At 34.1% G+C, this 115,343-nt stretch carries 108 protein-coding genes, 5 tRNA genes, 1 other RNA gene and 1 other annotated feature; of the genes, 32 read left to right on the top strand and 82 right to left on the bottom strand.

Translation table 11 applies throughout. The features are described 5' to 3' along the window. Positions 1 to 108: 108 nt before the first annotated feature. The 3 genes from FC97_RS11450 to FC97_RS11440 all read left to right on the top strand — a co-directional run bounded on the left by FC97_RS11450 (position 109) and on the right by FC97_RS11440 (position 4,192). Positions 109 to 1,827, top strand: a complete 1,719-nt coding sequence (locus FC97_RS11450) for a DUF6792 domain-containing protein (protein ID WP_054643238.1) — start codon at positions 109 to 111, stop codon at positions 1,825 to 1,827. Positions 1,828 to 2,304: 477 nt separating this feature from the next. Beyond that, positions 2,305 to 3,708 carry a branched-chain amino acid transport system II carrier protein gene (brnQ, locus tag FC97_RS11445; protein ID WP_082397555.1) on the top strand — a complete coding sequence of 468 codons (1,404 nt, stop codon included), beginning with the start codon at positions 2,305 to 2,307 and terminating at the stop codon, positions 3,706 to 3,708. Between the two features lies 1 nt (position 3,709). Next, positions 3,710 to 4,192, top strand: coding sequence for a GNAT family N-acetyltransferase (locus tag FC97_RS11440; RefSeq protein ID WP_054643240.1), 483 nt, complete (start codon positions 3,710 to 3,712; stop codon positions 4,190 to 4,192). 56 nt (positions 4,193 to 4,248) lie between these two features. Here FC97_RS11440 and FC97_RS11435 read toward each other — a convergent pair whose 3' ends face one another. The 10 genes from FC97_RS11435 to FC97_RS11390 form a co-directional block, all read right to left on the bottom strand. Then, positions 4,249 to 5,307, bottom strand: coding sequence for an SIS domain-containing protein (locus tag FC97_RS11435; protein WP_054643241.1), 1,059 nt, complete (start codon positions 5,305 to 5,307; stop codon positions 4,249 to 4,251). A 20-nt stretch (positions 5,308 to 5,327) separates the two neighbouring features. Next, positions 5,328 to 6,134 carry a PTS system mannose/fructose/sorbose family transporter subunit IID gene (locus tag FC97_RS11430; RefSeq protein ID WP_054643242.1) on the bottom strand — a complete coding sequence of 269 codons (807 nt, stop codon included), beginning with the start codon at positions 6,132 to 6,134 and terminating at the stop codon, positions 5,328 to 5,330. Continuing rightward, the gene (locus tag FC97_RS11425) at positions 6,127 to 6,936 is read right to left on the bottom strand and encodes a PTS mannose/fructose/sorbose/N-acetylgalactosamine transporter subunit IIC (RefSeq protein ID WP_054643243.1); all 810 of its coding nucleotides are present in this window, start codon (positions 6,934 to 6,936) and stop codon (positions 6,127 to 6,129) included. The genes FC97_RS11430 and FC97_RS11425 overlap by 8 nt, the downstream gene beginning before the upstream one ends. A 2-nt stretch (positions 6,937 to 6,938) precedes the next feature. Then, positions 6,939 to 7,424: a PTS sugar transporter subunit IIB gene (locus FC97_RS11420; protein ID WP_056968252.1), complete on the bottom strand. Its 486-nt coding sequence runs from the start codon at positions 7,422 to 7,424 to the stop codon at positions 6,939 to 6,941. A 6-nt stretch (positions 7,425 to 7,430) separates the two neighbouring features. Then, a complete protein-coding gene (locus tag FC97_RS11415; protein ID WP_056968250.1) occupies positions 7,431 to 7,838 on the bottom strand; it encodes a PTS sugar transporter subunit IIA in 408 nt (135 codons plus the stop codon). A gap of 76 nt (positions 7,839 to 7,914) precedes the next feature. Then, complete coding sequence (locus FC97_RS11410; protein WP_054643245.1) at positions 7,915 to 10,617, bottom strand: sigma 54-interacting transcriptional regulator; 2,703 nt, start codon at positions 10,615 to 10,617, stop codon at positions 7,915 to 7,917. 205 nt (positions 10,618 to 10,822) lie between these two features. Further along, positions 10,823 to 11,602, bottom strand: a complete 780-nt coding sequence (locus FC97_RS11405; RefSeq protein ID WP_054643246.1) for a sulfite exporter TauE/SafE family protein — start codon at positions 11,600 to 11,602, stop codon at positions 10,823 to 10,825. Between the two features lie 21 nt (positions 11,603 to 11,623). Continuing rightward, positions 11,624 to 13,552, bottom strand: coding sequence for a beta-glucoside-specific PTS transporter subunit IIABC (locus FC97_RS11400; protein WP_054643247.1), 1,929 nt, complete (start codon positions 13,550 to 13,552; stop codon positions 11,624 to 11,626). An 84-nt stretch (positions 13,553 to 13,636) separates the two neighbouring features. Next, entirely contained in the window at positions 13,637 to 14,467 is an 831-nt protein-coding gene (locus tag FC97_RS11395; protein WP_054643248.1) for a PRD domain-containing protein, read from the bottom strand. 159 nt (positions 14,468 to 14,626) lie between these two features. Further along, positions 14,627 to 16,060: a sulfatase family protein gene (locus tag FC97_RS11390; protein WP_054643249.1), complete on the bottom strand. Its 1,434-nt coding sequence runs from the start codon at positions 16,058 to 16,060 to the stop codon at positions 14,627 to 14,629. Between the two features lie 155 nt (positions 16,061 to 16,215). Here FC97_RS11390 and FC97_RS11385 point away from each other — a divergent pair, with 155 nt between their 5' ends. Then, entirely contained in the window at positions 16,216 to 17,076 is an 861-nt protein-coding gene (locus FC97_RS11385) for a formylglycine-generating enzyme family protein (RefSeq protein WP_054643250.1), read from the top strand. 111 nt (positions 17,077 to 17,187) lie between these two features. On the opposite strand, the gene FC97_RS11380 is transcribed toward FC97_RS11385, so the two are convergent. Both FC97_RS11380 and FC97_RS11375 read right to left on the bottom strand, forming a co-directional pair. Next, entirely contained in the window at positions 17,188 to 18,528 is a 1,341-nt protein-coding gene (locus tag FC97_RS11380; protein ID WP_025086399.1) for a glucose-6-phosphate isomerase, read from the bottom strand. Positions 18,529 to 18,583: 55 nt separating this feature from the next. Next, positions 18,584 to 19,204 (bottom strand): VanZ family protein, encoded by a 621-nt coding sequence (locus tag FC97_RS11375; protein WP_054643251.1) that lies wholly within the window; start codon positions 19,202 to 19,204, stop codon positions 18,584 to 18,586. A 113-nt stretch (positions 19,205 to 19,317) separates the two neighbouring features. On the opposite strand from FC97_RS11375, the gene FC97_RS11370 reads away from it, so the two are divergent. Next, positions 19,318 to 21,492 carry an LTA synthase family protein gene (locus tag FC97_RS11370; RefSeq protein WP_056968248.1) on the top strand — a complete coding sequence of 725 codons (2,175 nt, stop codon included), beginning with the start codon at positions 19,318 to 19,320 and terminating at the stop codon, positions 21,490 to 21,492. Positions 21,493 to 21,575: 83 nt separating this feature from the next. Beyond that, on the top strand, positions 21,576 to 23,744 hold the full coding sequence (locus FC97_RS11365; protein WP_054643252.1) for an LTA synthase family protein: 2,169 nt from the start codon (positions 21,576 to 21,578) through the stop codon (positions 23,742 to 23,744). Positions 23,745 to 23,854: 110 nt separating this feature from the next. Here FC97_RS11365 and FC97_RS11360 read toward each other — a convergent pair whose 3' ends face one another. Continuing rightward, positions 23,855 to 25,360, bottom strand: a complete 1,506-nt coding sequence (locus tag FC97_RS11360; RefSeq protein WP_054643253.1) for a sensor histidine kinase — start codon at positions 25,358 to 25,360, stop codon at positions 23,855 to 23,857. Beyond that, a complete protein-coding gene (locus FC97_RS11355; RefSeq protein ID WP_054643254.1) occupies positions 25,360 to 26,109 on the bottom strand; it encodes a response regulator transcription factor in 750 nt (249 codons plus the stop codon). The genes FC97_RS11360 and FC97_RS11355 overlap by 1 nt, the downstream gene beginning before the upstream one ends. A gap of 84 nt (positions 26,110 to 26,193) precedes the next feature. Between FC97_RS11355 and FC97_RS11350 the strand changes: the two genes are divergently transcribed. Further along, on the top strand, positions 26,194 to 26,970 hold the full coding sequence (locus FC97_RS11350; protein WP_054643255.1) for a Cof-type HAD-IIB family hydrolase: 777 nt from the start codon (positions 26,194 to 26,196) through the stop codon (positions 26,968 to 26,970). Between the two features lie 101 nt (positions 26,971 to 27,071). Here FC97_RS11350 and FC97_RS11345 read toward each other — a convergent pair whose 3' ends face one another. Together FC97_RS11345 and FC97_RS13845 are read right to left on the bottom strand one after the other, a co-directional pair. Next, on the bottom strand, positions 27,072 to 28,067 hold the full coding sequence (locus tag FC97_RS11345) for a zinc-binding alcohol dehydrogenase family protein (RefSeq protein WP_054643256.1): 996 nt from the start codon (positions 28,065 to 28,067) through the stop codon (positions 27,072 to 27,074). A gap of 138 nt (positions 28,068 to 28,205) precedes the next feature. Next, positions 28,206 to 28,895 (bottom strand): hypothetical protein, encoded by a 690-nt coding sequence (locus FC97_RS13845; protein WP_054643257.1) that lies wholly within the window; start codon positions 28,893 to 28,895, stop codon positions 28,206 to 28,208. Between the two features lie 316 nt (positions 28,896 to 29,211). On the opposite strand from FC97_RS13845, the gene FC97_RS11335 reads away from it, so the two are divergent. Further along, positions 29,212 to 29,760: an NADPH-dependent FMN reductase gene (locus FC97_RS11335; protein ID WP_054643258.1), complete on the top strand. Its 549-nt coding sequence runs from the start codon at positions 29,212 to 29,214 to the stop codon at positions 29,758 to 29,760. Between the two features lie 722 nt (positions 29,761 to 30,482). On the opposite strand, the gene FC97_RS11330 is transcribed toward FC97_RS11335, so the two are convergent. Both FC97_RS11330 and FC97_RS11325 read right to left on the bottom strand, forming a co-directional pair. After that, on the bottom strand, positions 30,483 to 33,116 hold the full coding sequence (locus FC97_RS11330) for a glycoside hydrolase family 3 protein (RefSeq protein ID WP_056968245.1): 2,634 nt from the start codon (positions 33,114 to 33,116) through the stop codon (positions 30,483 to 30,485). Positions 33,117 to 33,657: 541 nt separating this feature from the next. Continuing rightward, complete coding sequence (locus tag FC97_RS11325) at positions 33,658 to 33,852, bottom strand: hypothetical protein (protein ID WP_054643262.1); 195 nt, start codon at positions 33,850 to 33,852, stop codon at positions 33,658 to 33,660. Between the two features lie 78 nt (positions 33,853 to 33,930). Between FC97_RS11325 and coaBC the strand changes: the two genes are divergently transcribed. Next, positions 33,931 to 35,124 (top strand): bifunctional phosphopantothenoylcysteine decarboxylase/phosphopantothenate--cysteine ligase CoaBC, encoded by a 1,194-nt coding sequence (coaBC, locus tag FC97_RS11320; RefSeq protein WP_056968243.1) that lies wholly within the window; start codon positions 33,931 to 33,933, stop codon positions 35,122 to 35,124. 53 nt (positions 35,125 to 35,177) lie between these two features. On the opposite strand, the gene lpdD is transcribed toward coaBC, so the two are convergent. Genes lpdD through FC97_RS11305 form a run of 3 tightly spaced genes read right to left on the bottom strand, consistent with a single transcriptional unit; the run spans position 35,178 to position 37,645 of the window. Beyond that, positions 35,178 to 35,585: a prenylated flavin chaperone LpdD gene (gene lpdD, locus FC97_RS11315; RefSeq protein ID WP_054643263.1), complete on the bottom strand. Its 408-nt coding sequence runs from the start codon at positions 35,583 to 35,585 to the stop codon at positions 35,178 to 35,180. Beyond that, complete coding sequence (locus FC97_RS11310; protein ID WP_054643264.1) at positions 35,585 to 36,157, bottom strand: UbiX family flavin prenyltransferase; 573 nt, start codon at positions 36,155 to 36,157, stop codon at positions 35,585 to 35,587. The genes lpdD and FC97_RS11310 overlap by 1 nt, the downstream gene beginning before the upstream one ends. Positions 36,158 to 36,169: 12 nt before the next feature. After that, the gene (locus tag FC97_RS11305) at positions 36,170 to 37,645 is read right to left on the bottom strand and encodes a UbiD family decarboxylase (RefSeq protein ID WP_054643265.1); all 1,476 of its coding nucleotides are present in this window, start codon (positions 37,643 to 37,645) and stop codon (positions 36,170 to 36,172) included. 187 nt (positions 37,646 to 37,832) lie between these two features. Between FC97_RS11305 and FC97_RS11300 the strand changes: the two genes are divergently transcribed. Then, positions 37,833 to 39,347 (top strand): ATP-binding cassette domain-containing protein, encoded by a 1,515-nt coding sequence (locus tag FC97_RS11300; RefSeq protein WP_056968241.1) that lies wholly within the window; start codon positions 37,833 to 37,835, stop codon positions 39,345 to 39,347. Between the two features lie 142 nt (positions 39,348 to 39,489). Here the strand turns inward: FC97_RS11300 and FC97_RS11295 are convergent, their stop codons facing one another. Further along, complete coding sequence (locus FC97_RS11295; protein WP_158163562.1) at positions 39,490 to 41,742, bottom strand: UvrD-helicase domain-containing protein; 2,253 nt, start codon at positions 41,740 to 41,742, stop codon at positions 39,490 to 39,492. Positions 41,743 to 41,816: 74 nt separating this feature from the next. Beyond that, complete coding sequence (locus FC97_RS11290; protein WP_054643269.1) at positions 41,817 to 42,710, bottom strand: LysR family transcriptional regulator; 894 nt, start codon at positions 42,708 to 42,710, stop codon at positions 41,817 to 41,819. Positions 42,711 to 42,825: 115 nt separating this feature from the next. Between FC97_RS11290 and FC97_RS11285 the strand changes: the two genes are divergently transcribed. The 3 genes from FC97_RS11285 to FC97_RS11275 all read left to right on the top strand — a co-directional run bounded on the left by FC97_RS11285 (position 42,826) and on the right by FC97_RS11275 (position 45,421). Next, on the top strand, positions 42,826 to 43,554 hold the full coding sequence (locus tag FC97_RS11285) for a DUF554 domain-containing protein (protein WP_025086228.1): 729 nt from the start codon (positions 42,826 to 42,828) through the stop codon (positions 43,552 to 43,554). A gap of 172 nt (positions 43,555 to 43,726) precedes the next feature. Continuing rightward, a complete protein-coding gene (locus FC97_RS11280) occupies positions 43,727 to 44,506 on the top strand; it encodes a hypothetical protein (protein WP_054643270.1) in 780 nt (259 codons plus the stop codon). A gap of 114 nt (positions 44,507 to 44,620) precedes the next feature. Then, positions 44,621 to 45,421, top strand: coding sequence for a Cof-type HAD-IIB family hydrolase (locus FC97_RS11275; protein ID WP_054643271.1), 801 nt, complete (start codon positions 44,621 to 44,623; stop codon positions 45,419 to 45,421). Between the two features lie 76 nt (positions 45,422 to 45,497). On the opposite strand, the gene FC97_RS11270 is transcribed toward FC97_RS11275, so the two are convergent. Together FC97_RS11270 and FC97_RS11265 are read right to left on the bottom strand one after the other, a co-directional pair. Continuing rightward, positions 45,498 to 45,692: a PspC domain-containing protein gene (locus FC97_RS11270; RefSeq protein WP_054643272.1), complete on the bottom strand. Its 195-nt coding sequence runs from the start codon at positions 45,690 to 45,692 to the stop codon at positions 45,498 to 45,500. A 19-nt stretch (positions 45,693 to 45,711) separates the two neighbouring features. Beyond that, positions 45,712 to 45,900, bottom strand: a complete 189-nt coding sequence (locus FC97_RS11265) for a PspC domain-containing protein (protein WP_054643273.1) — start codon at positions 45,898 to 45,900, stop codon at positions 45,712 to 45,714. Between the two features lie 181 nt (positions 45,901 to 46,081). Here FC97_RS11265 and FC97_RS11260 point away from each other — a divergent pair, with 181 nt between their 5' ends. Beyond that, on the top strand, positions 46,082 to 46,759 hold the full coding sequence (locus FC97_RS11260; RefSeq protein ID WP_054643274.1) for a L,D-transpeptidase: 678 nt from the start codon (positions 46,082 to 46,084) through the stop codon (positions 46,757 to 46,759). A 25-nt stretch (positions 46,760 to 46,784) separates the two neighbouring features. Here FC97_RS11260 and FC97_RS11255 read toward each other — a convergent pair whose 3' ends face one another. The 8 genes from FC97_RS11255 to FC97_RS11220 form a co-directional block, all read right to left on the bottom strand. After that, entirely contained in the window at positions 46,785 to 47,189 is a 405-nt protein-coding gene (locus FC97_RS11255) for a hypothetical protein (RefSeq protein WP_054643275.1), read from the bottom strand. Positions 47,190 to 47,265: 76 nt separating this feature from the next. Further along, positions 47,266 to 48,084 (bottom strand): helix-turn-helix domain-containing protein, encoded by an 819-nt coding sequence (locus FC97_RS11250; RefSeq protein ID WP_054643276.1) that lies wholly within the window; start codon positions 48,082 to 48,084, stop codon positions 47,266 to 47,268. A gap of 360 nt (positions 48,085 to 48,444) precedes the next feature. Further along, positions 48,445 to 49,269, bottom strand: coding sequence for a MetQ/NlpA family ABC transporter substrate-binding protein (locus tag FC97_RS11245; protein ID WP_371125786.1), 825 nt, complete (start codon positions 49,267 to 49,269; stop codon positions 48,445 to 48,447). Between the two features lie 86 nt (positions 49,270 to 49,355). Continuing rightward, positions 49,356 to 49,589: a binding site (T-box leader), on the bottom strand. Then, positions 49,589 to 50,278, bottom strand: a complete 690-nt coding sequence (locus FC97_RS11240) for a methionine ABC transporter permease (RefSeq protein WP_025086130.1) — start codon at positions 50,276 to 50,278, stop codon at positions 49,589 to 49,591. It overlaps the preceding feature by 1 nt. Before the next feature lie 3 nt (positions 50,279 to 50,281). Continuing rightward, positions 50,282 to 51,340 (bottom strand): methionine ABC transporter ATP-binding protein, encoded by a 1,059-nt coding sequence (locus FC97_RS11235; RefSeq protein ID WP_054643278.1) that lies wholly within the window; start codon positions 51,338 to 51,340, stop codon positions 50,282 to 50,284. A gap of 7 nt (positions 51,341 to 51,347) precedes the next feature. Continuing rightward, positions 51,348 to 52,682, bottom strand: a complete 1,335-nt coding sequence (locus FC97_RS11230) for a M20/M25/M40 family metallo-hydrolase (protein ID WP_054643279.1) — start codon at positions 52,680 to 52,682, stop codon at positions 51,348 to 51,350. A 30-nt stretch (positions 52,683 to 52,712) separates the two neighbouring features. Beyond that, a complete protein-coding gene (locus tag FC97_RS11225; RefSeq protein WP_054643280.1) occupies positions 52,713 to 53,531 on the bottom strand; it encodes a MetQ/NlpA family ABC transporter substrate-binding protein in 819 nt (272 codons plus the stop codon). 668 nt (positions 53,532 to 54,199) lie between these two features. Continuing rightward, positions 54,200 to 54,949: a LysM peptidoglycan-binding domain-containing protein gene (locus FC97_RS11220; protein WP_054643281.1), complete on the bottom strand. Its 750-nt coding sequence runs from the start codon at positions 54,947 to 54,949 to the stop codon at positions 54,200 to 54,202. Positions 54,950 to 55,166: 217 nt separating this feature from the next. On the opposite strand from FC97_RS11220, the gene FC97_RS11215 reads away from it, so the two are divergent. Further along, positions 55,167 to 55,766, top strand: a complete 600-nt coding sequence (locus FC97_RS11215) for a YitT family protein (RefSeq protein ID WP_082397557.1) — start codon at positions 55,167 to 55,169, stop codon at positions 55,764 to 55,766. A gap of 328 nt (positions 55,767 to 56,094) precedes the next feature. Further along, positions 56,095 to 56,205, top strand: coding sequence for a putative holin-like toxin (locus tag FC97_RS13910; protein WP_220096034.1), 111 nt, complete (start codon positions 56,095 to 56,097; stop codon positions 56,203 to 56,205). 143 nt (positions 56,206 to 56,348) lie between these two features. Here FC97_RS13910 and FC97_RS11210 read toward each other — a convergent pair whose 3' ends face one another. The 8 genes from FC97_RS11210 to ssrA form a co-directional block, all read right to left on the bottom strand. Next, on the bottom strand, positions 56,349 to 56,810 hold the full coding sequence (locus tag FC97_RS11210) for a DUF4429 domain-containing protein (RefSeq protein ID WP_054643283.1): 462 nt from the start codon (positions 56,808 to 56,810) through the stop codon (positions 56,349 to 56,351). A gap of 105 nt (positions 56,811 to 56,915) precedes the next feature. Then, positions 56,916 to 57,626, bottom strand: coding sequence for a hypothetical protein (locus FC97_RS11205; protein WP_054643284.1), 711 nt, complete (start codon positions 57,624 to 57,626; stop codon positions 56,916 to 56,918). Positions 57,627 to 57,947: 321 nt separating this feature from the next. Then, on the bottom strand, positions 57,948 to 58,184 hold the full coding sequence (locus FC97_RS11200; RefSeq protein WP_056968237.1) for a hypothetical protein: 237 nt from the start codon (positions 58,182 to 58,184) through the stop codon (positions 57,948 to 57,950). A gap of 83 nt (positions 58,185 to 58,267) precedes the next feature. Then, the gene (locus FC97_RS11195; protein WP_054643285.1) at positions 58,268 to 58,801 is read right to left on the bottom strand and encodes a hypothetical protein; all 534 of its coding nucleotides are present in this window, start codon (positions 58,799 to 58,801) and stop codon (positions 58,268 to 58,270) included. 29 nt (positions 58,802 to 58,830) lie between these two features. Next, a complete protein-coding gene (locus tag FC97_RS11190; protein ID WP_054643286.1) occupies positions 58,831 to 59,070 on the bottom strand; it encodes a hypothetical protein in 240 nt (79 codons plus the stop codon). Between the two features lie 19 nt (positions 59,071 to 59,089). After that, a complete protein-coding gene (locus FC97_RS11185) occupies positions 59,090 to 59,329 on the bottom strand; it encodes a hypothetical protein (protein WP_054643287.1) in 240 nt (79 codons plus the stop codon). Positions 59,330 to 60,002: 673 nt separating this feature from the next. Continuing rightward, positions 60,003 to 60,434 carry a hypothetical protein gene (locus FC97_RS11180; protein WP_054643288.1) on the bottom strand — a complete coding sequence of 144 codons (432 nt, stop codon included), beginning with the start codon at positions 60,432 to 60,434 and terminating at the stop codon, positions 60,003 to 60,005. A 594-nt stretch (positions 60,435 to 61,028) separates the two neighbouring features. Next, positions 61,029 to 61,393, bottom strand: a transfer-messenger RNA (tmRNA) gene (ssrA, locus tag FC97_RS13300). A 144-nt stretch (positions 61,394 to 61,537) separates the two neighbouring features. Between ssrA and FC97_RS11170 the strand changes: the two genes are divergently transcribed. Continuing rightward, a complete protein-coding gene (locus FC97_RS11170) occupies positions 61,538 to 62,185 on the top strand; it encodes a DUF3862 domain-containing protein (RefSeq protein WP_054643290.1) in 648 nt (215 codons plus the stop codon). Between the two features lie 362 nt (positions 62,186 to 62,547). Here FC97_RS11170 and FC97_RS11165 read toward each other — a convergent pair whose 3' ends face one another. Then, positions 62,548 to 63,711 carry an MDR family MFS transporter gene (locus tag FC97_RS11165; RefSeq protein WP_054643291.1) on the bottom strand — a complete coding sequence of 388 codons (1,164 nt, stop codon included), beginning with the start codon at positions 63,709 to 63,711 and terminating at the stop codon, positions 62,548 to 62,550. 96 nt (positions 63,712 to 63,807) lie between these two features. Here FC97_RS11165 and FC97_RS13545 point away from each other — a divergent pair, with 96 nt between their 5' ends. Beyond that, positions 63,808 to 63,963 (top strand): hypothetical protein, encoded by a 156-nt coding sequence (locus FC97_RS13545; protein WP_167593952.1) that lies wholly within the window; start codon positions 63,808 to 63,810, stop codon positions 63,961 to 63,963. A 131-nt stretch (positions 63,964 to 64,094) separates the two neighbouring features. Here FC97_RS13545 and FC97_RS11160 read toward each other — a convergent pair whose 3' ends face one another. Together FC97_RS11160 and FC97_RS11155 are read right to left on the bottom strand one after the other, a co-directional pair. Next, positions 64,095 to 66,062 (bottom strand): hypothetical protein, encoded by a 1,968-nt coding sequence (locus FC97_RS11160; protein ID WP_054643292.1) that lies wholly within the window; start codon positions 66,060 to 66,062, stop codon positions 64,095 to 64,097. Between the two features lie 245 nt (positions 66,063 to 66,307). Then, positions 66,308 to 67,066, bottom strand: a complete 759-nt coding sequence (locus FC97_RS11155; protein WP_054643293.1) for a hypothetical protein — start codon at positions 67,064 to 67,066, stop codon at positions 66,308 to 66,310. A 119-nt stretch (positions 67,067 to 67,185) separates the two neighbouring features. On the opposite strand from FC97_RS11155, the gene FC97_RS11150 reads away from it, so the two are divergent. The 3 genes from FC97_RS11150 (at position 67,186) to FC97_RS11140 (ending at position 70,716) form a co-directional block, all read left to right on the top strand. Beyond that, positions 67,186 to 67,512 (top strand): ArsR/SmtB family transcription factor, encoded by a 327-nt coding sequence (locus tag FC97_RS11150; protein WP_082397559.1) that lies wholly within the window; start codon positions 67,186 to 67,188, stop codon positions 67,510 to 67,512. Further along, complete coding sequence (locus tag FC97_RS11145) at positions 67,502 to 68,119, top strand: cation efflux transmembrane domain-containing protein (RefSeq protein ID WP_056968235.1); 618 nt, start codon at positions 67,502 to 67,504, stop codon at positions 68,117 to 68,119. Before FC97_RS11150 ends, FC97_RS11145 begins: the two co-directional genes overlap by 11 nt. Positions 68,120 to 68,298: 179 nt before the next feature. Next, positions 68,299 to 70,716, top strand: a complete 2,418-nt coding sequence (locus tag FC97_RS11140; RefSeq protein WP_054643295.1) for an isopeptide-forming domain-containing fimbrial protein — start codon at positions 68,299 to 68,301, stop codon at positions 70,714 to 70,716. Positions 70,717 to 70,854: 138 nt separating this feature from the next. On the opposite strand, the gene FC97_RS11135 is transcribed toward FC97_RS11140, so the two are convergent. Next, complete coding sequence (locus tag FC97_RS11135; protein ID WP_054643296.1) at positions 70,855 to 71,493, bottom strand: GNAT family N-acetyltransferase; 639 nt, start codon at positions 71,491 to 71,493, stop codon at positions 70,855 to 70,857. A gap of 311 nt (positions 71,494 to 71,804) precedes the next feature. Here FC97_RS11135 and FC97_RS11130 point away from each other — a divergent pair, with 311 nt between their 5' ends. Beyond that, a complete protein-coding gene (locus tag FC97_RS11130; RefSeq protein ID WP_054643297.1) occupies positions 71,805 to 72,986 on the top strand; it encodes an MFS transporter in 1,182 nt (393 codons plus the stop codon). A 39-nt stretch (positions 72,987 to 73,025) separates the two neighbouring features. Here the strand turns inward: FC97_RS11130 and FC97_RS11125 are convergent, their stop codons facing one another. Together FC97_RS11125 and FC97_RS11120 are read right to left on the bottom strand one after the other, a co-directional pair. Beyond that, the gene (locus FC97_RS11125; RefSeq protein WP_054643298.1) at positions 73,026 to 73,235 is read right to left on the bottom strand and encodes a DUF3923 family protein; all 210 of its coding nucleotides are present in this window, start codon (positions 73,233 to 73,235) and stop codon (positions 73,026 to 73,028) included. Position 73,236: 1 nt separating this feature from the next. Beyond that, positions 73,237 to 73,662 carry a GNAT family N-acetyltransferase gene (locus FC97_RS11120; protein ID WP_054643299.1) on the bottom strand — a complete coding sequence of 142 codons (426 nt, stop codon included), beginning with the start codon at positions 73,660 to 73,662 and terminating at the stop codon, positions 73,237 to 73,239. A 144-nt stretch (positions 73,663 to 73,806) separates the two neighbouring features. Here FC97_RS11120 and FC97_RS11115 point away from each other — a divergent pair, with 144 nt between their 5' ends. Then, the gene (locus FC97_RS11115; protein ID WP_054643300.1) at positions 73,807 to 74,127 is read left to right on the top strand and encodes a DMT family transporter; all 321 of its coding nucleotides are present in this window, start codon (positions 73,807 to 73,809) and stop codon (positions 74,125 to 74,127) included. Here FC97_RS11115 and FC97_RS11110 read toward each other — a convergent pair. Next, positions 74,124 to 74,801: a YoaK family protein gene (locus FC97_RS11110; protein WP_056968233.1), complete on the bottom strand. Its 678-nt coding sequence runs from the start codon at positions 74,799 to 74,801 to the stop codon at positions 74,124 to 74,126. The genes FC97_RS11115 and FC97_RS11110 overlap by 4 nt on opposite strands. A 133-nt stretch (positions 74,802 to 74,934) precedes the next feature. Between FC97_RS11110 and FC97_RS11105 the strand changes: the two genes are divergently transcribed. The 3 genes from FC97_RS11105 (at position 74,935) to FC97_RS11095 (ending at position 76,371) form a co-directional block, all read left to right on the top strand. Further along, positions 74,935 to 75,180 carry a hypothetical protein gene (locus FC97_RS11105; RefSeq protein WP_054643301.1) on the top strand — a complete coding sequence of 82 codons (246 nt, stop codon included), beginning with the start codon at positions 74,935 to 74,937 and terminating at the stop codon, positions 75,178 to 75,180. A 77-nt stretch (positions 75,181 to 75,257) separates the two neighbouring features. Next, positions 75,258 to 76,124 carry a glycerophosphodiester phosphodiesterase gene (locus tag FC97_RS11100; protein ID WP_054643302.1) on the top strand — a complete coding sequence of 289 codons (867 nt, stop codon included), beginning with the start codon at positions 75,258 to 75,260 and terminating at the stop codon, positions 76,122 to 76,124. 4 nt (positions 76,125 to 76,128) lie between these two features. Beyond that, complete coding sequence (locus FC97_RS11095) at positions 76,129 to 76,371, top strand: DUF3781 domain-containing protein (RefSeq protein ID WP_054643303.1); 243 nt, start codon at positions 76,129 to 76,131, stop codon at positions 76,369 to 76,371. 34 nt (positions 76,372 to 76,405) lie between these two features. Here FC97_RS11095 and FC97_RS11090 read toward each other — a convergent pair whose 3' ends face one another. The 12 genes from FC97_RS11090 to FC97_RS11035 all read right to left on the bottom strand — a co-directional run bounded on the left by FC97_RS11090 (position 76,406) and on the right by FC97_RS11035 (position 91,052). Continuing rightward, positions 76,406 to 77,653, bottom strand: coding sequence for an MFS transporter (locus tag FC97_RS11090; protein ID WP_054643337.1), 1,248 nt, complete (start codon positions 77,651 to 77,653; stop codon positions 76,406 to 76,408). A 305-nt stretch (positions 77,654 to 77,958) separates the two neighbouring features. After that, positions 77,959 to 80,577, bottom strand: coding sequence for a bifunctional acetaldehyde-CoA/alcohol dehydrogenase (gene adhE, locus FC97_RS11085; RefSeq protein WP_056968231.1), 2,619 nt, complete (start codon positions 80,575 to 80,577; stop codon positions 77,959 to 77,961). A 662-nt stretch (positions 80,578 to 81,239) separates the two neighbouring features. Beyond that, positions 81,240 to 82,916, bottom strand: coding sequence for an oleate hydratase (locus FC97_RS11080; RefSeq protein WP_054643305.1), 1,677 nt, complete (start codon positions 82,914 to 82,916; stop codon positions 81,240 to 81,242). A gap of 166 nt (positions 82,917 to 83,082) precedes the next feature. Further along, the gene (locus tag FC97_RS11075; RefSeq protein ID WP_054643306.1) at positions 83,083 to 84,279 is read right to left on the bottom strand and encodes an acetate/propionate family kinase; all 1,197 of its coding nucleotides are present in this window, start codon (positions 84,277 to 84,279) and stop codon (positions 83,083 to 83,085) included. A gap of 10 nt (positions 84,280 to 84,289) precedes the next feature. Then, complete coding sequence (locus tag FC97_RS11070; RefSeq protein WP_054643307.1) at positions 84,290 to 85,303, bottom strand: class I SAM-dependent methyltransferase; 1,014 nt, start codon at positions 85,301 to 85,303, stop codon at positions 84,290 to 84,292. Between the two features lie 245 nt (positions 85,304 to 85,548). Further along, positions 85,549 to 86,022, bottom strand: coding sequence for a ComGF family competence protein (locus FC97_RS11065; RefSeq protein ID WP_054643308.1), 474 nt, complete (start codon positions 86,020 to 86,022; stop codon positions 85,549 to 85,551). A 224-nt stretch (positions 86,023 to 86,246) separates the two neighbouring features. Beyond that, entirely contained in the window at positions 86,247 to 86,699 is a 453-nt protein-coding gene (locus tag FC97_RS11060; RefSeq protein WP_054643309.1) for a type II secretion system protein, read from the bottom strand. Continuing rightward, on the bottom strand, positions 86,669 to 86,998 hold the full coding sequence (gene comGC, locus FC97_RS11055) for a competence type IV pilus major pilin ComGC (protein WP_054643310.1): 330 nt from the start codon (positions 86,996 to 86,998) through the stop codon (positions 86,669 to 86,671). The genes FC97_RS11060 and comGC overlap by 31 nt, the downstream gene beginning before the upstream one ends. Beyond that, positions 86,998 to 87,966 carry a type II secretion system F family protein gene (locus FC97_RS11050; protein WP_235628563.1) on the bottom strand — a complete coding sequence of 323 codons (969 nt, stop codon included), beginning with the start codon at positions 87,964 to 87,966 and terminating at the stop codon, positions 86,998 to 87,000. The genes comGC and FC97_RS11050 overlap by 1 nt, the downstream gene beginning before the upstream one ends. Positions 87,967 to 87,976: 10 nt before the next feature. Then, entirely contained in the window at positions 87,977 to 88,945 is a 969-nt protein-coding gene (gene comGA, locus FC97_RS11045) for a competence type IV pilus ATPase ComGA (RefSeq protein WP_054643312.1), read from the bottom strand. Between the two features lie 87 nt (positions 88,946 to 89,032). Beyond that, the gene (locus tag FC97_RS11040; RefSeq protein ID WP_054643313.1) at positions 89,033 to 90,010 is read right to left on the bottom strand and encodes a Gfo/Idh/MocA family protein; all 978 of its coding nucleotides are present in this window, start codon (positions 90,008 to 90,010) and stop codon (positions 89,033 to 89,035) included. Position 90,011: 1 nt separating this feature from the next. Then, positions 90,012 to 91,052 (bottom strand): Gfo/Idh/MocA family oxidoreductase, encoded by a 1,041-nt coding sequence (locus tag FC97_RS11035; RefSeq protein ID WP_054643314.1) that lies wholly within the window; start codon positions 91,050 to 91,052, stop codon positions 90,012 to 90,014. Between the two features lie 170 nt (positions 91,053 to 91,222). Here FC97_RS11035 and FC97_RS11030 point away from each other — a divergent pair, with 170 nt between their 5' ends. Continuing rightward, complete coding sequence (locus FC97_RS11030; RefSeq protein ID WP_054643315.1) at positions 91,223 to 92,110, top strand: MurR/RpiR family transcriptional regulator; 888 nt, start codon at positions 91,223 to 91,225, stop codon at positions 92,108 to 92,110. Positions 92,111 to 92,143: 33 nt separating this feature from the next. On the opposite strand, the gene FC97_RS11025 is transcribed toward FC97_RS11030, so the two are convergent. From FC97_RS11025 to murB, 9 genes are all read right to left on the bottom strand, one after another. After that, entirely contained in the window at positions 92,144 to 92,878 is a 735-nt protein-coding gene (locus FC97_RS11025) for a YebC/PmpR family DNA-binding transcriptional regulator (protein WP_054643316.1), read from the bottom strand. A 330-nt stretch (positions 92,879 to 93,208) separates the two neighbouring features. Then, positions 93,209 to 93,727 (bottom strand): VanZ family protein, encoded by a 519-nt coding sequence (locus FC97_RS11020; RefSeq protein WP_054643317.1) that lies wholly within the window; start codon positions 93,725 to 93,727, stop codon positions 93,209 to 93,211. 5 nt (positions 93,728 to 93,732) lie between these two features. Then, a complete protein-coding gene (locus tag FC97_RS11015) occupies positions 93,733 to 95,328 on the bottom strand; it encodes an APC family permease (protein WP_054643318.1) in 1,596 nt (531 codons plus the stop codon). Between the two features lie 82 nt (positions 95,329 to 95,410). After that, on the bottom strand, positions 95,411 to 97,222 hold the full coding sequence (gene glmS / locus FC97_RS11010) for a glutamine--fructose-6-phosphate transaminase (isomerizing) (RefSeq protein ID WP_054643319.1): 1,812 nt from the start codon (positions 97,220 to 97,222) through the stop codon (positions 95,411 to 95,413). Between the two features lie 266 nt (positions 97,223 to 97,488). Further along, positions 97,489 to 98,841: a phosphoglucosamine mutase gene (glmM, locus tag FC97_RS11005; RefSeq protein WP_054643320.1), complete on the bottom strand. Its 1,353-nt coding sequence runs from the start codon at positions 98,839 to 98,841 to the stop codon at positions 97,489 to 97,491. Between the two features lie 20 nt (positions 98,842 to 98,861). Further along, positions 98,862 to 99,956 carry a CdaR family protein gene (locus FC97_RS11000; RefSeq protein WP_054643321.1) on the bottom strand — a complete coding sequence of 365 codons (1,095 nt, stop codon included), beginning with the start codon at positions 99,954 to 99,956 and terminating at the stop codon, positions 98,862 to 98,864. Then, positions 99,940 to 100,797 (bottom strand): diadenylate cyclase CdaA, encoded by an 858-nt coding sequence (gene cdaA, locus FC97_RS10995; RefSeq protein ID WP_054643322.1) that lies wholly within the window; start codon positions 100,795 to 100,797, stop codon positions 99,940 to 99,942. The genes FC97_RS11000 and cdaA overlap by 17 nt, the downstream gene beginning before the upstream one ends. A gap of 76 nt (positions 100,798 to 100,873) precedes the next feature. Next, the gene (locus tag FC97_RS10990; protein ID WP_054643323.1) at positions 100,874 to 102,997 is read right to left on the bottom strand and encodes a cation:proton antiporter; all 2,124 of its coding nucleotides are present in this window, start codon (positions 102,995 to 102,997) and stop codon (positions 100,874 to 100,876) included. Positions 102,998 to 103,017: 20 nt separating this feature from the next. Then, complete coding sequence (gene murB, locus FC97_RS10985) at positions 103,018 to 103,917, bottom strand: UDP-N-acetylmuramate dehydrogenase (RefSeq protein WP_054643324.1); 900 nt, start codon at positions 103,915 to 103,917, stop codon at positions 103,018 to 103,020. Between the two features lie 112 nt (positions 103,918 to 104,029). Here murB and FC97_RS10980 point away from each other — a divergent pair, with 112 nt between their 5' ends. Together FC97_RS10980 and FC97_RS10975 are read left to right on the top strand one after the other, a co-directional pair. Continuing rightward, on the top strand, positions 104,030 to 104,782 hold the full coding sequence (locus FC97_RS10980) for an exodeoxyribonuclease III (protein ID WP_054643325.1): 753 nt from the start codon (positions 104,030 to 104,032) through the stop codon (positions 104,780 to 104,782). Between the two features lie 12 nt (positions 104,783 to 104,794). Further along, positions 104,795 to 105,331, top strand: coding sequence for a 3'-5' exonuclease (locus FC97_RS10975; protein WP_056955968.1), 537 nt, complete (start codon positions 104,795 to 104,797; stop codon positions 105,329 to 105,331). A 316-nt stretch (positions 105,332 to 105,647) separates the two neighbouring features. Here the strand turns inward: FC97_RS10975 and FC97_RS10970 are convergent, their stop codons facing one another. From FC97_RS10970 to FC97_RS10955, 4 genes are read right to left on the bottom strand one after another with little or no spacing between them, the layout of a single operon-like run. Beyond that, entirely contained in the window at positions 105,648 to 106,112 is a 465-nt protein-coding gene (locus FC97_RS10970; RefSeq protein ID WP_054643326.1) for a GNAT family N-acetyltransferase, read from the bottom strand. Next, the gene (gene tsaE / locus FC97_RS10965) at positions 106,112 to 106,570 is read right to left on the bottom strand and encodes a tRNA (adenosine(37)-N6)-threonylcarbamoyltransferase complex ATPase subunit type 1 TsaE (RefSeq protein WP_054643327.1); all 459 of its coding nucleotides are present in this window, start codon (positions 106,568 to 106,570) and stop codon (positions 106,112 to 106,114) included. Before tsaE ends, FC97_RS10970 begins: the two co-directional genes overlap by 1 nt. A gap of 15 nt (positions 106,571 to 106,585) precedes the next feature. Next, positions 106,586 to 107,554 (bottom strand): phosphate acetyltransferase, encoded by a 969-nt coding sequence (pta, locus tag FC97_RS10960; protein ID WP_056968229.1) that lies wholly within the window; start codon positions 107,552 to 107,554, stop codon positions 106,586 to 106,588. A 2-nt stretch (positions 107,555 to 107,556) separates the two neighbouring features. Then, on the bottom strand, positions 107,557 to 108,249 hold the full coding sequence (locus FC97_RS10955) for a uracil-DNA glycosylase (protein WP_025086112.1): 693 nt from the start codon (positions 108,247 to 108,249) through the stop codon (positions 107,557 to 107,559). An 81-nt stretch (positions 108,250 to 108,330) separates the two neighbouring features. On the opposite strand from FC97_RS10955, the gene FC97_RS10950 reads away from it, so the two are divergent. Together FC97_RS10950 and FC97_RS10945 are read left to right on the top strand one after the other, a co-directional pair. Next, entirely contained in the window at positions 108,331 to 109,212 is an 882-nt protein-coding gene (locus FC97_RS10950; RefSeq protein WP_054643328.1) for a Cof-type HAD-IIB family hydrolase, read from the top strand. Beyond that, positions 109,209 to 109,760 carry an LURP-one-related/scramblase family protein gene (locus tag FC97_RS10945; RefSeq protein WP_225868752.1) on the top strand — a complete coding sequence of 184 codons (552 nt, stop codon included), beginning with the start codon at positions 109,209 to 109,211 and terminating at the stop codon, positions 109,758 to 109,760. The genes FC97_RS10950 and FC97_RS10945 overlap by 4 nt, the downstream gene beginning before the upstream one ends. A gap of 203 nt (positions 109,761 to 109,963) precedes the next feature. Here FC97_RS10945 and FC97_RS10940 read toward each other — a convergent pair whose 3' ends face one another. Beyond that, positions 109,964 to 110,530 carry a GNAT family N-acetyltransferase gene (locus tag FC97_RS10940; protein ID WP_054643329.1) on the bottom strand — a complete coding sequence of 189 codons (567 nt, stop codon included), beginning with the start codon at positions 110,528 to 110,530 and terminating at the stop codon, positions 109,964 to 109,966. A 247-nt stretch (positions 110,531 to 110,777) separates the two neighbouring features. Further along, complete coding sequence (locus FC97_RS10935) at positions 110,778 to 111,281, bottom strand: TetR/AcrR family transcriptional regulator (protein WP_054643330.1); 504 nt, start codon at positions 111,279 to 111,281, stop codon at positions 110,778 to 110,780. A 205-nt stretch (positions 111,282 to 111,486) separates the two neighbouring features. Here FC97_RS10935 and FC97_RS10930 point away from each other — a divergent pair, with 205 nt between their 5' ends. After that, complete coding sequence (locus FC97_RS10930) at positions 111,487 to 111,963, top strand: hypothetical protein (protein ID WP_054643331.1); 477 nt, start codon at positions 111,487 to 111,489, stop codon at positions 111,961 to 111,963. Here the strand turns inward: FC97_RS10930 and FC97_RS10925 are convergent. The 7 genes from FC97_RS10925 to FC97_RS10895 form a co-directional block, all read right to left on the bottom strand. Beyond that, positions 111,953 to 112,831 (bottom strand): sigma-70 family RNA polymerase sigma factor, encoded by an 879-nt coding sequence (locus FC97_RS10925; protein ID WP_054643332.1) that lies wholly within the window; start codon positions 112,829 to 112,831, stop codon positions 111,953 to 111,955. The genes FC97_RS10930 and FC97_RS10925 overlap by 11 nt on opposite strands. Next, on the bottom strand, positions 112,821 to 114,665 hold the full coding sequence (locus tag FC97_RS10920) for an N-6 DNA methylase (protein WP_056968227.1): 1,845 nt from the start codon (positions 114,663 to 114,665) through the stop codon (positions 112,821 to 112,823). The genes FC97_RS10925 and FC97_RS10920 overlap by 11 nt, the downstream gene beginning before the upstream one ends. A gap of 218 nt (positions 114,666 to 114,883) precedes the next feature. Beyond that, positions 114,884 to 114,967, bottom strand: a tRNA-Leu gene (locus FC97_RS10915). A 37-nt stretch (positions 114,968 to 115,004) separates the two neighbouring features. Continuing rightward, positions 115,005 to 115,075: transfer RNA gene (locus FC97_RS10910), tRNA-Cys, on the bottom strand. A 20-nt stretch (positions 115,076 to 115,095) separates the two neighbouring features. Beyond that, positions 115,096 to 115,167, bottom strand: a tRNA-Gln gene (locus FC97_RS10905). Between the two features lie 9 nt (positions 115,168 to 115,176). Beyond that, positions 115,177 to 115,249 (bottom strand) — tRNA-His (locus FC97_RS10900). A gap of 19 nt (positions 115,250 to 115,268) precedes the next feature. Beyond that, positions 115,269 to 115,339, bottom strand: a tRNA-Trp gene (locus FC97_RS10895). Positions 115,340 to 115,343 lie beyond the last annotated feature (4 nt).

Genomic DNA, 115,343 nt, shown 5'->3' with positions numbered 1-115,343 from the left:
CCACAAATGTGACATAATTTTAAATAACTTTTTCATTCTATAACAAAATGTTCTCAATTCCTTATATATCAACAATTTGTTAGAATAAGAGTAACGAGAGGTGATTTAATGAAAGAACTATTAAGCACTCTAGGCCGATTAAATCATGTTTATGAACAAATTGATTTACTTAATTTCCGTGCTCACAAAGACTTACCTTTAACTTTCAATAAGGCTGATAGCAAGCAACTTTTACCTAAAAATAAACGTCTTCAATTTAGTTACTCTTACTTAAATAAAGAAAAAACACGTCTGACCAATCTACTTCTGAATCAAGTGATTGATCTACGTGTTCCCGAATTCTCTTTAAATAAAACGATTCATCCCCAACTAATTGACAAAGCTTTAAAGTTAAAAAATATTGATGAAAATCATAGTAAGCAAAAATTAAAACGTCCTTCTAGAGATAGAAAGATCAATAAACTTAAACAATTGATAGACAAAATTGAAGATGAAAATCTCAATCTTTGTCACGGTTACTTGAATCAAATTTATGTAATCCTCTTAATTCATCATCTCTTACCAATTGAGTTGCGTAAAGAACCCTATCAGGCTGGAGAATTGTTACATGATAACGATTTTCGAACAAAATTACTTCAGTTTGATTATGACCGTTACCTCTATGAGGAGTTTAAACCTGAAAATTACCTACGTTTTCTTATTTATACGCGGGTGCACCGAATGCCGGATTATGTAAAATCCTATGATGCGCGTGAGATTATTCCCGAAGCAGCTGAATGTGGTTTCTCCGGAATCGCCTTTGAAATTTCTATTGACGGATTAAAAGAATGTTATGTCACTTTCAAAGGAACTGAAGTCAATGTGGATTATACGGTTAGTTCTCGCAGTAAGCGTTTTGAAAAAGCCGTCCTAGAAACTTATAAAGACTGGGATTACAATGTCAACGCCATCTTAGTCGGTAGTGACAAGAATCTCAGTCAACTCAACGTTGCACGTGACTTTATGCGTTATATTGAGGATAACATTGCTTCACGTACCTTAATTTATGGTTTAGGTCATTCTTTAGGTGGACATTTTGTGCAAACTTTACAACTAATGGACTATTGTTTTGATGCTGGCTATACACTTAATTCTGCACCAGTTAATTTAAAATTGATTCAACATGTTAAGCCAACACTTTTCTCTGATGACGTTTGGAAAAAATTATTCGCACTAACAGATGATAACGACAATGTAAAATTTATCACTCCTGAATTACGTCAACAGATCAACCGACTTTTACCACATGATTACTCACAAATTATTAACGAAGTTTTTGAACAGGATATGACACAAGTCTTCTATGAACTGCCGTTTACTATTTGGATTGGTCAAAAATGGGAATACAATTTAAGCAATTGGAAATATCCATTCAAAAATCATCCTAGAGCTTATTTAAACAGTGGTGAGGTTCACGCTTATCAAAAATTCTTTGAACAACTCTTTGCCTATCTATCCAGTTCCAATACCAGTCGCCAAGTCTTACGTAATAGTGTTAGTTTTATTCGTTTGAGAACTAGAATTTTGCGTAATAACATTAATGATCCACAGACTGCTAAATATTTCTTTGACTATTCTAATTATCTTTATCAGTCTGGAGCTTTCAACGACCAACCACAAAAAATTGGACAGGAATTTATTGAACAAAATAACTCCGTCATCAAGGGTTCGTTACGGGAGTGGCCCTTTTTAAGGAGCATAAACACTGATATGTTCAAGTTAGCGACCTATTTCCACGTTATAGATGGAGCCAAACACTTCTTAAATCGCACGCCCAATAAATTATAATTATTATAATAAAATTAGAAAAATACTTGATATTATAATCATGAATGCCTATAATACAGTCATTAAACGTTGAAGAAAAAAGTAGGAATCCTGAATTCGCCAAGTGAGTCACGTTAAGTGCAAAGTGACCGTAACAGGAATTTCGAAAATCATTTCTGAGTTCGAGGCCGAAATGTAGGTTTTCGTGGTTGCCACCATTATCAGGCTAGCGGATGATTGTCCGTTAAGTGAGTGAGTATTTTTTTGAATACTCAAAAAAGGTGGTACCGTTCTACTTGAGCCCTTTTCCTTAGTTGGAGAAGGGCTCTTTTTTATAGTCTCTTAGTGACTTTGTCACTCTAGAGACTATTATGGGGGCATCTAAGGATGCCCGTATTCCTTGCCTTTTGATTTCAAGCATTTAAAGGCGCTCCATAACGTAGAAAGAAAATCCTCATTTCAAATATCTATATTATTAAAAAAAGGGGTGTGTATCATATGCAAGATGATTTTAATTATAATTTTTCAGGGGAAGCTAAACCCAAACACAAAGTTTGGCATCTATTGATTGTTAGTTCATTGATCTTTGGAATGTTCTTTGGATCAGGTAACTTAATTTTCCCAATTCACTTAGGACAACTTTCTGGTAATAACTGGTTCCCAGCAGCTTTAGGATTCGCTGTTTCTGGTTCTTTATTCCCATTACTAGCTATCTTGGCAGTCGTCGTTACTAAGAGTGATGGCCTCTATGATTTAGCTAGACCAGTTGGTAAATATTATGCTGCTATCTTTTTAGTTCTTGTTCATTTGACAATTGGACCATTCTTTGGAACGCCAAGAACTGCCGCTATGGCCTATGAAATGGCAGCTAAACCTTTCTTACCTGCAAAATTCAACACTGTTGGTATGTTCTTATTCACTGCTCTTTTTTTCGGATTAGCTTACGTTTTAACGGTCCATCAGAGTCAATTATTAAAATATGTTGGAAAATATCTTAATACGATTTTCTTAGTCTTATTGGCAATTATCTTCATCGTGGCTTTTCTAAAGCCTATGGGTGGTTTGAACCATATGCCAACCTCAGCTTATCAAACTAATCCTTCCGTCAATGGTTTACTCGAGGGTTACAACACCATCGATGCTGTCGCTCTATTAGCTTTAAGTGTTACCTTTGTTCATGCCGTTAGAGGTTTAGGATATAAGGATAAAGAGATGTCTCGTTTAACTGCTAAGGCTGGTTCTTTAAGTATCAGTTTAGAAATCCTAGTTTATTTTGGATTAGTATTATTAGGTGCCTTTAGTTTAAATAAAATGAACTTATCGGCTAATGGTGGAGATGCTCTTTCAAGCATTGTTAACTATTATTTCGGTAGCTTTGGAACAGCCTTTCTTGGCGTTTTAGTTACTTTAGGAGTTTTCACCACAGCTATGGGATTAGTCGCTTCATTCTCACAAGATTTCCACAAGTTATTCCCTAAAGTTAGTTATCTAGCTTGGTTACGAGTTACAACCTTCCTATCATTTATCGTCGCTAATGCGGGACTTGATAATATCATTGCTTGGTCATTGCCAGTACTGATGCTTCTGTATCCTTTATCATTGGCTCTAATTTTAGCTTCTTTAACTGTCCACGCTAAACCTTATGCTGGCGTAGTATACAAAATGACCATTGCATTCACAATTCTACCTGCTATCTTCGATATGTTGAATGCCTCACCTGCAGCTGTCACTAACCTAGCTTTTGTCAAATTGGCTTTGAGATACTATCATCAATACATCCCATTGGCAAACTTAGGATTGGGCTGGGTCACATTAACATTAGCCGGATTCGTATTAGGCTTAGTTATCGGAAAAATGGGCAACTTTGCAAGTGTCAACAATACCGTTGAAAGTCGAGATTAAAATGAATTTTGAAATAGTCAAAGCCACTCAACAAACTGATTTTAAAGCTATCAAGGAAGTTTACTATCAAACTTGGAATTACGCATATATCGGTATCGTTCCACAATCGTTTTTAGATCACTTGACAACCGATATTTGGCATCCTGAAGAACGTGTCAACAATACCTTAATTGCCACCGTTAATGGAAAGATAGTCGGTGTCTGTACCTATGGACCAGCACGTCGGAAAAATTATGTCGGTTATGGAGAAATCTATTCGATCTATGTCTTACCCGAATTTCAACATCAAGGCATTGGTCAAAAACTCTTCCAATCTGCTCTAAATATTTTACAAAATGACTTCAATAAATTTTATCTGATTGTTCTAAAAGATAATCTGATTGCTCAAGCCTTTTATGAAATGTTTGGATTCGAATCTACTGAAGAAAAATTAGTTGAACATACTGCTTATGGAGATTTGGATGAAATAATCTTTACAAAATAAAGGAACCACTATGACGTTGAAAATTCATAGTGATTCCCTTTTTCAATTACTTAATTTTAATGATTATATTTTTTACTTCCTAATTTCATATGGAAATTAGGGTCCTTAGGTTCACTTGGATCCACTCCCATTAGCTCAGGAACTGATGATGCCATTACTTGTAATAACATTGGAAAAATAAATGTTTCAAAATCTTTGGGAACATTAACACCATATCCAAATCCATTATCATACTTTGCAACATTGATATTTATAACATAAATATTATTTGTCCAATCTCCTAATACTTCAACCATTCTTTTAACTCTAGGCTCTGTTCCATCATCAAGAATAAAAATGGTTGACTTTTCATCAATTGCATTATAAATGCCATGAATAAATTCATCAAAATCATATCCAGTTACTGGAATTCTACATGTTTCTAAAATTTTTAATGCATCTTCCAGTACATCTCCATACAATGCCGACGGCCCAACTACACGAAGATTGTCCATTTTAGAAAGCTTTACTTTATGCTCCTCAACCCAATCAAACGCATTTTTATATGCTCTAGAAAATTGATCTAAAGTTTTTCCCAAATTAGAAATGTCATTATTGAATTCCGCTTCAGATAAATTACCATTTTCTAAACCAATGTAATCTGCTAGTAATAGTAAATTTAACTTTGTAGCATAAAAGCCCTTAGTTTTAGCACCTGCATGTTCCTCACCAATATTGACAGTTAAAATATCATCTGCTAATTGATCAATATAAGCATTCTTTTCTCCTGCCATTGTAGCAATTATACAGCCATTGTCCTTAGCAATTTTCATGGCATCAAATGTACTTAAACTACTTCCACCTTGAGAGATACCGATAAATAAAGTATGGCTACTATCAGACATAAAGACTTCTGGTGTAATCATAAATGGATAGAACGCATATACCTCGACTCCCGTTCTCTTTCTCATAACCTCTTGCATTTGTAATCCTGAATGATAGCTTGTTCCTGATCCAGTAATAATAATTTTATTTACCTTTCTTCCTTTTACATCAGAAAATAACTTTTCTGATCCTTTAATTACCTTGTTTAATTGATCTGGTGTTTCCTGAATATACTTTTGAATTAAATTCATAATTATTTCTCCTCGTAATATTATAGAATTCCAATAACATGTAATAAAATACCTAAGATTAATACAGCAACTGTTAATTTAGAAATACTTACTTTCTTTCTAATTAACCAAAAGACTAATAAAGTTACTACAAGTGGTAATAAGTTAGGAATAATTTGATTAAAAATACTCTGAAGTTTAACAGTTGCGCCTGACATACTGAACTTTAATGTTGTTTTGACTGGTAACATTGTTGCCACCATTCCTCCAACAACCATCATTCCAATTATTCCAACAATTGACATAATTTGATTCATTACACCATTTTTTTGTATTTTCTCTAATGAATTGACTCCCCATTTATACCCATAAGACAATCCATAAATTCTTAATAACCAAGCTGGAATATTATATAGAAGTAAAAATAAAATTGGTCCTAATATACTCCCCTGTTTAGCAAAGGAAGCACCAATACCAGCTGCAATAACTCTAAAAGTACCAAATAATAATGAATCTCCAACTCCAGCTAATGGAGCCATGAGTGCTGCTTTAACTGAGTTAATAGAGTCTGGATCCATTTTATTTGAATCATCAGAATATTGTTCTTCCATAGCAGTAGTTATCCCCAAAATAGCTGGGGTCATTGCAGGGGTACAATTAAATAATGCAAGATGTCGAGTTAATGCAGCCGCTTGATCATCTTTATTGGAATACAATTTTTTTATAATTGGTTCCATAGAAAATGCATATCCAATGTTTTGCATTTTCTCATAATTAAATGCTCCTTGAAGAGCAAATGAACGCCAAAAGACGGATCTCAATTCTTTTTTAGTAATCTTATTATTCAAAGTCGATATCTCCTTCCGTCAAACCATTATTAACATCTTTCTTGTCAGATGAGTCTCCACTATCGTGATGGCTATTATCTCCTTTATCTCCGAAGATACTAATTATCAAAGCTATACAAGTGGCTAAAATAGCTATTCCAGTAATTCCAATATTGAAATAAGAACAAATAAAGAATCCTAAGAAGAAAAACACAAACAACTTTTTGGAGAATAACATGTCTAACAAAAGTCCAAATCCAACTGCCGGTAGAAGATTTCCGGCTATTGTAAGACCATCGATAATTACTTTGGGAATTGCATTAATAATAAGATTTATTTTTGATGCACCTAATAACATTGCCAAAAATGTTGGTAAAAAGGCACTTAAGAAGAATAAAAAAGCAGGAATCCATAACATTCTATTTATACCTTTAAAATCAGCCTTTAAAGCATATTTATCTGCCCTATGAGAAAACCATAAGTTAATAACCCTAACAAGAGTTCCCAAACTCTGTGCCAAGACTGCGACTGGAACGGCAATGGTCAAAGCTATTCCTATACCCTTCCCAGATACAATGGCAAGGGCAGTACCAATAACACCACCAGTGACATAATCAGGCGGTGTTGCAGCGCCGATACCTGCTATCCCCATCCAAATAAGTTCAAGCTGTGCGCCAATAATAATTCCCTGCTTAATATCTCCTAATGCTATTCCAACAAAGACGCTTAAAACGATTGGTCTACCAAACAATGTCGAACCCAAAATTCTTTCATCTAGAATACCGATACCAGCTATTAAACCTATTAACAGTGCTTTTACCATGGTTATACCTCCCTTAGTAGGTCATTTAATCCTAAGCGTTTATCTCTTGGCAACATTCTAAAATCTAATTTGACTCCCATAGAGTCGATCTCTTTCAAATCTTTTATATCCTGATCAGATACTGCAACAAACTCATTCAACTTTTTCTTTCCATCTTCAAACTTTAAACCACCAACATTAAGTTCTTTTATTGTGCCATTAGATTCTTTAATCAATTTCAAAGCATCCTTTACGGTTCTTACAAGTACAAGAACTTGTGCTTTTTTTGCTGATGCAAATTTTTCTACAATTGGTCCAGATTCTTCAATACTACGAATATACAGATTAACTCCTGCCGGCTTGGCTAAATCTAATGCCATTGCCTTAATTTTGTCTTTTTGCGCCTCATCATTTGCTACAAGAATTGTGTTAGCACTCGCATCGGACGTCCATCCAACAGCTACCTGACCATGCACTAATCTTTCATCAACTCTTACAAGTTTTAACATTATTAACTAACTCCTTTCCGATATGGCCTTATTGACATCAACCACACCGCTCTTGGCTGAATCAATAATTTTATTTGTTAAATCATTAACTGATATATCATCATTATCTGAGGTAACTAATGACAAAAGCATGGGAAGATTTAAACCCGTCAATAATTTAAATTTATGGCCCTGAAGCAACAATTCCATACATATATTGGCTGAACTACCTCCAAATAAATCCGTTAATATAATTAAATTTGATTCATCAACGGACTCTATCAAATATCCTAATTCTTTTTTTCCAGATTCACTAGATTTGTCCTTAGTCATCCCAAAACATTCGATATTATCTGTTTTTCCCACTATAAGTTCCAAAGTATTTTTAAATTCAAAACTTAAATTACCATGTGTTGCTAAAATTATATTTTTCATACGATCACCTCCACGACCTTTACACTTTTATATAAGCAAAAAGCATGCCAATGTTCTGTGAACACTGCATGCTTTTCTACAAATTAACTACGATATCCCTAATGTAAGCTATTTCCGTATCATTAACATTTATTGAGAATGCCTTTTGAATCACACTAATATCCTTTTTTATCACACTAAAAGATTTATCACGTATAATATTATCGTTGTTGCCATTGTATAGCTTTATATCATTTCCACGTATTACTCGTTCTACCATACTAGCAATATGGACATACAAGGCTATTTGAATTCTATTTGATAAATTAAAATTTAAATCATTTTTTAATTTATCAATATAATTTTCTATTAATGGCATTACCTTATCTGGTGAAATAATTGTCAATGAATCTATTATTCTATTTAAAGAAAAATTCTTAACCAGCTGTGGTTCTATACTCATCAATTGTTCCTGTGGTACAACTTGAGAAAGTACTTTCTTTAATCCTGATATCTTTTCACCAGATATAATTTCTTCCAATCCAAAATAAGGTACTCCCGTAATGTTTGGATTATCTACTCCAACTATTGCAAGTATATTGATTTTAGAGAACAAGTCTACCCGTTTATAATTAACTAATTCATGGTAATCAAACGCCATAATTCTAATATTTCTAATCCCTTTAAAGCTATTATTTAAAATTTTTTCTATCCGTTTGGCTGTTCCCATCCCTGTCATACAAGTTGTAATTATTACATTATCTTTGACAGCATTCTGATTAAACAGAGTACTATCTGGAACTATTTTCTTAACATCTTCTCCAATGGATTTAAAGCTATTATTATTTAAAATCTTATTTCCTACATCTAATGCCATCGGCGTACTTACATTACTAATTATCAGAATTGGAAAAGAGTAAAACTTTTTTACCTTCCTTACAATGGTATTCAAAGACCCCATATCTATAAGTATTATTATTCCATTCTGAGGATTCATACTATTTATTACTTTCTTTAATTCATTAACCATACTATTTTCTGAAATATCGGGTTTCATATCTATTGAATAAAAGACCGGACTTTTTAAAAACCTATTACAAGTATCTGCCATACTACTTGCGGTTGCATATCCATGGGACATTATGATTCCTGGAGTTTCAGTGACATTGGATAAATCATTTTTCGATATTAAAACGGACAACCAAAACAAATCTCTGTCACTCAACTCAATTTCAAAGCGTCCTTTTAATAAAGGCAATAATCTTTTAATTAAATTAATCTCCTTACTAAAAAGCTGTGATAATTCAAAAGATATTTTGTCATTATTAACTGAAGAATTGTTTTCCTTATTCACTCCCATCAAATAATAGATATACAAGGCTAAATCATATATGGATGAATTATTTAAATTCAAATCATCAAAGTTCATTATATCTAATATATCTTGAATACTCTTAGAGATATTATTAACTAATTCCTTTTCCTGCAAAGTTAAAGAATAAAGAATATGTCTGGTCATATCAAAAATAATCTGTATATATTTTCTTCTGCTCAGTACATGTTTTTCGTCCATCATTTTAATATAATTCCAAGTCATTCTCATCTTGTAATAAATCGATTGATTATCGTCATTATCTTTCAATAAACTTTCATTACCATCAAACTTAAAAAAACTATTTTTATTTAAATTAATATTTTGATTTCCAAATGTTGATTCACCATTATAACCAGATATTTTGGGAGGCAAATCAATAAGCTTAATATAGATTTCCTTTGAATTAATATCTTCTGAATATTTATTAGCAACTATATTCTTAACTAGATTTTTAACTTCCCCGACATTAGCCTTATAGTTATAAATATATAGTTTATTCAAACATTGATTTGAAACAAATATTCTCTTCTGAATACTTTTACTTTCCGATCTAAAAAATTCATTAATCAATGACCTTTTTTCAAATACACCTCTATGATCCAAAGAAGGCAGTTTGATCTTAATCGGAACTCTTCTTAAAAATGTTTCTAAAAATGTACTTTCATCTTCAGTCGTAGCAAACATCAATCTAGTTTTAGAATGTACTATTTTCGAATCATCTCCTACAGGTGAATATGATCCTGTATCCATATATGTAAATAGCTTCTCCTGACCAGATGCACTCAATCTATGAACCTCATCTAAAAATAAAATTCCATTATTTGCTGATTCAATTGCCCCAACTTTGTCCTTGATTGCACCTGTGTAGGCGCCTTTAACATAACCAAATAACAAACTAGACAATAATTCCGGATTATTTGCATATTGTGCACAATTAATAATTATCAATTTTGCACTTTTATCCAATAGATGAATTGATTGCGCATATTTAAATGCTTGCTGAACGATAAAGCTTTTCCCAGTCCCTGATTCCCCAAAAATTATAGCCGGTAATCCATTATTAGGGTAAAGTAAGGAAGCCTTAACCTGATCAATTGGTGAGCGAAGACTGCCATTCCAACCGATTATTTTCTCCAGCACATTATTCTTTTTCTCTAAAAGATAATCTTTCTTGAAATCTTCTATGCTAAGATATTTAATCTTATTCAAATTTATATTTTCTAAATGAAGGTATATAACAGGCCTAGTATTTATTTTTACTAGTTTGCCATCCTTAAATAGCTTATTTAATTGCTTGCTAACAATGGTTCTATCCATTTTCAAATCACTTGATATAGTTTCGGTAACAGGAGCAGATAGCATACTAAAATCTTTTAAAAAGAGCTTAGTGTACTTATCGACATAATTCAAAATATTATTATCCATTTAATCCTCCATAATTAATCACACTATACATTTTTTATGCACACTAATATTACCATCCGCGAAACCGATTTCAAAGCTATGCTAAATGAATTAATAAAGAATTCTTCATTCTAAGATTCTGGTAAGCAATATTTAAAGCAAAAGACATCATCCCTATCAGGATAATGTCTTTTCAGTTTCAACTTACTAATAATTTTTAAATGTCTTATAATGCCTGATATATATTAAGCACAGCGACAAAACTTAGTGCAATCATCAAAACATTATATATATTATTTACTATTTTATTCGATAATCTTTGATTGATTAATGTTCCAATATATCCACCCACAATTGCAACAATAACTATAACGATGGTCGACCTCCAATCAATAAGCGAGTAAGTACCAGATATAAAATTCAACATTAGTTTTGATAGTTGGGCAAAAAATATGGTTACTATCGAATAAACTGTGGATTCTTTCATAAAAAATGAGAAAAGAATCATGAACATTGCAACGTTTAATGGTCCTCCACCAATTCCCATAAATACAGAAACCAAACCTAATATCAATCCTACTAAAAAGATTACAAATGGATTTCTCAATTCTTTACTAACTACTTTTTTTTGATTTATACCATACACTATTATAAAAACCAAAGTAATTAGTAAAAGAGCATTTTGTATTACTTTAACGTAATTATTGGATAAGCTTTTTGTACAAAAATCAAAAATGCCTTCTCCAACTAATCCACCAAAAATGGATCCAAGCGATACATATCCGACAGTTTTCTTATCAAATCTAAATCCATTTCTTTTTTGTTTGGTTATTGAAACAATACTCATAGTAAAGACGGCCATAGCAGAATACAGTCCAATAACGGTTGCGGAGTCTCGAGCTACCAAATCAAATAATGGTTTTATAATCACTCCACCACCCAAACCTGTAATGGCACCAATAATAGTAGCAAACAAAACAATTATTCCATATAAAGCATTTGTCATCTTATTAATCCACCTCAATATTTAAATAATTACATGTAATTCTCGCTGTTTAAAATCGGGAACAACATCTAAATACTTATTGGTATCAGTTACAATGACCGGAGTATCAACAACATATCCAGCCTCCTTAATCTTTGGAACATCAAAATCTAGCAGTAACTCACCTTGTTTCACACTATCTCCTTGCTTTACATGAGCAGTAAAATATTTACCTTTCAAATTTACGGTGTCCATACCAACATGAATCATCAACTTTACTCCTGTATTGGATTCAAGCCCAATAGCATGTTTCGTTGGAAATAGAACATCTACAGTTCCATCAAATGGAGCATAAATCTTACCATCCTTTGGAGTAACTGCAAAGCCTTTCCCTAATAGTCCCTTAGAGAATACTTCATCTTGCAAATCGCTAAGCTTTTTTAAATTACCTTTTAGAGGTGATGAAATGTCAAAAATATTTTGTGCACCAACCGGTAGAACACTTTCTTTTTCCAGATTATCATCATTAAAATTACTCTGTTTATTAACTTTTTTACCATCAGTAACTGGTTTATACATAAAGAAAAATGTAACTATAAATCCAACTACAAACGCAACAACCATTGCGATTAAATATCCATAAAAGGAACTATCCATTCCCTTTGGTCCAATAAAGGATGGTATTGAGAAGATTCCCGTAGCACCCATTATGTACATTTTTGTTCTAAAAATACCTGAAATTAAACCTGCACAGCCGCCTGCTATCATACCGCCTGCGAATACTTTTTTCCTTGGCAACGTGACACCATAGATAGCCGGCTCGGTAATACCAAAAATGGCTGAAATAAAGGCGGGAGTTGCCGTCTCTCTCAATTTATTACTCTTAGTTTTAATAATAATTGCTAAAACAACCCCAGCCGTTGCTAGTGGAGTATAAATTGCATTTGCCCAAAGTGGATCATAACCTAGAACAGCCAAATTATTCATGGTAATTGGAACAACGCCCCAATGCAATCCAAAAATAATTAGCACTGGCCATAATGCGCCTAGCACCATACCCGTTATAACTGGACTTAGATGATAAATTGCAAGAATTCCTTTCCCAACTAAATCACCGGCCCATGTAATAATCGGTCCTACAATCAAAAATGTTAATGGAACCGAAATCAATACTGTTAAAAATGGTACTAAAGCTGTAGCAACAATTTTTGGTATAACTTTTGTAAGAATTTTTTCTACTTTTGAAGCCAAGTACGTTGCGGCAATAATTGGTATAACGCTGGATTTATATTGCATTAAAATCACAGGAATGCCTAAAAATTTAATATGGATTGCTGACTGAAATGCTGAACCGGCAAACAATGTCATTAGAGTCTTTCCTGAGACTGTTGCAGCAACAATATCCGGATATACTAGAGCTGCTCCCATCAACATACCAATAAATGGCTTTAACCCAAATTTCTTAGCGGACGTATAACCTAAAAATACTGGTAAGAAATAAAATAAGGCATCACCTGCTGACTGCAGGATTATATATGTCCCTGAAGTCTTGGTATAAAATCCTAATGCAAAAAATAATGCATTGAAACCTTTAATCATACCAGCTGCCATCATAGCCGGTAATATTGGTGTAAATATTCCAGAAACAAGATCAATAAATGTATTTAATATACTTTTCTTCTCATTTGTTTCTTCATGTTCTGTTGTTTCAGAATTCTCTGGATTAAAACCAGAAACCTTTAAAAAAGCATTATAGACATCCGTTACAGCATTACCAATAACTACCTGATATTGGCCTCCGCTTTTAACAACGGTAATCACTCCGTCCATATCCTTTATCACTTCAGTATTTGCTTTAGATTCATCTTTTAATACAAAACGCAATCTTGTAACACAATGTGTTAAATTTTTTATATTAGATTTACCACCAATGTTATCAAGAATATCTTGAGCCAAAGTATCATAAGCCATAAATATTCATCCTCCTAACAAAAAACAAGACTATCAAAGTTAAGAAAACACTTTAATAGTCTTGCCAGCTTTATCTGTAACAATCTATTTTTTATACTCTTTTAGTAATCTTTCAACGTGTAAAGTTAAATACAATAATTCATCATCAGTTAATTTAGTTTCTAAATAATTTTCAATCATTTTTGCTGATCTATACGCATCTTTATATTTGTCCTTTATGTAGACCAAAATATTATTCTCGTCATTTAATTTTCTTTCGCCTAGTTCAATTCTCTTCATTAAAAAATTGAGATGAATTGTAAATCTATCCAATGATAATGAATCTACATCAAAGTTAACATGATTCGTTATCCTAACTAATCCCAAAATATCGTGAATTTTTTTTGTATTAGTAATGACATCATCAATATTAACGTGACTATCCATTCTAGAGGTTATCAAGTGCATAGCTATATTTGCTGCCTCTTCGGAATTAATATTCTTTTTCAAAGTTAAATTAATTAAATCAACCGCCCAAAGTGATACCTTCATTTCTTCTGGATATAGTCTTTTCAATTCAAAGAACATTCTATTATGGATTACAATTCCCTTTAAATTCATTTGAATAAGATTATAAATATGATCTAACAGTGATACATATAACATTTCTGTAAATCTACAATTTAGAACTTTTTCTGCATGTATAACAATATGTCCAGTTAACTTAGTATATTCTATAGGGACTGTTTCTATTAAATTTGAAAGCTTACTAAGCACACCCTTTTCTTGCAATACAAAGACATGTTCGATCTTATCCTCGTCAACATCATCTCCAACCTGCTTTTGAAATCCAAGCCCAGCACCAATATAAATACATTCATGCTGATCCTTTTCAGAAAAAATAGCATTATTGTTTAGTATCTTCTTTATCTTCATTTAAATCCGTCCCTTTCAATTGTAGACAAAAAGAAACAGACTAATCCTGAAGTACTAAACGTACTAACAAGATCTAGCCTGCTTCTACAGTAACTACTCTTGAATTCTTACAACAACGTCATTATATTTTATTCAGTTCAAAATGTAAAGGCTTTCTTTTTAAAATCTTTTATCTTCTTTTACTGGGACTACGTCTGATGTTGATACCATGTGTTCTAATAATTGGTTCTTCATATTTCCAATAATAGTTGCATACTGGATATTATTAATCTCATTATTCTTTTCTAATGAATCTTTTTCCAAATCATAAAACTCATCTTGCTCATATAAGCGATAAATATATTTATATCTATCATCACGAATCATTAAAGCCTTAGTATGTTGTGGCATCTGAGCTTGCTCATTTAATCTTGCCCAATATGGACTTGCTTTTGTATGTCCACTTTCAGATGCTTGTGGTTCATTTTTAAGTCTGCCACCCTCTGTATATACATAAGCTCTAAATTCATTTTCACCATTTATAACTGGTTCCAAAGATTTACCAAACTGAGTATGATCTTCTTCAACGCCATTCATCCCCATTAGAGTAGCTTGAACGTCAATTAATTCAACCAAGGCATCCGTACTCCTTAATACCGGAGCACCTTGACCTTCTGCCGGCTTTATAATCAAAGGAACATTAGTCAATACATCTTCAAACGTGTTTTGATTCTTCTCAGAAATACCAAAATCACCCGAATAATCACCATGATCAGCCATAAAAACAATAGTCGTATCATCATAATGACCTGTTTCTTTTAGGGTATCAATAAGTTTGCCAATATAATAATCAAGCTTAGTTCCCATCGCATAATAAACTCGCTTTAAATCCTTAAGTTTATCGTTGTCCCACAATTTTATATCTTGATTATTCCTAATACCTGTTTCAATACTTGGCTTCTTTTCGTCTTCTTCATCAGTCAAAGTAATTGGATCAGGAATCTTCTTGGGATCAATCATATCATACCATTTCTTCTCAATCTGATATGGGGGATGTGGTAATGCTAAAGCTAAATACATAAATGACGGTTTATCATCACTATAACTCTTTATGAAATCTTCTGCTGCTTGTAATTCAGGAATATCAGGTGAATCTATATCCTCCTTAATTCCGTTAAAAAAGGTATAATCCGGTTTTATGTCCTTATTAGTCTTTTTATGTGCCTGACTCATTGCTTTTTTAAATTGTGCAGCAAAACTATCATGTCTTTCATCACAATATTTGTCTTGGTCAGCATCCAATCGAAGAAAATCGTTTCTTCCACCCCAGTAGACATAGTAACCGGCATTTTTAAAAGTCTTAAGTACATTAGGCTCATATTCAGGCATTAAATAATGCATTGTTCGATATCCATGTGTATGCGGATACCAGCCAGATAAGAACGAACATCTACTAGGAACACAAACGGGCAATTGACAAAATGCATTGGAAAATGACACTCCATCTTCCGCTAAGCTATCAAGATTAGGTGTCACGACAGCCTTATTCCCAGTATAACCAATTGAATCAGCTCTCCATTGATCAGCTATAATCCAAATAATATTTTTTTTCATTTGTAAATCCTTTCTTGTCAGTCCCTACTAGAAAGCTTACTTTTTCATTGTATGCACTTACATCAAAAAAATCAACGGGGATTGAAAACGCTTTTTTTAAGATATATACTTTTTTGATGTATTATCTTTCTAAAATTTGAAAAGAGGATAAATTTATGGAATTCAAAAAAATTATTGGTAACGATTTTTTAATGGGAGCTGTAGATAATGAAGGTTTTCCAGAGGATCATGAAAAACCCAGAACAAAAGTAAATATTCCTGATTTTTACATAACAGATACAACTATTACAAATGCAGATTTTAAAAGATTTGTTGATGAAACTAATTACATCTCAGAGGCTGAGGCAGCTGGATGGGGCTTTGTTTTTTACGGTTTACTAAATTCTGAAAATACTGATGCACAGAAAGTTCCGGATACTCCTTGGTGGAGAATAGTAAAGGGAGCATCTTGGAAACATCCTTATGGGCCTAAATCAAGCATCAATGATTTAATGGACCACCCTGTTGTTCATATTTCCAGAAATGATGCTTTGGTTTTCTGCAAATGGTCAAAAACAAGATTGCCATCCGAGGCAGAGTGGGAATATGCAGCTCGCGGTGGTAATAATGATCTAATTTATCCATGGGGAAATAAACTTGTTGATAATAAAGGATACCACGCTAATACATGGCAAGGATCTTTTCCTAATAATAATGATAAATCTGACGGTTTCTTTGGCACAGCTCCTGTATATTCCTTTGAGCCAAATAGCTTTGATCTATATCAAGTAATAGGAAATGTTTGGGAATGGTGTTCTAATAAACGTGGAATTCCATTAAAAGATTTTCAAAATAAAAATGGAAAAGATTTTTGGTCTTCTAATGATCAATATAGTGAAGACGAATACGCAATGCGTGGTGGTTCATTCCTTTGTCATGCCTCTTACTGCAACCGATACAGATTAGGTGCAAGAAACGGAAATACCGCAAATTCAACTAGTAGCAATGTTGGATTCAGAGTTGTAAGGGATATTTAATTTTCAATAATAATATAATCCAAAATTCCTCATATTCTAAAAATATGAGGAATTTTTTTATAAAAAAAAGTGTCCTAATATATAGGACACCTCAACAGTTAATTTATAAAATTATAGTCTCTTGTTTAATTCTTCGCCAAGTTCTTCATAACCAGGACGGCCAAGTAGACCAAACATGTTCTTCTTATATGCTTCAACACCTGGTTGGTTGAATGGGTTAATACCGTTCAAGTAACCAGAAATACCAACAGCAATTTCAAAGAAGTACATCAAGTAACCTAAGTTATAAGCATCTTGTTTTTCAATATGAACTGTCATAACTGGAACGCCACCGTCAGTATGTGCAAGAACAACACCTTCGTAAGCCTTCTTGTTAACAAAGTCCATTGACTTGTTTTCCAAGTACTTCAAACCATCAAGGTTATCTTTTTCAGCAGGAATCTTAACATCATGTCTTGGTTGGTCAATCAAAACAACTGTTTCCATAAGGTTACGACGACCTTCTTGGATATATTGACCTAATGAGTGCAAGTCAGTTGAGAAGTTAGCTGATGATGGGTAGATACCCTTTTGATCTTTACCTTCAGATTCACCCATCAATTGCTTCCACCATTCACCAAAGTATTGAACGTTTGGTTCGTAGTTTTCTAGCAATTCTGTTGTGTATCCTTTACGGTACAAGATGTTTCTCAAAGCAGCATACTTGTAAGCGTCATTCTTTGTAAGATCAGCTGATGAGTAGTCTTCACGTGATTGTGCAGCACCTTCCATCAACTTGTCGATGTCAATACCAGCAACGGCAATTGGCAATAGACCAACAGCTGTAAGTACTGAGAAACGACCACCGATATCATCAGGAACAACGAATTCTTCGTAGCCTTCAGCATCTGATTCTGTCTTCAAAGCACCCTTAGCACGATCTGTTGTAGCATAGATACGGCCCTTAGCACCTTCAACACCATACTTTTCAATCAACTTAGCTTTCAAAATACGGAAAGCGATTGAAGGTTCTGTTGTTGTACCAGATTTTGAAATAACGTTAATACTAAAATCACGGTCACCGATAACATCAAGAAGATCAGCTAGGTAATTTGGAGAAATTGAGTTACCACAGAAGTAAACTTCTGGAACATCCTTTTCATTCTTAACGTTATAGAATGATGAACTTAGAAAGTCGATTGCAGCACGTGCACCTAAGTATGAACCACCAATACCGATTCCAACAAAGACTTCTGAGTCTGATTGGATCTTCTTAGCAGCTTTCTTAATACGAGCAAATTCATCCTTGTCATAGTCGACAGGTAGATCGATGAAACCACGGAAGTCAGCACCAGCACCAGTACCCTTACGTAATTCATCGTCAGCAGCTGTAACAAGAGCTTGCATTTCGCCAACTTCGTTCTCATGAACGAACTTGCTCAATTTTGAATCATCAAATTTAATTTGTGTCATTTTCTCTCCTCCATATATATCGTCAAAACTAGATTAATCATTTTTGAAGAAAATTTCAAATTTTTATTAGCTTTTTTATCCATTTTCCTACAAAATATAAAAAATATCCTACCGCAGCGCCGAGAGTATTAAAGATAACGTCATCAATATCCGTTACACCAGTGTTCAAAATAAACTGAAGCGTTTCAATCGAAGTCGAGATCAAAGCGCCAATGAGGACAACTTTGAAGAAACCAAAGTGTCTTTCTGTAAGCGCCGGTATAAATATTCCCATTGGTACGAACCACACAATATTACCATATAAATTATAAAAAAAGTCGACTAAAGACTGACCATTTAATAATTTTATCGTTTCTACTAGTGGAATTATATTAATTTGGGATAATGGACGGTGCCAATAAAACTTGAATTGCCAAATGAAATAGCCATCTCGAAAGACTGTTAAAGCAAAAAGTAGGAGAACATAGAAGACAAATACCGTTAAGCCAAATTCTCGGCCAAAGCTAGTATTTTTCTTTTTAACTTTTACCCATATGTACCTTAGGATGACGAAAAATAAGGTATATAATATTGCTTTATCCACAGCATAAAAAGAAAGCCTAATCAATGGAAAATGATTGAATCTTGACGCATACTTTTCAAAAATGTATGTATACAACGGTCCTAAAAATATCATTTTTCTTATTCTTCCCCACTTTTTACCTATAACGTATTATACTAACAATTAAACAATTTATTTAGTCCCTAAATAGATTTTATTAAAGAATTTTTACAAATAAGGAATTATCAATGAATAGATTAAAAATATTTTTGAGTAAAAGGCTAGGTTTTCTAACGCTTTTAGTCTTTACTCTTTGGCTCAAAACCATTATAGCTTATTATACCGATTTCTCTCTAGGCGCAACGGACCCGTTACAACATTCAATTCTAATTCTTAATCCTATTGCTACTTCCGTTATTCTACTTAGCATATCGTTATATGTTACACGTTCTCGAATCTCTTACATCGTTATGGGTGTGATATACGTTCTTGAATCAATTCTTCTTTATGGAAATGTGCTTTATTATCGTGAATTAAGTGACTTCTTATCTTTCAACACTATCACCAGTGCTTCAAAAGTTTCTAAGGGACTTGGTGGCAGTGCTACCAGCCTAATTCAAGTACATGATATTTTCTACGTTTTAGATTTTATTATTATCGCCATTTTATTATTTACCCACTTTATTAAAATTGATCCTCGTCCAATGAAAAAACTAACCGCTGTAGCAACGACTATGTTGGGTATTTTTCTCTTCTCACTTAATTTAACTGTTGCGGAAAGCAATCGTCCTCAGCTATTGGGTAGAACCTTTGATCGTTCTTATATTGTTAAATATTTAGGTTTAAATACCTTTTTGGCTTACGATTCAATTAAGACGGTGCAAAACAATCAGGTTCGTTCTGAGGCAGTTGGTACTGATATGGATGATGTCTTATCTGATGTCCAAAAGAATTACGCTAAACCAAACCAAGCCTACTTCGGTAAGGCTAAGGGTAAAAATATTATCATTATCCACTTGGAAAGTTTCCAACAATTCCTAATTAATGACAAAGTTAATGGTCAGGAAGTAACTCCGTTCTTAAACAGTCTTTATAACGATAAAAATACAATGTCGTTTGATAATTTCTATCACGAAGTTGGACAAGGACGTACTAGTGATGCAGAAAACATGCTAGAAACTGGTCTCTTCGGATTACCAGAAGGATCACTCTTCACCAAACTTGGAAGTGACAACACCTTCCAGGCTGCCCCAGCTATTCTGGGCCAAAAGGAGGGCTACACTAGTGCTGTTTTCCATGGAAACGTTGGTAGTTTTTGGAACCGTAATTCCGTTTATAAAAATATGGGTTATAATTATTTCTTTGATTCCAGTTACTTTAATAAAAGTGATGATTCAATGCTGGGATTCGGTATGAAGGATAAACTGATGCTTTCAGAGAGCGTGAAATATCTTGAACAATTGCAACAACCGTTTTACGCTAAATTTATTACTGTAACCAATCACTATCCGTTCCAATTAACTGATGAGGATAAAGATGATTTCACTCCACCAGATACTGACAACAGTACTGTTAATGGTTATTTTGAAACGGCCCATTATTTGGACAATTCTTTGAAGGAATTCTTCAGCTACTTAAAGAGCAGTGGAATTTACGATAATTCAATGATTGTGCTTTATGGTGATCATTATGGATTATCTGATAGTCAAAACACCGATCTGGCTCCCGTCCTAGGAATTGATTCCAAAGATTGGACCGACTTCAACGATTCTCAAATGCAGAAAGTTCCTTTCATGATTCATATGAAGGGGCTCAAAGGTGGCATCAACCACACTTACGGTGGTGAAATTGATGTCTTGCCTACACTGCTTCATTTGGCTGGGATCAACACAAAACAGTATGTTCAATTAGGAACCGACCTACTTTCAAAACAACATAATCCAATCGTAATTTTCCGAAACAAGAATTTTGTCACACCTCACTACACTGTCTTAAAAGGCAATAGTGATCAACCTGAGGTTTATCGGAATAAAACTGGTGAACTAGTCGACCTCAGTCAGAATCCAATTCTCAAACAAAAAGTTAAGAAGTGGCAGGAATATGTCAACGACAAACTTAAACTTTCAGATACTATTAATAATAAGAATCTTTTGAGATTCTACACGCCAAGTGGATTCACACCGGTTAACCCTAAGAATTATGATTATCAAAACGAAATTCAAAAACTCGTTCAGACACGTAATGACTTAGGTCTAAAATCAACTAGCGTCTATTCACAAAATAATAACAAATCGACAACGAGTCTATACACTACCGATGCACCTGAATTAAACGGTGATCGTACTTATATCGATAGTTGGTCTAGTATCTTAAAAGAGGATTCCGAAAGCAAGAGTAATAATTCTACTTCCACCAACAAATAAAGTCAGCCTTAGAGCTGGCTTTTTTTATTGGTCCAGATAAAGTATTATTACGTAGTGAACTAATTATGTTATGAGGAACTTTTATGAAAAAAATTAAATCCGTATTAAACACTAGATTAGGATTTATGACCTTTTTAATTCTTTGTCTATGGTTAAAAACCATCGTTACCTACTATCTTGATTTTTCCCTAGGTATCGAAAATCTTTTACAGCACTTTTTTTTAATCGTTAATCCATTTGCCACAGTAGTCTTACTGATGAGTATTGCGCTCTATTTCAATAAGGGAATTTTATCTTACATTGCCATGGGGATTATTTATGTTGCTGATTCAATTTTTATCTACAGCAATGTCCTGTACTTCCGTTCTTTTTCTGACTTTATCTCTTTCAATTCCATTACCGGTGTTGGTAAAGTTGCTAAGGGACTGGGTACTACAACTCTTGGTGTTGTGCAGGCACGTGATGCCATCTATCTAATTGATATTGTCATTATTGCCCTCTTATTTATTTTCCATTTCATCAAAGTTGACCGTCGTCCTTTCAGAAAGTTGAACGCTGTAGCAACAACTTGTTTAGGTTTAATGCTGTTTTCAGCCGATTTGGCGGGTTCCGAGGCTAATCGTCCTCAATTACTAGGAAGAACCTTTGATCACTCTTATATCGTCAAATATTTAGGAATAAACGCTTTCTTACCCTATGATTCAATTCGATCCGTTCAAAATGATCAAGTACGATCAACAGCTACTGAATCAGAGATGGATAAAGTCCTTGATTATGTCCATCAAAACTATGCCGCACCTAACCCAACTTATTTTGGTAAAGCTAATGGCAAAAATATCATCATTATTCATTTGGAAAGTTTTGAACAATTTTTGATTGGTTTAAAAGTTAATGGTCAAGAAGTTACACCATTCTTGAATAAGCTTTATCATGACAAAAATACTATTTCCTACGATAATTTTTTCAACGAAGTCGGTAGCGGTCGGACTAGTGATGCCGAAACAATGTTAGAATCTGGATTATTTGGTCTCCCTACTGGTACTTCCGTCTTTACCAAATTGGGAACTGCCAATACCTTCCAAGCAGCACCAGCCATTCTTGCACAAAAGAAAGGCTACAGCAGTGCCGTTTTCCATGGAAATGTTGGTAGTTTCTGGGATCGTAATTCAGTTTATAAGAATATGGGTTACAATTATTTCTTCGATAAGAGCTATTACGACACTAAAAATCCTGATACTGCTTCACTCAATACTTATGGTATTAAGGATAAATTGTTGCTGTCTGAAAGTGCTAAGTATCTTGAACAGATGCAACAACCTTTCTATACAAAATTTTTAACTGTTACTAACCACGTTCGTTATCAATTCTCGGATGAAGATAATGGTGACTTCAAATCTACTGATCTTGACGATGACGAAATTAATCAATACTTTAAAACTGCTCATTATTTAGATAAATCTGTCGAAGAATTTTTCAATTATTTGAATGATACTGGACTGTCAAAAGATAGCATGATCGTACTCTATGGTGATCATTATGGCCTCGACAAAAACAGTAAAGGCGATAGTCAGCACAAAGAATTAGCTACTGGTCTTTTCGGCCAAGATCCTGACACTTGGAGCAAGTTCAACGAAACACAGTATCAACGAGTTCCCTTTATGATTCACATGAATGGACTTAAAGGTGGAATCAAACACACTTATGGTGGTGAAATTGACGTCCTACCAACAATTCTACATCTGGCCGGAGTTAACACCAGTCAATACGTTCAATTGGGAACAGATCTATTATCGAAACAACACAGTTCTGTTGTAGCCTTTCGAAATAAGAGTTTGATTACACCGAAATATACGGTCTATCCGAATGATTCCGGGAGTCCAACTGTTTACGAAAATAAAACTGGTCAAGAGATCCCTTTGAAAGATAATCCAAGACTAGCTATGCAGGCCGACAAATGGTTAGAAGATGTCCGTCTAAAATTAAAGGTTTCCGACAATGTTAATAACAAGAACCTCTTGAGATTCTATACACCTACAGGATTCACCCCAGTTAATCCAACTAATTATTCTTACCAGAATCAAGTTCAACAATTAGTCAAACGTCGTGATGAATTAGGCGTTAAATCAACTAGCATCTATTCTCGTAATGGCAATAAATCGACCACTAGTTTGTATAATACTGATGCCTTACAATTACAAGATGATCGTTCGCCAATCGACAGTTGGTCGTATTTAAGTAAAAAAGAGAAATAACCACACCAACATTTGAATAAGAACCAAAAAGAGTGTTCACATCAAACTGAAATATATCAGTTTTGATGTGAACACTCTTTTATTTTAAATCTAGGCAAAATCTTTTAGACTTAACGATTACTGCCTTCTTTATTCTCATTTGGTTTATGTTCATAACCTTCATCAAAGAGCGTTACGGTGAAGGTTGTCCCTTCATTTTCCTTACTCTTAACTTCAATTTCACCACCATGATTTTCAATCAACTGATGAACAATTGACAGTCCTAAACCAGATTCTCCATACTTACGGTTCTTTCGTGAAGGATCAGCTTTGTAATAACGATCCCAAATGTTCTTAACTTGATCTTCTGACATCCCTATTCCGGTATCAGAAATGGTAAAGACAGAGGCATGACGATCTTCCTCACGAGTTCCACTGACAAAAATCTTGCCATCATTAGTAAACTGAATTGCATTTTGAATAATATTAAACATAACTTGAACAAAACGATCGTAATCAGCGAAGGTCTTTAGTTCACCATCATATTTCCTCAAAATCAGTTCATCACCAGATTCGGCAGCTTTTTTCTCCAACTGTGAAGTAATATCAGTCAAAGGTTTATTGGCATCAAAGACTCGCTTAGCCATGGTGATCTGGTTAGTCCGAATCTTCTCATAATCCAAATTCTCGTTAACTAATCTAATTAAACGTTTTGTTTCATTTCTCATCAACTGGATACTTTGACCTTTAGACTCTTCAGGAATAGCATCATAGGCCAAGCCCTCTAATAATCCATTAATGGTCGTTAGCGGCGTTCTCATTTCATGTGATGCATCAGCCATGAATTCCTTTCGCCGTTGCTCTTGACGCTTAATTTCAGTATCTGAGGCTTCTAGAGACTTAACCATTTGGTTAAAGTCCTCTGCCAAATCATCTAACTCATCGCGACCCTTACTTTCGATATGAACCGAGAAGTCATTATTGGCAACTTTCTTCGTCGCACTACGCAATCGGTTGATTCGATTAACCTGATATCTTGAAAGTAAGAAACTCAAAATAATTGCCGCTAATAGTGAAATCAAAAGTGCAAAGTATAAGCGACTATTGATCTCACCAATATTAGTCTGCAATTCTGAAACATCTGATCCAGCCCAAACAGCCGCAATCAGCTTCCCATTTTGAAACCACGGTGTCAGAACATAAACATAACTTCGATTATCGTCCTTCCGTAATCGAGGGTTACCTTCAGTATCTTGTAATTTTTGCACATTTCGAATTGTCTTACCCTGTTTAAGCTTCTTCCAGTAAGAATCCTTCAAATGTAACTTTACATTAGTCGGCGGTGTTGGATAGACTTGATTGTTGTTATAGTCAAAAATAGCAAATTGTACATTTCTTTCTGACAAAACTTGTTCAACCGTTCGAATATTATCACCAGTAATATTATGAATCTGCCCCGTCTTAGGGTCAGTCTTCAAAGCAATTTTCTCCAAATTACCAGCATAGCTTTCCAAACTCTTATAGGTCCGATTATATTCCCAGCTAGTTGAGGCACTCGTAACTGAATATAAAATGATCCCCAAGGTCGTTAAGATAACAATCAAAAAGCTCAGCATATTTTGGTAAATTAATTTCATTATGCCTCAGCCCTTGCAGTCGTATCATCAAATTTGTAGCCCACGCCCCAAACAGTTTCAATAACTTGTGGACCTACTTTTTCAATCTTTTGACGTAGCTTCTTAATATGAGCATCGACTGTTCTTTCTTCTCCAAAATAGTCGTAATCCCAAACTAGTTCTAGCAATTGTTCACGTGAGAAGACTTGCTTAGGTTTGCTAGCTAGAGTCTTCAATAAGTCAAATTCCTTTGGTGTCAAATCAGGGATTTCCTTATCATTCAAATAAGCTTCACGCGTACTAGAGTTGAGCTTAAAGAAACCAGTATTGATGTCGAACCCATCATCTGCTTCTTCCACTGTTGCATTGACATTTTTGCTTTCAGCTAATTTTTCAGCCATATTCTCATCACGTCTGTGGATCGCTTTCATACGGGCAATTAAAGTGATAGGACTGAATGGTTTTGTAACGTAATCGTCAGCACCAAATTCTAGTCCCAATACCTGATCGCTTTCGGTATCGCGAGCAGTTAACATAATAATTGGCACAGTTTTGGATACTTTACGAATCTCTTTAGCAACTTCCATTCCGTCTTTACCCGGAAGGTTTAAATCTAGCGTGATCATGTCCCAATCGTTGGGACTAGCATTGAACATATCAACGGCTTCGTTACCATCATATGCAAAACTAGCATCCCATTTCTCTTTTTGGAAGAACATTCCCATCATTTCAGAGACGGACTTATTATCCTCAATCATTAAAATTTTCATTAATATCACTCCATGACTATATCATTTGTAAAAAAATTGTTAACATGTTACAAGTATACAAAATTTATTTAGGTTGGTGATCTTTTGCAAACAAATTATAAGGGAACTGTTTTCTTCGACCTCGATGGTACACTTCTAAACGCCCATTCGGAAATCGACGAAGACGTTGCACAAGCTACGCGCGAACTCAAAGAAAATGGCTATTTACCTGTTGTTAATACTGGACGTGCTCCAATCGAAATTGACCCAGTGCTTAACTCAACTGATATTGATACATATATTACCTTGGATGGAGCTTATGTCCAATCTCAAGGCAAAGTAGTCTACGAAAACAATATTAAGCCAGACTTAATTGAAAAGCTTCTTCAACAGGCCAAAAAATTTGGCGACACTGTCAGTGTCCATTCAGCTGACCAATCATATCTTAACGAAGTTAATCCTTTTGTTGAAGACTTTTACAAAAGTGTTCATTTAGAATTGCCCGAAATCGATCCTGATTTCTACAAATCTAACAAAGTCCCAATGATTGTTATCGTTACTGAAGGCGATGGTTCTAACTACCAAAAGGTTTTCGATAATCTTACTTTTTATAAGACTGGTCCTAGATCAGTTGATACTGTTAATAAAGGTGTTTCTAAGATGAGTGGTATCAAACATCTGTTAAAAGAACTAGACCTTGAAGACAAACCAACTTATGCTTTTGGCGATGGTAATAACGATCTACCAATGCTAGAATTTGCCGACTACAGTGTTGCTATGGGTAACGGTTTAGACTCAGTCAAAGCCATTGCCTCCTATGTTACCACTGAAAACGTTAGCGGTGGTATCGTTAATGGATTGAAACACTACAATTTAATTTAAGGTTCAAAAGGGTTGAACTTTAAAGAAAGTAATAGCAGGTAATCGTACTTTGATTACCTGCTATTATTTATTTTAAACAGAAAAAATTATGTTCAAAATTCCTAAGCCAAAACAACAACTTTTCCCATCATATGTCCCGCTTCCACTAATTCTGTAGCAGCTTTAATATTATCAACGTTTAAACCGTGGAAAACTTTAGTAACAGTTGATTTGATCATACCACTATCCAAACCTTGAGCTAATTTTTCTAAGTAAGCTCCCTGATCAGACATTGAATCTAACTTGAACTTAGCCTTGGTGAACATCCATTCCCAAGCAAAGTTAACTGATTTTTGTTTCAAATCACCTATTTGTGATTCACGTAAATTAGTAATAGTTGCAAAAGTACCGAATGGTTTGATCAACTCTACGATTTCTTGCCAATGCGGATCGTTATCACTTAATCCAATAATATAATCAATATTTTCAATTCCTAAATCGTGCACTTGCTTAATTAGGTCTTGATGATGGTTAACTACCAAATCAGCCCCTAAATCCTTAACCCACTTTACTTTCTCTGGAGTTGAAGCCGTAGCGATAACCTTTAATCCAGCTAAATGAGCTAATTGAGTAGCAATAGAACCAACACCACCGGCCCCGTTGATAATTAGAATCGTTTTGTCACGATTATCAATAGCTGGATTAATATGCAATTTTTCAAATAATAATTCACTTGCTGTTAAAGTTACTAACGGCATAGCAACACTTTTTTCAATCGAAGTTTGTGCAGGTGCATGAGCTACGATTCTTTCATCAATCAATTCATATTCTTGATATGAGCCATCACGAGTATAGTCACCAGCAAAGAATACTTTGTCGCCTACTTGGAAATTATTAACAGCATCACCAATTTTTTCAACGACACCATAACCGTCATAACCTAAAATTTTAGGCTCTTTTAATTCAGCACTGATACCTTTTCGTGTGGCGATATCAACTGGATTGACTGAGATACCTTCAATTTTAACTAGTAAATCTTTTCCTGTAGGTAATTCTTCTGCTTTATCAAATTCTACAAAACTATCTTGTTTATTATCAGTTACTCCAAATGCTTTCATTTATCTAACCTTCTTTTTAATAATTACATTTTACAATAAGAAGGAAGTTTATTAAATTTTTGGCCCCTCATGATAATACAAAAAAACAGCCAGCAACTCATAATTTGAGTTACAGACCGTTTTGCAAAAATAATTCAATTAACCAATGATTTCAACAGTAGCACTGGTGATTCCATATGAAGGAATCATACTATTTGGCATTGCCATATCAATTTGATAAGGATTGTCATAGGCAAATGTTCCAGTATCATTAACTGTGCGATAGAAGACATCCCCTTGAGCTGTAGTAATCTTTAAGCTTGATCCACGTGGAATAACACTTAAGTTAGTAGCAACTCCTGAATAACCCATATCTGATCCTAAAACTGCAGGATCGTAAAAACTAATTTTAAAAGTACCAACACTTTTACCAGCTGTCTGCATTTCTACAGGTGGTTCTGAAGCGGCTTGTGTAATTGCTTGTTGTGACTCTTCAACTTGTTCTGGTTGTGATTCTTGAACTGGTGCGTGATCAACATCTTGTTGCTTTTGTTCCGCTTTAGCTTGTGATGCAATCTCGTCCATGTTCACATTTGGATCTTTTTCACTATTTTCGATTCCAGGCATAAATTCCTTATTACCTGACAACATAATTTTTTTATTTAGTTTATCGGCATTTTCATCAACTCTTTGGTTTGTTTCCAAATTAGTCAACGTTTTTCTAAAATCCGTTGCATTACTTGTTTGGTCTGCTGATGCATCTGCGGCATAAGCAACTGTATATCCCATACCCCCAGTAACGATCAAACTAATGATAAGTAGTGCTTCTAATTTAATTTGCTTTAACAACTAATCTCTCCCCGGTTTTTCGTTTACCAGAGGAAACTATACAAGACGAATATTTCAATCATATTACAGACAGAATAAAAAAATTCAGTTTGAAGTCGTTTTTGTAATACTTTCGTAATCAAGATCATATTATTGCAATTAAAATATTACATTCTGCACACTTATACAACTGTCGACAAATCGTAAACACACTTCTAATTTTTCTGCAATCGTTTTCCTTCAAAATAAAATTATTTTTGTTTGCGAGAACAAATATTTGTTGATTATTCTTTTTTGTGATAATTTAAAAACATCAAAGGTTACGGAGGAATTTCATATGTCAGAAAAAATCGCTGTTTTAGTGGGAAGTTTACGTAAAGGATCATATTCAAAGCAGATTGCTAAGAATCTTGCTAAACTTTTCCCTAGCCAATACGAACCAGAATTTATCGAAATTGGTAATTTACCATTATATAATGAGGATATTGATACACCTGAATCAGTTCCAGCAGAATATACAGAATTCAGAAATAAAATTAAAGATGTTAAAGGTGTCTTATTTGTAACTCCAGAATACAATCGTTCCGTCCCTGCTGCATTAAAGAACGCTCTTGATGTTGGTTCAAGACCATACGGTCAAAGTGCTTGGGACATGAAACCAGCTGCCATCGTCAGCGTCTCACCCGGTGCTATCAGTGGGTTTGGTGCCAACCACCATTTGCGTCAATCACTAGTATTCTTGAACATGCCAGTTCTTCAACAACCAGAAGCATACATTGGTAATGTGACAAATGTTCTTGACGAAAACGGTAATGTTGCTGAAGGAACTGTCGGATTTTTACAAAGTATTGTTGATGCTTATGTTGACCTATTAAACAGATATTAATATAATGTTATAATATTACTTTCGGTACGTAATCAGTCTATTGCAAACAGTTTATCACGTATCAAAAAAGAATAAGGGTGTAGAAGTCAATTTTGATTTCTACGCCCTTATTCTTTTTTTGCCTTTACTCCATAACTAAATGCCAACTAATATAATTGAAATATGCCGTCGTCCGCAAAAAATCTGTGGGCCGCTGGAACGTGGTGGACACGACTTGGAGCTAATAATTCCGCACTTTGTGCGAAATCATGGATCTCCAAGCTCGGTCTTATACTAACCTTGTTTCGCAAGCTAAGTATAACCTCACCACTGAGGGCCCACAGATTTTTTACTACCGACTAGTTCCCTAGTTCTAATATTATCAAGTAGAATTGCAGTGTTTCGAGATTTTTAGATCTACATAATCTAAATAAAAATTTCAAATCAAAAGAACAGCCCCATTAAGCATTCAAGATATATGTTCTCTATACACTTGAGTATCTCTTAATAGAGGCCGTTCTTATTTATTATTTAAATTTTACAACGACACTACATAGCAAAGCAGGATTTAGTTCGGAGCAACAAGAAAATTGGCTCAGCCATGAGATTCCCTTAGCAATTTATTGCTTAGGGAAAGGTCGAGCTTAGAGATCCATTATTTTGCACGAAGTGTGAAATAATTAGCTTCAAGCCGTGCCCATAGCGTTCCAATGTATTCCCAATTCTTGCGGAAAACAGCAGTTTTAACTAAATTTCAATTTCAAAACTGTTCTTAAAATATTGATTGCAGATTTTTGTAAATCGCCTAAGTACAAAGTATTATTATCTTTCCACTTTCCGGTTAACAAGACATGATCATCATCAACAATTTGAGCTTCTCCTGTGTAGACCCAGGTCTGAATTTGCTTATTCAAGTTAGAATTACTATCGACCCTAACTTTTACTAACACGTCCCCATCGGAATCTAATACGAAGTCGTTCCACATTTCTGTTTTCTTGATACCCTTAGTCTTGATATCAAGTTCTTCTTTAATCTTGATATTGCCTTGGTCATCAAACTCTGGCCCAAAATCACTAGCTGCACAGAGTAAATCTTCCTTGGAATTTCCAGGCATAATCAAATCATTTCCAGCATGCATGCTTTCCTTAGGATCAGCTGAACTGAACCAATCAGTCATTACTAAACCTTTAAAATGCCATTCATCACGTAAAATATTCGTTAATAATTCAAAATTAGCACCTGAGAAGGTTCCATTGACTTGATTGTATGAAGTCATCATTGCTACTGGTTGTCCTAATTTCACAGCAATCTCAAAATTACGTAAATAAATTTCACGTAAAGCTTGTTCACCAATTAAGCTATCTCCAGAATTACGGAAGCTCTCTTGGTTATTGCCAATAAAGTGCTTCAAAGTTACGCCAATTGTGTGGTGATCTTGTACACCTTTAGTTTCCGATGCAGCAATTGTTCCAGAAAGATATGGATCTTCAGCAAAGTATTCAAAATTACGTCCACCGAGCGGATCACGGTGAATATTCATCCCTGGAGCTAACCACAAATCAACTCCGAATTCGACCATTTCTCGACCAATAGCAAATCCGACTTTTTTAACTAAACTCTTATTCCAAGTTTGAGCTAACGCCGTTCCAATAGGCCACGCAGTTGCATAATGCGTGACTGTCTGACCATTTCGTTCAAAGACTGGCTCTATTCTGATTCCAGCCGGTCCATCAGCCATAACTAAAGCGGGAACACCTTTATGATCGATCATTCCTGTTTGTCCAGCAGCACCCGGTAAAATGTCTGACGAGATACCAACTACACTATTCTCTTTAGTTGAAAGTTGGCCTTCGACTAAATCAACTAATTGCTTGGTAGATAAGCTAGCCACAAATTCGGCCAGTTCGACATCGCCATTATTAACGTCATCAAGCGTTTTTCCGGCAGCATTGCGAACTTGTTCTACAACTTCATCTAATCCTTTACCAGGCAATGGATCTTCGTCATTAATAAAAGTTGTAACATCAGACTTCTCTTGATACTGGATAAATTCAGTTTCTGGGAAATTATTAGCTTTTAAAATAAAACGTGGTACATCCGTCACATTTTCCAATTCAACCTTGTTCTCTGTGAAAACAGTTGGATCAGTTTCTGGCTTCATCAGTGGATTAACTTTTTCCAAAATAACTTTCTCATCAAGTTTGAATGAAGCAACGACTTTCGTATTACGTGAACTGTTACCTACTCGCAAAAGATAAGTCCCAGGCACTAGAACATAAGCTCCCAATTCATCATCGAAGACACTTAAATCACTCGTATTAATTTCAAAATCAAGCTTCTGTTGGGCATTGGGACGTAACACAGCCGTTTTTTCATAGCAAATCAAATCTTGGTAAGATGTAAGAATTCCCGTCTGTGGTTTAGAAACATACACTTGGACAACTTCACGGCCAGAATATTTGTTGCCAGTATTTTCGACATTCACGCTTAGTTTAATTTTTTTCTCATTAACATTTACTTTTTGTGCTTTTAAATAGAAATCAGCGTAACTCAAGCCGTAACCAAACTCATATCTTGGTTTAACGTTGAAGCTATCAAAATAACGATAACCAACGTAAATACCCTCAACATACTTAGGATTTTCCATTCCAAAATTTTCCGAAGTTGGATAATCATCATATGAATAAGCCCAAGTATCCGTCAATTTACCAGAAGGTGTCGTGGTTCCGTCAATAATATCAGCAACCGCATCTCCAGTTGTCATTCCCAATTGAGAAACGAGAACGACACTATCCAACAAAGGACATTCATCAATAAAACTAGTATCGATCACACCACCGACATTTAATAGCAAAATACTGTTAGTGTAATATTCACTCATCCTTTTAATATTTGAAAGTTCATTATCAGTTAATTTAAAATCGCCAGTTTCATTCTTACGATCATAATTTTCACCAGAACTTCTTGAAATAACATAAATTCCAGTTAGACTATCTTCAAACTCTCCCACTTCGGGATCATTAAATTTAAAAGCTGGGGCTAACAAGGCTAAAGGATCATCCTTTAGTTTCTCATCATGTGACTGTTTTTCTTTTTGGTAGTAACGATTTAGGCGGTTCAACCAAGCCTTAGTAGTAACCGTGAAACCATGACTCTCTAATCCGTCCAGAATACTAACCATATTTCGTTGATTAACATCACCAGAACCAGTACCACCTTTTACCGTGGCAAAAGCTCCGCTCCCGTACAAAGCCACTGTTTTATTTTTAATCGGTAAAGTAGCATTACGATTTTGCAGTAAAACAATACCTTCCTCAGCAGTCTGTTTAGCTAATTTTTTATTTTCTAATTCTCTTTGTGAAATAACGTTTTCCATCGCGACATTCTCCTTTGGTGGAAATGTAATTACTTTAATTTTACACTTTTAAATAATTGATTAAAAAGTAATTTCATAATCATTATATGTATTCTTTCAAATAAAAACATTAATTGAAGTACAAAAAAGGCCAAACACCAGCGATGTTTGAACTGAATATTGCCGTCTTCCACAAAAATTAAAATACATTGGAACGCTGTGGACGCGACTTGGAGCTAAAAATTTCGCCCTACGTGCGAGATTTTGGATCTCCAAGATCGGTCTTATTGTAAGTGGCAAGCCACTAACAATAATCTCACAGCTGAATGCATTTTAATTTTTACTCCAGACTAAATGGCCCTTCGATTATTTGTTTTGAAAAAAGTAATTATGTTCTATAACCTTCTAAGTAAAAATAATTATTTACATTAGTCAATATAGATACTTTTTAACTATCATCATACTTGGAAGCAATTGCTTATTTAAACCGATAATACTAATGGCGTTCCACCAGCATTTTCAACTTTTGCGGAAGACGGCAATAAAAACACATCCCACCTATTTATTTTTTAAAGAAAAATCGTCTCAAAACATACTTATGAATAACAATCATAAGAAAAATCACAACAACACCAATAATTATTTCACTAACTACAAAATTGCTTCCTAATATACTTTGTAAAAATCCAAGCAACGGATCATTCAAACCAATAATCAGTAAAATAATAATTATTATATCCAATGTATAAATATTCATGACAACCCCCTGATAAGAAAATATTATCATACTCATAATCATGTATAATATAGTAAGAAAAAATTTTGAGGTGAAATTATGCTTAAAGATAAACATATTGCAATTTATGTTACAGGTGGTATTGCAGCCTATAAATCGTTAAATATTGTACGTGCATTGATTAAACAAGATGCCCAGGTTCAAGTTATTATGACCAAATCAGCACAAGAATTTGTTACACCACTAACATTCGCTACCTTGAGTCAAAGGCCTGTTATCACCGATAATTTCAAACCCCAAACTGCTACTGATGACTTTATTCCTCATATTAAATTAGCACTGTGGACCGATTTAGCCGTGATTGTTCCCGCAACTGCCAATATTATTGGAAAAATGGCTAATGGGTTAGCTGACGATATCGTTTCTACCAGTTTGCTGGCAACTAAAGCACCCAAATTGGTTTTCCCAGCCATGAATACCGATATGTATGAAAATCCTGCCGTTGAGCATAATTTACAAACTTTAAAACAAATGGGAATTCAAATAATTGAACCCGAAACAGGCTTTTTGGCCGAAGGAATGACTGGCAAAGGACGCTTACCTGAACTCAATGTCATAATTGAAGCAATTCAAGAACAATTTGCTGAGAAAAAACTGAAAGGTGTTAAAGTCGTTGTAACTGCTGGCGGAACTAAAGAAGCTATCGATCCAGTCAGATTTATCGGCAATCGTTCATCCGGTAAAATGGGCTTTGCGATGGCTAAAACTGCCCGTGATCTAGGAGCTGAAGTAACCTTAATTACTACTGTGACAGCACCATTTGGTGGTATGAATATTATCCAAATACAGACTGCTGACGAAATGATGAAACAATTAAAAGATGTTTTTCCTACTACTGATGTTTTAATCATGGCTGCCGCTGTTGCCGATTTTAAACCAGTTCATGTAGCTGACCAAAAAATCAAAAAGAATGATGATGAAGATATTTTCACTATCAAACTAACTAAGAATCCCGATATTTTACAAACTATCGCCGCTACTAAAACTAAAAATCAATTTGTTGTTGGCTTTGCTGCTGAAACGCAAAATCTTTTAGAAAATGCTGAGAAGAAGTTATCTAAGAAGAACGCTGATGTTATTTTGGCTAACAATGTCGCTCAAGCTGATGCTGGTTTTAATGTTGATACTAATAAAGTCACCCTTCTACAAAAAGAACAAAAACCTCTAGTTTGGCCATTAATGTCTAAGAAAGATGTAGCCAAAAAATTCTGGGAATTCTATTTAAATAAGTAAAACAAAAATGCCCTCTAGAACTAGGTAATCACTAGTTTTAGAGGGCATTTATTTTATTGTGGATTCTCCGAATCACTGTAGTAAACAGGTGCTGGCACATCAAAATCAGTCTGTTGTAACCAAGTACTAATTTGATCACCTAAATTTTGTGCCATTTGACCGGAAACCATGATCTGTTTCTTTGAAATATGATTAATGTGAACTCCCGCACTGATAGTGCAACTTCCTGGTAGATAAGGTTGAATGATTTTTCCAACACGTGTGGCTAGAACATCATCCTTGTGAAATCTGCCGTCGTGACTAGGATATCGTATCGTCTGCATATCAATATTTTTCGTTAGAGTCGTGATAGTTCCAATATGAGGATTATCTCCACCCGTTATAGCGATAAACAAATCTTTACCAATAATAGTAATATCAGCTGTTACGGTGTAATTTTCTTTGGTAACTGAGAATTTCATTAAATTCCCTCCCAACGTCCGCCAATTTCATTGTCAATTCTTAAAGCATCTAGTTCTTTCATTGTTTGATGATCAACTAAATCTTGAATGGTTTCAGGATGATTATAAAATGCCGGAATTGGTGGAATCATTTGTACACCCATTTTTGATAACTTTGTCATGTTCTCTAAATGTATCGTATTTAAAGGAGTTTCTCTTGGTACCATAATCAACTTACGTTGTTCTTTCAGTGTGACATCAGCTGCTCGTGAAATTAGATTGTCACCGATACCTACTGCAATACTAGCAACGGTCTTCATACTGGCGGGAACAATTACCATTCCATCGGTTAAGAATGAACCACTAGCAATAGTAGCACCCAGATCGTTATCACTGTAAAAATAATCGGCTAATTCCTTAATCTCAGCTAAGGACATTTTTGTTTCTAACTGTAAATTTTTCTTAGCCCAAGCACTAAAAACAACATGTGTTTCAACGTTCTCAATTGTCTTTAATTTTTTCATTAAATCAATTGCATAGATTGTGCCAGAAGCACCAGTGACACCAATGACAATTCTTCTTTTACGAGCCATCTTCACACTTCCTTATTTCAAATATTTTTGCCAGTCATCGACTTCCTTAAACTGAGCACGGATAAATTGGTCTTTCATATCAAATGGTACAGTACCATCGATAATTGTCTTGGAACTCATACCACGGAAACGAATTGACTTAGGATCATATTGTGGTCTTTCAGATGGATCCAAAGGATGATTTCTCATACCTGGTAGAACCATAATATCCTTATCGCCTTGGAATCTAGTATTCATTGTCCAAACAACATCGTTCATATCAAAGATATCGACGTCTTCATCAACTAAAAAGACTGTCTTCAATTCCTTAAAGGCTGATAGAGCCAAAATAGCTGCTTGTCTTTGAATACCTTCATCGGCTTCATTATCCTTGTGAATTTGCATGATAGTCATTAACTTACCGCCACCTGCTGGTGGATTATAAACATTAACAACTTTACCGGGAATGGCTTTATCAACAAGTTCAAGAATACTTGCCTCAGTAGGAATTCCGGCCATGGAGACATGTTCTTCACTAGGACCAATTGTTGTCTGCATAATTGGGTTATCTTTACGGTGAGTGATAGCCTTAACCTTTACCACATTAACAGCTGGATTAGCATCACCATTGTAGCCTGGGAATTCAGGCATAGCTTTGCCAGTATGTGTATTGATATCTTCCTGCATAGTTTGGTTAGGCATAATTTCGGCTTCAACTACGTATTCAGCACGAGCAATCGCCTTTTCATCAATTGTTTTGGCGTTAACGAGTTGAACTGCTTGATTACGCAAAGCCCCAGCAATATTCAATTCATCATAACCAAGTGGAGTTGTAGGTGGCTCAAAAGTTGCCCCGATGGTAATGGCTGGATCCAAACCAATATTAATTGTAATAGGCATAGGTTTATCTAGTTTTTCAAATTGTTTCTGGAAGTGTCCAATGTGACGACCACCAGGCATGATATACATACCAATTGTATCTTTGTCTTCCAAAACCATACGGTGAATCGTAACGTCTGTCATAGTCTTATCAGGATCTGACCCCAAAACTAATCCCATAGTAATGTATGGACCAGCATCGTATTCAGTATTAGTTGGAGCTGGCAAAATCTTTCTGATATCGAAATCTTTGTCAGTAGCCTTATGAACAACTTCTTGTACAGGAGCTTTGTCAGAATCCACCATTACTGGAGCAACAGGATGTTCCACTGAATCCTTTAAAAGACGTCCCAAAGTCTTATAGTCATGATGCAAAATCATCCCATCACGCTTACGACTTGCCATCGCACCGATGAATACCCTTGTTCCAGGGAATCCTTTGACATTGTTGAACATCATTGCTGGACCCTCTTGAGTAGGACGTTTAACCGTTCCACCAGCACCGATATAACGGTAAACTCCAGAAAGTTCTGCATCCGGATCAACCTCAACATCAGTTTCATGGTATTGACCAGGTTCCTTCTTTAATTCATCAATAACTCTTCTTAAATCATATGGTTGTTCTGACATTTAATTGCCTCCTCTTTTTCTTAACAGTGATTATTATAAGAGGGATATTTGGTATGAACAATTCATGTTAACTTAAAAAGCATTCCATTATGGAATGCTTTTTAATTATCCAATAATTTTATTATCATTTAATCAACATCGTTAAAAGTATTATAATATCATTAACAAATAATTAGAAGATGATAATATGTTACAAATTTCTAAAGGAATTATTTCAATCAACGATAGTATTCTATTTACGTTTCCTAATCTAATAGTCCATTCTGATGAAATTATTGGAATCATCGGCGATAACGGTGCAGGTAAAACTACATTTTTTAATTATATAATTAAAAATATTCGAAGAAAAAAACTAATTAATTTTAACGGAACTTATTCTTTAGTTAAGCAAATTCAACCCACAGATGATATGAAAAGTGGCGGAGAAAGAACTAAAGCCGCAATAATTGAATCCTTAGAAAGTCATCCCGCTCTATTAATGTTGGATGAACCATCTACAAATCTAGATACAACTCAACAAGTCTGGTTGAAAGATATAATAAATTCCTTTAATGGGAAATTATTATTAATAACCCATGACGAGTCTCTTTTAAACTTGGTCAATTCCCTGTGGATAATAAATGATAAAAAACTAACCGTTTATAACGAATCATATAGTGAATTCTTACTAAATAAAGAAAAGAGTTACAAAAAACAGCTAACTTCTTACAAACAACAACAGATTCAAATATCTAAATGGAAGAAACAAATACAAAAGCGTGAACAACGAGCCGAACGACTAAAAAAAGGAAACGGTAGAAAACTATCCTCATCTGAAAAAAAGGCGGCTGGAATGACTAGCCACGATACCATGGAAAGAAAGATGCAAAAAAGCGCTAAATCATTAGAAAGTAGAATGAATCGCACTATAAAAGTACAACGTCCCAGAACGGTGAAACCAATTAAATTCGTAGATCCAAATACTAAACTTCTTGATAGCCGGACAGTTTTGAATATTAAAGATACGACAATAAAAATAAACGATCGTATTTTAATCGATGATGTGAACTTAAAACTCAAATATGGAGATCACATCCAAATTACCGGTAAAAATGGTAGCGGAAAAACTACTATGATAAAAATGGTACTAAGACATAAAGAGAAATTTTTCCTAAATCATATTAGTATTGGTTATTTTGACCAAAACCATACGTCCTTAGCAGACAAAGACAAAGTAAATTCATTGATAAGAGCATCATCTGATCAGAATTCACAAACAATTTTTGCTACCTTTTCAGCACTAGGAATCAAAGAAATCCTACCAAGAAAAGTTTCTGAACTAAGCGGTGGTCAAAAGGTAAAGTTACAATTAGCAAAAATATTATTGGGTCCACATCAATTACTAATTCTAGACGAACCTACAAATTACTTAGACTTACGGGCAAAGAAGGGACTTGAAGATTTCCTTATTAATTATCCAGGAACAATTATTTTAATTAACCATGACATTGATTTCACAGAAAAATTGAATTTTAAAACTTACAATATAAAAAATAAAAAGCTTCTAAATCCAATTTTGAACAATCATTACTCTAGTTCTGAAGACAATAATCTACTTTTGCTGAAACAACGACTTGGAACATTCATTACCGACCCCAACATTAGTATGGAGGAAATAAAAGATTTGCAAAATAAAATAAAAAAATTGGAAACTAACAGATAATGAAAAGTGTCTAAAATATAATTAAAGAATGGTATAAAACCACGAAAAAAAGCAAAACAAATAATCCTAGTAATCAAATACAATTACTAGGATTATTGTTTCAATGCTTGAAGATTAAGTATATTTGTCTCACATCCACAATTTATTTTTTATCTTTTTTCTTAGGTAATTCCAATTCAAACACCAAAGGATTGGAATCCGGCGCAATTCTTAGATTCAACTCTTTTTGGGCTCTAGTGACACCAACATACAGGAGACGACGTTCTTCTTCAATGAAAGCCGAATAGTTCTCAATCTCATTGTACATTGTATAGAACATTTTGAATTCCTTATTCTTATTCAAAGTCTTATCCAAATTAATTGGGTTGAAGGCATTGTTATTGGTAATATCACGATATTTTTCAACGTGAGCTGTCTTCAAGGCATTCTCTAAATATTTGAAATCGTGATTATAAACTAATTTCCATTTCTGTACAAACTTATCCATTGGCATTTCCGGTGGGAACCAGCTATTCAAAACTTTACTGTTACGATCAACTTCTTTATCTGTTAACCCATAGAGATAAACATACTTGAATTCCAATCCCTTTGCCTGGTGCAATGATAAAAACTGAATACGATTATCCTGTTTACCTTGCTCAACTCGACTCGTGAGTATTTCTTTTTTATTCTCTTCAGCTGCAAAGAAATCATCAATATTAGGATACTTCTCTAATTCTTCCAGCAAATACTTCTTGATATCATTGACTTCATTCTTTGACATGAAATTTTTTTCTTCCATGTAATCAAAATATCGATCAGTTAATTTTGTCGTAGCTTTATACAAATCTTTAATCAGACTCTGCGACAATTTTTGCTTCGTAGCCTTATTATCTGACTGTTCCATCTGTTTTTTAAAACGTTGAACACTGTTGAAATAGACTTTAACTCGCTCATCAGTACGTTTATAAGGTGTATTGGTCATTGCATTATATTTCTCGGCACCTTTGAAATACTGACTCAAAGTTTCAAACTCATCTTCGGCTTTGGCCTGAACTTTTTCCGTGTGATCTTTATAAGCTCTGAAACCAATCCGATTAGCCTGATTACTGAAATAGGAAAACTTATCCTGCCACAGAGATCTCATCAATTCCGTCACAATTCGATAGACAATATTATTCTGTAAGATAGCTCCAATATTATTGATATCCGCATAGATTTTTTGATTAGCCAACCAATCAGCCAACAACATTCTTGAAGAATTGTAACGAACCAAAATGGCAATATCATCGTTGTTGATTTTGGGATCATTAATTTGTTTAACCAGACGACGTAACATCTTGGAATCGCCACTAAAGCCTGACTTCTTCGTACTATAAAGAATAAACTTTCCCATGTCCTTCTTGCCAGACAACAAATCCTTATCCAAACGAACATGATTCTTTTTAATCAGTGGAATAACTCTTTTCAAAATTTTCTCACCGGTCCGATAATTTGTTGATAGGTTTTTCTTCTGGGCCTGGGGTAAAAGCTTCTTATAATTCAAAATGAATTGTGGATTACTACCTCTGAATGAATAAATACTCTGGTCATCATCCCCGATAACAATCAAATGCTGCATCGTTTCTGGACTCAATAACTGTGAAATGATTTTCCACTGTAAGTTATCAATATCTTGAAACTCATCAATAACTGCAATCTTAAAGCGAGCCATAATCTGTTGATAATACTGCAAATATTCTGGTACCTGCATACTCTTTAACAACAAAAGTTTCATATCATTAAAGTCAATATAGCCATTATTATGTTTTAGTTCCTGATATTTCTTGATCACATCAATATAATCTTCAAAAAAGGTCTCGTTGTGATTCTGTCTTGAGTATTGACCCATGACTTTAACTGCTTCACTCAAAGGTTTACCGACGCACTCATTAGGCAATACACCGTCACTAGTCAAATCTTGATTGATCAAATAATCGTTCAAGTCGAACATTTCCGACAACATCTCATCTTTAGTAATAATGTTACTAGGATGTTTGATCTGATCTGATAAATCCCGAATAAAATAGCGATAAGATGTTAAAACTTTTGCACTACGATATTCAGGATTCTGCCGTAACAGTTGATAAAATAGTGCATGAAAAGTAGTAAATTTCGGCTTCCCGCTAGATAAATTCAACCCACTACCTTGTAACTGGTCAACAAAATTTTGATAACGTTGACCCATGTCAATTTTTGATTTGTGTGAAAAAGTAATTCCTAAAATTTCATTAGGTTCTGTTTTTCCTTCAGCTATTGCAATCAATGCCATTAAAATAAAAATAGTTGTCTTACCTGAACCGGCACAAGCGTTAACTAAAAGTGGCCTCATAAAATCATTATTCAGTATAGCAATTTGTTCATCTGAAAATTTCATTTTCAAATTTGATTCCATCAAATTAATTATTTCAGTTGTTGATAAATCTTGGATATTGTCGTCCCCCAATACTTCTACTTAGCTTGTAAAACTTTTAAATTTGTTTGGATATATCTCCAAAAGAGATTATTAGCACTAGAATGTTCACCCTTAACACGAATAAAACATAATTCGTTAGCAATATTAGTTGTCAGTGGAACAATCGAGAACTCTTCACTGTCAAAATTCTGAGCTGTCTTCTGCATCATAATGGAAATCCCCATATTGTTTTGGACCATCTGCATAATTAAATCGACCCTGGTTCCTTCATATGCAATTTTCGGTGTGAAGTGAGCCTGACGGCAAAGTTTTATAACTGGATCATATAAGTTAGTTGATTTTCCCAAAATTAAGAATGGATCATCTTTCAATTGAGAAATAGTAAGTTTCTTCGATTTTGCCAAAGGATGCTTTCTAGGCAAAACTGCTACAAACTTATCCTCTTCGGTGACAATTCTTTCTAAATCAGGATCATCAAAATCAAAAGTTCGAGCAAAGATAATCTCACACTTGCCTGACTTCAATGAAGTAATTAAATTATAGCTTTCCTCTTCCCGCAGTTGCATGTGTACTTCAGGATGCTTCTGTAAAAATTGGGTTATTAAAGTAAAGCTTTGATAGCTAGGCATTGTGGGAATGGTATGCATTTCAATTGTCAAATTCTTAGCGGCCTGAAAGTCGTTTAACTTATTACTTAATTCGTTATAATCCAGTAAAATCTTTTTCGCATAAGGTAAAACAATTTCGCCTTGTTGCGTCATTTCAATTTTGCGATGGGCACGCTTGAACAATGATACACCAAGTTCCTTTTCTAATGCCATGACCTGTTTGGAAATATTGCCTTGAGTAGTAAAAAGATTCTCAGCCGTATCAGTATAATTTAATGTTTTCGACAAATCGACAAAAATTTTGAGCTTTTGTAAATCCATTCCTCATGCCTCCCATTCCATTTTAGAATACTATATCACAGTTTTTGAATTGTTCATTGTGCCGCTAAATCTTAAAGTTGGAAATAGTTAAGTATTTGAAAGGGGTATTACGACTATGCCAACTGGTGTTATTATCAATGCTGCCTCAGTCTTATTTGGTGGCTTACTTGGCGGGTTCTTAGGTGATAAATTTAGTGAACAATTCAAAAATGATATTACCTTGATTTTTGGTGTCTGTTCGATGGGAATGGGTATCTATTCGATTGCACCGATGAAATATATGCCTGCCGTTATCTTTGCTTTAGTAATCGGAACTGGAATAGGTTTGTGGATGCATTTGGGTCAATGGATCAACAAAGGTGCTGTTGAAATGCAGAAGCCTATTTCAAAATTATTTCCTAATTCTAAGACAGAAATGTCTCATGAAGACTTCGTCAACACTTTAGTTACCGTGATTGTACTCTTCTGTGCCAGCGGTACTGGTATTTACGGAAGTTTGGATAATGGGATGACTGGTGACACAACTATTTTGATTTCTAAATCTGTTTTGGACTTCTTTACAGCTGCTATCTTTGCCTGCAACTTAGGTTACGTAGTTTCTATTATTGCTATTCCGCAATTTATTCTCTTCTATATTCTATTCTTACTAGCACGTTTCATTTTTCCACTCACAACTCCAAATATGATTCTTGATTTCAAAGCCTGTGGTGGTTTTCTAATGCTGGCAACTGGTTTCAGAATGGTGAAGCTCAAGATGTTCCCAATAGCGGATATGATTCCCGCGATGGTTATCATTATGCCACTGAGTTGGATCTGGGCTAACTGGTTCTTACCTTTGCTGTAAATTATAAATAGATTAGATTCCGCAAAACTTACAGAATCTAGTCTATTTTTTTAACTTAAAAATAAATCGAATTTTCAATATACCCTCTTTTAAAATAAGGTATTATGGAAGAAACATACAAGAAATACACAGATTGTCCATATAATTAAAAATATTCATAGGGGGCAAAATTTTGAAAAGAAAAGTGATGTTAATTTCTGCTATTGCAGTTTTACTATTAGGTGGCTTCACTACGTATTACGTTAACAATAAGGCCAATAATATTACTCATGAAAAAATGATCTCCAAAGTTAAGAAATCTATTTCCCCAAAAAAATTAAGTAAATCAGAAGCAAAGAAAATCAACGATGAATTCTATAATCATAAGATTATAAAAACAGGTGGAGAATCATGTTTTGTTGGTGAATACCCTTCGACTTTTTCCAAATTAATTAACAAATCTGAATTAGTAGTCGTTGGTGAAGTAGTCGGACTAAAGAGTCATGTTTCTGGTAACTTCCCTTATACCACTGTGAGCCTGAGAATTGATAATGTTTTAAGAGGTGACAGTAAAAAATTACATAGAACTATTCCAATAGAAATCATGGGTGGAAATATTACTAGAAAAGAAGACGCAGCCGCCCACAACTTTAAACTTTCTGATGACACGAATCCTAATGAAATTATCACCTTAGAATTTACCCGCTTACCTAAAGCTGGTGAAAAAATGGCAGTGGGACTTACTAAAGTCCCTAAAGGGGTTAATGGAACTCACGGAAAATCTTGGAGTGCAACTTATGTTGAAAAGAGTACTTTCTTTCAAGACTTCGATGGTAAATATCGCCGAGAATCTGAAGTGCCGCCGACTACCGATAAAGATACTCGCGACTTGTCTGGACAAAAAGAAGACGAACTAATGAATAATGGAATGAATGATTTAATTAATAAATCTCAATATAAAAAAACAAATTAAATAATGCATCTATTCAGGATAAGAGTATTGCCTTTTCTGAATAGATGCATTTTTATTTTTATATTCGGTTAGTTTATAATAAATTATAAATAAGCTTACTTAGGAGAATTTAATTTGAAGAATATAAAATTAATTGCAACTGATATAGATGGAACCCTTTTTGATTCTAATCACGAATATAATGTACAACGTTTAAATAATTATATTGACCAATTGCATCAACAAGACATTAAATTTTCCGTAGCCAGCGGTAACAGTTATAGTCACCTCGAACAAATTTTTCAACAGACTGAAAACATCGATGCCATCGTGGCTGAAAATGGTGCTCAAATTCTAGTTGACGGTAAAACTATTTACGAAGACACTTTGAACAATGATGAATTATTTGATATTGATAAAGAATTGAATAGTAACTTAAATATTATCAGCCTTTGTTTTTCCGGTGAAAATGGAACTTACGTCAATGCGGATTCCCCACAGACCAATGATTATTACATCAATAACCTTGTCCGACTCGATAATATGAATGACATCGATGATAAAATTTTCAAAATGAACATTCGAATCGATGATGAAGAACTTGATCCTACGGTTAAATATATTAACGACAATTATGGAGACACAATTCACGCCGCCGTAAGTGGATTTGGTAGTATTGATATCATTAGTGCCCATATCAACAAAGCCACTGGTATCAAAGAGTTGTGTGATTACTACAATATTTCTACACAAAACGTTATTTCCTTTGGTGACAATGGCAACGATTTGGAAATGTTACAAGAATCTGGCATTGGTGTCGCTATGAAAAATAGTGGCAAACACATTCAAGCAGAAGCTGATATGATTTCCGTAACTGACAATGATCATGATGGTGTTCTTAACACTATTGCAGATGTACTCAGTTTAGAAGCATAATTATTTTCCACCTAAAAAATAGAGGCAGGCAACCAAGTACGATTACCCACCTCTATTTTTTTAATATTTGGCTCTTTTAATTCATATCTGGTTTTTCCATTATCATCCAAAGTATTAAATAAACAATGATTCCTGGAAAACCTGGGGTCAAGGTTAAAATAACATACAGAACCCGACCAATCGCTGGATTCCAATCGAAGTTTTCACAAAATCCGGCAATAACTCCACCTAATATTTGATTATCTTTAGATCTTTTAACTGGAATATGCACTATACTCTCCCCCTTTAATTTAATCTTCTGGATTTTCCATTAATAGCCAGAGTACTAAATAACCGATAATTCCTGGTAAAGGTGTCAAAGCTAAAACAACCCATAATACTCTAGCAATAGTTGAATTCCATTGGAAGTGTTCAGCTAATCCACCGACCACTCCGGCAAGTACTCTATCATTGTTGGAACGTTTAATTGGAATATGCATAATTGCTTTCCCCCTTTGTTATGTTAAATTCATCTTAATCTATTCACAAAAATAAGTACATTTAAATTGCTTACATAAGACTTACAATTATGTCACATGAAAGTATTATTTAGTTACAGTGCTTTTTTCTACAAGCCATGTATAATATAAATATAATTATATACGTTTGGGGGAAAATTCAATGAATCGTAGGAAAGTTTATACTATTGTTTTATCCGCATTTTCAGTTTTAATATTGGGGATAATTGTTTGGCACGTTTCAAACACTTCAACTAAGAAAACTCAGGCTGAGGCACAACAACAAGTTATCAAAAAGAATCGGGCTAAGAAGAAATTAAAGAAAAAGGTTCCTTCACCATTAAACGTTAAGGATGACAAACACATGGTGAAATTGGAAAATTTCAAATATAATAGTGCCTCTGAAAAAAAAGAATATCCAGATCTATACAAATATCCTAAGGCTTGGATTGATGTCGATATCACAACACAACGTGTTTACATTAAGGACGGCAAAACCAATCTATATGAGATGTACTCATCAACCGGTAAGCATGATACGACTCCTAGAGGAACTTATCATATTCAAAACGAACGTGGTGATTTCTTTTACACAGCACCTTTGAAATTAGGCGCATACTACTACGTTTCCTTCTTAAATCATGGTGAATATCTTTTCCACACAACACCAACAGATGAACAAGGAACTTATGTAAAATCGATTGCCAAAACTTTAGGTAGAGAACCCTCATCACACGGATGTGTTCACCTATCTGTTCCTGATTGCAAATGGATCTACGAAAATGTTCCTTCAGGAATGAAGGTTGTCATTCATGGTAAATATCAAACACAAAAAGCGTAACCACCTAAGAGTGATTACACTTTTTTTATGCTTCAATCAAATTTTTCAAAGCTTGTAGATTCTGGTTAAAGGCTTTTTTAGTAATTGGAGCAATCAAAGCTTCTGGCAGACTAAAATTATTCAACACATAAAAAGTCTCTGTTACTAATACGCGGCCGTCAGTTTGGGAAATTTGAAAAGCTAATTGATATTCTAGTTTTCCGCCCCTACTTACATAAACTACTTCATTATCATTTTTTTCAACCGTTACAATTTCATCTTGATTTACAGCTGGTTCATTACGATGAATTGCAAATTTATCAGCGCCAACTTCGGTAACTTTTGAAATAGCATAATTCCATTTAGCTAACGTAAAAGCACTTGCCAAAGTATCAGTTACCGTTTTGAGATTAGAATCAATTTCAATGTTATTAGTAAACAATTTTTTCATAAGAACATCTCCTATCTAATTTATGAGGTTATCTTATGAAATTTGGACTCTAATTAAAAATCAGTATTCTGATATTTTAAAATTCTTCAAAAATATTTTCACCGTACAATTCTGTAAACAGATCCTTACGTCTATTAGCTTCTAGACGTTCATCATCGTTGTGAGCCACCAATGCTAAACGAGCCAATAGAAAATAACAATTGGCCAGCATATAGTGAGAATTATGCTTTGCAATAAAGCCAATTCCATCAGCTATATAGGCAGTCGAATCTTGATAATCATTCAATTTGAAATAAATCAACGCGGCCAAGTAATAAAGAGCATTTTGATTTTCTTCATAAGAAAATTCATCCCAATTTCTAAAGGCCTTATTAATATATTCCTCTGCCAAATCTTTCTCATTCTCCAAACTATGAACATAACCAATAGCCATATATGCCAGACGCCCCAAAGTATTGGGATGTTTAGCATTGACCTCTGCCAGTGATAAATTCAATGACTGTTTAGCCTCAGAAATAGCATTAGTTTGTAACTGAGCCACACCTAAGTAATAGTAATAAGCTTGCATTTGTAAACTAGTCTTCAGATTATCCAAAACTTTATCCTGCATCAAAAAATCATACAATTCCTGATACTGATGATTGTTACAGAGATCATCCACTTTATCATTGAAATTGTACTTTGAACTAATAGGAAAATTGGTTGCCAAACTAACTTGATCCAGACTTACTTCCAATTTAGTGGCTAACTTGATCAATAAATTAGCATTAGGAACATAAACGTTATTTTCAATAGCTGACAACATCGATTGAGCACAAATACCCTCTGCTAATTCTTTTTGTGTAAGTTTCTTATCTTTCCGCAGTTCTTTGATAACTGTCCCTAAATCTTTCATATATATCCCTGACTTTGCTTTACTTGTTATCTCTATTTTAAAATAAATTTTGTGAAATGTGTTATCTTTCGTTACAAAAAACGCCTAGAAATTATTCTAGACGTTTTTTTGGTGTGGTAGTTGTTCTATTCTTTGGTGGTAGGTGGTAGTTTGGAGCCTTCTCTTTCGATACTCGGTAATCTGCTGATTTTGGTCTTTGGGGATTGTGGTATTTATTTTTATCCTCAAGTATGCAGCAAACGGGTTCCACAGGCCAGATTCCTGTGCTTTGCTACAGAGCTGGAATCATCCGCAGGTACGGCGGATAATTTCAGTTCTTAGGCAAATGCTCAGAATCTAAGCAGGCCTGCTCCACCCTCTCTAATTCAATACTTTATAATTCCAAGCTGGTTGTTCGTAACCATGGAATTCTTTTTTAATAACTTTAGCGATATCTTTTGATTGATATGCTTTAACGATTTTCTTGTATGTAGGGTTATCTTTGTCTTTCTTATTAGCTGAAATGATATTTACGTATGGTTTTGACTTAGCTGTAATTTTTTCTCTATAAACGGCTGTCTTAGGATCTAGTTTTGAATCATTGGCAACTCCACTATTAACTACTGAAGCCGTAACATCATCCATTGATTTGGCTGTTTGGGCAGCATCTAATGGGGTGATCTTTAGGTTCAATTTATTTTCTGTAATATCTTTTAAACCAGGAACTTTTGCGTTATCCAACTTAATCAAACCGGCACTTTCTAGTAAAGTTAATCCACGAGCTTCATTTGTGGCATCATTGGCAACGGCAATCTTATCACCATCCTTGATTTGACTAACTTTCTTGATCTTCTTTGAATATAGAGCCATTGGAGCAATTACAGTTGAACCGATTGAAACGATATGTGTCTTATGTTTCTTGTTCCAGTCATTTTGGAAAATAACTGTTTGGAAGGCATTTAAATCAATTTCGCCTTGATCTAGGGCTGTATTTGGTTGACTGTAATCTGAGAATTCAACAATTTTAATGTTGATACCCTCTTTTTTAACTTTCTTAGCAACAGCTTTTAGTACTTCATCATCAGAACCTGTAATACCTATTTTTACAGTCTTTTCTTTGGTTGAACTAGCTGAAGAATTACTTCCACAACCTGCTAACAAGAACAAACTGAATGTGGCAACAACTAACAAAAAGATAGCTTTAATTTTATTATTTTTCATAATGAAACTCCTCCTCATATTTAAATCCCTATATACAAAAAGACGCTCCTAACTAGACATCATTTGTCTAAGATAGAAGCGCCTTTTCGCGCGGTACCATTCTATTTTAAAAGCAAACTCACATCTGCTTTCCTTAATAACATGCACTTGCATGCGTGTACGATAATGGGTACCAGCCATCATCCCTTAAAAAATTCAGGGATACCAATCACGGATCATTTTCACTTACTGTTTTGTCCTCATCTCAGCACCTGAGGCTTTCTGTACAAAAATCAATAAGTTACTTTTCCGATCAACTTGTTATCTAATGTTCAAGCTTACGGACGGCAAAATCGCCAAGTCCTTGAATAACAAACACTAAAACTAAGATAAATAACATAGATACAATAGTTACATCATTCTCAAATCTTTGATAACCAACAGAAATGGCCATGTTACCAAGACCACCACCACCAACGGCACCGGCCATGGCAGTTAAACCAATCAAACTGATAATTGTTAGAGTTCCTGAACGGATCAATTCTGGTAGACCCTCACGCAAGTAAACTCTAAAAATAATTTTAATTGGTGAAAGACCGATTGCTTCAGCAGCTTCAATCACACCGTGATCAACTTCGACTAAGGCTAATTGAACTTGTCTAGCGAAGAATGGTGCTGTCCCGATAACTAGCGGTACTAACGCACCAGTAGGTCCTATTGTTTGACCAACAATCAACTTTGTAAATGGTCCAATAACAGCCAATAGAATAATAAATGGTATTGATCTGAACAAGTTAACCAGCTTATCTAAGCATGTGTAAAAAGTTTTATGTGGAGTAATTCCATCATCAGCTGTAACAACTAGCAGAATTCCTAAGATAATTCCGATAATTCCAGCAAATAATGCACTGACAAATGTCATATAAAGTGTTTGCCAAATGGCTACTACGAAACCATTGTCACCTTCCCAATTAGCTACAACATTAGGAAGAAATTTATTTACTAAATCTGCCATGAATTATTCGCCCTCTTTCTTTAAAGATATTTCTTTAACATTAACTTTCAAACTATTTAAGTATTGAATAGCTTGTTCAACTTTGTCATCGTCACCAGTCAAAGCAAACAGCATAATTCCAACGGTAGTACTCTGTAATCTTTCAATATTACTGAAAAGAATATTAGCTTCAACTTGGAAACGTTTATAAAGCTCAACAACAATTGGTTCATTAGTTGAATCACCGATATAATTCAATTCGATCAAACGACCGGAAAGTTTATCAACAATTCCACTATCTCTAATTTCATCAAGAACTGAACCGATATGAGTAGATGTATTAACAAAGTCTTTTGTAAGTTGTTGCTTAGGATTACCGAAGATTGATAGCAAACTGCCTTCTTCAATCAATTCACCGTTTTCCATAACTGCAACACGATTACATACTTGTTTGATAGCATCCATTTCATGTGTGATGATAACGATTGTGATACCTAATTCTTCATTTAAACGTCCTAGTAGATTCAAAATTTCAGTGGTAGTTTTTGGATCTAGAGCACTAGTAGCTTCATCTGAAATCAAAATTTCGGGATCATTTGCTAAAGCACGAGCAATCGCAACACGCTGTTTTTGACCACCTGATAGTTGTGATGGGTAGTTTTTCGCACGATCAGATAGACCAACAATATCCAATAATTTATCAATTTTTTGTTTACGTTCAGCTTTACTTAATCCTGAATCACGTAATGGAAAATCAACATTTCCATAAACAGTTAACGAATTCATCAAATTGAAGTGTTGGAAAATCATTCCAATATTGCGACGTGCCTTACGTAAATCCTTAGCACTCAATTGTGTTAAGTTTTGGTCATTAACTACAACTGTTCCAGAAGTTGGTTTTTGTAATAAATTGATTACACGAACCAAAGTACTTTTTCCTGCACCAGAGTATCCAATGACACCAAACACATCACCTTTGTTAACGTTAATAGAAACGTTTTTCACAGCTTCAATTGTTTTGCCTTCATTATGAAAAGTAACATCAATATCTTTTAGCTGAATTATCCCATTTTGTTCTGCCATATAATAATTACTCCCTTAATTTACCTAAGAATTGATCAAAGAAATCAATGAAATCTAGGTAATCTTTAATTCTAATATTTTCGTTAGGGGCATGATTGCCAGCCTTGGAATAACTTACACCAGTTGAAACAATTGAGGCATGAGTATATTCATTTAACAAGTACATTGGACCAGTACCGGGACTTGATGGTAAAGCTTCAACTTTATCAGCTCCACCAAAGAAGTCTTCGGCAGTTCCAATTAGCTTATTAACGATTGGACTGTCGAGGTCCCAACGATAACCCTTTTCACCCAATAGATATTTAACTTTAATATCTTTAAAACCTTGATCATTCAAATATTTAGTTAGTTTATCAAAAAGATCATGTGGATCTTGATTAGGCACCAATCTGAATTCCAATTTAGCCTTGGCAGCTTTAGGAGTAACAGTTTTTACTCCTTCGCCTTCCCAACCACTGCTAATTCCTTCTATATTAATAGTAGGATTAAATGTCAAATTGTAATTAACTGACTTGTTCTTCAATAATGGTACTTGTAAGTCCCACTTAGATTTCAAATCAGGTGTAGTGGCTTTATTAACTAAATCAATTTCCCTTTGAGAAGGTTCAACAACATCATCATAGAAACCAGGAATCTTAATATCACCCTCTGGAGTTCTCAAAGCATCTAATGCTTGAGCCAATCTCCATGTAGCTGAATCAACTACAGCGGCGAATGATGAATGAAGATCAATATTGGCAGAAGTAGCTTCTAGTTCAAAACATAGAACTCCTTTATTCCCACCAGTGAAATTGAATTGTTCTTTTTCATTCTTGTATCCTGACTCCCAAATTATCAAATCAGCAGATAGTTTGTCTGAATATTTCTTCAAATAATCTTCTAAGTGACGACTAGCAACTTCCTCTTGTCCTTCAACTAAGAACTTAACGTTGCAAGGTAGATCACCATGTTCTTGACGATAAATTTTCAAAGCAGTAATTCGACTGATCAAATCAGCTTTACAATCAGAAACTCCGCGTCCAATGAACTTATCATCAGTAATCTTTAACTCAAATGGATCTGAGTTCCAAAGTTCTACTGGTTCTTCCGGTTGAACATCGTAATGATTGTAAATAAGAATTGTGGTATTACTTGGCTTCTTAGGTTTAATTTCGGCGAAAACAACTGGATATTCATATTCATCCCAAACTGTTGCATCTGCTCCAAAGTCTTGAAGTAAATTTTTAAGGAATTCGGCTGTCTCAGTAATAGATTGATTCTTTGCTGAAACGGATGGTAGTGCGATATATTGCTTTAAATCTTCAATCGACTTCTGAATTAACGGATCTGATAATTTTGACATATGAAAACCTCCTCAAATTTTTAAAACATTTTACTTATTCCAAGCTGGTACAGCACTCTCGCCGTAAACCTTCTTGATTTCTTTAGCAACTGACTTTGTTTGGAATGCCTTAACAACTTTCTTGTAAGTCTTGTTATCTTTGTTTTTCTTTTGAGTAACAATGATGTTGATCCAAGGTTGTGACTTCTTATTAACCTTTTCAGTTACAACGGCCTTTGATGGATCAAGTTTGGCATCACTAGCAACATTACCATTGACGATTGCGGCATCAACGTCATCTAATGAACGTGCTGTTTGTGCAGCATCAAGTGTTGTAAATTTCAAGTTTAATTTATTTTCTTTGATGTTCTTTGTTGACGGTAATTTCACACCACTATCAAGTTTCAAAAGTCCATTAGCTTCTAGCAATTGTAATGCACGGGCTTCATTAGAAGCATCGTTAGGAATGGCAATCTTAGCACCATTCTTTAACTGACTAAGCTTTGTGATCTTATGTGAATATAGGGACATTGGTTGAATAACTGTTTTACCAATTGATACTAGATCAGAATGATGTGCCTTATTCCATGAATTTAAGAAGAATGTATGTTGATAAGCGTTGATATCAACTTCCCCTTGAACCAAAGCCGTATTAGGTTGATTGTAATCATTGAATTCAACGACCTTTAAGTTGATACCTTCACTCTTTACATTTTTCTTTACTACTTTCCAAATTGCAGCATCCGAAGGATTGATTCCAACTTTAACTGTTTGTTCCTTATTTTGGTTACCACAACCAGCCAATACGAAAATAAATAATGCTGTAAAAGCTAATAGGATTACCTTACCCAAATTCTTAAATTTACTCATCTTTTTCCCACCTTACTTGTTTCTTAACTAACCAAAAATATCTATAAAAACAAAAAAGCCACTTCCAAACATGAACAGACTATGTTCATATTTAGAAGCGGCTATTGCGCGGTACCATTCTAATTCGGAATAAATTTACACTTATCCCCTTAACAACGTACAAAGTTTCTATACGCGTGTACTGTAAAGGGTACCAACCATTGCATCTTTATCCGAAAGGATTCAGCGCACCAATCACGGGTCATTTTCATTCAAGTCGTCGCCCTCATCTCAGCAAATAGAGGTTTTCTGTACTAACGAGGTTGAATTACTTCCCCCGATCACTTTGTTTAATAAATGTCTTTTGTTAATTGATGATTTGATAATACAATCTAATTTTTAAATTGTCAATCAATAAAAATAAGTTTTTGTAGTCAAGTTTCTAATTTTACGTTTTTGTGCCAAGCGTCATTTATAACATGATATTTAATAAAATGCCCGTTTTATAACCTTTAGCTAAGTCTACCGTGACAACTTTTATAACGAATAAATTATATTTTTGTAAGAATAAAAAAATTATAAATTTATTTTCTAACACTAATAAACATTAGAAAAATTAAACATTTATTAAAAAAATCTCTCTAAATTAATAGAGAGATTTCTGTAATTGTCTTTATATTTTTTAGTAATTAAGAAATTACTTCAACTGAAGCTGTAGTTACACCATATGAAGGAATTGATGAACTAGGCATAGCAACATCTAATTGTTGTGAATTTGAGTTAGCGAATGTTCCTGTATCATTTACAGTTCTGTATAGTACAGTTCCGTCGGCTAATGTAATCTTTAATTGTGTACCTTTAGGGAATACTGAAAGATTGGCAGCGACACCACCGTAACCCATATTTGAACCTAAAACAGATGGATCATAGAAACTAATCTTAAATGTACCACTAGCTGTTGTTGATGTTGTACTTGTTGTTTGTGTAGAAGCAGCTTGTGTCGTAGCTTGTGAACTATCCGTTGTGTTTTGTGTAGTTGCCTGTTGAGCGCTTGTATCTTGTGTTGTTGTAGTATCAGTATTTTGTGTATCATTTGATGCTTGTGTAGTAGTATCTGTTGATGTTTGTGTTGTTGGTAATACATTTTGTGATGCTTGTGTATTTGTATTATCAGTTGTAGTTGTTGCTGTTGAACCAGGTAATGTAATAACATCTCCTGGGAAAATCAAGTCAAATCCGCCAACTTCACGGCCGTTTGCTTGTTCAAGTGCGGAAATACTAATTCCGTTAGCTTCAGCAATGCTCTTATAAGAATCACCTTTTTCAACCTTAACTTGATTGTTACCAGTTAAAACTGCGGCTTGAGCAGTATTTGTTGAAGTAAATACCCCTGCTAATGCTACTGTACTTAATAAAGCGATAGATAAAACTTTTTTCATGAATTAATTACATCCTTAATTTTTAAATTTGTTTAGCTCTCATTTGCTATGGTGCTATACTAACAGCCCAGTATTACATGACAGCAACCGCAAAGTTACAATTTAAGACCATAATGTAATTTTAGTAATACTTATGAAACATAATCATTGATTTTATTTTTTAAGTACCAGGTACTTTTACTATCTATTCCTATATATTCATGATATATTAGTATGTATGAAGAATAAAAAGAGAACGTCCGCAAAACTACTAATAATGTTAGTTGCTTTGGAACTTATCGCATTTAGTCTTAATATGTTCTTCGAACCGCATAGTATAGCGGCTGGTGGTGCTACAGGTATCGCTATCTTGCTACAGGCAGGGTGGAAAATCCCAACATTCATCTCGGTTCTTTCCATAAATATTGTGATGTTAGTACTGGCTTACATACATTTAGATCGACAAACTACCATTAAATTAGCAATCGGAAGTTTCATGCTTCCCCTCCTACTATATATCACACCCGTTTACAATCTAATTCCTAATAATCGAGTAATCTCTATTATAGTAGGAAGTATCATTTTTGGAATTGGTTTAGCAATCCTTTATACTCTCAACATGTCTAGTGGTGGGACAACAGTTCCTCCAATGATCATCTACAAGAATTTCGGTGTTGATAAATACATTAGTTTATTCATTATTGATGGATTAGTTTGTTTAGGAAACTTTGCTTTAAATGATTTAATTTCTTTCCTACTAGCTGTCATGTCAGTTGGTATCTCTAGCCTCGCAATTAAAGGTTTCGGTATTTTCCATCAACGACACATTACACAATAAAAGACGCCCATATCAAAGCATTCACAGTGTTTTGACATAGGCATCTTTTTTTGGTTGTTGCTAATATAATAAATCTTTACTGAATATGTTTCAGATCTTGAGAATAGTACATTCAATATGAAGTACAACAATATTAACAGATGAATCGACCCCATATATATGGGGAGCACACATTAATGGTTAAAATGAAAAAGTCATTTATCTATTAAGATTCTGATAAATAACTTTCATTGATCCAATGGATATTAGATAATATTAACGATAGCAAGTTAATGGCGGTGGCTAACTTCATGATACTGTGAGGTGATGCCTATATGAGATTAATTAAATGGCTTTACCTCTCGAAAGGATAACCATGAGTGTTTACCAGGCTTTAACGTTGATGATCTCTTTTGCAACGTTGGTAGTTTTAATACTCGAATTTAATCGAAAAAAATAACCGTCTAAACTTTAGCAGGGTTTACGGTTATTTATTTAACTTATATTAAAAGTAGCTACCGTCTTAAACGGGCTATCTGGGAGATGTTCGAGCATCTCTCTTTTTTTGTACATCCATATTATAACAGGTTTATTTTAATTTTATCAATTGGCAAGTAGCTTAATTTTTTGTTGTTCAAATTCATCTGCCGTAAGTACACCAGCATCCAATAATTGTTTTAGTTTTAGTAACTCATCTGCCACGCTTGAAACTGATTGATCATCAGATGATTTACTAAAAATAATGCTTTCAATACTTTCTTTTAGATCTAACATATCTGCATAATACTTCTTAGAAAACATAACGGTGTTCTCATCCTGAGTAGCATTAAATACCCCCGATTTTGATTCTAAACCGCCTAAAACGCCAAATTGAATATAACCATTTGTCATACCAGGCTTTTTAAGCTGAATAGATGTAATTGATTTCAAAGGTATTGTTTTTGCTCCTTTTATACCTTGATTCATAAAATTTAATGCACCCTTTCGAGTGATAGTAATTTTATCACTGTCACAATTAATAATAGTTTTGCCTGGATGCTTTACAATTATCTCTTTAGTTTCCATTATGATCCCCTATACATGTTTATAGATAGAAGTATATCAAAAGGAGTTTTAAAGAGTAACTTTATATAGATGTTTTAACATGAAAAAACTAAAGGGCAAACAAATTTACTTATCAATAATTGTTATTCCTTCAAGTTTATTTACAATTCCAATATCTAATCTAGGTAAATATATATATCCGTTATCATTAAGGATATTCATATTTATTCTAATTCTCCACTCATGCTGTCTAGAATATTTAGGGTCTTTTTGAAAACCATTCCTTATACCTTTGTTGCTCTTTGTGTATTCTACATTCTGACAAGCAATGTCATAGGAATTATTATCCTGCTCAAATTTAATAAGTGATTTTATTAAATCATACTCCGAGAATAATAATATCTTCCTATTATTGGATATTTCACTAACATCTTTAATAAAACTGGCTTTAATTTTTCCATTTTCCATGTCTTTATCTGGATCTATAACGACAAAACTTGATATACCATATTTCTTATCTTCATCAAGAAAATTAATTATTTCGGTTGCTTTTAATAATGGAAAATATTTTGCGTCTTTAAAGTGTTCTTTCTGATTTTTCGCACTTAAAGGTGGTTCACCTTTTTTAGGAAACCTAATAAAAAAGGCGTATCTGTTTAAATCAATAGGATCATATTCAGCATTTTCATTTTTATCCCTTTTTCCCTTGTCATTGACTCCCTCCTCCAATTTTTTAAAATATTCATATGATGAAAAATGAATATTGCCATCCATAGTTGACCGTATGAATCTTTCATCAACGAATTTAACCAATAATCTTCCATTTAAGAATTTCAATAATGTACCTCTTAACATGTTTTTAGTACATATAATCTAAATACATTTAGTAACAGATTGCAAGCCTTTAAGTGGTACAAAAATAGCACTCAACTCCATTGTCGGGTGCTAAATATATTCAACATACTTACCAGTTAAATCATTTTTGTTACCAGTAATTGCAACGGTATTAGGAGAATCCATTACAGGAACCGGTTCAAATACTTTTCCATCAATTCGATACTTTATGCAATCTGGACGAACTTCATCAGGATTGGACTCAATATATATATTTTCCCAATGTAGACTGTCTAATTATCTTATCCATTCCCATGACTCTCCTTAATACCAAGCGACCATTCCTGATTTTTTTAAAGTTCCATCTTTATTCTTCATTCCAGAGATTGCATGACCTATCCATTTATCATCATCATACGGTGCCTCTGGATTAGTTCTTTTCTTCAATTCATTTGTTTCTGGGTTAAAAACTACCCCCCCTCTATTTACAACGTCACCTTCTGGATAGATTTCATAATAATAAAATCCATCAATAACATCAATTAACCTGAACTTTACCATTATCATCACTCTTTCTTTTCACTAGATCATTCTTACATTATTAGGCTCAGTTTACATCCAGTAACATAACTTACTCTTTATTTCTAAAGTAATTTGAAATAACTATTAGGAATTCCCTTATACGCAAAATCCTCTACTCTAAATCTATGTTTAAGCATTTTAAACCAATTCATCTTTTTTACTCTCCCAGACATATCAATGATATATGGTCTTACGAACATCTTTTTACCCCATCTATCATTGAATTCTTTTAAACCAAAATACGCATTAGCTTTACGTGAGTATATTTCTCTAGTTTTTGATATTTCACCGCTATTTTCATCAAAAGATTTAGAATCTATATAAATTGGTTTCTTAAACTTAAATGGATTTGATATGAACTCTATTCCTACTTGTTGAATTCCAATATTGAATTCATTAGCACTAGTAACACCAAATTCTATTTTTCTATAATCATCCTGGCTTAATACTCTATTTTTTTGATTAGTAAGTTTACAAAAGAAAGAATATTTAGTTCTGGATTTTGTAATTGAATAATACAATGATATTAAAACACCTGCTGAAGTAGCTATTGTACTTACTATTTGAATCCCAAGATTAGCTTTTTCTAAACTCATATAGCTCCCCTAAATATCTATTTAAAATATTAAATAAAATCTAACTCAATATCATTAATTAATTGAACCATTGACTTATCACCAAAGAATTTATCAGTCATTAGATCATCAATATTATTAAAATCTTTATTTTTATCGCCATACCAAGCTGGATAATAGGTTTCTTTATTCCTTGAGTCTGGTTCCATACCGCATGATTTACCGCCTAAAGTAAACGTAAAACCAGAACCATCATCTAATACTTTTGCCTTTAATTCTTCAATTGTCATAGTATTTTCCTACTCTCCACTAAATAAAGTCTAATTCAACTGTATCAATCAATTCCATAAGTGACTTACCAGAATAAAATTTATCTGTCATCAACTCATCAATATCTGTGTAATCCTTATTCTTATCTCCAGACCATGCACCGAAAGTAAATACTCCATTTTCAACGATCGGTTCCATACCACAAGGCTCACCCTTATAAGTAAAAGTATAACCACAGCCTTCATTAATTATTTTGAATTTAAGTTGTTCTATATTCATTGATAGCACTCCCATTTTTCCGTTTTTTTTAAAAGCCAAATATCAAATTAGCAATAAGCATTACTACCATAGATGCCTCCTAATCAAATTCATGAGAAAAAATGTACAGTGACGGCGTGAACCTCGGAGCAAATTCCGGAGAGGGTCTCATACTCCTTTAAACTGTCAGTTCAACTAATTTCATTACAACGTTTAAAACAGCGTTGTGAGACTCTGCATAAGCATTAAACATTTATTTTTTATATTATTCAATAGCGCCAAAGCAAAAAATAATTATTTTATTTTTGATTTTTATATCACTAACACAAACCTATCAGTATACTGCTCTAACTATGACTACCACTTGCCGCTCTATCCCAACTCACAACGATCCAAGATTGTTATTACTTCAATCTATTTGTTGATCAATGATGATCTACATAATTATTCACTCAATTGATTAATAGATGATAAAGATAATTGTTACTTAGTTATATACGATTGCTTTGACTTTTACACCACCTTATACCCATTATGCCTTAAGCAACATGCCATTCATATATAGGTTACATACGAAGAGATACATGGTGACTATGTATTGCACTAATCCACCGTACTTTAGATATTCATCAGCCTTATTACAATACTCAACCATGTGAGGGGGTATATAAATATATACTACTTCTCTAATTAACTAGGGGATATTATTCTCCTTATCAAACCTATGCTCATTCATGACCTTTGAATATAACCTTTTGTTTTGTCTTTCAGACTTATATATATCTTCAGCAGTGACATTCATTGTTTTATTATGTATGAATCTTTCTTCCAATATTGCTGAACAATCTGGGTTATCTAAGTGATCTAAAGCATTTGTTATCCCACGTCTAAAGTTTATACTCTCATTCTTTATCAATTTGATTCTATGATCTAACTCATCCAGTTCAACGATATCATCATCTAAAAAGCGATCCTTATTACCCTTAGGCATACCATCAAGCTTCACACCGTGAGTAGAACTTACCTTTACACTCAATTCATTATATTGTTCTGTAAGTCTTTCTATTTGATTAACATATCTAAGATAACGACCAAAATACTTTTTATTACTATCAAAGTTATTCAATAAGTTGCACCCTATATCAAATAAAAAAACATCTGAAACACCTAAACAAATTAAGTATTTCAGATGCTAAATTAAACCACTGGTTAATGTTAAGTAATATTGAACATCTAGAATATTACAAATTAGCCAGTAATTGTGAACAGAAAGATTATTTATTAGTAACCACAGATTCTGTATTAATATTCAAAGGTATCGCTGAATGTATAGAGATACAAAATGTACTAATAGATTTCTTTCAAAATGAATTTAAATTAGATTTCGATATGCAAGAACTGTATAAAAAAAGATGCTCTCGTAATGAGCATCTTCAATAATTCTGATAGCTATCCAACTATCCTAAGTATTATTGCATTCTCTTTAGTTCTTTTAAAGCAATTAAGAAGCAAACCATTTGATGTGGTTTTGCTTCTTTTTGTTAACAAAAAACCATCATCAATTAAGATGGTGATTATATTCGCCCGTCGCAAGTATATTTTATTTTTGGCTAATTTGACCGACTGACCGACCAATTCAGTGGTTTTGATTAAACTTTAAAAAAAGAAAAAGTCAGTTATATCAAGGCTTTAATCCTCATTATAACTGACTGATTTTGCTTTATGGAGGTGAGGGGAATTGAACCCCTGTCCAAGCGTAATGCTATGCAAGCCTCTACACTCATAGTTGTATCATTTAAAGTTTCGCCACTATGAACGCCATACAACCCGGCTAACCACAATGACTATTCCGACAATCTCTTTTTAACTATTCAGAATGCATAGTTAAACGTAGCCCAATAATTTTGAGACCCATTTCCAGCCCTTGGGCGAAGTTAGAATGGATCACGCTTAGACTGTTTTTAGGCAGCTAATGCGTAGTTATTATTATTTTTTGCAGTTATAATAAACTGTGCGTTTTAAAGGGACGCAAGGCCCTAAGTGCAACTCACACGCTACTACACATGTCGAATCCAGAACACCCCCATTAGTGTCCACTGTCTATACTATCGAATTTTGGTTTATTTAGCAAATTATAAGTTTATTTGTTATGAAAATATTGGTGCATCTAGGGTGCTACTTTCAGTAAATACTAGTAAAATACTGAATATAGACGGAGGTATAAACATATTGAATGAAAATGAAAAGAAACCTTTCTATAGAAGAAACTGGTTCTGGATCACGATTCTTTCGATTATTATCGTAGTGTCAGCCACTACCTACATCGCCAACTATTCCTACTATAAAGATGAAGCTGATCAAGCTAATCTAGAACAACGAAAAGACCAATCAGAGAGAAAACAGGCTGAAAAAAATCCTTCTTTGGTTGCCAAATATAATTCCATTAAAACTGGCAAGAATGGCTACTCCAGAAAAGTCATCACTAACCTGCTTGGAAATCCTACTGAAACACAAATAATGGATAAAAAAGGAAAAGAAATCACCGCCACATGGAATAAAACTGACAACAACAATCAAGTGATAATTCAAATTACTTTTTTCAAAAATATTGCTAAATCTAAATCCATTCAAGGACTCGATATTGACCGAGAAAATAGTTTAACTCTAGCTGATTTCAATAAACTTAAAAATGGTGACAATTATAATCATGTCATCTCTATACTTGGTGACCCTGATGATTATTCTGACATTAATGGAATTAGAACATTAACCTATGTTTCGGACTTAGCTGAAGCAGATCCTAGCCAAAATGCTTCAATTGATATTAAGCTATCCGATAATAAAATAATCGCTAAATCACAAGTCAATTTAAAATAAACCACTATACTCCTTAATTATTAGACTAACGGTCTTCATATATTAGGGAGTCTTTATTTGCCAAAATTGCTTTCAACTTTTCTACAAATATCGAATGATATTAACAGAGATCGATTACTGTCTAGGGAGATTGCATTAAAAAAATATTGTAGCGCTTGCCACTATTATTCTAGTTTCTTTGTTGTTCCTGAAATTCCCTACACATTTCAAATCAAAAGCATTATTAGTTCTGAACTGAACAATGGCAATATTGTCTACAAAGCCACTAATCAGAAGACTAAATTTTTTTACAAACACCTCGGTCTCTATTTATGGAACCCACATATAATTTCTATTAACCATTTTCCTTTTAATTATTATGACTAGTTGTTAGCAAGTAACTTTCGATGACCAAACCGCAAAATTACCAAAGACACTGCCAAAATAACTATCGCTACCAAATATAACAAATTGTAAGAACCATGTTCTACAATCAGTCCACCAACTAACGGTCCAATGGCTCTAGCAAATGTCGATGACATACTTAATAAACTTTGATAACGCCCTGCTTCCGATTTCGGTGTCGATTCACTGACCATGGCTGGAATCCCCGGATAAACTAGAGTCTCACCTAAAGTTAAGACAACCATCCCAATAACAAACGCTAAATAAACTTTGGCATTAATAATCGAAGCAAACGCCGCAATGAACAAGATAACTCCAAGTGGTATCTGAATTCGTTTAAACCACGCTTTGTTTTCAACTAAACGATTAATTAACGGCAAAACTAAAACAATAACCACTGCATTGATAGTCCACAATAAACTGTAACGACTGACAGGAATTCCTAAATTGGTTAAGTGGGCAGAGATATTACTACTCCATTGTGAATATGCTAACCACGATACTCCTAAGAACAACGCAATCAGACCAACTCCCGGTTGTAATTTAGTTTTTCTTACCTTTTTAATCTCATCCTTTGTGCCATTTTCAACTACCACTTCCCGATTATTGTAGCTAAAGATTACTAATAGGAAGAAAAGTGTCAAAAAGAAAAAATTAGCCACAAAAACTAACGTCATTTGGACTCCAGCAATATAACCGCCTAAAGCTGTACCGATAGCATTTCCTAAGTTGGTTCCCATATAAATACCGTTAAAAAGTTTATATCGATCAACATCATCAATCTGTGCCGCAAATGAATTAATAACTGTAAAAGCACTTCCGACACCAAACCCTAGGATTGGTAACAGAATTGGATACGCTGGCCAACCATGATTAAAAATCAAACCAACTAATGACAATAATCCAATTAACGTACTGATAATAACTGTTTTGTGACCACCCCAGCGATCAAACAATTTTCCACCCAAATAATTTCCTAAAAAGGTCAGAAGAGAATTAACGAATAAAACTATACCAGCAATGGCTAATGACTTGTGTAAGTAATTGTGAATAAAAATTGTATTAATAGGCCAAATAAAGCTAGCGCCAACTGATTCTAAAAATGCTCCAAAAATCAATGTTTTAGCTGATACTCTTTTCATAATTTCCCCTTAAACATATTATAAAGTTGTGAAAAGTTTATCATCTAAATATTCATTGTCAACGTATGATATTCTTTAATTAAGGGGGAAGTCAAAATGTCTGATAATAATCCATACTGTCATCAAGGAATGACTTGTTTTTCTAGTTGCCACTGTTCAGGTAAAGAGGGAATCTGTCATTGTCCTATGATTGATGATCAAAAATGTGCTTGCAATGGTTATTGTGGTCCTAAAACACCAAGTGCAATCTAAAATCCAGAAGCGAAAAACGGCATCCATTTAGAAGACATACTCACATATGCCCACTAAATGAATGCCGTTATTTTATTTTAAAAATCCAAAAAGAAGATAATTTATTTCAAAATAATTGCTATTAGTATCCTTTAAATACTATCTTCAAAAGTCCATTTCAATTCAGTTTTGTATTCACCTGACATTGGTAAAGCATCTCCAATATAAAGTAAGATACCATCATCCTTTTTCCATCCAATTGAAGAGATATTATCTTGATCAAAACTCTTAATTAAAAGATCACTACTCGACAAATTAGTATAGTTACCATTTTGGTAATAACGCAATATCATTCCCTGACCTAATGGTTCTGATTGAGACACCAAAACCCTCATGGCTTTTTTATCTCTTCTTTCATCATCAATATTAACTGTATTATTAGGTAAGTTATTATCATCTTGACGATAATATATCTTATTCTTCTCTGAATCTTCAATCGTTCCAAAATCAATATTATTTACGTCTGCATTAAATTTGTCATTTACATAATTTATTGTATGTTTACTTGCCATTTTTTGATAAACTGAACCACCATAATCATCACCATAGTAATAAGGAACAGATTCAAATTTTTCAGCGTTCGTTATTCCTGAAACATTCGTATCGACCTTTAACGTATGTGATTCTGTGGTTTCATTGAAATCTATTCCATTAATAATAAGATATGAATCTTTATCATCCGACTTGTTATAAATCGTGTAGTCATCCGAACTTAACTTGGTTCCATCTAATTCAACATTATTTACAGTTGTTCCGTCATGAATAGGAACCACATAACTTCCATTGGCCAGAATTGAATTTTCTTTATTATTTTTTAAGTTGAATTCATATGAAATATTATCGTTATTTGTCACTTTATTCAAAGTATCAGAAGTATTACTACCATCATCATAAGTATTATTAACAATTTTAGTAGAAATAGAAAGATCAGGACTATTTTTAACATTCAACGTTGCTTTATTAGTAGTTAAACTATCTGTTTGAATAAATCCTAATAGTGAAACTGTTATTTGTGCTTGATACTGTGTTCCATCATCATCCATTGTTGTTTTAGGAATAGTGTAATCAACATAATCCTTATAGTTGCTACTATTGCTGGTTGCTACAGTGGTCTTTTTTCCATCCTTATCATACTTATACCATTTAATTTGAATACTTCCACTAGCATTAGAATTAGTTGCATCTACATTACCATGCATACTAAATGTCGCAGGTTGACCAACATCAACTGTTTGATCATCAAGACCACCACCAACTCTAACATCAGTATAGCCTGTGGTCGTTGAACCATCAGGATTTTGCATTTTAGCAGTTACTCTCACAGTACCGACAGCTCCACTTTTGGCAACCAATTTATTCGTTGTCCCACCATTTTCAGAATCTTGTGCGAAACTGGCTATTTCAGGTTTATCTACTGAATAAGTTATCTTACCAGTTGCATCCGATGGTGTTGGGTAAGCATGAATAAACGTATAATTCTGTGCTAAATCAGAATCCGATTCATTATATATATAATCATTGTCAGCGGTTACTTTGAGGCTAGTGGCATTCACTGGATCTTTAACATGTACCGCTGTAACTCTAGAATAAATATGAGTTTTTAAAAGAGGCGTTAATAATGTGTAATATTGCGTATCGAGCTGATACCATGTTGTTCCTGAACTCTTAGGAGTAATTGAAAAGTTCATACGATGACCACCATCTGACTCAGAAACACTGCTCCAATTCTCACCATAATCTGTGGACTTATACCATCTATAGTGTGGGGAATCTACTGGTCCAGTTAAAACCGTCCAGATAGATCTACTAGCCGAAGTATGCACCACAATTGATTGTCCTACCTGAGTATAATAATCTGTTTCTGGCTGTAATGAATAACCATTAGATAACCAAATACCTAAGAAAATAAGTGGATCTGAAGTTGGTTTCTCATATGGTTTTACCGTCTGATCGTCAGCTCTAACAGTTAATGAATTAACCTTAATATTAATAAATAAACAAGATATTACTACCAATAATACAATTAAGTAAAATCCCGTTCTATTAAACCTTTTTATCATAATGTTTCCTTCCTAGACCGACCATTAATATAATATATTATTTTTTTGGATTTATGAAATAAAAGTGCTTATATTCAATTTAATATTTTATATAAAATATTCCTATTCTCAAAAATATTATTCCTTGTATTGGAATAAAATAGGCATCTATTGAAAATTCGGTACACAACTGTGTACTACGAACCCAATAGACGCCTATTTATTGACCGTTATTATTAAGAATAATACTATCCGACTAACTTTTTTTAATCTTCTACTGTCAATTCATGTAAAGTTTGACCTGATGGTGACTTCAATTGTAACCAACCATTAGTCCCCGCAAAATAAAGAAACATCCCCACCTCATTAACACTTCGTAGAACGATATCCTTTATTAAAGTATTATTTTGTATTTCTTCTTCATGTTCCTGACGTAAACGTAAACCAAATCTACCAGCAAAGCCGACTACACCGGCCTTGGTTAAAGGTGCTTGTTCACTCAATATGGCCCCAGATTTAACTAAAAATTGATTACGCTTTTGCCAATAAACTATTGCCTTACTACCCCGATAATCTATTTTAAAAGGTACATCCGCTAGCGATGCCATGAATTTATGGCGTGGTTTACCTTTTCTAATTGGAATTGTTCTCAATCCAAAAGCAGATAAAATCGGTAAAATATTCCTCCAATATTTCTCATATAATTGTTGTGAGATTTGAGAGATCTTCATTTTATACTCAACATTTATTTTATAACCCGATTGCACCATTCGTTTAGTTAGGAAATAAAAGAAATCCGTAACAATAAAATTTTCCGGTACCACGATTTCAATATAGCTTGTGGCAGTTTCGGTATTATCCAGATCTCCAATTCCTAATCCAATAATTTCACGATTTTGCATCATCAAGAAAATTGATTCTTTACTATATTCCTCAGGTTTCTTGAGATAATAATTAATACTTCCTAAATCCTTTAAATCTATGGTTATCTTTTGATCCGAATAATTTCCAGTGAAATCCGTCATGATCAAATCCTCCACAATTTATTAATATCCAATAAATGAATTTTACCATAATATTATTTCCCTTGATGATATGTTACTATCTACATATGTTAAAAGCAACATATGTAGAGGAGGAAAATATGTCACAAATAAAAATCATTGCTCCGGATCTCTTAAACGAGTCACAAAGAATATTGAAATTACTAAGCAATCCAACTCGAATCCAAATGCTCAACGTTTTGGAACAAAAGGAAATGAATGTCAGTGAACTTGTCGAATTATTGGGAGTCGAGCAATCGGTTATCTCTCACCAACTAGCACTTCTTAAAAGTTATCAACTAGTAAGTTCTCATCGAGTAGGAAAAGCCAATTATTATCAATTAGATGATCCTCATATTTTAGACGTTATCAATGAAACTCTAGAACATGCTGATCACGTTATGCGAGGTAAAAAACATGGAGAATAAAATAGATTATGTCAAAAAGAGTCTTCAAATAGAGTATCTTTCAACCATTTGGATGTCCTTTGAATTTATTGTCGGGTTCTATTCAGGAATAAAAGCTGGATCAATTCTATTAATTGCTTTCGGTTTGGACAGTTTTTTAGAAATCATTTCTGGGAGTACTTTGATTTGGCGCTTAAAAAAAGAATTCAATAATGCTCCGGTCGAACAGATTGAAAATGCTGAAAAGAAATCCTCTTTAATTGTCGGTAGTGTACTATTGCTACTATCAATTTACGTCATTATCGTATCAATTTTCAATTTGGTTACTCATCAAGCAGCTGACACTAGTATTTCCGGTATCTCAATTGCAATTGCTTCAGTTCTACTAATGCCCTTTTTTACCATTAAAAAACGTTCTCTAGGCAAAAAAATTAATTCTAATTCCTTGATTGAAGATGGAATGTGTAATATTACTTGCGCCTACATGGCTGGAACAGTTCTCTTAGGTGCTATTCTAACTGCCCTTTTTGGTCTATGGTGGGTTGATTCAATTGCGGCTCTAATATTAGTTTACTTTATCGCAAATGAAGGCCTGGAATCATTAAAAAATGGTTTGAACAAAAATTAAATTCAATTATTCCCTTAAATATAAGTAAAAGTTCTATAATTTTAATTTCTTTTTTGAACTTTTTATAAATCTCCCGTATAAACTGAAAACCAGAATAATTAATCAGAATATTAATTAATTATTTTAAATATAGTATTATAATGGTTGTGAATAATAGTATTTGCGGGAGGGAATTATTTATGAAAAGACTCAAATCAATTGAATTTTGTTTAATGATCTTTTTTATGGCTTTTATTTTTATGTTCTTGATTCCCGTCACAAATGTACATGCAGCTGATCCTGATACCCAAACAAGTTACGATAAAGATATTACTTGGAATTCAAATACGTCTTCAGTAAATTCATATCAACAATTGGAAATTGCTCCCGGAATTAGTCTAGGATATGCTTTTGGTTTAACTCAGGATACAAATGGTAAAGTAAAATCCATGTCTGATAATACACTTACTCAACCGTCAGTTTCCCAATCAGGAAATAATATTTACAGATCAAAAATTAATGTCTTTCTTAACGATAATGGAAACTATATTGGTTCAGTTTTTCAGGGTTCCCATACCTCTGCTACGTCATCAGCTAATACAGACCAAGTCTCAGCCACTTCACCTGACTTTTTAATTACACCTCTTAATACTAGTTTTGGACTCAGTGGTGTTACTGCTAGTAAGTATGCTCTTCTGGGCGGTAGTTCTATTAATGTGTCTTCAAGTTCTTACATGCAAAATAAAAAATTCTATATTGGAAAAGATTCCAACGGACATGCCGCTTATAAAATTGTTGGTGATTTTGTAAGAGGAACCGGAACTGGCAGTAATGTCTTTGATCTAAAAGCAGAAATTGTTCTACGTGCCTCACCAACTAACTCAGCCATTGTTCAAAGAGAACTATTTTTAACTAATAATTCTAGCCGAACACAATCATTTCAAGTTCTATATGGTGAGGATACTAAATTAAGTGAGAACGATCGTGTTCTGATAAAGGATTTGGGAAATTCTAATGGTTTATTCATTGAAGATGGCTCTTACAAATTAATGGTTACCAATGAAATTCCAGATGGATTCAAATATTATGCTGGACAAAGTTATGCTAGTGGCAGTATGGATTGGATCAAAGGATTCGATTCTAAAACTGGAGCTGGTGCTGAAGCAAAGAACTATAAATACGGAGATCCAATTACCGGTTCCTCGTCACTTACCGACTCTAGTTACACTTTAAAATGGGATCCAACTACTTTAAAAGCTGGTGAAACTGCACACTATGGCTCAACAATGGGTGTTACCGCTAGTCCCTATGCTCTACCGGTTGTAAGTAAGACTTATACCAATCAAACTAACAGTACTGGTACTAACAATATTGGTGATAAATTAAAGTTCTCCCTAAAAGTTCGTAACAATGGATATGGAAGTTCATGGACTTACGAAAAGCTTAAAGATACTATTCCTGATGGTTTACAAATTGATCCTAACAGTATAGTTCTAACCTATAATAATGGTACATCCACCCCTATTAATGCTAGTGATTACGACGCTTCGACTAAAACATTAACCATCCCACCAACATTAGCTTTGACAGATGGTCAAGAAGCCACTATTTCATACAATGCTAGTATCACTCGAGATGCCAGTGGGAAAACTCTTACGAATACGGCTTACTTCACTGGACATGATACCAAAACAACAAGTAAAACTTATGATGCTTCGGTAGATATTCCAGTTAAAAAATCTAAATTTGATTTCACATTTAACAAGTACGTCAAGAACGTTACTAAAGGTGAAACCAATTTTACAACAAGTACGAATGCAAATATCGGTGATATTGTTGATTTCTACATGGTTTACAAAGTCTCTGCCGGCAGTGATTCACTATCAGCTGGTACTAAATTAACCGATGACCTCCCTGCCGGACTTGTTCTAGATGGGAAAGTTCATATTAAAGGTCCTAAAGATACTACGCCTTATCAATCTTCTCAAATAAATACTGGTATTAACCAAGTTAATGCTGGAGAAACCGTCACATTGGAATTCAATGCTAAGGTAACTTCCGCAGCAGTTGGTCAAGTAACTAATGTTGCCACTGTTTCCGGCGGAGTAAGTTCTTCAAATGAAACACTTGGTGATATGGTTTCTAACGGTGCCTCGGTTAATATTCAAAAGAGTGACGCCTTTACTGAAGTTCCTAGTTTGATAGATTTTGGAGCCGTAAATCTTTATGGCAAAGAAATGGTTCTTAATAATGTTGCTACTAAGGGTGGTTTGATTGTTGCTCACCCTGATGACAACAGTTTCAATGTTTCAGTTTCCTATGATAATGATAATGCTGATACTCAAATGAAGGATTCCAATAATGACACTTTGCAAACTGATGACTCAGGCTTATTATTCATCAGACAAAGAACAAGTAAAGACACTGATGATGGTACTTGGCAACCTATTACAACTGATGGGGTCCCTATTCAGACAGCTAACTTTTCGGGAAGTCAGGATACTTTGAATCTAACTAACTATGTTGGTGCAAATGACTGGCAAATTCATTTAGCCCCTAATACCTCAGCTGGTAATTACAAAGGGATATTGTCATGGAACTTAATTGAATCAGTTTAAGAAATTCTCAAGATAATTTAAATTTCCTTAAGAAAAACGTCACTTATGAAATAATTTGTTATTCTTATGGAGTAGGAATTAGTTGTTTTTAGTAAAAAAAGGACATTCACAATTGTGAGTGTCCTTTTTACTTTTGTTTTAGATAGCCTTTGATAAGACCCAATCTTTAACATCACCATGACTCAAGTTAACTTTCTTAACTGAGCGTACGGCAAAATTATTCTTTTTATAAAATTTAACGTTCTTTTGTGTGTTGGTTTCCAAAATAATATTACGGTAACCAATCTTCTTAACATAAGGGCTAATGTGATTATTTAGCATCTTGCTACCAATTCCTTGGCCACGTAAACTTTTATCTACGGCTAAATATTCAACAGCACATTTCTTCTTACCTTTTACTAAGTCGAAAAGATCTTCAAATTTAAAGATATCGAATGCATTGAAACCATTGAATCCACTTATAAGAATCTGCGGTATCAACTTTAGACCATCCATTGAAAGATAATCCCAGTTGCTTATCTGACGACCTTGATTGAATTCAATTAGGGCAACTGCTCTAGGCTTTCCCTTTCCGTCAGCTCCAACATAAACCAAACCTTTTTTCATGAATACATTAACCTCTAGAGCAAAGTATTTACGCAACAATTTATCAAACTTAGCACTAGATCTGAACTCCTGTTGGAACATGTTCTTAGTTGTGATGTATTCCTTAAATGAATCTACTAGTAAATTTATTATCTGAGGCTTATCACTGTTCAAGCCACTTCGAAAATCCAAAAATATGACCTCCTTATTAGTCATACCTAACATATTAATACCATCCATACGAAATGTCCATTTTTTAAACCATTTTAAATAATTTTATATGCCAAACGTTATTTTTGTTATATAAATTTAATATAATAGTTAGTTTATAGTATTAGACATTAATATAGAATCATAGTAAGCTATGAAGTAATGTGAGATTTCAAGTTCATATCTAGCCGATATCTAAGTTCTTCTTAGAATGTCGGCTTTCTTATCGTTAACTACTGTCAGCAGATAGTAGTTTTTTTGAACTTAAAAATATTTATCATTAGGGGGGAAATATGGGGAAAAACAAAAAATCAATCTATATCCTTGTAGTCAGTAACTTTCTAATCTGTTTAGGAATCGGATTAGTTATTCCAGTTACACCATTTATTAAAAATGAATTCCACTATACAACATCTCAAATGGGAGTTATGACGTCACTTTTTGCTTTTGCTCAATTTGTCGCTTCTCCTATTGTTGGTAAGATGTCTGATAAAGTTGGACGTAAACCAGTAATCGTTATCGGTTTATTCACTTATGCTATCTCAGAATTCATCTTTGCTGTTGCTACTAGCTTACCTATCTTTAACATCTCTCGTGTTATCGGTGGTTTATCGGCTGCGATGGTTGTGCCAACTTCGATGGCTTTAGGCTCTGATTTGACAACATTAAAAGAACGTGCCAAAGTTATTGGCTGGCTCTCTGCCGCTTTTAGTGGTGGTTTAATCTTGGGACCAGGACTTGGTGGTATCCTAGCTGGTATCACTTATAAGACGCCATTCTACTTTGCCGGTGCCCTTGGTATCATCAGCGCTATCTTTACTCTATTCCTATTAAAAGAAAACAAAGAAGTTCTTGAAGAAGAAGCTTTGGAAGCTGAGAAAAAAGCTCAAGAACAAGGCTCTATCAAATCAATTTTGACATTACCAATGGTAATGCTCTTCGGAATGATCCTAGTATCATCATTTGGTTTACAAGGATTCGAAAGTATCTATAGTATTTATGTCAACCAAGTTTTCAATTTTGGTTTAAGTACAATCGCTTTAGTTTTAACTTTAAACGGAATTATTTCTTTAATTTTGCAGGTTGCAGCCTTCAACTGGATCATTAATAAAATTGGAGAAATGCGTTTGATCAGTATTGCCTTTTTACTAAGTGCCGTCTGTGTCTTTTGGATTACTCAAGCACATTCACACGTCGAAGTTATTGTAGCAACGCTAATCATCTTTTCATCATTTGACTTATTAAGACCAGCTATTACAACTTTATTGACTAAATCTAGCCGTTCCAATCAAGGACTTATCAATGGTATGAATATGTCATTGACTAGTATTGGGAATGTTATCGGGCCTTTGATGTCTGGAGCATTGATGGATTGGAATACTCATTATCCATACCTAGTCGTAACAGTCATCTTAGCCGCATCTTATTTACTAACCTTTGTCGTTAGAAAACATCCTATTGTACCAGCAGAATAAACAAAATCCTGATCAAATTTAATTGGTCAGGATTTTTTATTATTTAGATTTTCTTTTGATAAAAAACAATACTAATAATTGACATAAACAAACAAAAATAAAGCATCCACCTAAAATAGCTAGCGAAACCATTCGAACCGTTGGAGTTTGAATAGCTCCAGCCCCGTCGATTCTTCTATTTAAAAGATAAATTGCACCAGCAACAAATAGTACTAACCAAGTTATATTGATTTCCCACCAAATTTTCATTTTATCCCCTTCTCCAAATCATTTGATATTCAACTTCATCGGTTGATTCATCAATATCTTTATGAATCACCTTAAACCCATTTCGTAGATAGAACTTTTTAGCTTGTATATTTTTGGAATAGACATCCAACGACAATTCTGAATATTCTTGCTTCAAATAAACTAATAACTTTCTACCTACTCCACGACTCCGATATTCCTTTTTCACAAAAATTCCAGCCAAATAATTCCCTTGTAAACCAGCAAAACCTACTATTTGATTCTTATCAACAGACACATATATCTCGGCTTCTTTAAGCTGTTCCTTAACGGAATTCAAATTACCGATCCAATAGTCCTTTTTTACAAATGGATGAGCTTCCAAATTTCCCTGTAACCAAATATTACCAACATTGTCGATTTCTTTTGGCTGCATTTTTCGAATCATATTTGCCATTTCTCCCCAAATTTGCTATTCTTTATAGAAATAATTATACACCGCCGGGTGTCAACTAAAAAAGTACTCTTATAAATTCCATTAGGCCATAGAAGGAATTTATAGGGGTACTTTATTTTTTTGGAGGAAAATAATATGAATTGGATTTATTTAATTTTAGCTGGAATCTTCGAGGTTGTTTGGTCAACTACTATGAAATTAAGCCATGGATTTACCAAAATTAGTTTCACTATTTACACCATCATTGGCTTATTTCTCAGTATGTTCTTTCTCGCCATTGCAGTTAAGAGAATGCCAATGAGTTTGGCCTATCCTATCTGGACCGGAATTGGGGCTGTCGGTTCTGTTATCATCGGAGTCGTCCTATTTGGTGACAAATTATCACCACTGACTTGGATCTTTGTGGCTCTTCTATTGATAAGTATCATTGGTATTAAGATTTCATCTGGTAATTAATACTTGTCTCGTAAGTAAAGCAAATAAGTATAATATCCACCAACTATCAATAACAAAATAGGAACTATCCAAATTGTTCTTACAAATAGCCACTTCTGAAGGAGAGCTGATGATACAGCTCCTAAAGCAAAACCGAGTACTAATTCAAAATAGATCACTGCTGTGGTTACATCACTCTTACGACCATGATAAAAATATTCAACAAAGGAAATAACAGCTTTTTTCAAATTACCTGTTGAAAAGACATTATTATAACCCATACCTTCAATTTGACTGAAAGCCACATTTTGCATTGCCATAACAAACGCTAGCGCAGGTACAATATAAATATTAGAAATCGTTCTGGGCATAAACCCAACAATTACACAAACTACGAACTCTGCGATAAGACTAACTAACCGCCAATAATGGCTACGATTATTTTTATGCTTCATTATTTCAACAGTTACAATTCCTAAAACAAAAAATAACATTGTAAAAATTTTGGTCATAATCCCTGGTAAATTTTGCCGTGCAATATCTACACTGAGGAAGACAATATTACCTGTTTGACCTGCTGCTAAAACTCGACCACGTTGAACATACGTATAAGCATCAATAAAACCACCAATAAATGTTAAACCGATAGCTATCTCTTTTAATTGGAATAATTTAAAACTTTGATATCTTTTCATCTGTAACCTTCTTTTTATGACAGTCATAATTTTATCAAAAAATAAGATGGTTTGCTTATTCCTTCGCCTTAATTTAATGACAGCGTAATCATTATGGTATATGCTGTAATTAATTAAGAGAGGATGCGATATTATGTTGTTACCAAAAGATGTTCAAGAAGAAATCAGTCATTACAATGAGGAGAGTTTCCAACTACTTCACAATAATCCTTGGTTAATTCCAGCAATCCTAGGTTGCATGACATTACCCGCAGCTGTATGTATTCATGGTTTCTGGAAGAATGAGCAATTAAAGAAACAATTAAAAATCGAACGTGAAAAGACAAAACAACTAAATCTTCAAAACAAACATACTCATTTACTTTCACGTCATCTATAAAAGCGTCGCCGTTATTTACGGTGGCACTTTTTTTGTGTTTCAACTATGATGGAATATATCACAATAAGGGGAAAATCATGTTAAAAAAGAAATTTATTGCACTACTACTTTTTTTCACTGTCCTATTAGGGTTGCCTATTTCATTAACTAATGTGTCTGCCGCAGCTGCACCAAAGGCTAAAAATCTTACTTCAGTAACTCAAAATGTTAATCATGCATCGCCAGAAACACCAATTATTTTTTCACATCGTGGTAGTCCTTATAATAATCCTGATCACTCTTTCAGTGGTTACAACCGTGCTATTAAAGATGGTACGCAGTATATTGAACAGGATGTTTGGCTCAGTAAGGACAATAAATTATACGTTTCCCATGACGATAATTTAAAGAAATCAACTGGCTCAAATATAACAATTTCTAAGTCAACATCTGCTGATTTGGATAAGGTTAAACTACGTAATGGCGAAAAATTACATCAATTAAAAGATGTCTTTAATCGCTATGGTAAAAAAGTTCACTACATAATCGAAACTAAAAAGAATGCTGGCGACAATACTGACACTGAGAAGGCTCTTGCTAAAGAAATCAAAAAGTACAATATGAAGAATAATTTGATTATGCAGGATGAAAGTATCCCCGGTATCAAAGTCTTTCATAAGTCATTAAAAAATGTACCTATCTTGTGGCTACTAGATTCAGTTACTGAACGTCAATACAGTGAGGAAATTGAAAATGCTCCTCGTTATATTAAATTTGTTTCCATCCGTTTAGAACAGTGGACACCCAAATTAATTAAATTGGCCCACAAAAATGGCTTCAAAACTAATGGTTGGATCATCAATACCTATAACGACAATTACAATGCTCTCAACACACTCAAGTTAGATAGTGTCTTTACTAACAACACTAAAGAGACCGCTCATCTGATAGATAAATGGAAGTAATAATATGCCTGATCAAAAAACATTTTTAGAAAATATCTGTTATACACCACTAGTTTTCGGACGATTCAATAAAAAATTAAATTTGAATTTATCAGAACCCGAAATCAAACAGTTAGTTAATAAAATTATTAGCGCTGAGGATACTATTTTTCAAAAAGAAGGAAAAAATTATTATCTTCAACATGAGAAAATTGAATTGGTAATTAATTCTTTCAACTATCGCTTAATTACTGCTAATCGAATATGACAAAAAGGCTGAAATCAAATAATTTCAGCCTTTTTTATTTAGCGTTCTTCACCATCTTAGGCAAAATAGCAAAAATAACTAATCCAACTAAGAACAATGCACTTAATGAAGCTGCTCCAATAGTCGATTTACCAGTTAGTTGTGTAACAATTGCTACAATAAATGGACCCATAACTGCTGAGAATTTTCCTAAGATATTGTAAAAACCATAGAACTCACTACCTGATTCTTTAGGGATAATTTTTCCAAAGTAAGATCTGCTCAAAGCTTGCAAACCACCTTGACTAGTACCTACCAAAATAGCTAAGACCCAGAAATCAAAACTAGATTTTAGATTTAAAGCATACAGACAAATTAAAAGGTAAACTACAATTCCTAACAGGATACCCTTTCTAGTAGAAGTTTTATCAGCAAGCCAACCAAATAGAATTGAAAACGGTACTGCAATTAATTGTACGACTAACATAACAATCATTAATTCGGACGTTTTTATACCGATATCCATCCCAATAGCGGTTGCCATTGTAAAGATAGTATCGACTCCATCTATATAGAAGAAATAAGCCACTAAGAACCAAGCTACTTGCTTATACTGTTTAATGTGTTTAATAGTTTGAAAGACTCGTTTAAAACTTCCTTTCAAAGGAGATGTTGTTGATTTTACAGAGTATTTTTGAGTAACATTCCTTTGTAGCGGTAGATAAAATACCAACCACCAAAGTGCTGCGATCACAAAGCTCCAATGAGCTATTCCTGTTCCATCTAATTTTCCAAAACCACTAGTTAATTCCAAAACAAGAAACAGTATAAAGGCAATTACTCCACCCAGATAGCCATAAGCATAACCGTAAGTCGATATTTTATTCATTTGCTCATCATTAGCCACATCAGTCAAAAAGCTATCGTAGAAAAGATTACTTACTGAGTAACCAATCGCTGACAGAACATAAACTAATAATAACAAACGCCACTGTGAGGCAGGGACAAAAACTAATCCTACTGTCATCACTATTCCTAACCAGCAAAACATACTTAACAAGCGTTTTTTGAAGTGAGGATAATCTGCTAATGCACCCAGAAACGGAGCTAATAACGATACTAACAGCGTACTAAAGCTATTAGCATATCCCCAGTACGCTGTAGAACTAGCTGCCGAAACATGATTAGCTGAAGCCATCGACTTAAAATAAACTGGTAAAACAGCTGTCGTAACAATTATCCCATAAGCAGAATTAGCCCAATCATACATGATCCAACTCCACTGCTCTTTATTAATTTTCAAATTGACACTTCTTTTATTCTTTAAAGAAATCATCAATTAACTACCCCCATCCATTTGCGTAAAGAAAACAGATTTATCTAACGCGAAGGAATTATAGCATGGGAAACGTTTTTCTCGACACAAGAAAAAGTAAACATTTTTGATAAAATTTATCTTACTCAGCAGCTATAACATAGGCTTTTAAAATATTCTGGATTAAAAATAATATCGGTTAATATACAAAAATAGTCCCAATAACTCACGATCAAGTTATTGGGACTATTTTTGTAGTGCTTGAGAATCCGTTTTAATTCATTCTCAACTTATTATTTTTCGATTCCTTTACCAACGTACATGTCTTCAAGGATTTGTTTCAATTCTGAAATTAATGGTTCTTTAGGATTTGTGAATGAGAATTGATCTCCAAATGCTGCTTCTGATAATGCATCAACATTTTCGTCAAATTCCTTCTTATTAATATAGTTGTCTTTAAGACTCAATTTAATACCAAGTCCATGTGCAAGATCAATGATCTTCTTGACCAAAGCATCTTTCAAAGCTCTATCATCTTTACCTGACAAGCCAATATATCTAGCAATAGCAGCATAATCTGAATCTGCTCTAAAACTCTCATACTTAGGCCACATAGTAATCTTTGTAGGTTGTTCGAAGTTGTAATTGATCACTTGTGGTAAAGCAATGATTGAAGCCAATCCATGTCTGATACCATAAACGTTTGTTAGAGCATCTGTGATTGAATGACCAACACCAGCAAAGGCATTACCAAATGACATACCTGCAAGTGTCGAAGCATTATGCATTTCTTCTTGCGCATCCTTATCACCAGCAGCTGCTTTTTCTAAGTTATCAAAGACTAATTTAATAGCTTGTAATGCATATGGTCTTGTATAATCCGAGGCCATGTTGGCTACATATGATTCAATAGCATTATTCAAAACATCCATACCTGATTCAGCAATGATGTCTTTTGGCATTGTTTCAACAAATTGTGAATCAATGATAGCAACATCAGGTGTTAAAGCATAATCGGCGATTGGGTACTTTGTTCCTGTTTGTGTATCAATAATAGAACTAAATGGTGTAACTTCGGCACCAGTTCCATATGTTGTTGGGATAGCAACAAATTGTGCTTTTTCAGGCTTAGGGAACTTGTAGGCACGTTTTCTGATATCAATGAATCCTTGTTTTGCACCAAAGAGATCAACATCAGGATGCTCGTAGAACAACCACATATCTTTGGCTGTATCCATCGTTGTACCACCACCTAATGCAATAATTGTATCAGGCTTGAATAAATTCATTTGTGTGACACCACGTTTTACAACATCTGTTGTTACGATATTATCAACGTCGGAGAACATTGAATATTCAACGTGGAACTTGCTACGTTTCAATTCATCAGTAATTGTATCAACAAAACCAAGTTGTACCATGACAGGATCACAAACAATAAAGGCTCTCTTCATACCCTCAAGATCTTCTAGATAACGAACTGAAGTCTTTTCAAAGTAAACTCTTGGTTGTTTAATCCATTGCATATTATTTCTCCGTTTTGCGATTGTCTTAATGTTAAGCAAATCAAATGAAGATACATTATGAGAAATGGAATTCTTCCCCCATGAACCAGTACCAAGAGTAAGTGATGGGATCATTTCATTGTAAAGATTACCAATACCACCAATAGCAGCAGGTGTATTTACCAAGACACGGCTAGCCTTCATCTTAATACCAAATTCTGTAGCTAAATCTTCATCCATTGTGTGAATACCAACTGTGTGGCCTAAACCACCAAAGTGTAACAATTCATCAGCTTTTTCGAAGCCTTCCTTGTGTCCAGCAACTTTATAAACTGATAGAACAGGTGAAAGTTTTTCGGCTGAAAGTGGTTCATCTGGACCAACCTTTGAAAGTTCAACACCAAGTACCTTAGTATCAGCAGGAACCTTAATACCAGCTAACTTAGCAATTTCAATAGCTGATTTACCAGCGATAGGACCTTTAACTCCACCCTCTGGTCTAAACATTGTATCAGCTAACTTCTTATAGTCTGATTTCTTAATGAAATAAATTTTATTCTTTTCAAATAGAGATTTAACTTCGTCATAAATATCAGCATCAACGATGGCACTATTTTCAGAAGCACAAACCATACCATTATCAAATGTCTTTGATAGAACAATATCATTAACGGCACGTTTGATGTTAGCAGTTTTTTCGATGTATGCAGGACCATTACCAGGACCAACACCCAAAGCAGGTTTACCAGTTGAATAAGCAGCCTTAACCATACCAGGACCGCCAGTAGCAAGAACACTGGCAACTCCTTCGTTATTCATCAAGTATGATGTTGCTTCAATACTTGGCTTTTCGATCCATTGGATGACACCTTCTGGGGCACCAGCATCAACGGCAGCTTTTAACATAACCTTAGCAGCGGCAACAGAACAATTTTGAGCTTGGGGATGGAAACCAAAGATAATTGGATTACGTGTTTTCATGGCAATCAATGACTTAAACATTGCAGTTGAAGTTGGGTTAGTAACGGGTGTAACACCTGCTAAAACACCAAGTGGTTCAGCGACTTTGATCAAACGATGTTCTTTATCGTCTTCAATAATACCAACAGTCTTGTCACGTTTGATTGAGTGCCAAATCTCTTCTGTAGCATACATATTTTTAATAACTTTATCTTCAACCATTCCACGGCCAGTTTCTTTATAGGCTAACTTAGCCAATTCAAAACTAGCATTCAATCCAGCAATGGCCATTTGGTGAACAATATGGTCAACTTGTTTTTGAGTAAAACCGTCCATGATATCCAAAGCTTTATGAGCCTTGGCAACCATAGCATCAATAACAGGTTTTACGTCTTCTTTTTCATCTGATTTTGTAGAAGCCTTTGTATCTTTGGAACCTTTCAACATCTGATTACCTCCAAGATTTAAAAATCAATATATTTGTTAACTAATTCACGTTTTATCTTATCACTGTACAATCAATGTTCAAGTTATTTCATTTAAAAAGTTCAAGTAAACGTTTTCACGTTGATATATCAACACCTGTGTTTCAAATAGCTCCCAAAAAATTATTTCACATCTTATTTCAATTGTGAATATTTCTTCACAATCTCATCAAAACGCTTGTTCTAGGTCGCTTCTCAGTTCACAAAAAAAGAGCCGAATCGAAATTCAGCTCTTGCTTGTGAAACTCTTTATCTTTTTTAATGAGATGTTTTGTCGTTTGATGTTAAATTTTGCTTGTTTCAAATATAAATTGATTATAGGCATCAACCTCCCTTAGGATAGGGTTTTCCATTTAGGTTTTCAACTTTTGAATACATTTTGTATTACAGAGATTTGGTCTATTCTATTCTCAATAGTTTTCCTTCTAATTTCTAATAACCATACTTCAAATCCTAACAACCAATCTTCTCTATTATTTTTCTCAAGTATGCTACCTAAACGGGTTGCGCAAGGGCAACCTCCTGTGGTTTGCTACAGTACTAGAATTGCCCGCATAGTACGCGTGCGATTCCAGCACTTAGGCAAATCCTCGGAGGCTATACGTCCTTGCTCCACCCTCTCTATTATCTGAACATGGTCTTAGTTGCGCGTGCCATTACCTTTGGATCTTTCTCATAATGATGCATTGGAGTCATTTCTGACAATGGAATATTCAACAATGTGTATACGGCACGTTGTGCTGCACGGAATGAATATTGCTCTGTAAAGACCATATCAAATGGTTGCTCACAGAATTGACTGATGAAGGCCAAGTTCTTACTGTTCTTTGGAACTACATCTGGACGATCTCCGACGGCTCTTTGATTGAACATTGCACTTGCATATGGTAAGTGAACAGGAATTACATTGACAATACTGTCCATAATTTCTTGTGTATGGTTCTTGATATTGTCTTTGCTTGGATCTACTTCTGCTAAGTGTCCTAGCAATTCTTCTAGCATTTCCTTACCTGTCATTTCCATTACAGGCTTTTGTACATAATCACCATTTCTTCTTGGATACATGAAGTAACCCCAGAATGTTGACTCATTAGGCTTTTGTGCCTTGAAGTGTGGTTGATGATGAACAACGATTGACAACAATGGTGTACTGTTGATCCATGTGTTCAAAGCATTTCCTGGCTCTTGTTGTGTAATACGTGAAATTTCATTTACCAAGAAGTGACTGTTAGTTGTAACTGTAAAACTGACCCACTCACTTTGTGTACGATCTCCAAAGAATTTATCAGGATTACCTAGTGAATAGAACTTCTCAGCAGCTTTCTTCCAAAGTGCTGCACTAGGTGCATAATCCATATTTTCTTTGAATGGTGTATTGAAATCACCGAGTGCTGAACTATCAGTAATTGAACCATTGGTATCAAAGACTAAGTCATTTTCAGCAATATCAATGTGTCCTTCTTTATTGTCATTGTCGACTTCTTCATACTTGAGTCCAGTAACGATAATATCATCTTGAAGTGGTGTATCTTTGAATTCCAAGTCAGTAACCTTACGGTTATTAATAAAGGTTACGCCACGGTCTTCCAAATATTTACGCATTGGTAGAATAATACTTTCAAATTGATTATATGGACTTCTTGTAACACCTTCTAGTGTATTGATACGACTGAATTCAAGAATCATACGATTCATGTAACGACGTAACTCAACAGCTGAACTAGCACGTTTGAAAGCAAATGTTGTTTGCCACATGTACCAGAAGTTTGTCGTAAAGAAGTGTGGACTGCTTGCAAACCATTCAGCAATACTAATGTTATTTAGTTTTTCCTCATCCTTTTCAGGCATCAACATCAATTTAGACAATAGATAACGATCTTTATTATCAAATTGCATATGTCTGTAATTGTCTTTATTTGGTTTTACACGTGGACCATCGCTATCAATCAAGCGTCCAACATCATGTGTTGGATGAGCGTGATCAAAATTCAAAATATCATCTGTAACTGTTTGTCCAGGATGATCCAATGAAGGTACTGAACGCAATACATCCCAAAGATTTTCAAATGTTTCTTCGTTTAACATTCTTCCACCTTTTGCTAGGAATCCTTTGCTGTTCGATAAAGCTTGGTTACCATACTCTGTTTCATAGTCCTTAACTGCAGCACCATCATTTGCACCATGGTCTTCTAGACCCATCATTGTAATTTGATCGCCATTAAATCCCCCATCACGAATCAAATAAATAGCAGCAGCTAAATTACCAACACCTGTACCAATCATGTAGGCTTTTCTTGTCATATCATGAACCTCCATTCCAAATTTGCTCTTTTCTATACACCCTTAATATAACAGTAAAAATAAAAAAGTAAAGGCTTACATTGCATTATTAACAACATTTTTAATCTAATTTTTAACACTAAAAAAGGAATCAAAACAATTTAAATTTGTTTTGATTCCTTGATTTTTAATCACTATATTTTATTAATCTAACTACATCACGAACTATCATCAATTCCTCGTCAGTTGGTACAACCAAAACATCAGTGGTTGAATCTTTTGTACTGATACGACGAATTCCCTTGCCGTTTTCATTAGCTTCTTTATCAATTCTTATACCACGATAATTAAAGTGGTTTACAATGTCCTCACGAATTTCAGCACTACCAGCACCAACGCCTGCAGTAAAGATCAAGACATCAGCTCCACCCAACAAGGCAATATATGAACCAATATACTTAACAATCCGATTGACAAAAATCTTGATAGCTAAATCAGAGCGATGATTCTCATCTTTTGTTGCTAACAAATCACGCATATCTGGTGATACGCCTGAAAGTCCTAACAAACCAGATTTAGTATTCAAAATTTTTACCATTTCATCAGGATCAGTAATCTTCATCTTTTGCATTAAATAAGCAACCAATGAAGGATCAACATCCCCAGAACGTGTACTCATAGTAATACCAGCTAAAGGAGTGAATCCCATAGATGTATCGACTGATTTACCGTCTTCAATTGCATCAATTGAAGCACCACTTCCAAGATGAGCAGAAATAATTTTAAGATCGGCTAATGGTCTTTGTAAATAATTGGCCGCTGCTTGTGATACATAACGATGGCTTGTACCATGGGCACCAAATTTACGGACCCCGTATTTTTCATAGTACTCATAAGGAATACTATACAAGTAATTGACTGGATCCATCGTTTGATGGAATGAAGTATCAAAGACTGCTACTTGAGGAACATTTGGCAAAATCTTTTCAAATGCTTCAATTCCAGTTGCTTGACCAGGATTATGTAATGGAGCATATTCAGAAAGATTTCTGATCTGTTGAATCACACGTGGAGTTACGATAGCTGAGTCTTTAAAGATACTACCACCAGCAACAACACGGTGACCCACTCCAGTAATCTCGTCATAACTCTTGATAATTTTTAATTCAATCAATTTATCAAGCATCATATTAACAGCTGTTGTGTGATCAGGAATATCTCCCAATTCACTGATCTTCTTGCCATTATATTCAACTTCAAAGACTGAATCTGGTAATCCCAAACGATCTACCATTCCCTTGGCGATAACCTTCTCATCAGGTACTGTATATAGTTTCCATTTTAATGTAGAGCTACCAGAATTAACGGCCATGATTTTAGACATTTAATCTCACCTAACCTTTAAAATTTTTTGCCCAGCCTTGCAACTGGTCCTTAAATCCCTCAAACAACTTAGGGTTATTGGTATCTGGTATTGTGCCCATCAAAACATTTTCCACTTGCTTAGCATTGCCGCCATGTTTTTGTAAAACTACGACTGCCTTTTGTGCTTCTTTTGATGCAAATAAGCTTGTTGGCAAATCTAAAACAGCTTGTAGATAAACACTTGAAACCATCCATTCAGATAATTTCTTTGCTTGATCAGTTTGGAAAATCTGTGAAGGTACAATGAATATACCGATTCCACCGTCATTTAAATTATTCATAGTTTGTTCAATCAACAAATGGTGAGCATAAGAATGTCCCTTGTCTGATTTTGTCTTGAAATTCTTGGCATTGTCATCAATTGGATAATAGCCAACTGGTAAATCAGCTACTGCCAAATCAATATCAGTAATATCCCAATCCGCAACACTATCTTGATGATAAGCATCTAAATTAAGATTCATTACTTCACTAAATGATTTTGTTAAAGAAACTAACGCATCGTCATTATCAAGTGCCGCAGCATTGATATTGAATTTGTCAGTCATATTCAATTGTTCAATAACTTCAATCAGCAAGTTACCTGTTCCAACAGTTGGATCGACTATGTTCACGTCTTTCTTATTTTGAACATTTAGTACCTCATAAGCAATTAAGCTAGTTATCAAACCAATCGCATCAGGAGTCATTAACTTATTAACTTCAGCCTTATCATCTTTTTGAGCTTTGATAATTGACACTGTAATCGCTTGCTTAAGTTGCAGTGGAGTTAGATTTAATTTCTTCATCTCTGCGTAGATATTTTCTAATTTAGAGACAGTATCTTTGTCAGGAACACCGTTCTCGACATAAACACTGCCATCAGAAATATCTGTCAATGTTTCGGCAAGTGATTCAATGTTGTTAACTCTTAAGGACTCCTTTAATAAAGAATTAGCTTGATTCATCTTATCAAAATATGTTTGCATATCTTTTTCTGACATGGTTAACCTCTTTGCTTAATAATTAAAATTTTAACGTTGAAAACGATTTTATTCAAGGATTCGTCAATTCACAATAGTCTATTTTATTACTTTTATTAATTTTCTTGTTAATTTGTTGCTCATAAATCTCATCTAAACGCCGGTATCCCGAGATTTGTTCGCCAATCAAATTACTAGTATATCCTACAATTAAAATTGCGACCGATAATATTAAAATACTATTTAATAAAACCGCACCGCGCCTTTTACATTTTCTGTTCATTCAACGTTAAGTACATTTCAGATTTTTCACCGGCTTTATTCACTGTTGTTATGATAACTAAATTTGAGATTTTTTCAATCTTAATTTCCTTCTGATTTACTAAAATAGGCTCATGTCCACCACTGACAACGGTCTTATATCGTAACATTTTATTATCCCCTTTGCCAAAGATATTAAAAACAAAAGCCGGGTGCTTATCATTAAGCCACTCCGGTTTTGTGTAGGATATATGATTGTCTTTCACTTCATCTATTTTTAAGGCATGATCCATTTCACTCTGAATGTTTTCCTGAGTTACATGCCAACGTAACTGATCTTTAAAAGTAGTGTGCTGTACTGTACGCATTATTAACAATGATTGTTGTAAAATTCCTAAAGTCATCAAAGTTATCATCAAAGCCAAAATTGATTCATACAGAACAAAGCCCCTTCTTCTAGCTCTTAACTTGATAGACATAATTATTTACCCTAACCTGATATGTATTTCCAATCTTTTGATAATAATAAATTCGATTCTTTATTGTTACTTTATTAGGCATATGCGAATTTTCCAAATGTAACAATATTATTTTATGAGCGTTAACCCTCTGTTCCCACTGATTGATCAATTTGAATTGTTCACTGACACAGAGAGATAGCATAAAAATAATTGTCAAGGAGATCGTTAGAGAAGTTAATGCCTCAACTAGGATAAATCCGCTGTGTCTCTTCAATGATTTCACCCCATCCCATTTGAATTCGATACTCATACTTACGATGTGTCAATTTAGATTCAAAAATAATTGTCTTAGGAGCTGATTGACCAGATTTTCCAATAAAGTAATCAATCGGACCGTTAGTATTTCTCAAACTTTTTGGAAAAATCTTCTTCTTTAAGATAATTTTTCCATTAACTGCATGCCGACCAAAAGTAACATGATCACCACGAATTTTTAGATAAGCTGGTTTCCGATTGAGATAAGAATAATTCATTTCGTTTTTAAACGAATTTTTAAACCACTCTAAAGATTCCTTTTCTTCAATACGAGCCTGATAATCTTTGAGGTTCCACACTGATACAACCAGCAAGCTGCAGACGATAGCTAGACTAATTACGGTCTCAATTAATGTGAATCCTTGCCTACTAGTGTCCATTCTCCGGTTTTATCATCCTTCTTTAAAGTCATATTAGCCTTATTCAATTTATCAAATTGTTTCTGACTTATATAATTGTCTTTTTTTAATGTATCTATACTAATTTCATCATTCGAATGATTCTCTGAATATAATCCAGCCTGACTAACAACGGTAGTTCTTAACGCTTCATTTGATTTCTCATTGGCATTATCACGTTGCTTAGTTAAATTTGGAATCATAATCAAAAGTAACAGCGAGATTATGAACAAAACGATAACCATTTCAATTAAAGTAAAACCTTTTCTTGTTTTTTTCATTATGAGATTCCTTTCATCATTCCATAAATTGGTAACAAAACTATTAAATAAGTCACGACAATTACAACCGCAATAATGGCAAATAGAATTGGTTGTACTAGTCCTAACAGTTTTTTTAGATTACGTTGTGTTTCTTCAAATTTTAATTCCGACATCAACAAAATATCCTGTGCTAATGCCGTTCCACTTTCACCGGCTTGTAAGATGATTCGTAATTGTTTCGGCAATAGTGGTTCCTTTTCGACCAAAGTTAATAAGCTTTTCCCACTAATCAAATTATTAATAAATTTAGTCGCTAAATGTTCTTGAATAGAACCCTTCTGAAAGTGGTTATTATTTTCACAAATACTTTGTAGATTCATCCCGTTAGCTAATTGCATTCCTAATCCCTGCAATATCAAAAAATGGAAAAAGCTCTGATAAATTTTTCCTATAAATGGTAATTTCACAAGAAACAGAGCCCGAACATACTCATCTTTTTTTCTAAGAAATGCTACCAGAAGAAGGGTACTTAAAGCTATTAAGAACAGAACCAGTAAAATTAATCCCAAAAATAAATCTATTTCCTGACTACCACCTGCAACAGCCAACTGAGGAACAATATAGAGCTTCATCCCTATTAACATTGTTATTAAAAACATCAATATGAAAGCTGGATAAGCTAATAATTCTTTAAACTTATTCTTCTGCTTAGACTGACTTTGTAAAAGGGTCCCCGTTTGTTCCAAGGCTTGAGCCAACTTTCCGTGATTCTGAGCAATAATCAATTGATTATAAATGACCGTGGGTAAATTAAAATGGATCAATGATTGTGAAATCATTTTTCCTTGTCGCAAATCCCGATAAACTAGATCAAATACATTTTTCTCATCATCCAATAAACGAAGACAATTGATTGAATCACTTAGTGAAAAACCATTCTTTAAAAGTTTGCTAATTAAAATTAAATATTCAGCTTTTTTTGCCATTGAAAATTTTTTACCCATAAATATATTCCTGATAAGTTGTCTGATTGATTCGACCGACTTGATAAGCCTCTTCCAACATTGTCTGCCAATTTTTGTCGGTAACTTCGTCTTTCATATATTTCTCAATCTGTGACGCATCTAAAGTATCAATAAATAATTTCAAATCACTAAAAGTCGGTACTAAACGTTGATAGGAAATAAAATTAATACCATTCAAGATATCAATCTCATCAATTCCAAATTGCCGCAAGCGCTGAAGAATGGAATATTTAGATTTTCCATGAATTGTTGACATAACTGTATATCCACAAAGTGCTGCTTGAATGGCTTGTTGTGCCGTCTGCTTATCTCTAATTTCACCTATAATCAACACTTCTGGTCGATGGCGAAGACTAGTCTTTATTAATTCTTCATAAGTCATACCTGCATCATCGTTAACCTGTAACTGTAAAAAACTATCTTCGACAATTTCAATCGGATCCTCAATGCACATAACTTTCTTATTAATACTTAATTGTCGTCCCAAAGTGTACATTAAAGAAGTTTTACCTGAACCCATGGGCCCAGAAAACAACATCATTCCCTTCCTTTGCGCAATTGGTAAGATTTTTTGAATCAAATCCTCATCCACCATTGAGTTAAATTCTTGTGGATAAATTAATCTCACGACCATAGATTCACGATTCTGAAAATCCCCTACTGAGGAAATTCTGATAAAAATACGTTTATTTTGATAATTAAAGTTAAATGATCCTTTCTGTGACCGACGTCGCTCTGATACGTCCAATCCTCCATTAAATTTCAAAAAATTCATAATGGCAAAACTTTCATCATTAGTTAAATCGGCTACTGTATAGTTCTGAAAAGAATTACTTGCTTCAATGTGATAAAAGTTATCGTGTGGAAAAAAATAAATATCCGAAATTTTATTAATGCATGCTTCTGTTAATAAATTGTTGACCATTGACTCGGCTGTCATCAAATGCCCCCTTTCAGGTAAAAATTACGAAGAAAAAAGCAAAAAAATACTCTCAGTAATCTTTTTTACAATTACTGAGAGTATTTTTTAACCTAATTTAATTCCTGAATCCTTCAATGCGGCATCGACAACATTCATAACGGTCATACTATGTTGCATTCTTTCCTTAGCAGCCTTCATATCGTGTTGCTTAATCATTTGATTGAAAGTCTTAAATTCTTCATACATGCGATGTGGATGAACCTTTTTATCTACCCGTTCAAAGTCAGCACCATTTAGTTGTTCACTGTAATCCTTCATAACATTCGTTGGTCCGTCAACTACAATTGATCCTTTATTGCCTTGAATGGTTGAAGTAACTTGAGCTGAACAATCCTTGGCAGCAATGCAGACCACCTTTGTTTCAGGATAATCGAGTACCAAAATACCAGAAGTATCAATTCCTCGCGTTACATTAGCATAATAATGAACTGCTTTAGGCGCACCCATCAAACCAATCACAAAATGAATATTATAAATATTCAAATCCATTAAAGCGCCGCCACCCTTTTTAGGATCAAAGACTGGTAAAATTTTCCCGGCTAAAAACGCGTCATAACGATGCGAGTATTGTGAATAATTACATTCAATTACCTTTAAAGAACCTAGTTCTGGCAAGGCTTGTTTTAATGATTGATAATTAGACAAGTATTGATTAGTAATAGCTTCAACCAAAATTAAATCGTTAGCTTCTGCTAAATTTTTCAACTCAACCAATTGAACCGAATTCAATGTAAAAGGCTTTTCACAAATAACATTTTTCCCAGCTTCCAAAGCCATTTTAGAAAATTGATAATGTAAAAAGTTAGGCAATGCCACATATACAGTGTCAATTTCAGGATCAGCTAAACACTCTTGAACATCAGTATAAATCTTCTTGATCTGATTAGTTTTTTGCAATTCTTCCATAATTGGTAAATCTTTTGGTGTTCCCATAATAGCAGTTAATTCCACTTCAGGAAGATCGTGAATCATTGTTAGAAAATCTTTGACAATCATGCCAGCTCCAAATATCGCTAATTTCATCCTAATCACCTTCCTTTTCCGTAATTTGATTTATACCCGTTTCAAGCATATGAATTTGATAGATAGTCTCTTCATCTTTAACTGTCTTAGGCTTGCCATTGATAATAGCATCATATAATCCTTGATAAACTCGGCTATAATCACCAATTTCTGAAACAACTTTTTCCTGATGGTATTGATTATCATTATCTAAATAGGTTAAAGTTCCATAATCTTCTGGACGATCGATACCGAAATCATCATGATCTGGCATATAAAAGTGCTTTAAATCAACTTCTTGACGATCCATATCCTGTTTAACGAAGACTCCTTTTTTACCATAAACAGTAAAGCTAGGACGTGACACCAACCTGAAGAAACTTGATTTAACAGAAACTTTCATAATTCCGTAATACATATCAATATCAAAATAATCATTCATTCGGTTTTCACCTAATAGCTGACGAACATCGTAGTGAACCTCATCTGCTTTACCAAAATATGAAATAATTTGGTCCAAAGTGTGGCAAGCGTGACCATATAGAAAACTATGGCCAACCGAAAATTGTTTTTCACCTTCAGGAACATAAGGACGGAAATAGTCATAAGTCGACTCAATTTCCAAGATATCCCCAAGTTTTCCACTTTCAATCACTTTTTGAACAGTTAAGAAATCTGAATCATAACGACGATTTTGATAACATTGAATCAACAGATGTTTAGCATTGGCCAATTGGAATAATTCTTTAGCCTGAGCTTCTGTTTCCGTAAATGGCTTTTCCACCAGCACATTCTTATTATGATTGAGTACTTCTTTTGCTAATTTATAATGTGCTCCAGCTGGAACTGATAAAACTACTAATTGAATTTCTGGATCATTATAAATATCATTTATGTCAGTTGTATATTTAATGCCATCGATCTTTTTCCAAACATCGTGATTGATATGACGAGCGTAAATTGTCTTTACTTTAATTTGATCCTTTAATTTTAAAGAAAATGGTAGATGATAACGATTGGCACTTTTACCATTTCCAATATATGCGATAGTCAATTTTTTCATAATTGATTCCTCCCTTTATCCATAAACACACTTTACAGGCAAAAAACTAAATTGATAACCTTTTGACTTGAAACTGATCATTATGAACAAAGATAAGTATCAATTACACCAATCTCATAAACATTATGTTCACTGAATTCGGTATAATCAGATTAGAAGGAGATCCGCCTATGCTTTTTTCAGATAGAATTACTCATATTAATGATTTAACCGATAATGAACAACGTATCGCTAAATACATTGAAAATAATCTTAATGCCGTCTCAACCATGGCAATTCAAACCTTAGCTTCAAAAACTTATACATCCCATTCAGCCATTGTTCGTTTTGCCAAAAAACTAGATTATAGTGGCTTTCGAGCTATGCGCCAAGACATCAGCAAGGACGTGCAACAGAACATCACTAAATTGAACGATGTCGATGCTAACTTTCCTTTTTCTTCAACCGATTCAGCCGTTGATATCGCCAAAAACATTTCTGATTTAACTATTAATGCTGTAAAAAGAACTTTGGCTCAAATAAATGAAAAAGAACTAAGCGCTGCCGCAACCAAAATTATGGACAGTAAACGTCTAGTTCTCTTTGCAATTGGTGACACTCAGATTCGAGCTCGTGGTTTTCAAAGTAAACTTATTAAGATTAATAAATTTGCCATCATCGCTGAAGAATACAGTGATGAATCATGGACTTCCGTTAATTTAGATGAAAATGACTTAGCTATTTTTCTTTCTTATACCGGTAATAGTTCTAACTATTTAAATCTAATAAAATTTCTAAAACAACAGAAAGTCCCTACACTTTTGATAACTGGCAATCCTGATAGTCAAATGATTCAATATGCCTCTCAAACTATTTCCATCATTCAAAACGAGTACGATATTTTTAAGGTCAGTACTTTTGCTTCGCAAATCACTTTCGAATATCTACTGGATACTCTCTTTGCAATTGTTTATTCACAGTCATACAAAAAGAATTTAATTAAATTACAAAGTAACTATAATAAACTAACTTCTAACGACATCCTCGATAGTATTCCTAAAGACAAAAAAAGATCGTAAACATTATGTTTACGGTCTTTTTAGTTAAAGAACTTATTCTTCATCGTTATCTGCAGCAGCAGTATAAACTTCTGAAACATCTTCATCATCTTCAAGTTGATCAATCATATGTTGAAATTGTTCTTTTTTCTCTTCTGGAACAGGTGTAGTGTTTTGAGGAATCATTGTTAATTCTGAATCAGCAAGTTCGTAGCCCTTTTCGATCAAACCATCACGAACGGCTGCAAATTCTTTAGCTTCAGTATAGATTTCATAAGCGTCATCTGATGTTTGTAGATCATCAGCACCAAGGTCCATGATATCCATCAAAACAGTATCTTCGTCTTGAGTATTCTTTGTACGGTCCAAAACAATGTAACCTTTACGGTCGAACATGTAAGCAACTGAACCACTCGAGCCCAAGCTTCCTCCGTTACGGGTAAATGCAACACGTACGGCAGAAGCAGTTCTGTTCTTGTTATCTGTTAAAGCTTCTACTAGAACTGCAACTCCACCTGGAGCGTAGCCTTCGTATGTAACTTCATCATAATGTTCATCACTGCCACCTTCAGCCTTGTCTAAGGCACGTTTGATGTTGTCCTTTGGCATATTAGCTGCACGAGCTTTATCTACGATTAAACGAAGGGCAGCATTATCGTTAGGATCGGCACCACCCGATTTAGCTGCCATGAATAACTCACGAGACAGCTTTTGGAAGATTTTACCACGTTTTGCATCTTGGGCATTTTTTCTACCTTGGATGTTATGCCATTTTGAATGTCCTGACATTTCTGTTTCCTTCTTTCATGATTATTGTAAACCGCATATAATTTTATCAAACTAATCGCGGTATTTCAATATCCGTAGGCTAAATAAACCATAAAAAAAGATATTTTCTTTAACTCAATTGAATTTTTTAAAATCTAAATTAATCAAAACTAAAAATCCCAGTGCGACGCCTAATAGACGGATTTTATGTCATTATCATTACCTGTTTGTGGAAAAATTTTTAAATTATTCGTTGAATTCTTGCGAGCGCTTACCAAATTACTCTTAAAATCAGATTACCTCTAAAATAAAAAAACTTTATCAACCCGCAAAACACAGGTTAATAAAGTTTTATTTATTTTTAATTTCATGCCGACGAATTAAGTACAGAACAAGAACTAATATTAAAATTCCCACTAAAGCACCTGTACTATCTAAAATGACATCCTCAACCAAGGGTGTCCGACCACCAGTTAGACCTTGATGAAATTCATCAAACGCTGCTAATCCAGTCGTTGCCATCCAAGGAATAAAAATCATCAAAACGAAGTTCTTCTTAAAATACACGTACAACGCTAAACACAAGAAAACTCCTAACAACAAGTAAATCCCAAAATGGGCACCTTTTCGAATGAAAAATTCGACAAACTTAAAATAACCATCATTCTCAATGGATTGATACTTACCACTGTAGGTAAAACCAATTTTAGATAAGGCACCATAAAATGGTTTACCAGCTAAATATTTTTCTAAAAATGGTACTGAGGTCTGTTCTTTATAGGTCATTGAAGAACTGTAAAAAAGGATTGCCTCGATTGCAACTACCAGTCCCCAGAACCATTTTTGTTTTGTTTTTAAACTATTATCCATTAACTCTAATCATTCTCCAACTTAACAGTCGAATTGATTTCTTTAGCATCATCGAAGTAACCAGAATAATACAATGAATGAGTTGCCCAATAATACATTACAGTTGAGAAAATCAAGATAACAACAAAGTCCATTGGATACTTAATCAAATTCATTCCACCAAAGTCTGATCCACCAATCCATGAAATAATTGATAAACCAAACAGATGAACTATCAACCAGAGACTGGCGTACAACTTCTGTTTAAATTCTTTAAATCCACGATGGTAATCATAAACAAAATAAATTGGTAACCCAACAATAATGATTACGATAACTTCAACCGTAGTTGGGAACATAGCCCAATAAATTGCCAAACTAATTAAATCAAAAACAACTGGAGCCAGAATTTTCATTCCTTTAATTTTTGTTGGTCTTCTCATTTCCGGACCCATTTTACGCAAGCTTCCCGCTACTACTGGACCAGATAGCAAGGAGATCAATGTTGATGCTGCAACAACACGCGATAATAATGACCAATTTTTGAATAGTAAAATTAAAATAAAACTAACAACAAAATCGACCATTAAGGCTATTCGTGGTGAATTGTATTTATTATTTGAATTGCTCAAGAATAAAGGTAAATGTTTATTCTTAGGCATTGAAGATAATGATTTACTTGCAGATGAAGCAAAAGCAATTCCACTACCTACTGGAGAAATGAAGGCTGTAAAGTAAACCAAAGTTGATAACCAATAGATATTCAACAAGATAGCCAAATCAGCAAATGGTGAATTGAAGTTGATCTTTGACCATCCACCGCTGACGACGGACTGTGGCAATGCTCCAATAAAGACAATCTGCAATGCAATATAAATCAAAGCACTAATCAATAATGATAAGATAATTCCTCGTCTAATATTAACTGATGGTTTCTTTATATCATTGCTCAAATTAATGACCGTTTGAAAGGCCACATATGAATAAATAATTCCGGCACTACCAATTGCCACGAAAATTGATGAAGTACCATTAGGCATAAATTCACTGAACGAACTCCCCATATTATTGAAATCAAAATGAGCCGTAACCAAAACAATCATTGTAATAATAGGCACGACTACCTTTAATACAGAGATAAAGTTATTAAATTTAGCCATAATTGTAACTGACCAATAATTAATAATTGTAAAAATAAACAACATGACTGTTGCCATCATAATTCCTTGGGTGCTAAGTTGTCCGCCCTTCATAAATCCATGCGTCCAATTAGCCCACTCCCACGGCCACGTACTCATGTACTGAACCGAGGCCACAGCTTCAATCGGTAAAATAGCTAATAATGAAATCCAATTAGCCCATGAGAAAATATGTCCTAACAACGAACCATGAGTGTACATCGTAAATCGACTCATAGCTCCCTCTTCCGGAAACATCGTCCCAATTTCGACATAAACCATTGCAATCATTGCTACTAAAACTGCTCCCACAATCCACGCAATAATTGCTGCTGGACCGGCTATTTGTGCCGCTTGACTAGATCCAAACATCCAACCTGAACCAATAATTGCACTTAGCCCAAACATTACTGTTGAGAACAAATTTAATTTTTTATTCCTCATAAAACCACCAATCTATAATTTTTATAATAAAAAAATAGCCTTCATTACGAAGACTATTATATATCCATTATGTAAATTTAGGCTACTCTACTGTTACACTTTTTGCAAGGTTACGAGGTTTATCGACATCGTTACCACGTGCCAAGCTTGCATAATAGGCAATTAATTGAGCCGGTACAATGCTGATAATTGGTGAAATCAATTCATCAATCTCAGGAATAATGATTTGATCCCCTGCTTCAGCATATTTTTGACTAGCAATTACTAAAACATGTGCTCCACGGGCTTCAACTTCTTGAATATTACCGCGAGTATGGCTAGCACCAATTCCATCATTTACGTAAGCAAAGACTGGCGTATCCTTTTCAATCAAAGCAATTGTTCCGTGTTTCAATTCTCCAGCAGCAAAACCTTCAGCATGAATATAAGAAATTTCTTTCAACTTAAGAGCAGCTTCAAGAGATAGAGCATAATCAACGCCTCTACCAATGTAGAAAGCATCAGATTTATTTGTTAAGTAGTCGGCTGTTAACTTCTTAATCTTATCTTTTTCGTCAACGATTGTTTGAATACCATTGGCGGCCAAAGCTAATTGTTCTTTCAAATTAAATTCTTTAGCAATTTGAAGATCCTTAGCTTCACCCAAAGCCTTAGCTAAAACTGCTTCAACAGCAATTTGTGCTGTATAGGCTTTTGTAGAGGCAACAGCGATTTCTGGTCCAGCCAATAATTCCATTGTGTAAGTAGCTTCTCTAGAAAGAGTTGAGTTAGCTACGTTTGTCATTGTTAGACTTGGCAACTTCATCTCATTAACTTTAACTAATACTTGACGACTATCAGCTGTTTCACCACTTTGTGATAAGAAGATAAAGAAAGGCTTCTTAGAAAGTTTTGGCATATGATAACCAAATTCACTACCTAATTCGACGTCTACTGGCACGTCAGCAATCTTTTCAAAAATATTGCGACCAACTAAACCAGCATGATAACTAGTTCCGGCGGCGACGATATACAAACGATCAGCTTGTTTGATTTCATCCAACAAATCTTGTTCAACGTTTAATGAACCATCATCATTGATATAATTCTTAGAAATCTTTCTCATAACATTAGGTTGTTCGTCAATTTCTTTCAACATGTAGTGATCATATGTACCTTTAGAAATATCATTTTCATCAATATTTACAGTATAAGAATCTCTTTGAACCTTAGTACCATCGATCTTACTAATTTCAACTGAACCTTTCTTCAGGATAACAACTTCACCATCATGAATTTCAACGAATTCGTGAGTTTGATCAAGCATAGCCATAGCATCTGAACAGATAACATTGAAGCCATCACCCAATCCAATTAAGAGTGGACTCTTATTTTTTGCAACAAAGATACGATCTGGTTCTTCTTTATCAATCATAGCAAAAGCATATGAACCTTCGATTAAACTAAGTGCTTTACGGAAAGCTGCTTCGCCATCCATACCTTTTTTAGCAAAATAGTCGATTAATTGTACGGCTACTTCAGTATCAGTTTGACTTTCAAATTTAAAATCAGATAAATATTCTTTTTTCAGCTCAGCATAGTTAGTGATAACACCGTTGTGTACCAGATAAAAACGGTTATCTTCTGAGAAATGAGGATGAGCATTTTCAATTGTTGGCTTTCCATGTGTTGCCCATCTAGTATGTCCGATTCCGGCTAGGCCTTGAACATCACTCGTAACGGCATTCTCTAATTCACTTATTTTACCAACTTCTTTAACTAAGAAGTCTTTACCTGTTTGATTATTAACGTAAATACCAGCTGAATCATAGCCACGATATTCAAGTTTTTCCAATCCATTTAATAAAATATCAGTTGTATTATTATTTCCAATTACTCCGACAATTCCACACATAATAATTATAGCCTTTCTTAATTGGTATAGTTTAATTTATTATAAATGGTATAGCTCATTTGAACTGTACTCATCACCTTGCGACAATGACTAGAATACTAATCTATTGTCATTATGTCAAGAAATCTTTAATATTTTTTATAAATGGTATAGGTGGTATGTACCGATTATAAATATTGGTATATATTATATAGACCAATAAAAAAGAGAAACCAAGGATTAATTCCCTCAATTTCTCTTTTTTGAATTTCTTTATCTGTATTATATTAGCTTAATTCATTTTTAACAACTTCAACGATTTGGTCACAATATTCATTGACCTTTTCCTCAGTCGAAGCTTCACACATAACACGAAGCAAAGCTTGTGTACCACTAGGACGAACTAATACACGACCGTCCCCATCCATCTCATCCTCAACTGTCTTGATAACGTCAAGGATTGCTTGATGCTTGTCCCATGAATTCTTGTCAGATACAGGAACATTGACAAGCTTTTGTGGATAAACTTTTACAGGGGCAGCTAATTCAGCTAAACCCTTGCCAGTTTCTTTCATGACATGAAGTAAATGTGTACCTGTAAGCATACCATCACCAGTATTCATGTACTCATACAAAACAACGTGTCCTGATTGTTCACCACCGATGTTATAGTTATTCTCACGAATCTCTTCAACAACGTGACGATCACCAACAGCTGTTTGTACAGAATGCATCCCATTGGCTTCAATAGCCTTGTATAAACCAATATTACTCATAACAGTAGTTACAATTGTATCCTTCTTCAAACGTCCACCATCATGCAAATATTTACCAAGGATAAACATAATTTTATCACCGTCAACAATATTACCATCAGCATCAACAGCAATACAACGATCTCCATCACCATCAAAAGCTAGTCCAGCTATGGCATCTGATTCTTTAACACGTTGAGCCAATTGCTCTGGATGAGTTGAACCAACATTCTTATTGATATTGATTCCATCTGGATGTGAAGCCATGATATCAAAGTCTACATTTAAGTCAGCAAAAAGTGTACTTGCTAAACGACTTGTTGAACCATTAGCAGTATCAAGCACAATCTTCATACCACTAAGATCATCAGAAAGAGTTTGCTTCAAGAATTGTAGATACTTTTGAGCACCCTCTGGATAATCAGAAACACTACCCAAACCTTCGGCGGAAGGTCTTGGCAAAGTATCTTCTTTTGCATCTAATAGTTCTTCAATCTCTTCCTCAACATCATCTGGCAACTTGTAACCATCTGATCCAAAGAATTTAATACCATTGTCTTCAGCAGGATTATGTGAAGCTGAAATCATAATACCAGCATCAGCTGAAACGGCACGAACAAGATATGCAACAGCGGGTGTTGTAATGACATCCAAATTTAAAACTTCAATACCAACTGAAAGCAATCCTGAAATCAAACTAGTTTGTAGCATTTGACCAGAAATACGTGTATCTCTAGCAACCAAAACACGTGGATGCGCATTTTCGTTATCTGAATGTTGTGTTAAAACATAACCACCACATCTACCTAATTTAAAAGCTAATTCAGGACTTAGCTCTTTATTTGCAATACCTCTTACTCCGTCTGTTCCGAAATATTTTGTCATGAAAAATTTACCCCCAGCGTTTATTCGCTATCATTATTGTCATTTGTTGAATTAGTGCTTGATGAACTTGTGTCGCTGCTAGTACTACTCTTGGAATCTGAACTAGACGAACTAGTTGATGTAGTAGTATTTCCTGTCGTGCTGGACAGCGCACTAGAACTGGCACGATTAATCGTCACACTAATAGTAGTTGGATCAGTAAAAGTGACCTTGTTACCTAAAACATCACTTAAATTGATTGTCTTCTTTGTGCTACTACTATTTACGTCTGAAACATCAACCGGTACATCAATTGAATCATCAATAGCGCTGATCTGATCTTTGGTACCGAAAACTCTAATATTTTTAACATCAGATTCAAAAGTATAACTAGTATCCGATGAACTTCCCTTTTGTTTCAAATTAATGTTTACTTGTTTACTTTGAATCGAAATAGGAATTTTCACATGGATTGTTTGTGGATCTAATGTAACATTTACTGTTTTACCATTTTTATCGAGAGCTTGCACTAAAACTTCTTGATCAAATGTAGATTTTATTCCTTTAGGCAAATTGGGTTTAACAACTACCTTATCAATCTTAGCAATTTCAGAAGCTGCACCCGTTACAGTAACAGTATCTGGAGACTCTTCAATTGTTCCAGTCTCATAACCACTCGCTAACGAATCTTTATTGTAATCAACATCCACCGCAAATCTCTTTGTCACACGTTTCTGAATATTAACTGTGACATACTTAGGTTTAATGCTATATGTCAATTCACTATTTAACCCAGTTTCTTTAATTTGAACTCGATGTTGACCAATGGATAGATCTCTTAAATTCAAATACAAATTAAAGTTCTGTGTATTCTTTGTTGCTGTGACTAGTGCCGCTGGACCTTCAATCGTTATTTTAACTTTTTCAGGATATCCAGTTATGTAATACTTGTCAACATCTGCTTGTAATTGCAATGGTACGGTAATTGTGGCCTTCTTAGTTACCGTAGATGTATTCGATTGATTAGAATCTCTTGTCGAGCCCACACCAGGTGTACTTACAAAGAAGAATAGCCATAAGGCACAACAGAGAGATATGAATGCATAAAAATAATTACTATTAATTATCTTTTTCATCTTGTCTCTCCTTCTTCTTCCGACTTAACTTCAAAAATCCCAAAATAGAATGAGTTTCACTCTCATTAGGATCTTTCAATTGAGCTTGGAGATACTTTAGATAATCATCCCGAGACAGATCAAGCATCATATGACCGTTTCGAGTAATCATAACGCCACCAGTTTCTTCAGAAACCACAATTGTTATTGCGTCAGTTACTTCACTGATACCAACAGCCGCACGGTGTCTTGTTCCTAATTCCTTAGGAATAGTATTACTCTCTGACAGTGGTAAATAAGCAGCCGCTACAGAGATTCGATTATTTCGTACAATAACCGCTCCATCATGCAGTGGCGTATTTGGAATGAAAATATTGATCAATAACGCCCCGGTAACTTCAGCATCCAAATCAATTCCGGTTTCAACATACTCTTCCAAACCAGTATTCATTTCTAAGGTAATCAACGCACCAATACGACGTTTACTCATATACTGAATGGCCTGATCAAGACTCTCAATCAAATGATTCTTTGTCTTGCCTTCTTCATTACTAGTCGAACTGAAGAATGGTAATCGACCAAGATGTTCCAAACCACGACGAATTTCAGGCTGAAAGATTATCACAATAACAATAATCCCCCAGTTGATCAGCTGATCCATTAAATAAGAAACAGTATGTAGGTTCAAGGCCCAACTAATGAGCTTAATACCAAAAATAATTATTATTCCTTTTAACAACTGAACAGCTTTGGTGCCGCGTAACATCGACAGAACTTTATACAAAAAATACCAGACTACCAAGATATCAACCAAGTTAGCCAAATTCTGCCATGTAAAAATATTGCTTGGTATAAAATTCATTTTCATAGCTCCTTAGTAGTTCGAACTAATTATAACAAACAATAAAAATTATAAAAGTTCACCATATTTTATGTTTTTAATCTACACCAATACTAATAACTTCTTCACTATAATTAATGTTTTTGCGCAATTCATTAGCTGTGATCTTACTAATTTTTCCTTGCTCCAACATATCTTGAACAAAAGCTCGACGATAACTCAAAGCTTTTATTTCAAGATTCATACGTTCACTATTAAATTGAGGTGAACGTCCACGATACTTTCCTTGCAACAGTTCCAAGCGATCTTCATAATGACGCTGGAAAATATAGATTAAGTCATCATCAATCCCGTCAGAATCTGATTGATTCAATTCTTGTAACTTCTTTAGTGCGTTCTTAGCACCAGCAATAGAAATCTTAATTGAATCTTGATTGATCTGTTGAATATCATCTGAATTCACAGAACGATAAATCAAATGCTTAATCTGTAAATAAGTTCTTCGGAAATAATTATAGAAAAATTCAACCGTCTGATTAGAACGACGATGAACAATTTCTCTTTTATAACGAGCTATCTTCTTTATCGCCAAATCATATGATTCGTCAGATATTTCGTGATTATCATATAACTCATCAACTGCTTCTAATTCACAGTTAAATGAAATATCCCACAGTTCAGCATCCTTCTTACTACGAACCCGACGTTTACTAATTTGACTAGTTTTGACCTGGTTACGTGATTGAATACCTAAATTACGCACATCATATAAATATTCAGCAATAACGGATGAATAAACTGCTGTATCACCATCATCCATTTCTGATCGTAATTTCTTAACAGTCTTTTCCAAAATAACTCGATTAGCTTCATATTCTGTCAATTCTATTGGCGATTCATCAACATCTTCATCATTTTCATCGTCATCATTTTCTGAGGTAAGAGTACTACCACGATAAGCGACTGGTGCACTATTCTTAGTCAAGATAGGAATCAACAATGTTGCCCCTAACAAACTGAAAATAATAACAGCACTAGCGATGAACAATAGGAGTGTTCTAGATGGAAAAGCTGCTCCACCTTTGATTGTCATTGGAATTGACAACGCACCAACCATTGTAACGGCACCACGAACACCAGAAATACCTGACATCAAACAATCGTCAAATCTAGTTTTTGACCATAAGATAATCTTTCCATCCCCATTATTTGAGAATGTCGAATAGATATAACTCCAAAGGAAACGAATCACAACTAACATTATCCAAATGACAAATGCCATTAATGTAGCTCCAAAAGTATTGATATTATCGTTATGAACTAATTCTTCCATAGCAAATGGAATTTCGATTCCCAAAAGAACAAAGACAATACCATTAAGTACATAAACAACCAAATCCCAGGTTCGTGAGGTAACCAGTCTAATTTCGGGAGTAAAATTACTAATATTTCTACCAGAAGAAATATTCAAAATACCCGCTATAACGACCGCTACAACACCCGAAACATCAAATACATCTTCGGCTACATAGTAAATAATGAATGGAATAATAATCTGAATAATTGCATGCAAAATCGAGTCATCAACACCCTGATTGATCAGATACAATCTAATTCCATTAAAGATCCAAATCATAATGGCACCAACCAAAGCACCTATAATTGATATATGAAAAAAGTCCATTGTTGCACTTTTCAGTGAAAAGACACCTGTGACTGTCGCAGCAACTCCATACTTAAAACAAATCAAACCAGACGCATCATTGATCAAACTTTCTCCATTGATTAAATGCATCAATTTATCTGGAATATGAGCCTTCTTAGCAATAGATTCAACCGCAATAGGGTCAGTTGGCGACAAAACAGCCACTAATGTAAATGCGGTTGCCCAAGGTAATTGAGGAATGAGCCATTTAACAAACACTCCCCCAATAACTGTAGATAAAATAACTAAGATAATCGCATTTCCTAAAATAGGACCCTTTAATTTCCAGAGCTCTCTTTTGGGAAAATTATTTCCATCATTAAATAAAATTGGCGCAATAAACGCCAGTAAAAACCATTCCGTATCAACATAGATCTTCACATGCATAAATAGAGCCGCTAAAATCCCGGCCGCAATTTGTAATAAACTGGGGGGAATCGATACAAAATAGTGACTTACAATATTGGCAATAATTAATAAAGAGAGAATCAAAATAATTGATTCAATTATTTCCACAGACAACACCTACCATTTTTTTATTTTTGATCTTCACCAATAATGCGAACTTCAGTATGAAGCTCAACATCAAACTTTTCTTTTACAGTCTTTTGAATCAGATGTATCAAATTCATATAGTCAGTTGCTGTGGCGTGTTTAATATTCACGATAAAGCCTGCATGTTTCATCGAAACCTGAGCTCCACCCACAATTTTACCTTGCAATCCAGCTTTAATAATCAAAGGACCAGTAAAATGACCCTTTGGACGCTTGAAGACACTGCCACAAGATGGATATTCAAGTGGTTGCTTTGATCTTCTTAATTCGTTCAAACGATCCATTTCTTCTTGAATAACTTCTTTTTTACCACGTTTCAATGCAAATGTTGCACTGATCACAATCCCACCATTGTCCTGAACCAAACTATGACGGTATGAGAAATCCATTTGTTCATGGCTAATAGTTGTAATGTGACCATCAGGCAATAATACTTCAGCGGATTCAAAAACATCTTTGATCTCGCCACCATAGGCCCCAGCGTTCATAAAGACTGCTCCACCAACACTACCCGGAATACCAGCAGCAAATTCAATGCCAGTTAAACCGGCTTTTTGGGCAGCAATCGTTGTATTAATAATTGTTGCACCAGCTTCAGCAGTAACTTTAGTATCGGATACCGTGATTTTATGGAAATTAGGTAAAATAATAACAATTCCCCTAATTCCACCATCTTTAATAATCAAATTGCTGGCATTACCAATAATAGTAATGTGCACATCATTGACCCTTGCAGTATCGACAATTTTCACTAATTCTTCACGAGTTTTGGGAAACGCCAAAACATCAGCATTTCCACCCGTTTTAGTGAACGTATACTTACTGAGCGGTTCATTTATTTTAAATTCAATATTAGGTAATTCATCAACTGGAAAATTCAATATTCATCATCCTTCATATTGCATAGACTTACATATAATTTTATCACATACTTAGATACATAACGAACTAACAAACATCACAATAATGCTATAATTGTGCCGAGGTGATTTTATGAAACTTATATCTTGGAATGTAAACGGTTTACGTGCTGTAGTAAAAAAAGACTTTGTCAAAACTTTTGAAGAATTAGATGCTGATGTCTTCAGTATTCAAGAAACCAAGTTACAAGAGGGTCAAATTGATCTCGATTTAACCGGATACCACCAATACTTTTTCTATGCTAAAAAGAAGGGCTACTCTGGTACCGCCGTTTTCACCAAGAAAGAACCTTTGAACGTCCACCAAGGTTTGGGAATCGATGAATTCGACGACGAAGGTCGAACCTTAACTCTAGAGTTTGAAGATTTCTATTTAATCAATAGTTACACCCCTAATTCTCAACAAAAGCTCAAACGCTTAGATTACCGCATGCGTTATGACGATGCTTTGAGAGCTTATATGCAGAAATTATCGATTGATAAACCAGTTATTCTATGTGGTGACCTCAACGTTGCTCATGAAGAAATTGATATCAAGAACGATAAAACTAATCATAAAAATCCTGGCTTTTCTGATGAAGAGCGTGCTAAATTTACAGAATTACTAAATAGTGGTTTCATCGATACCTTTAGAACTTTACATCCCGATGATGTTAAGTATTCATGGTGGAGCTATCGTTTTAACGCTCGTAAGAACAATGCGGGTTGGAGAATTGATTACTTCGTCCTATCTGATAATGGCAAAAAAATGTTAAAGGCCGCTGACATTCACACTGATATTTATGGTTCAGATCACTGCCCCATTGAATTAGACTTAGATATATAAGGAGTTTAACCTATGAATTTTGTTTCTATGGATTTTGAGACTGCCAACGGAAGTCGAGATAGTGCTTGTTCCTTAGCCTTAGTACTTGTCCGTAACGATCAAATTGTTGATAATTTTTATACACTAATAAATCCTCAACAATATTTCAGTCCTCGTAATATTCAAATACATCACATTAGACCTGAAGACGTTCAAGATGCCCCTACCTTCGATCAAGTTTGGACACACATCCAGCCTTTATTCGATAGTAGTCATTTAGTTGCAGCACATAACGCTAGTTTTGATAATAGTGTTCTAAAGAAAACTTTGGTCAACTATGGCATCGTAGTACCCAAATATTTAACAATCGATACTTTGCGCACCAGTCGTAAGTTTTTCCCTGATTTTCCTAATCACAAACTGAACACTGTTTCTGAACGTTTAAACATTGACTTACGCAACCATCATAACGCTCTAGCCGATAGTGTTGCTTGTGCCGAAATTCTTGTTAAAACGGAACAACAATTTGGAACTGAACAAATAAAAAAAATGGTTAAATTAACTAGCTAAACTGTTCTTTCTGAAGCTAGGTTAAAATTATGAATGTGTTTAAATTCCCGTCTTCCATAAGAATTGGAAATGCTTTGAAACGCCATTGGGCGTGACTTGAAGCTAATTTAGTCTAGTAAGACAAAAACAGTCCCTATTAAGAAATTCAAGTAAAGGATATATATCTTGAATACTTAATGGAGACTGTTTTTTGATTTAAAATTTCTTTTACGTAGAGTTAAAAATCTCAAAATACTGATAATACCAAAACCAAGGAACTAATCGGTGGTAAAAATCTGTGGGACCTCAGACGATGGCATACTTAAGTAAGAACCAACTAAACCATCTTCGACATAATTAATGTTTTATCTTTTGTTAACTCTGTTGTAAAATCATATTTTTGATAAATATGAATAGCAACAGAGTTATTTTTATATACTTCTAAGAAAATTTTCTTTAACGGTGATGAACCAACCCAATCAAGTGTATCCTCAATTAGATAAGATGCAATTCCGTTATTCCAAAAATCTTTATCAATCACGATTCCTAATTCTGCTTGCTCACTGTCTTTAGCTTCAATTCGGCAATAGCCAATGATGTCCTCATCAAAAACAGCCACCATCAACTCGTTCAATTTAGATTGATAAATAGCATCCAAGGATTCTTCTTCAGACTCAATAGTCAAATCCTTCAGATCCTCGAAAACAATAAAGTCTGATTGTTGACTAGCTTTTTTTAAAAAGCTTATTAATTTAGCAGCATCACTAGGAATTGCTTCTCGTAAAGTTAACTCTTCACTCATTAAAGGTCTCCAAACTTGCGATCAGCGTATTTTTCACCATGTAATTTAAAAACAATTTGACGATCAGTATCTGACAAACGAGCAATATTAATTGAAATATGTTCTGCTGGAATTTCATCTTTAATAAATTGAGGCCACTCAACAATAGTGATCCCATTGCCATTAAAGTATTCATCAAATCCTAAATCCTCATCCGGACTGCTTTCCAAACGGTAAGCATCCATATGATAAAGTGGTAATCTTCCGTCTTGATACTCACGTATCAAAGTAAATGTAGGACTTTTAACATTTCTTTTAATTCCTAAGCCACGTGCTAATCCACGTGTCAAAGTAGTTTTACCGACACCCAAATCGCCATTTAGAACAATTACATCCCCTGCTTTTAACAGTTCGGATATCTTTGCTCCTAATGTCTCAGTTTCTTCATATGAATGGGTTGTTAGTTGATATTCAAGCATAATCTCTCCTAAATTTTATAATGCTAAGGCAGCTGTCAAAATGGCAGACTTGTAAACATCCTCTTCATTACAACCACGTGATAAGTCAGAAATTGGCTTAGCAAGTCCTTGTAAAACAGGTCCAATAGCTTCAAAGCCACCAAATCTTTGGGCAATCTTATAACCGATATTACCTGATTGTAAATCTGGGAAAACAAACACATTAGCATGACCGGCAACTTGTGAACCAGGAGCCTTTTGGGCACCAACACTTGGTACAAACGCAGCATCAAATTGTAATTCACCATCAAGAGCCAAATCAGGTGCTAACTTATGAGCAATTTCAGTAGCTTCAGCTACTTTAGTCACGTCATCACTCTTGGCACTACCCTTAGTTGAAAAACTAAGCATAGCAACTTTAGGATCAATGTCAAAGAGTTTAGCACTCTTAGCAGTTTGAACAGCAATTTCAGCCAATTCTTGAGCATTAGGGTCAATATTAATTGCACAATCAGCAAACATGTAGCGTTCGTCACCCTTTTGCATAATGAATGAACCACTAATTCTTGAATTACCAGGAGCTGTTTTGACAATTTGAAGGGCTGGACGAACGGTATCACCAGTTGAATGAATTGCTCCAGAAACCATACCATCAGCTTTGTCAGTATAAACTAACATTGTTCCAAAATAATTATTATCTAAAAGCATAGTTTCAGCTTGTTCTTTAGTATTCTTACCCTTACGACGTTCAACAAATTTATCAACCAAAGTATCAAAATCAGCATATTTTTTAGGATCAACAATTTCAATTCCAGAGATATCAAATGATTTTTCACTAGCAACTTGTTCAATCTTATCTTGTTCACCAATTAAGATAGGCTTCAAAATATTTTCTTTAAAAAGTCGAGATGCGGCGCCTAGAATTCTAGGTTCTTCACCTTCTGGGAAAACAATTGTCAAATTCTTTCCGTCAATTTTACTTTTAAGGCTTTCAAATAAATCCATTATTATTCCTCCGTCTCATCGGCATTCTCAGGTAATTGCCAATTTATTTCCTCTTCATTATAGTTTAAAAGTGCAGCATTTGCTTTAGAAAATGGTTTGGAACCGAAAAAGCCATATCTAGCGGCAAATGGGCTAGGATGTGGTGAGGATATGATCGTATTCTTTGACTGATCAATCAAAGGAATTTTACTTTTAGCAGCATTTCCCCAAAGAATGAAGACCACTTTCCCACGTTCAGACAATGCATGAATTGCATAATCTGTTAATTGTTCCCAACCTTTTCCTTTATGTGAGAATGCTTGCCCACGTCTAACGGTTAAAACTGAGTTCAAAAGCAATACACCTTGTTGAGCCCAGGCCTTAAGATAACCGTGTTCGACTGGTGTACAACCTAAATCATCCTGTAATTCTTTATAGATGTTTCTCAATGAAGGCGGTATTCTTACACCCGGAGCCACTGCAAAACTACAACCAATAGCCTGATTAGGTTCATGATAAGGATCTTGTCCCAAAATTACTACTTTAGTGTCAGCAAATGAGGTCCACTGAAAAGCCTGATAAATATGGTGCATTTCCGGATAAATTGTTTGAGTATTATATTCATTAACAAGAAATTCACGCAATTGTTCATAATACGGTTTGTCAAATTCGCCTTGAAGAACACCTTGCCAATCATTTTTTATTAGCGTTTTCAAATTTACACCTACCTGTTTGATATTAATTCCATAAAATATGGTAACATTCACATATAGCATAACGCACTCGGAGGGAACTTTATGATTAAATTAATTGCATCCGATATGGATGGTACATTATTGAACGATAAAATGGCTGTTTCAGATCGTAACATACAAGCCATTAAAGATGCCCAAAAGAATGGCATTGAATTTATAATAGCAACTGGTCGCAGCCTTGATGAAGCTAAGCCTTTTTTGAAAAATCGAGTTCATCCCGGATACATCACTCTAAATGGTGCTGAAGTATACGATGAAAATGAAAAACTTATTTCTAGTAATCCTATTTCTGAAAAATCAAAAACAGAGGTTATTAATTACCTAAAGGAACACAAAATTTACTTTGAAGTAGTCACTAACAAAGGAATTTTTTCAGACAATAAAGATTTGCGTGTTTCCAGTTTAGCGGAACTATTGGTTAAATTAAATCCTAGTACAACTTACGAACAAGCACTTCAAGATACTTTAGCCCGTGTTAAATTAACACCAATGAATTTTGTTGACAGCTACGACAAAATTCTCAACGATCCTTCCTATAAGGTTATGAAATTATTGGCCTTTAGTGGCAAGGACACAGAAGTATTAGTACCCTTGAGAAAAGATATCGAAAAAAATATTGATGACGTCGTTGTGACATCATCTTCACCAAATAACGTAGAAATCAACAGTATTGACGCCCAAAAGGGCATCGCTCTTTTACAATTTGCTAAGGATAAAAACATCTCTCAAGAAGAAACTATGGCTATCGGTGACAACCTCAATGATGAGTCAATGATTCGAGATGCTGGTGTTGGTGTTGCCATGAAAAATGCTATTCCCGCTATTGCCAAATTGGCACAGATTCAAACAGACAACAATGTCAATGATGGTGTTGCCCAAATTGTTGAAAAAGTCATTGCAAAGGCAAAGAATCAGAATAAATGATGAATCTTTATATTCGAAAAGCGGACTTAGCGGTTGGTAACATCTTAGTGGTGATCAATCAAAATAAAGAAACTATTTTTATTGCATCACGTGATAAAAAAAATCCTTTCTTAATTAAATTGTATAATCGTTTGAATACGTTGATCGGTGAAATAAAATTAAAAAACAGCTTTTTAAAAATCTACTCAATTGAAATTAATGGTGAAGAAAAAGCGACAATTAATGCCATACCTATGTTAGATCTTAAATATGTCCATCTTAGTAATATCAATTGGAATGTTACAGGAAACCTAGTTATGTCCGATTATCACGTTACTAAAGAAGGTAAAGAAATTATTTGTGTGCAACCAACTATCTTGGCTCAAGGCCATCCCGGATTGGAACTAGATTTTGCTAATATGGATGATGGACCCGTTGGTACTCTTTTGGCTATCTTTTTAAATAGATACATCAAATTACCCACCCTTACTCCTAATGCAGATCTAAATAATAGTTTACTGAAAAATAAAATTCCCTACTTGAACAATTTCAAAAGTAAGTGCAATTAAAAAATTGAAATTCTTACTTCAGACTAAATAGCATTTTGGATATTTATTAAAAATAATGATTACGATACATAATCTTTCTAAACAAAAAAGGTGTTCATATCAACCGCTTTTACAATATTGGGTTGATATGAACACCTTTTTTATTATTAGCATATTTTGGAATAAGTAAGATATATCTCAAAATAATTCAAGATGTGTTATAACTATTTTTCTAAATCATATTGCATGTGATCATATAAATGACTGCCGATATACAATTGTCCGACTTTCTTAAAACCAGTCTTTGTATATACATGCTTAGCAGGCTCATTGTTTACATCAACATTTAAACTAAGGATTTTTTCACCGCGTTCACGCATAACTTCGATAAAATGTTCCATCGTTTTTGTTCCGATACCCTTGTTTTGATAAGCTGGAGCTACCGCAAATGAATCTAAATACCATTCGCCAGGCCAAGCTTCTTTATCGCCAAACAAGTTCTTTTCTTTGATACCATACTTGTGCATAATTTTGATCAAAGGTTCATCAATGCCATCCTCTAGACTTTCAGGATAGCCGACCATGATTGCTACTACTTCACCATCGATTTCGTTAACGAGAATGTTATCCAATCCATAACGATAGCCTGGTTGAAAGAATCCCTCTTTGATAACCTGAGCCATCTTTTCATCGCCAACTTCTTTAAATACGTCGAGTTCCATCTCATCAAAGATTTGGAAAAGGATTGGCAATATCTGATCCGCATCCTCTGCTTTTGCATTTCTAAACATTTTTCCACCTCAAGTATATATAATACATGAAATTAGAATAATCTCAAATTAGGCGTTAAACGCAAAAAAGCGATGATCTTTATCATCACTTTTTCTACAAAATTATTACTCGCAGCCCCTTTTCTTAAATTTAATCAAATCAGTGATCAAATAGTTCATCGACTTGATTACATTTATTATCATAACCAAATTGTTTTCAGCTTTATATATGCAATTTTCTGAAAGTGTTCAAAATTTGAACACTTTTTTAAATCTGTTTAAAAGTAATTTGAAAAAATTCCAAATAATGGTTAACTTCTTGAATAACAAGGTCTGTTTCCATTTCCAAACTATTATCCAACCAATTAATTACAATAAAACATAAACCACTGACGAGATAAATATTATCCGGATTGATCTTAAAATTATATTTTAAAAGCTGGCTATTAAAAATATTGATCAAAAATTTCTTTCTAATGCTTAATTCGGCTAATCGATAAAAATTCAAACTAAAAGTTTTATTCTCACTAATATATAAAATAAATTTACCAATAAATTTGTTAAAATCGTCACTCTCTTTAATTGCTACGTTTAAGATTTTTTTCTCAAAGGTAGCCATATAGATATCCTCAATACTATCGAAATAATAGTAGATCGTACCCCTAGTAACTTTTGATGCCTTAGTCAGGTCAGTTATAGTAAATTTTCTCACTCGATTGACTGATAATTCTTCAAACATTGTATGGATTAAATGATCAACAGTTCTATTCACAGCATTACCTCTTCTCGATTTTTACTTGTATCCTAACAAAAAAGTGACTTTTTTAATATACTTTTTGGTCGATTTTGTGAAGAAACTAATAATAAATAAAATACTATATTTTATCAAAAATTACATAGTCAAATTCCTATTTTTGATGATATTCAAGAATTATAATGACTTTGAAAACGAAACTTTATGGGGGGTAAACATTGATATGAATAGAAAGAAAATTGCCTTATTAACAAGTCTAACTATTTTTGGTGGTACTAATATTCCATTTAATAATTTAGTCAATAATCAATCCAATAATATAATCAAAGCCGCACAAAGAAAAAAATCGTCAAAGATTGAATCAAAATATCCGGATATTATGAAAAAATTGGACATAACTTCCATGCAACAATATGATAGCAATATTCTCTTCATGAGCATTGCCCTGAAAAACTTCTACGTTAAAGATTTCCATACTGATAATTCCGGTAAAACTACTATATTATTGGCACCCTTGATCACCAGTAATCAATACTTTGTTACATCAGTTAAACTTGACCATAAAATAAAAAAGAATCAAAGGATAACGATCCAAGGATTCTTAAATGGTAAAACCAAAATTAGTAAGAAACAGAATTTCAACGATAAATACCTCGATAAGAATGCTGTCTCTGTTTTAGTGGATCACATTAGTTATTGAGGAAATAATCTCTTAAACCGTCAACGTCACGTAATTTATTAATTGCTTGTTTTTCAATTTGACGAATACGTTCTTTAGTAACTCCTAATTCTCGTCCAATTTCTGATAAAGTCCGCTGACCATGATTATCAAAATCATAACGTTCAATAATAACTTTTACTTCCCTCGCTGTTAGACGTCGATGCAATTGTTTATAAAGATCTTCACGTAAAAAATCATTCTCAATAATGGCTTGAATACTTTGTTTTGCATCAGGTAAGGTATCCGATAATTGAATATTCTCATTATCGGATACTGGGTGGTCCAAACTCATAGGCGCTGACTTTTCTCGATCAACTTGGGACAAATAGTGATATTGCTTTTCATTGAAATTAGCCTTTTGACATATCCAAGTTACATTTACTTTGCCATATAATTCCATACTTTGATTCTCAAGTAATTTAATTAACTTGATAGCAGCTACTTTATGGCCTGGTATACGGATCGTTAAATTAATACTATCCTTTTCATCCAAAATCTCTTTTCTAATCCACCAATATGCATAGGTTGAAAACTTATTATCTCTTTTACTGTCATAGCGTTTCACAGCCTTTATCAGACCAATATAACCTGCTTGAACTAAATCCTCTTTAGTTAACCCTGACCCTAGGTAAGAAGAATAGCGATTAGCAAAATTATGAACTAACCCACTGTTAGCTTTAATTAATTTAGATAATGCTTGAGCATCTCCATTATTGTATTCTAAAACATACCTCTCATTATGTTTAAAATTTACTTCGTCTGGGCGCAAAACATTTTCATATCGGTAAATCACTTTATTATCGGAACGTTTTAAAATGATTTTAAAACCATAAAAATTATAAATCATTATCTTCTTCTCCACTCACTTGATATAATCCATCCAAGCCCATTTTTTTGTATAGTTCTTGATTATTTTTTTTCTTCAAATTTTGTAACTTATTTATTTTTGACTGAATTTCATTTGTTTCTTGTAAATAATTACGAACAACTTTTTCTTGTTCCTCTAAGCTCAGTTGTGGCAACTGATATTCGCTTAACATTTTTATTGGAATTTGCCTAACTGTCGTCCCAACTGTAAAACTATCTAATTGAGCCCTACCAATAGGACTGTCTAAGAACAATTTTAAAAAATTTGGATTATATAGTTTCGGATTAACTCTTAATCTGACCAAATTACTGTTGATCAAGGTTTTATCTTTAACATCCTTAACCATCAGTAGCTTGAATATACCTCGAACAGTCATTACGATATCTCCATCTTGCAATTCGTAATTATCTACCTTGGTTCTTTCCTCCACATCTCCTCGCGACATCTTGTCATAGTTAATATTTTGAGAATCCATATCAGAAATTTTCATAATCCAGTACTTACCTTCTAAGTTTTCATTCTTAGAAACCATATTATATCCACGATCTATTTTTGAGATATCTTTAAGTGCCACAGTATTGCCATTATAAAAGTCTACTAAATTAATATAATATTTTCGATTGTTAAAATTATAAACTGTTTTTTTTATATATCTTTCAACCATCATATTTTTAGTTGAGATCTGATCATTAGACACAATCATTGAATAATTCTTAATTTCCTTAAAATTTCGAGTCGTTGTTATGATCTTTTCGATAGACTCATCAGTTAATCGTGTCCTCTTACCCATTTGAACAATAGATTCTTTTGGAACCTTTATAAATAATGTTTTATTTTTCTGTTCAATTGATTTGTCATGATTAAATATCAAGATGCTGGTTGGAACAGTAGTACTTGGCATCAATCCACCTGGTAAAGAAATAATGGCTTCAAACAAATCCTTTTTTAAAATACTTTGACGGATCTCATTCTCAGATCCTCCTCTGAATAGGGCTCCCGTAGGAAGTAATACTATTGCTCGGCCGGATAATTCTTTAGATGAATTTATAGCATTCATAATAAATCCCCAATCAGCCTTTTTTAAAGGAACTGTGCCAAAAGAGTATCTATCATATTTATCGTTCTTATTCAGCCCTTTTTCAAATTGAGAAACAAACGGTGGTTCAGTAATCACTACATCAAACTTCTTCAAGCTCTCATCCTCAATATAATAGGGATTTGCTAAAGTGTCACCAATAAAAAGATGATAATTTGTAGAACCATTTATTTCCAATAACATTTCTGTAATAGCAATACATACCGAATTAATATCTTGACCATATACACGCTGTTGAGGATTGTTTCTCACAATGGTTAGCAAAGTTCCCCCAATTCCACAAGTAGGGTCTAAGACCTCATCATTTGCCTTAATATTAGCTAATTTAACTAATAAATCATTTATATCTTCAGATGACGTCATACCACCATATACTCGTTTTGAAACCGTATCAAGATAACGTTGAATGAACATTGCTACGCTTGGACCGTCTAATTCACCAACAAAATTAACCATCTCCTGATATATTTCTATGGGCAGATCTTTTATTATCTTTGCCACTATTGGAAGAACTATTTTAAGAATGTCATTCTTTGTTTCTAACAACCGAAACAAAGTTTTGCCGAAATTATCTTTCGGCTGGTTTGGTATCTCTTTCGCGTTTAGGTATGCTACTGAAACAATTAATACACACTTTTCTAAAGCTGATATATCGGAATCTATTTGCGCAATATTTTTGACTAAGTCACGATATATCTTTTCCTGTTTAGTTTTCATTACTTTTAATTCATCCTGTTCTATAAAAAGAGTATTAGAAATACTCTTTTATCTTTTTCAAAAATAATAAGCACAAATACTGCTTTCATGTTTCATTAAAACATCTAATTTACTTATTTGCAATAGTTTTACTTAGTATTGTTAATACTTATTTTAGATTATATAAAAAAAAACTCCAATCATTTAATGATTAGAGTTAACTGATATTAATCGCTTAATACCGGTGATCGGGGTCGAACCGATACTCCCTACTGGGAACAGGATTTTGAATCCTGCGCGTCTGCCAATTCCGCCACACCGGCATGTTATTAACATGCCTGATTACTTAAGCATAACCAAAGGCGGTAACCGGATTTGAACCGGTGATGAAGGTTTTGCAGACCTCTGCCTTACCACTTGGCTATACCGCCATATTCAATTTACAAAGCAATTGGGTTAGCTGGATTCGAACCAGCGCATGATGGAGTCAAAGTCCATTGCCTTACCGCTTGGCTATAACCCAATAAAAATAGGCGGTATGTGAGAATCGAACTCACGTGTGTCGGTACCACAAACCGATGTGTTAACCACTTCACCAATACCGCCATGATCAAAAGGTAGAAACAGGGATAGTAGGAATTGAACCCACACCGACGGTTTTGGAGACCGTAGTTCTACCTTTAAACTATATCCCTAAAT

Origin of the sequence: Companilactobacillus kimchii DSM 13961 = JCM 10707 (assembly GCF_001435445.1) — a bacterium.
In the GTDB taxonomy this organism is placed as follows: domain Bacteria; phylum Bacillota; class Bacilli; order Lactobacillales; family Lactobacillaceae; genus Companilactobacillus; species Companilactobacillus kimchii.
The sequence above is the reverse complement of the archived record's forward strand: the minus strand, read 5'-3'. Positions and strand labels throughout refer to the sequence as shown.

Excerpts from the sequence above, each read along its gene's own strand:
- FC97_RS11195 (WP_054643285.1), bottom strand. The coding sequence starts at position 58,801 with ATGAGTTTAGAAAAAGCTAATCTTGGGATTCAAATAGTAAGTACAATA.
- FC97_RS11030 (WP_054643315.1), top strand. The coding sequence starts at position 91,223 with ATGCTTTTTTCAGATAGAATTACTCATATTAATGATTTAACCGATAAT.
- FC97_RS11070 (WP_054643307.1), bottom strand. The coding sequence starts at position 85,303 with ATGTCAGAAAAAGATATGCAAACATATTTTGATAAGATGAATCAAGCT.
- FC97_RS11370 (WP_056968248.1), top strand. The coding sequence starts at position 19,318 with ATGAATAGATTAAAAATATTTTTGAGTAAAAGGCTAGGTTTTCTAACG.
- FC97_RS10925 (WP_054643332.1), bottom strand. The coding sequence starts at position 112,831 with ATGATTTATAATTTTTATGGTTTTAAAATCATTTTAAAACGTTCCGAT.
- FC97_RS11360 (WP_054643253.1), bottom strand. The coding sequence starts at position 25,360 with ATGAAATTAATTTACCAAAATATGCTGAGCTTTTTGATTGTTATCTTA.
- FC97_RS11285 (WP_025086228.1), top strand. The coding sequence starts at position 42,826 with ATGCCAACTGGTGTTATTATCAATGCTGCCTCAGTCTTATTTGGTGGC.
- coaBC (WP_056968243.1), top strand. The coding sequence starts at position 33,931 with ATGCTTAAAGATAAACATATTGCAATTTATGTTACAGGTGGTATTGCA.
- FC97_RS11410 (WP_054643245.1), bottom strand. The coding sequence starts at position 10,617 with ATGGATAATAATATTTTGAATTATGTCGATAAGTACACTAAGCTCTTT.
- FC97_RS10920 (WP_056968227.1), bottom strand. The coding sequence starts at position 114,665 with ATGAAAACTAAACAGGAAAAGATATATCGTGACTTAGTCAAAAATATT.
- FC97_RS11230 (WP_054643279.1), bottom strand. The coding sequence starts at position 52,682 with ATGTCAAAATTATCAGATCCGTTAATTCAGAAGTCGATTGAAGATTTA.
- FC97_RS11305 (WP_054643265.1), bottom strand. The coding sequence starts at position 37,645 with ATGTCAGAACAACCATATGATTTAAGAAGAGTTATTGATGAATTAAAG.
- pta (WP_056968229.1), bottom strand. The coding sequence starts at position 107,554 with ATGGATTTATTTGAAAGCCTTAAAAGTAAAATTGACGGAAAGAATTTG.
- FC97_RS11300 (WP_056968241.1), top strand. The coding sequence starts at position 37,833 with ATGTTACAAATTTCTAAAGGAATTATTTCAATCAACGATAGTATTCTA.
- FC97_RS11080 (WP_054643305.1), bottom strand. The coding sequence starts at position 82,916 with ATGACAAGAAAAGCCTACATGATTGGTACAGGTGTTGGTAATTTAGCT.
- FC97_RS11110 (WP_056968233.1), bottom strand. The coding sequence starts at position 74,801 with ATGAAAAGATATCAAAGTTTTAAATTATTCCAATTAAAAGAGATAGCT.
- FC97_RS11295 (WP_158163562.1), bottom strand. The coding sequence starts at position 41,742 with ATGAAATTTTCAGATGAACAAATTGCTATACTGAATAATGATTTTATG.
- FC97_RS11435 (WP_054643241.1), bottom strand. The coding sequence starts at position 5,307 with ATGAATTTAATTCAAAAGTATATTCAGGAAACACCAGATCAATTAAAC.
- FC97_RS11150 (WP_082397559.1), top strand. The coding sequence starts at position 67,186 with ATGTCACAAATAAAAATCATTGCTCCGGATCTCTTAAACGAGTCACAA.
- FC97_RS11290 (WP_054643269.1), bottom strand. The coding sequence starts at position 42,710 with ATGGATTTACAAAAGCTCAAAATTTTTGTCGATTTGTCGAAAACATTA.
- FC97_RS11260 (WP_054643274.1), top strand. The coding sequence starts at position 46,082 with ATGAATCGTAGGAAAGTTTATACTATTGTTTTATCCGCATTTTCAGTT.
- FC97_RS11160 (WP_054643292.1), bottom strand. The coding sequence starts at position 66,062 with ATGATAAAAAGGTTTAATAGAACGGGATTTTACTTAATTGTATTATTG.
- FC97_RS11365 (WP_054643252.1), top strand. The coding sequence starts at position 21,576 with ATGAAAAAAATTAAATCCGTATTAAACACTAGATTAGGATTTATGACC.
- FC97_RS11255 (WP_054643275.1), bottom strand. The coding sequence starts at position 47,189 with ATGAAAAAATTGTTTACTAATAACATTGAAATTGATTCTAATCTCAAA.
- cdaA (WP_054643322.1), bottom strand. The coding sequence starts at position 100,797 with ATGAATTTTATACCAAGCAATATTTTTACATGGCAGAATTTGGCTAAC.
- FC97_RS11060 (WP_054643309.1), bottom strand. The coding sequence starts at position 86,699 with ATGGACACTAGTAGGCAAGGATTCACATTAATTGAGACCGTAATTAGT.
- FC97_RS11215 (WP_082397557.1), top strand. The coding sequence starts at position 55,167 with ATGAAGAATAAAAAGAGAACGTCCGCAAAACTACTAATAATGTTAGTT.
- lpdD (WP_054643263.1), bottom strand. The coding sequence starts at position 35,585 with ATGAAATTCTCAGTTACCAAAGAAAATTACACCGTAACAGCTGATATT.
- FC97_RS11120 (WP_054643299.1), bottom strand. The coding sequence starts at position 73,662 with ATGATTCGAAAAATGCAGCCAAAAGAAATCGACAATGTTGGTAATATT.
- FC97_RS11140 (WP_054643295.1), top strand. The coding sequence starts at position 68,299 with ATGAAAAGACTCAAATCAATTGAATTTTGTTTAATGATCTTTTTTATG.
- FC97_RS11190 (WP_054643286.1), bottom strand. The coding sequence starts at position 59,070 with ATGACAATTGAAGAATTAAAGGCAAAAGTATTAGATGATGGTTCTGGT.
- FC97_RS11450 (WP_054643238.1), top strand. The coding sequence starts at position 109 with ATGAAAGAACTATTAAGCACTCTAGGCCGATTAAATCATGTTTATGAA.
- FC97_RS11425 (WP_054643243.1), bottom strand. The coding sequence starts at position 6,936 with ATGGTAAAAGCACTGTTAATAGGTTTAATAGCTGGTATCGGTATTCTA.
- FC97_RS10970 (WP_054643326.1), bottom strand. The coding sequence starts at position 106,112 with ATGAGTGAAGAGTTAACTTTACGAGAAGCAATTCCTAGTGATGCTGCT.
- FC97_RS11385 (WP_054643250.1), top strand. The coding sequence starts at position 16,216 with ATGGAATTCAAAAAAATTATTGGTAACGATTTTTTAATGGGAGCTGTA.
- FC97_RS11095 (WP_054643303.1), top strand. The coding sequence starts at position 76,129 with ATGCCTGATCAAAAAACATTTTTAGAAAATATCTGTTATACACCACTA.
- FC97_RS11235 (WP_054643278.1), bottom strand. The coding sequence starts at position 51,340 with ATGGCAGAACAAAATGGGATAATTCAGCTAAAAGATATTGATGTTACT.
- FC97_RS10950 (WP_054643328.1), top strand. The coding sequence starts at position 108,331 with ATGATTAAATTAATTGCATCCGATATGGATGGTACATTATTGAACGAT.
- FC97_RS11165 (WP_054643291.1), bottom strand. The coding sequence starts at position 63,711 with ATGAAAAGAGTATCAGCTAAAACATTGATTTTTGGAGCATTTTTAGAA.
- FC97_RS11020 (WP_054643317.1), bottom strand. The coding sequence starts at position 93,727 with ATGGATAATAGTTTAAAAACAAAACAAAAATGGTTCTGGGGACTGGTA.
- FC97_RS10945 (WP_225868752.1), top strand. The coding sequence starts at position 109,209 with ATGATGAATCTTTATATTCGAAAAGCGGACTTAGCGGTTGGTAACATC.
- FC97_RS11400 (WP_054643247.1), bottom strand. The coding sequence starts at position 13,552 with ATGGCTTATGATACTTTGGCTCAAGATATTCTTGATAACATTGGTGGT.
- FC97_RS11040 (WP_054643313.1), bottom strand. The coding sequence starts at position 90,010 with ATGAAATTAGCGATATTTGGAGCTGGCATGATTGTCAAAGATTTTCTA.
- FC97_RS11145 (WP_056968235.1), top strand. The coding sequence starts at position 67,502 with ATGGAGAATAAAATAGATTATGTCAAAAAGAGTCTTCAAATAGAGTAT.
- FC97_RS11035 (WP_054643314.1), bottom strand. The coding sequence starts at position 91,052 with ATGAAAAAATTGACTATCGCATATATTGGAAATGGTAAAAGTGCCAAT.
- FC97_RS11100 (WP_054643302.1), top strand. The coding sequence starts at position 75,258 with ATGTTAAAAAAGAAATTTATTGCACTACTACTTTTTTTCACTGTCCTA.
- FC97_RS11310 (WP_054643264.1), bottom strand. The coding sequence starts at position 36,157 with ATGGCTCGTAAAAGAAGAATTGTCATTGGTGTCACTGGTGCTTCTGGC.
- FC97_RS11115 (WP_054643300.1), top strand. The coding sequence starts at position 73,807 with ATGAATTGGATTTATTTAATTTTAGCTGGAATCTTCGAGGTTGTTTGG.
- FC97_RS11415 (WP_056968250.1), bottom strand. The coding sequence starts at position 7,838 with ATGAAAAATATAATTTTAGCAACACATGGTAATTTAAGTTTTGAATTT.
- FC97_RS11220 (WP_054643281.1), bottom strand. The coding sequence starts at position 54,949 with ATGAAAAAAGTTTTATCTATCGCTTTATTAAGTACAGTAGCATTAGCA.
- FC97_RS11130 (WP_054643297.1), top strand. The coding sequence starts at position 71,805 with ATGGGGAAAAACAAAAAATCAATCTATATCCTTGTAGTCAGTAACTTT.
- glmS (WP_054643319.1), bottom strand. The coding sequence starts at position 97,222 with ATGTGTGGAATTGTCGGAGTAATTGGAAATAATAATACAACTGATATT.
- comGC (WP_054643310.1), bottom strand. The coding sequence starts at position 86,998 with ATGAAAAAAACAAGAAAAGGTTTTACTTTAATTGAAATGGTTATCGTT.
- FC97_RS11210 (WP_054643283.1), bottom strand. The coding sequence starts at position 56,810 with ATGGAAACTAAAGAGATAATTGTAAAGCATCCAGGCAAAACTATTATT.
- FC97_RS11025 (WP_054643316.1), bottom strand. The coding sequence starts at position 92,878 with ATGTCAGGACATTCAAAATGGCATAACATCCAAGGTAGAAAAAATGCC.
- brnQ (WP_082397555.1), top strand. The coding sequence starts at position 2,305 with ATGCAAGATGATTTTAATTATAATTTTTCAGGGGAAGCTAAACCCAAA.
- FC97_RS11105 (WP_054643301.1), top strand. The coding sequence starts at position 74,935 with ATGTTGTTACCAAAAGATGTTCAAGAAGAAATCAGTCATTACAATGAG.
- FC97_RS13910 (WP_220096034.1), top strand. The coding sequence starts at position 56,095 with ATGGCTTTACCTCTCGAAAGGATAACCATGAGTGTTTACCAGGCTTTA.
- FC97_RS11250 (WP_054643276.1), bottom strand. The coding sequence starts at position 48,084 with ATGAAAGATTTAGGGACAGTTATCAAAGAACTGCGGAAAGATAAGAAA.
- FC97_RS11405 (WP_054643246.1), bottom strand. The coding sequence starts at position 11,602 with ATGACAAATGCTTTATATGGAATAATTGTTTTGTTTGCTACTATTATT.
- FC97_RS11075 (WP_054643306.1), bottom strand. The coding sequence starts at position 84,279 with ATGTCTAAAATCATGGCCGTTAATTCTGGTAGCTCTACATTAAAATGG.
- FC97_RS11355 (WP_054643254.1), bottom strand. The coding sequence starts at position 26,109 with ATGAAAATTTTAATGATTGAGGATAATAAGTCCGTCTCTGAAATGATG.
- FC97_RS11065 (WP_054643308.1), bottom strand. The coding sequence starts at position 86,022 with ATGTCTATCAAGTTAAGAGCTAGAAGAAGGGGCTTTGTTCTGTATGAA.
- FC97_RS11155 (WP_054643293.1), bottom strand. The coding sequence starts at position 67,066 with ATGACGGATTTCACTGGAAATTATTCGGATCAAAAGATAACCATAGAT.
- adhE (WP_056968231.1), bottom strand. The coding sequence starts at position 80,577 with ATGTTGAAAGGTTCCAAAGATACAAAGGCTTCTACAAAATCAGATGAA.
- FC97_RS11335 (WP_054643258.1), top strand. The coding sequence starts at position 29,212 with ATGTCAGAAAAAATCGCTGTTTTAGTGGGAAGTTTACGTAAAGGATCA.
- FC97_RS11015 (WP_054643318.1), bottom strand. The coding sequence starts at position 95,328 with ATGAGGAATAAAAAATTAAATTTGTTCTCAACAGTAATGTTTGGGCTA.
- FC97_RS11420 (WP_056968252.1), bottom strand. The coding sequence starts at position 7,424 with ATGTTAAAACTTGTAAGAGTTGATGAAAGATTAGTGCATGGTCAGGTA.
- FC97_RS11440 (WP_054643240.1), top strand. The coding sequence starts at position 3,710 with ATGAATTTTGAAATAGTCAAAGCCACTCAACAAACTGATTTTAAAGCT.
- glmM (WP_054643320.1), bottom strand. The coding sequence starts at position 98,841 with ATGACAAAATATTTCGGAACAGACGGAGTAAGAGGTATTGCAAATAAA.
- tsaE (WP_054643327.1), bottom strand. The coding sequence starts at position 106,570 with ATGCTTGAATATCAACTAACAACCCATTCATATGAAGAAACTGAGACA.
- FC97_RS10940 (WP_054643329.1), bottom strand. The coding sequence starts at position 110,530 with ATGTTTAGAAATGCAAAAGCAGAGGATGCGGATCAGATATTGCCAATC.
- FC97_RS11390 (WP_054643249.1), bottom strand. The coding sequence starts at position 16,060 with ATGAAAAAAAATATTATTTGGATTATAGCTGATCAATGGAGAGCTGAT.
- FC97_RS11000 (WP_054643321.1), bottom strand. The coding sequence starts at position 99,956 with ATGAAAAAGATAATTAATAGTAATTATTTTTATGCATTCATATCTCTC.
- FC97_RS11225 (WP_054643280.1), bottom strand. The coding sequence starts at position 53,531 with ATGAGTAAATTTAAGAATTTGGGTAAGGTAATCCTATTAGCTTTTACA.
- FC97_RS13545 (WP_167593952.1), top strand. The coding sequence starts at position 63,808 with ATGTCTGATAATAATCCATACTGTCATCAAGGAATGACTTGTTTTTCT.
- FC97_RS10980 (WP_054643325.1), top strand. The coding sequence starts at position 104,030 with ATGAAACTTATATCTTGGAATGTAAACGGTTTACGTGCTGTAGTAAAA.
- FC97_RS11375 (WP_054643251.1), bottom strand. The coding sequence starts at position 19,204 with ATGATATTTTTAGGACCGTTGTATACATACATTTTTGAAAAGTATGCG.
- comGA (WP_054643312.1), bottom strand. The coding sequence starts at position 88,945 with ATGACAGCCGAGTCAATGGTCAACAATTTATTAACAGAAGCATGCATT.
- FC97_RS10930 (WP_054643331.1), top strand. The coding sequence starts at position 111,487 with ATGAATAGAAAGAAAATTGCCTTATTAACAAGTCTAACTATTTTTGGT.
- FC97_RS11380 (WP_025086399.1), bottom strand. The coding sequence starts at position 18,528 with ATGACACAAATTAAATTTGATGATTCAAAATTGAGCAAGTTCGTTCAT.
- FC97_RS11185 (WP_054643287.1), bottom strand. The coding sequence starts at position 59,329 with ATGAATATAGAACAACTTAAATTCAAAATAATTAATGAAGGCTGTGGT.
- FC97_RS11395 (WP_054643248.1), bottom strand. The coding sequence starts at position 14,467 with ATGAAGATAAAGAAGATACTAAACAATAATGCTATTTTTTCTGAAAAG.
- FC97_RS11240 (WP_025086130.1), bottom strand. The coding sequence starts at position 50,278 with ATGGCAGATTTAGTAAATAAATTTCTTCCTAATGTTGTAGCTAATTGG.
- FC97_RS11125 (WP_054643298.1), bottom strand. The coding sequence starts at position 73,235 with ATGAAAATTTGGTGGGAAATCAATATAACTTGGTTAGTACTATTTGTT.
- FC97_RS11325 (WP_054643262.1), bottom strand. The coding sequence starts at position 33,852 with ATGAATATTTATACATTGGATATAATAATTATTATTTTACTGATTATT.
- FC97_RS11200 (WP_056968237.1), bottom strand. The coding sequence starts at position 58,184 with ATGGTAAAGTTCAGGTTAATTGATGTTATTGATGGATTTTATTATTAT.
- FC97_RS11345 (WP_054643256.1), bottom strand. The coding sequence starts at position 28,067 with ATGAAAGCATTTGGAGTAACTGATAATAAACAAGATAGTTTTGTAGAA.
- FC97_RS11330 (WP_056968245.1), bottom strand. The coding sequence starts at position 33,116 with ATGGAAAACGTTATTTCACAAAGAGAATTAGAAAATAAAAAATTAGCT.
- FC97_RS10975 (WP_056955968.1), top strand. The coding sequence starts at position 104,795 with ATGAATTTTGTTTCTATGGATTTTGAGACTGCCAACGGAAGTCGAGAT.
- FC97_RS11265 (WP_054643273.1), bottom strand. The coding sequence starts at position 45,900 with ATGCATATTCCAATTAAACGTTCCAACAATGATAGAGTACTTGCCGGA.
- FC97_RS11050 (WP_235628563.1), bottom strand. The coding sequence starts at position 87,966 with ATGGCAAAAAAAGCTGAATATTTAATTTTAATTAGCAAACTTTTAAAG.